90 protein-coding genes and 2 pseudogenes (2 of these 92 cut by a window edge) are annotated in these 115,343 nt (G+C 59.8%); 59 read left to right on the top strand and 33 right to left on the bottom strand.

Going from position 1 to position 115,343, the window contains the following annotated elements; translation table 11 throughout:
• Positions 1-1,443, top strand: partial view of an HAD-IC family P-type ATPase gene (locus LOZ74_RS06000; RefSeq protein ID WP_230293282.1) — the 3' portion only. 1,314 nt of this gene lie to the left of the window's left edge; 1,443 of the gene's 2,757 nt are visible here — the last part of the coding sequence; its start codon lies off the left edge, out of view; the stop codon is at positions 1,441-1,443.
• An 81-nt stretch (positions 1,444-1,524) separates the two neighbouring features.
• Here LOZ74_RS06000 and pgk read toward each other — a convergent pair whose 3' ends face one another.
• Positions 1,525-2,724, bottom strand: a complete 1,200-nt coding sequence (gene pgk / locus LOZ74_RS05995; protein ID WP_230293281.1) for a phosphoglycerate kinase — start codon at positions 2,722-2,724, stop codon at positions 1,525-1,527.
• Between the two features lie 289 nt (positions 2,725-3,013).
• Between pgk and LOZ74_RS05990 the strand changes: the two genes are divergently transcribed.
• The gene (locus LOZ74_RS05990) at positions 3,014-3,829 is read left to right on the top strand and encodes a universal stress protein (protein ID WP_230293280.1); all 816 of its coding nucleotides are present in this window, start codon (positions 3,014-3,016) and stop codon (positions 3,827-3,829) included.
• 44 nt (positions 3,830-3,873) lie between these two features.
• On the opposite strand, the gene LOZ74_RS05985 is transcribed toward LOZ74_RS05990, so the two are convergent.
• Positions 3,874-4,779 (bottom strand): fructose bisphosphate aldolase, encoded by a 906-nt coding sequence (locus LOZ74_RS05985; protein ID WP_230293279.1) that lies wholly within the window; start codon positions 4,777-4,779, stop codon positions 3,874-3,876.
• A gap of 288 nt (positions 4,780-5,067) precedes the next feature.
• On the opposite strand from LOZ74_RS05985, the gene LOZ74_RS05980 reads away from it, so the two are divergent.
• From LOZ74_RS05980 to LOZ74_RS05955, 6 genes are all read left to right on the top strand, one after another.
• The gene (locus LOZ74_RS05980) at positions 5,068-6,645 is read left to right on the top strand and encodes an AarF/ABC1/UbiB kinase family protein (protein WP_230293278.1); all 1,578 of its coding nucleotides are present in this window, start codon (positions 5,068-5,070) and stop codon (positions 6,643-6,645) included.
• A 70-nt stretch (positions 6,646-6,715) separates the two neighbouring features.
• Positions 6,716-8,530, top strand: a complete 1,815-nt coding sequence (edd, locus tag LOZ74_RS05975) for a phosphogluconate dehydratase (RefSeq protein ID WP_230293277.1) — start codon at positions 6,716-6,718, stop codon at positions 8,528-8,530.
• Positions 8,531-8,602: 72 nt separating this feature from the next.
• Positions 8,603-10,237 (top strand): alpha-D-glucose phosphate-specific phosphoglucomutase, encoded by a 1,635-nt coding sequence (locus LOZ74_RS05970; RefSeq protein WP_230293276.1) that lies wholly within the window; start codon positions 8,603-8,605, stop codon positions 10,235-10,237.
• 138 nt (positions 10,238-10,375) lie between these two features.
• Complete coding sequence (locus LOZ74_RS05965) at positions 10,376-10,903, top strand: hypothetical protein (RefSeq protein WP_230293275.1); 528 nt, start codon at positions 10,376-10,378, stop codon at positions 10,901-10,903.
• 48 nt (positions 10,904-10,951) lie between these two features.
• A complete protein-coding gene (locus tag LOZ74_RS05960; protein ID WP_370638880.1) occupies positions 10,952-11,695 on the top strand; it encodes a Bax inhibitor-1/YccA family protein in 744 nt (247 codons plus the stop codon).
• Positions 11,696-12,112: 417 nt separating this feature from the next.
• The gene (locus LOZ74_RS05955; protein ID WP_219148287.1) at positions 12,113-13,678 is read left to right on the top strand and encodes a sulfatase-like hydrolase/transferase; all 1,566 of its coding nucleotides are present in this window, start codon (positions 12,113-12,115) and stop codon (positions 13,676-13,678) included.
• A 351-nt stretch (positions 13,679-14,029) separates the two neighbouring features.
• On the opposite strand, the gene LOZ74_RS05950 is transcribed toward LOZ74_RS05955, so the two are convergent.
• Positions 14,030-15,382: a cyclopropane-fatty-acyl-phospholipid synthase family protein gene (locus LOZ74_RS05950; protein ID WP_230293274.1), complete on the bottom strand. Its 1,353-nt coding sequence runs from the start codon at positions 15,380-15,382 to the stop codon at positions 14,030-14,032.
• A gap of 249 nt (positions 15,383-15,631) precedes the next feature.
• On the opposite strand from LOZ74_RS05950, the gene LOZ74_RS05945 reads away from it, so the two are divergent.
• The 6 genes from LOZ74_RS05945 to LOZ74_RS05920 all read left to right on the top strand — a co-directional run bounded on the left by LOZ74_RS05945 (position 15,632) and on the right by LOZ74_RS05920 (position 27,533).
• A complete protein-coding gene (locus tag LOZ74_RS05945; protein ID WP_230293273.1) occupies positions 15,632-15,913 on the top strand; it encodes a DUF2933 domain-containing protein in 282 nt (93 codons plus the stop codon).
• Entirely contained in the window at positions 15,910-16,569 is a 660-nt protein-coding gene (locus LOZ74_RS05940; RefSeq protein ID WP_346034099.1) for an isoprenylcysteine carboxylmethyltransferase family protein, read from the top strand. The genes LOZ74_RS05945 and LOZ74_RS05940 overlap by 4 nt, the downstream gene beginning before the upstream one ends.
• A gap of 52 nt (positions 16,570-16,621) precedes the next feature.
• The gene (locus LOZ74_RS05935) at positions 16,622-17,737 is read left to right on the top strand and encodes an NAD(P)/FAD-dependent oxidoreductase (RefSeq protein ID WP_230293271.1); all 1,116 of its coding nucleotides are present in this window, start codon (positions 16,622-16,624) and stop codon (positions 17,735-17,737) included.
• Positions 17,704-17,925, top strand: a complete 222-nt coding sequence (locus tag LOZ74_RS18290; RefSeq protein WP_370638879.1) for a YHS domain-containing protein — start codon at positions 17,704-17,706, stop codon at positions 17,923-17,925. The genes LOZ74_RS05935 and LOZ74_RS18290 overlap by 34 nt, the downstream gene beginning before the upstream one ends.
• A gap of 363 nt (positions 17,926-18,288) precedes the next feature.
• Positions 18,289-19,314, top strand: coding sequence for a universal stress protein (locus LOZ74_RS05925; protein WP_230293269.1), 1,026 nt, complete (start codon positions 18,289-18,291; stop codon positions 19,312-19,314).
• Positions 19,314-27,533, top strand: coding sequence for a GH36-type glycosyl hydrolase domain-containing protein (locus LOZ74_RS05920; protein WP_230293268.1), 8,220 nt, complete (start codon positions 19,314-19,316; stop codon positions 27,531-27,533). Before LOZ74_RS05925 ends, LOZ74_RS05920 begins: the two co-directional genes overlap by 1 nt.
• Positions 27,534-27,642: 109 nt before the next feature.
• On the opposite strand, the gene cls is transcribed toward LOZ74_RS05920, so the two are convergent.
• Positions 27,643-29,064: a cardiolipin synthase gene (gene cls / locus LOZ74_RS05915; RefSeq protein ID WP_230293267.1), complete on the bottom strand. Its 1,422-nt coding sequence runs from the start codon at positions 29,062-29,064 to the stop codon at positions 27,643-27,645.
• 288 nt (positions 29,065-29,352) lie between these two features.
• Positions 29,353-29,946 carry an RNA polymerase sigma factor gene (locus LOZ74_RS05910; RefSeq protein WP_230293266.1) on the bottom strand — a complete coding sequence of 198 codons (594 nt, stop codon included), beginning with the start codon at positions 29,944-29,946 and terminating at the stop codon, positions 29,353-29,355.
• Positions 29,947-30,153: 207 nt separating this feature from the next.
• Between LOZ74_RS05910 and LOZ74_RS05905 the strand changes: the two genes are divergently transcribed.
• Together LOZ74_RS05905 and mrdA are read left to right on the top strand one after the other, a co-directional pair.
• Positions 30,154-30,876, top strand: coding sequence for a 1-acyl-sn-glycerol-3-phosphate acyltransferase (locus tag LOZ74_RS05905; protein WP_230293265.1), 723 nt, complete (start codon positions 30,154-30,156; stop codon positions 30,874-30,876).
• Positions 30,877-31,129: 253 nt separating this feature from the next.
• Positions 31,130-33,037 (top strand): penicillin-binding protein 2, encoded by a 1,908-nt coding sequence (gene mrdA, locus LOZ74_RS05900; protein WP_230293264.1) that lies wholly within the window; start codon positions 31,130-31,132, stop codon positions 33,035-33,037.
• A 4-nt stretch (positions 33,038-33,041) separates the two neighbouring features.
• Here the strand turns inward: mrdA and LOZ74_RS05895 are convergent, their stop codons facing one another.
• The 5 genes from LOZ74_RS05895 to LOZ74_RS05875 form a co-directional block, all read right to left on the bottom strand.
• Positions 33,042-34,043, bottom strand: a complete 1,002-nt coding sequence (locus LOZ74_RS05895; RefSeq protein ID WP_230293263.1) for a hydroxyacid dehydrogenase — start codon at positions 34,041-34,043, stop codon at positions 33,042-33,044.
• Complete coding sequence (gene ppsA / locus LOZ74_RS05890; protein WP_230293262.1) at positions 34,040-36,460, bottom strand: phosphoenolpyruvate synthase; 2,421 nt, start codon at positions 36,458-36,460, stop codon at positions 34,040-34,042. The genes LOZ74_RS05895 and ppsA overlap by 4 nt, the downstream gene beginning before the upstream one ends.
• 144 nt (positions 36,461-36,604) lie before the next feature.
• A complete protein-coding gene (locus tag LOZ74_RS05885) occupies positions 36,605-37,819 on the bottom strand; it encodes a cation:proton antiporter (protein WP_230293261.1) in 1,215 nt (404 codons plus the stop codon).
• The gene (locus LOZ74_RS05880; RefSeq protein ID WP_230293826.1) at positions 37,816-39,372 is read right to left on the bottom strand and encodes an L-lactate permease; all 1,557 of its coding nucleotides are present in this window, start codon (positions 39,370-39,372) and stop codon (positions 37,816-37,818) included. Before LOZ74_RS05880 ends, LOZ74_RS05885 begins: the two co-directional genes overlap by 4 nt.
• A 207-nt stretch (positions 39,373-39,579) precedes the next feature.
• The gene (locus tag LOZ74_RS05875; protein WP_230293260.1) at positions 39,580-40,623 is read right to left on the bottom strand and encodes an alpha/beta fold hydrolase; all 1,044 of its coding nucleotides are present in this window, start codon (positions 40,621-40,623) and stop codon (positions 39,580-39,582) included.
• Between LOZ74_RS05875 and LOZ74_RS05870 the strand changes: the two genes are divergently transcribed.
• Positions 40,622-41,551 carry a 1-phosphofructokinase family hexose kinase gene (locus LOZ74_RS05870; RefSeq protein ID WP_046904079.1) on the top strand — a complete coding sequence of 310 codons (930 nt, stop codon included), beginning with the start codon at positions 40,622-40,624 and terminating at the stop codon, positions 41,549-41,551. The two genes, LOZ74_RS05875 and LOZ74_RS05870, sit on opposite strands and share 2 nt — an antisense overlap.
• Positions 41,552-41,636: 85 nt before the next feature.
• Positions 41,637-44,030, top strand: coding sequence for a cation-translocating P-type ATPase (locus LOZ74_RS05865; RefSeq protein ID WP_230293259.1), 2,394 nt, complete (start codon positions 41,637-41,639; stop codon positions 44,028-44,030).
• Positions 44,031-44,084: 54 nt separating this feature from the next.
• On the opposite strand, the gene LOZ74_RS05860 is transcribed toward LOZ74_RS05865, so the two are convergent.
• Positions 44,085-45,674, bottom strand: coding sequence for an acyl-CoA dehydrogenase family protein (locus tag LOZ74_RS05860; protein ID WP_230293258.1), 1,590 nt, complete (start codon positions 45,672-45,674; stop codon positions 44,085-44,087).
• A 148-nt stretch (positions 45,675-45,822) separates the two neighbouring features.
• Here LOZ74_RS05860 and LOZ74_RS05855 point away from each other — a divergent pair, with 148 nt between their 5' ends.
• The 5 genes from LOZ74_RS05855 (at position 45,823) to LOZ74_RS05835 (ending at position 52,164) form a co-directional block, all read left to right on the top strand.
• Positions 45,823-47,157 carry a hypothetical protein gene (locus tag LOZ74_RS05855; protein ID WP_230293257.1) on the top strand — a complete coding sequence of 445 codons (1,335 nt, stop codon included), beginning with the start codon at positions 45,823-45,825 and terminating at the stop codon, positions 47,155-47,157.
• 86 nt (positions 47,158-47,243) lie between these two features.
• Complete coding sequence (locus tag LOZ74_RS05850) at positions 47,244-48,608, top strand: MBL fold metallo-hydrolase RNA specificity domain-containing protein (RefSeq protein WP_230293256.1); 1,365 nt, start codon at positions 47,244-47,246, stop codon at positions 48,606-48,608.
• On the top strand, positions 48,605-50,143 hold the full coding sequence (locus LOZ74_RS05845) for a thymidine phosphorylase family protein (protein WP_230293255.1): 1,539 nt from the start codon (positions 48,605-48,607) through the stop codon (positions 50,141-50,143). Before LOZ74_RS05850 ends, LOZ74_RS05845 begins: the two co-directional genes overlap by 4 nt.
• The gene (locus LOZ74_RS05840) at positions 50,140-51,057 is read left to right on the top strand and encodes a ribose-phosphate pyrophosphokinase (protein ID WP_230293254.1); all 918 of its coding nucleotides are present in this window, start codon (positions 50,140-50,142) and stop codon (positions 51,055-51,057) included. The genes LOZ74_RS05845 and LOZ74_RS05840 overlap by 4 nt, the downstream gene beginning before the upstream one ends.
• A 57-nt stretch (positions 51,058-51,114) precedes the next feature.
• Positions 51,115-52,164 (top strand): type II glyceraldehyde-3-phosphate dehydrogenase, encoded by a 1,050-nt coding sequence (locus tag LOZ74_RS05835; RefSeq protein WP_230293253.1) that lies wholly within the window; start codon positions 51,115-51,117, stop codon positions 52,162-52,164.
• Between the two features lie 272 nt (positions 52,165-52,436).
• Here LOZ74_RS05835 and LOZ74_RS05830 read toward each other — a convergent pair whose 3' ends face one another.
• Positions 52,437-53,066, bottom strand: a complete 630-nt coding sequence (locus tag LOZ74_RS05830; RefSeq protein WP_230293252.1) for an RNA polymerase sigma factor — start codon at positions 53,064-53,066, stop codon at positions 52,437-52,439.
• Positions 53,067-53,202: 136 nt separating this feature from the next.
• Here LOZ74_RS05830 and ppk2 point away from each other — a divergent pair, with 136 nt between their 5' ends.
• Entirely contained in the window at positions 53,203-53,979 is a 777-nt protein-coding gene (ppk2, locus tag LOZ74_RS05825) for a polyphosphate kinase 2 (protein ID WP_230293251.1), read from the top strand.
• 6 nt (positions 53,980-53,985) lie between these two features.
• Here ppk2 and LOZ74_RS05820 read toward each other — a convergent pair whose 3' ends face one another.
• From LOZ74_RS05820 to LOZ74_RS05790, 7 genes are all read right to left on the bottom strand, one after another.
• Complete coding sequence (locus tag LOZ74_RS05820) at positions 53,986-55,092, bottom strand: ABC transporter permease (RefSeq protein ID WP_046904073.1); 1,107 nt, start codon at positions 55,090-55,092, stop codon at positions 53,986-53,988.
• Between the two features lie 4 nt (positions 55,093-55,096).
• On the bottom strand, positions 55,097-56,188 hold the full coding sequence (locus LOZ74_RS05815) for an ABC transporter permease (protein ID WP_230293250.1): 1,092 nt from the start codon (positions 56,186-56,188) through the stop codon (positions 55,097-55,099).
• A 23-nt stretch (positions 56,189-56,211) separates the two neighbouring features.
• Positions 56,212-57,933, bottom strand: coding sequence for an ATP-binding cassette domain-containing protein (locus LOZ74_RS05810; protein WP_230293249.1), 1,722 nt, complete (start codon positions 57,931-57,933; stop codon positions 56,212-56,214).
• A gap of 6 nt (positions 57,934-57,939) precedes the next feature.
• Positions 57,940-58,944: an efflux RND transporter periplasmic adaptor subunit gene (locus LOZ74_RS05805; RefSeq protein ID WP_219148268.1), complete on the bottom strand. Its 1,005-nt coding sequence runs from the start codon at positions 58,942-58,944 to the stop codon at positions 57,940-57,942.
• Complete coding sequence (locus tag LOZ74_RS05800; protein WP_219148266.1) at positions 58,941-59,558, bottom strand: TetR/AcrR family transcriptional regulator; 618 nt, start codon at positions 59,556-59,558, stop codon at positions 58,941-58,943. The genes LOZ74_RS05805 and LOZ74_RS05800 overlap by 4 nt, the downstream gene beginning before the upstream one ends.
• Positions 59,559-59,714: 156 nt before the next feature.
• Positions 59,715-61,667, bottom strand: a complete 1,953-nt coding sequence (locus LOZ74_RS05795) for a cytochrome c/FTR1 family iron permease (RefSeq protein ID WP_219148264.1) — start codon at positions 61,665-61,667, stop codon at positions 59,715-59,717.
• 94 nt (positions 61,668-61,761) lie between these two features.
• Entirely contained in the window at positions 61,762-62,379 is a 618-nt protein-coding gene (locus LOZ74_RS05790) for a cation transporter (RefSeq protein ID WP_219148262.1), read from the bottom strand.
• A 75-nt stretch (positions 62,380-62,454) separates the two neighbouring features.
• Between LOZ74_RS05790 and LOZ74_RS05785 the strand changes: the two genes are divergently transcribed.
• A complete protein-coding gene (locus LOZ74_RS05785; protein ID WP_219148260.1) occupies positions 62,455-62,853 on the top strand; it encodes a helix-turn-helix domain-containing protein in 399 nt (132 codons plus the stop codon).
• A gap of 137 nt (positions 62,854-62,990) precedes the next feature.
• Here LOZ74_RS05785 and LOZ74_RS05780 read toward each other — a convergent pair whose 3' ends face one another.
• Together LOZ74_RS05780 and LOZ74_RS05775 are read right to left on the bottom strand one after the other, a co-directional pair.
• Entirely contained in the window at positions 62,991-64,385 is a 1,395-nt protein-coding gene (locus LOZ74_RS05780) for an aldehyde dehydrogenase family protein (protein WP_224801008.1), read from the bottom strand.
• A complete protein-coding gene (locus LOZ74_RS05775; protein ID WP_224801007.1) occupies positions 64,382-66,022 on the bottom strand; it encodes an acetolactate synthase large subunit in 1,641 nt (546 codons plus the stop codon). Before LOZ74_RS05775 ends, LOZ74_RS05780 begins: the two co-directional genes overlap by 4 nt.
• Positions 66,023-66,063: 41 nt before the next feature.
• Between LOZ74_RS05775 and LOZ74_RS05770 the strand changes: the two genes are divergently transcribed.
• On the top strand, positions 66,064-66,249 hold the full coding sequence (locus LOZ74_RS05770; protein WP_230293248.1) for a hypothetical protein: 186 nt from the start codon (positions 66,064-66,066) through the stop codon (positions 66,247-66,249).
• 274 nt (positions 66,250-66,523) lie between these two features.
• Positions 66,524-67,015: a signal peptidase II gene (lspA, locus tag LOZ74_RS05765; RefSeq protein WP_090479092.1), complete on the top strand. Its 492-nt coding sequence runs from the start codon at positions 66,524-66,526 to the stop codon at positions 67,013-67,015.
• Positions 67,016-67,041: 26 nt separating this feature from the next.
• On the opposite strand, the gene LOZ74_RS05760 is transcribed toward lspA, so the two are convergent.
• Positions 67,042-67,437, bottom strand: a complete 396-nt coding sequence (locus LOZ74_RS05760) for a helix-turn-helix domain-containing protein (protein ID WP_010412699.1) — start codon at positions 67,435-67,437, stop codon at positions 67,042-67,044.
• Positions 67,438-67,575: 138 nt separating this feature from the next.
• Between LOZ74_RS05760 and LOZ74_RS05755 the strand changes: the two genes are divergently transcribed.
• The 13 genes and pseudogenes from LOZ74_RS05755 to LOZ74_RS05695 all read left to right on the top strand — a co-directional run bounded on the left by LOZ74_RS05755 (position 67,576) and on the right by LOZ74_RS05695 (position 85,211).
• On the top strand, positions 67,576-68,217 hold the full coding sequence (locus LOZ74_RS05755; protein WP_219148254.1) for a cation transporter: 642 nt from the start codon (positions 67,576-67,578) through the stop codon (positions 68,215-68,217).
• On the top strand, positions 68,214-70,145 hold the full coding sequence (locus LOZ74_RS05750; RefSeq protein ID WP_224801006.1) for a cytochrome c/FTR1 family iron permease: 1,932 nt from the start codon (positions 68,214-68,216) through the stop codon (positions 70,143-70,145). Before LOZ74_RS05755 ends, LOZ74_RS05750 begins: the two co-directional genes overlap by 4 nt.
• Positions 70,146-70,304: 159 nt before the next feature.
• The gene (locus LOZ74_RS05745) at positions 70,305-70,649 is read left to right on the top strand and encodes a hypothetical protein (protein ID WP_219148252.1); all 345 of its coding nucleotides are present in this window, start codon (positions 70,305-70,307) and stop codon (positions 70,647-70,649) included.
• A gap of 64 nt (positions 70,650-70,713) precedes the next feature.
• Complete coding sequence (locus LOZ74_RS05740) at positions 70,714-71,967, top strand: TolC family protein (protein WP_219148250.1); 1,254 nt, start codon at positions 70,714-70,716, stop codon at positions 71,965-71,967.
• 11 nt (positions 71,968-71,978) lie between these two features.
• The gene (locus LOZ74_RS05735) at positions 71,979-73,127 is read left to right on the top strand and encodes an efflux RND transporter periplasmic adaptor subunit (protein WP_219148248.1); all 1,149 of its coding nucleotides are present in this window, start codon (positions 71,979-71,981) and stop codon (positions 73,125-73,127) included.
• Between the two features lie 37 nt (positions 73,128-73,164).
• Positions 73,165-76,428, top strand: coding sequence for an efflux RND transporter permease subunit (locus LOZ74_RS05730; protein WP_219149915.1), 3,264 nt, complete (start codon positions 73,165-73,167; stop codon positions 76,426-76,428).
• Between the two features lie 13 nt (positions 76,429-76,441).
• Positions 76,442-76,867, top strand: coding sequence for a hypothetical protein (locus LOZ74_RS05725; RefSeq protein WP_224801004.1), 426 nt, complete (start codon positions 76,442-76,444; stop codon positions 76,865-76,867).
• A 116-nt stretch (positions 76,868-76,983) separates the two neighbouring features.
• The gene (locus tag LOZ74_RS05720; protein ID WP_224801003.1) at positions 76,984-79,479 is read left to right on the top strand and encodes a heavy metal translocating P-type ATPase; all 2,496 of its coding nucleotides are present in this window, start codon (positions 76,984-76,986) and stop codon (positions 79,477-79,479) included.
• A complete protein-coding gene (locus tag LOZ74_RS05715; RefSeq protein WP_224801002.1) occupies positions 79,476-80,105 on the top strand; it encodes a cation transporter in 630 nt (209 codons plus the stop codon). The genes LOZ74_RS05720 and LOZ74_RS05715 overlap by 4 nt, the downstream gene beginning before the upstream one ends.
• Positions 80,102-80,968: a hypothetical protein gene (locus LOZ74_RS05710; RefSeq protein WP_224801001.1), complete on the top strand. Its 867-nt coding sequence runs from the start codon at positions 80,102-80,104 to the stop codon at positions 80,966-80,968. The genes LOZ74_RS05715 and LOZ74_RS05710 overlap by 4 nt, the downstream gene beginning before the upstream one ends.
• Positions 80,968-81,921 (top strand): cation diffusion facilitator family transporter, encoded by a 954-nt coding sequence (locus LOZ74_RS05705; RefSeq protein WP_224801000.1) that lies wholly within the window; start codon positions 80,968-80,970, stop codon positions 81,919-81,921. The genes LOZ74_RS05710 and LOZ74_RS05705 overlap by 1 nt, the downstream gene beginning before the upstream one ends.
• A gap of 201 nt (positions 81,922-82,122) precedes the next feature.
• Positions 82,123-84,357, top strand: a complete 2,235-nt coding sequence (locus tag LOZ74_RS05700; protein WP_224800999.1) for a TonB-dependent receptor domain-containing protein — start codon at positions 82,123-82,125, stop codon at positions 84,355-84,357.
• A gap of 195 nt (positions 84,358-84,552) precedes the next feature.
• Positions 84,553-85,211 (top strand): annotated as a pseudogene (locus LOZ74_RS05695) (peroxiredoxin).
• Between the two features lie 163 nt (positions 85,212-85,374).
• Here LOZ74_RS05695 and LOZ74_RS05690 read toward each other — a convergent pair.
• The 5 genes from LOZ74_RS05690 to LOZ74_RS18285 form a co-directional block, all read right to left on the bottom strand.
• Entirely contained in the window at positions 85,375-85,953 is a 579-nt protein-coding gene (locus LOZ74_RS05690; protein ID WP_224800998.1) for a class I SAM-dependent methyltransferase, read from the bottom strand.
• Positions 85,954-85,961: 8 nt separating this feature from the next.
• Positions 85,962-86,324, bottom strand: coding sequence for a DUF3703 domain-containing protein (locus LOZ74_RS05685; RefSeq protein ID WP_010412645.1), 363 nt, complete (start codon positions 86,322-86,324; stop codon positions 85,962-85,964).
• 177 nt (positions 86,325-86,501) lie between these two features.
• Positions 86,502-87,230, bottom strand: coding sequence for an IS21-like element helper ATPase IstB (gene istB / locus LOZ74_RS05680; RefSeq protein ID WP_230293247.1), 729 nt, complete (start codon positions 87,228-87,230; stop codon positions 86,502-86,504).
• Positions 87,227-88,759: an IS21 family transposase gene (gene istA / locus LOZ74_RS05675; protein WP_230293246.1), complete on the bottom strand. Its 1,533-nt coding sequence runs from the start codon at positions 88,757-88,759 to the stop codon at positions 87,227-87,229. Before istA ends, istB begins: the two co-directional genes overlap by 4 nt.
• A 180-nt stretch (positions 88,760-88,939) precedes the next feature.
• A complete protein-coding gene (locus LOZ74_RS18285; RefSeq protein ID WP_370638903.1) occupies positions 88,940-89,137 on the bottom strand; it encodes a transcriptional regulator in 198 nt (65 codons plus the stop codon).
• 94 nt (positions 89,138-89,231) lie between these two features.
• On the opposite strand from LOZ74_RS18285, the gene LOZ74_RS05670 reads away from it, so the two are divergent.
• Positions 89,232-89,687: a helix-turn-helix domain-containing protein gene (locus tag LOZ74_RS05670; RefSeq protein ID WP_230293245.1), complete on the top strand. Its 456-nt coding sequence runs from the start codon at positions 89,232-89,234 to the stop codon at positions 89,685-89,687.
• Between the two features lie 340 nt (positions 89,688-90,027).
• On the opposite strand, the gene LOZ74_RS05665 is transcribed toward LOZ74_RS05670, so the two are convergent.
• Both LOZ74_RS05665 and LOZ74_RS05660 read right to left on the bottom strand, forming a co-directional pair.
• Positions 90,028-91,521: an HlyD family type I secretion periplasmic adaptor subunit gene (locus LOZ74_RS05665; protein ID WP_230293244.1), complete on the bottom strand. Its 1,494-nt coding sequence runs from the start codon at positions 91,519-91,521 to the stop codon at positions 90,028-90,030.
• The gene (locus LOZ74_RS05660) at positions 91,518-93,668 is read right to left on the bottom strand and encodes a type I secretion system permease/ATPase (protein WP_230293243.1); all 2,151 of its coding nucleotides are present in this window, start codon (positions 93,666-93,668) and stop codon (positions 91,518-91,520) included. Before LOZ74_RS05660 ends, LOZ74_RS05665 begins: the two co-directional genes overlap by 4 nt.
• A gap of 251 nt (positions 93,669-93,919) precedes the next feature.
• Between LOZ74_RS05660 and LOZ74_RS05655 the strand changes: the two genes are divergently transcribed.
• From LOZ74_RS05655 to LOZ74_RS05640, 4 genes are all read left to right on the top strand, one after another.
• A complete protein-coding gene (locus tag LOZ74_RS05655; protein WP_230293242.1) occupies positions 93,920-94,783 on the top strand; it encodes a hypothetical protein in 864 nt (287 codons plus the stop codon).
• Positions 94,780-95,091, top strand: a complete 312-nt coding sequence (locus LOZ74_RS05650; protein WP_230293241.1) for a hypothetical protein — start codon at positions 94,780-94,782, stop codon at positions 95,089-95,091. Before LOZ74_RS05655 ends, LOZ74_RS05650 begins: the two co-directional genes overlap by 4 nt.
• Before the next feature lie 53 nt (positions 95,092-95,144).
• The gene (locus tag LOZ74_RS18255; protein ID WP_304505969.1) at positions 95,145-100,586 is read left to right on the top strand and encodes a calcium-binding protein; all 5,442 of its coding nucleotides are present in this window, start codon (positions 95,145-95,147) and stop codon (positions 100,584-100,586) included.
• A gap of 346 nt (positions 100,587-100,932) precedes the next feature.
• Positions 100,933-101,319: a helix-turn-helix domain-containing protein gene (locus LOZ74_RS05640; protein ID WP_010412642.1), complete on the top strand. Its 387-nt coding sequence runs from the start codon at positions 100,933-100,935 to the stop codon at positions 101,317-101,319.
• Positions 101,320-101,366: 47 nt separating this feature from the next.
• Here the strand turns inward: LOZ74_RS05640 and LOZ74_RS05635 are convergent, their stop codons facing one another.
• Positions 101,367-101,633, bottom strand: a complete 267-nt coding sequence (locus LOZ74_RS05635; RefSeq protein ID WP_137678726.1) for an AlpA family transcriptional regulator — start codon at positions 101,631-101,633, stop codon at positions 101,367-101,369.
• 1 nt (position 101,634) lies between these two features.
• Positions 101,635-102,096 carry a hypothetical protein gene (locus tag LOZ74_RS05630; RefSeq protein WP_221572381.1) on the bottom strand — a complete coding sequence of 154 codons (462 nt, stop codon included), beginning with the start codon at positions 102,094-102,096 and terminating at the stop codon, positions 101,635-101,637.
• Positions 102,097-102,459: 363 nt separating this feature from the next.
• Between LOZ74_RS05630 and LOZ74_RS05625 the strand changes: the two genes are divergently transcribed.
• From LOZ74_RS05625 to LOZ74_RS05560, 14 genes and pseudogenes are all read left to right on the top strand, one after another.
• Complete coding sequence (locus LOZ74_RS05625; protein ID WP_173214078.1) at positions 102,460-102,786, top strand: hypothetical protein; 327 nt, start codon at positions 102,460-102,462, stop codon at positions 102,784-102,786.
• Positions 102,787-102,812: 26 nt separating this feature from the next.
• Positions 102,813-103,100 carry a type IV conjugative transfer system protein TraL gene (traL, locus tag LOZ74_RS05620; RefSeq protein WP_010412623.1) on the top strand — a complete coding sequence of 96 codons (288 nt, stop codon included), beginning with the start codon at positions 102,813-102,815 and terminating at the stop codon, positions 103,098-103,100.
• 12 nt (positions 103,101-103,112) lie between these two features.
• Positions 103,113-103,682 carry a type IV conjugative transfer system protein TraE gene (locus LOZ74_RS05615; RefSeq protein ID WP_010412621.1) on the top strand — a complete coding sequence of 190 codons (570 nt, stop codon included), beginning with the start codon at positions 103,113-103,115 and terminating at the stop codon, positions 103,680-103,682.
• Positions 103,679-104,434, top strand: coding sequence for a type-F conjugative transfer system secretin TraK (locus LOZ74_RS05610; protein WP_230293240.1), 756 nt, complete (start codon positions 103,679-103,681; stop codon positions 104,432-104,434). The genes LOZ74_RS05615 and LOZ74_RS05610 overlap by 4 nt, the downstream gene beginning before the upstream one ends.
• Entirely contained in the window at positions 104,434-105,717 is a 1,284-nt protein-coding gene (locus tag LOZ74_RS05605) for a TraB/VirB10 family protein (RefSeq protein ID WP_230293239.1), read from the top strand. The genes LOZ74_RS05610 and LOZ74_RS05605 overlap by 1 nt, the downstream gene beginning before the upstream one ends.
• Complete coding sequence (locus LOZ74_RS05600) at positions 105,714-106,592, top strand: DsbC family protein (RefSeq protein ID WP_011413829.1); 879 nt, start codon at positions 105,714-105,716, stop codon at positions 106,590-106,592. Before LOZ74_RS05605 ends, LOZ74_RS05600 begins: the two co-directional genes overlap by 4 nt.
• A gap of 44 nt (positions 106,593-106,636) precedes the next feature.
• Positions 106,637-107,173, top strand: coding sequence for a hypothetical protein (locus LOZ74_RS05595; RefSeq protein WP_011413828.1), 537 nt, complete (start codon positions 106,637-106,639; stop codon positions 107,171-107,173).
• On the top strand, positions 107,170-109,719 hold the full coding sequence (traC, locus tag LOZ74_RS05590) for a type IV secretion system protein TraC (protein WP_230293237.1): 2,550 nt from the start codon (positions 107,170-107,172) through the stop codon (positions 109,717-109,719). Before LOZ74_RS05595 ends, traC begins: the two co-directional genes overlap by 4 nt.
• On the top strand, positions 109,716-110,123 hold the full coding sequence (locus LOZ74_RS05585; RefSeq protein ID WP_011413826.1) for a hypothetical protein: 408 nt from the start codon (positions 109,716-109,718) through the stop codon (positions 110,121-110,123). The genes traC and LOZ74_RS05585 overlap by 4 nt, the downstream gene beginning before the upstream one ends.
• Complete coding sequence (locus tag LOZ74_RS05580) at positions 110,116-110,496, top strand: TrbI F-type domain-containing protein (RefSeq protein ID WP_041685066.1); 381 nt, start codon at positions 110,116-110,118, stop codon at positions 110,494-110,496. Before LOZ74_RS05585 ends, LOZ74_RS05580 begins: the two co-directional genes overlap by 8 nt.
• Positions 110,493-110,999 carry a S26 family signal peptidase gene (locus tag LOZ74_RS05575; protein ID WP_007163820.1) on the top strand — a complete coding sequence of 169 codons (507 nt, stop codon included), beginning with the start codon at positions 110,493-110,495 and terminating at the stop codon, positions 110,997-110,999. Before LOZ74_RS05580 ends, LOZ74_RS05575 begins: the two co-directional genes overlap by 4 nt.
• Positions 110,999-111,631, top strand: a complete 633-nt coding sequence (traW, locus tag LOZ74_RS05570; protein ID WP_011413824.1) for a type-F conjugative transfer system protein TraW — start codon at positions 110,999-111,001, stop codon at positions 111,629-111,631. Before LOZ74_RS05575 ends, traW begins: the two co-directional genes overlap by 1 nt.
• Positions 111,628-111,927: pseudogene (locus LOZ74_RS05565) on the top strand (TraU family protein); the annotation flags it as partial. The gene traW and the pseudogene LOZ74_RS05565, both read left to right, overlap by 4 nt.
• Positions 111,928-111,989: 62 nt before the next feature.
• Positions 111,990-113,116 (top strand): IS3 family transposase gene (locus LOZ74_RS05560; protein ID WP_370638831.1). Its coding sequence is split into 2 segments (ribosomal slippage): positions 111,990-112,230 and positions 112,230-113,116, totalling 1,128 coding nucleotides; the frame shifts between segments, so codons are not numbered across the junction.
• On the opposite strand, the gene LOZ74_RS05555 is transcribed toward LOZ74_RS05560, so the two are convergent.
• The gene (locus tag LOZ74_RS05555; protein WP_230293236.1) at positions 113,066-113,440 is read right to left on the bottom strand and encodes a single-stranded DNA-binding protein; all 375 of its coding nucleotides are present in this window, start codon (positions 113,438-113,440) and stop codon (positions 113,066-113,068) included. The two genes, LOZ74_RS05560 and LOZ74_RS05555, sit on opposite strands and share 51 nt — an antisense overlap.
• Positions 113,441-114,095: 655 nt before the next feature.
• Positions 114,096-115,343, bottom strand: partial view of a UvrD-helicase domain-containing protein gene (locus LOZ74_RS05550; RefSeq protein ID WP_054525568.1) — the 3' portion only. 429 nt of this gene lie beyond the right edge of the window; the window shows 1,248 of its 1,677 coding nt (coding positions 430-1,677); the start codon falls outside the window, past its right edge; it ends in the stop codon at positions 114,096-114,098.

Below are 115,343 nucleotides of genomic sequence, written 5' to 3'. Positions count from 1 at the left end.
CGCAGCGATGCCATACCATTTGACGCGCGATACCGTTTTATGGCGACCCTGCAGCACAAGCGGAATGGTCCAGGTCTGATCACCACAAAAGGTGCGCCCGAACAGGTGCTCTCGATGTGCCTCTCCCAGCGCTCCGCTACCGGCGACGCCGTAGAGCTCGACAGGGATTACTGGCGTATGCGCATCGATGAATTAAGTGCGCGGGGACAGCGCGTTCTTGCGCTCGCTACACGCGTCGCCAGGCCCGCCGAGCACAAACTCCCGCCGGCAGAGTTCCTGGGCGAACTCGTTTTGCTCGGGCTGGTCGGTCTCATCGATCCCCCACGCCCTTCGGCGGTCGCCGCGATCGCCGAGTGCCGCGCAGCAGGCATCCGGGTAAAAATGATTACGGGTGATCATGCCGGCACCGCAGCCGCCATTGGCAGGCAGGTGGGTCTCGAACATCCGGATTTTGTGCTCACTGGCACCGATCTTGACGCGCTGACCGACCACGAACTGGCTGCTGCGGTTCTCGAGACGGACATTTTCGCCAGAACAAATCCCGGCCACAAGCTGCGGCTCGTTGAAGCGCTGCAATCGCGCGGTCTGACGATTGCGATGACAGGGGACGGCGTGAATGATGCGCCCGCGCTGAAACGGGCCGATGCCGGCATCGCAATGGGGCGTAGCGGAAGCGAGGCGGCGAAAGAGGCTGCGGACATCGTCCTCGCTGACGATGACTTTGCCTCCATCGCTGCAGCGGTTCGGGAAGGAAGGACAGTCTATGACAACATCAAGAAGGTCATCAGCTGGACGCTCCCCACCAATGGCGGCGAAGCGCTGACCATAATCATCACGATTCTGCTCGGCCTCACGCTTCCGATCACGCCCATTCAAATCCTCTGGATCAATCTGGTGACGGCCACCACGCTGGGGATCGCGCTTGCCTTTGAACCGACCGAAGAAGATACGATGTTGAGGCCGCCGCGACCAAGAGCCGAACCGATCTTGAACGGCACCCTGGCCTGGCAGATAATTTTCGCCTCGCTGCTCATTTCCGCTGGGGTTTTCGGCGTGTTCGCTTATGCGATTGAGCAGCAATATGAGCTGGAATTGGCCCGTACGCTCGCGCTCAACATGCTCGCTATCATGGAAATTTTCTATCTCTTCTACGTACGTAACATTTATGGATCATCGCTCACCTGGACGGCAGTAAGGGGCACCAAGGCGGTGTGGCTCACTGTGATAGCCGTGTTCGCCGCGCAATTGGGCATTACTTACGCGCCGCCCCTCCAGGTGGTCTTTGCAACACGCCCGGTTCCGTTTGCCGATGGCGTGCTACTCTTTGCCATAGGCACGGTGTTCTTTGCGGCCCTGGAACTGGAAAAACGACTGCGCTTGAACTTAAGGGCAATGGGCCAAACGGCGCATCGGCAAGAGTTTGGCGGGTCCAATACCCAGTGATCGGGAGTGGTTCGCCGCAGCCCCGTTTCGACATATATCCCGCTGGAAGAGCGCCGAACCCAGATACCGCTCAAGGCCCAGTCAGGTAAGGACCTGCAGACCGGGAAGCGCGATGCCGGCGACCCATTCGAGAAATGCGCCGCCTCCAGTCGACACGTGGGTCAGATCCGCAGTCAGACCGCTCTTGTTGAGGGCCGCAAGAGTGTCACCGCCACCGGCAAGCGAGATCAGCGATCCCTTTCGTGTCAGCTCGGCGGCCGCCTGGGCGATCGCGAAAGTCGATGTCTCGAAAGGAGGTGTCTCGAATGCACCGAGCGGGCCATTCCAGATGAGAAGCTGCGAGGTTCGCAGCACGTCAACAGTTTTCGCGACTGTGCGGGGTCCCAGGTCAAGGATCATCTCATCGGCGGCGACATCTTCGACCAGGGTCGTGCGCAGCGAAACGGGATGCGGTGTCAGTTCCCTGGCTACCACGACATCCTCGGGCAGATGGATCTGGCACTTTCCCTGACTGGCACTCTTCAGAATTCGTAGCGCTGCATCCTCGAGATTCCGCTCGGCGAGCGATTTCCCGATTGGCTTCTTCAGCGCAGCGAGAAAGGTGTTCGCCATCGCTCCGCCAATGATGAGGTTATCGACTTTCGTGCTGAGCTGCTCGAGGACGTCGAGCTTGCTCGAGATCTTGGCACCGCCGATGATCGCGGTGGAAGGTTCCCGCCCGTGCCCGATCGCCTCTTGCAACGCCCCGAGCTCGTCTTGCAGGGCGCGGCCCATATAGCTCGGCAGCAGTCTTGCTACACCCACCGTCGATGCATGCGCCCGGTGCGAGGCCGAGAACGCATCGTTGACATAAAAATCCGCAAGGTCGGCCATCGCGCTTGCAAGCTCGGGACCGTTGCTTTCCTCGCCTGCGTAGAAACGGGTGTTTTCCAGTAGAGCAACATCGCCCGCCTCCAGCTCGGAAACCGCGCGCTTCGCTCCCGCGCCTGTCCAGTCTTCGAGAAAATGAACCTCGTCACCGAGCAGGGAGCTGTAGGCTTGGGCGACCGGCGCGAGCGAAAATGCCGCGGTCGGTTTTCCTTTGGGCCGCCCGAGATGCGAAAGCAAGAGGACCACCGCGCCGCGCCTTCTGAGCGCCATCACCGTTGGCAAGCTTGCTCGCAAGCGCGTATCATCACCGACCGCGCCGTCTTCTCCGATCGGAACATTGAAGTCGACCCGGACCAGCGCGACTTGGCCAGCGATTTCGCCTAGATCATCGAGGGTTTGCGGAACCGACATACGACTATTGCTCCTTGCTGCAGAAATGGTGCGAAGTCGCGGCTCAACTGCGCGCACTTCCCTCCATTAGGGACGGAACGGCGCGCGAAGGCTTACATGGCAGCCATCCCATAGAGAAAGGAAGTGCGGAAAAGTGTAAGTCGCGCGGCCTTCCAGCGTCCTTTTGGGTCAGGTCCCGCGGGGGCGAACGCAACGCATCTGCAAAAAAGATTGGCCTGATATGCGACACGCCATCGGAGCTCCGGGCGGTTTGCCGGACACTGCGAGGTTGCAGGAAAGGAATGAGACAATGAAAACAGTGCTGCTGCACGTCAATCGCGACGCCGGACAGGACAGCCGCCTGGCCGCTGCGGTCGATCTCGTGCGAGATCACAAGGGCTTCCTCATTTGTCTGCAAGCCACAAGCTGGAATTCCTATGTCTTTATCGGTGATCCGTATGGTGCAAGCTATATTTCGCCTGAAGCGTTGCAATCGGTTCGCGATGCGGAAAATGAAGACCGCCAATTGATCGAGAGCCGCCTGGCGCAAGAAGGCGTTGAGTGGGAATGGCGCCGCGTCGAGGGTTCCGCCGGACAGGCGCTGGCTGCGCACGCGACGCTGGCCGATCTGGTGGTCATTAGTCAGCCTGAGCAGAAAGATGCCGTTCTGCCGCGAGCCGCGCCGCTCGCCGCCGATCTCGTCGTTCATATCCAGTCTCCCTCGCTCGTCGTACCGCTCGAGGGAAAGCGGTTCGCGCCTAGGGGGAACGCGATCATTGCGTGGAATGGATCCGCCGAAGCCGGGCATGCCGTTCGCTTGAGCCGATCACTCTTGCGCGATGCTGCTGAGGTCCACATCGTAACCGTCAGCGAGGACAAAGAAGGTTCGTCGCCGGACGAACTTGCGCAATATCTTGCACGACACGGCATCGAAGCGCAGACCCGGCGGCAACCCGCCGAAGATGCATCGATCTCTGAAGCGTTGGTGGCTGCGGCGAACGATCTTGGAGCGGCTTACATCGTGCTCGGTGCCTATGGGCACTCGCGTATCCGGGAAACAATACTCGGTGGGGTAACCCAGGAGATGATCCTGCAAAGCCCGATTCCAATGATTCTCGCGCATTAGAGCGGAATAGGCAGAACGGACATGCGACCTGGTCGACTGGTGATTTATCGATCGGCCAAACGCTTGACTGTCGAAGCCCGGTAGATGCGCTCGACGGCGCTCCCGAGCACGTCGTTGAATTCCTGATCTTGCATAGGTGCCCGCAAATCCTGCAGCAGAGCCCGGCTGAAGCTCGCGATCATCCCGCGGTTTCTTTCGAGTGCGGCGCAAGCGGCATCCTGGGAGAGCCCACCCGAAAGGGCGAGCACCCGCGCGCAGCTGGGATGGGCAACGAGGGGCGCGTAAAGCCCGTCCGAAACCGGTAGCGAGAGTTTCAGTACCACACGGCGGCCATAGGCTTGCCCATCGAGCGCATTGCTGAGTTCGGCAAGAAGGATTCTCTCGCACTCTTCGCGCGTTGCACTTGCGATATTCACTTCCGGTTCGATAATCGGCACAAGTCGCTGGTCAAGGACATGGTTGGCCAGCTCGAATTGCTGGCGCACGACGTCGCCGATCCCCTGGTGCGATGCGACGTTGATCACCGAACGCATCTTGGTGCCAAGAACGGCCCTTGAGCGTGCCCGAGACAGCAGACTTTCGAGATCCGGCATGGGTTTCATAAGCTGGACGCCGCCCGTGTCTTTCTCCAACCCTTGGTCGATCTTGACGAAGGACACGATCCCCCGCCGCCAGAGAAACTCTGGCACCGGTACGGTGTCAATCTGCGCATCCATAGTGCGCTCGAAAAGGATGACGCCAAGCACCCTTCGCCCATCGATGCATGGGGCTTTCATGATCCGCACGCGCAATTCATGGATAAGCGCAAACATCTCATCCTTGCCGGAATACCGGTCCGCGCCGATGCCGAAGGCCTGAAGGGCAGCAGGTGTCGAGCCGCCGGACTGGTCGAGGGCCGCGACAAAGCCGGCACCACCCACAAGCTGCGCCATCATTTCCGCATTTTTCATGGGGTCTCCCCAGCTCCAGTTTTTGCAAACGCGACCGCTCGACGCGGCCACGAATAATATCGTCAATGCGTAGAGAATGGACGCCTTTGGCAGCGCTTGATTACAAACGGCGCCACCGGCGAGCAGAGCTTGGGTGGCAATACCCCTCGGTCAGTGAAGCAACTTCGCCGCGCGGGTTCTCCTTCTCGGGTCAGCCCCGCACAGTAATCCACCCGCGTTTCGAGCGTCCAATCATGGTGAGGACGCGAGAGGTCAGGGCGGGCTATGATAATCCGGGGAATTCAGATCATGTGGGCAGCAACCCGGCTCCTACTGGATGTGCTGAGCGCAATGATGCTGAATCGGATGGGGTTCGGTCGGCGCATGACCACGCTTCCACAAAGGACGACGCGGCGTCTCGAAAATCTCGGCCCGACCTTCACCAAGCTCGGACAGGCGCTGAGCGAGCGGCGCGATCTGTTGGATGCGAACTGGGCCGCGAGCCTCTCGAAGCTGCAAAGCAAGGCCGCTCCTTTCCCTGCCGACGAAGCAATAAGGATCATCGAACAGGCATTGGCTGCGGACACCAAAACGGTCTTTGCCGGTTTTGAGCGGGACCCTCTGGCTGCGGGATCGGTAGCCCAGGTCCACGCGGCGCGGCTGCATGACGGACGCGAGGTGGTTGTCAAGGTTCTCCGCCCCAGAGTGGGCGAGCAAATTGCGAGAGACATGCGTATCCTGCTCGCCTTGGTGTATCTGTTTCAGCACGTCATACCTGCGCTGAGACGTCATCGTGCGGCGGCGGTCGCGCAGGAGCTTGCGCACAATCTGCGCAGAGAAACCGATCTGACGCTGGAAGCACGCAATATTCGCCTGTTCGCCCGCGCTTTCGCTGATTCCAAGACGATATACATTCCCAATGTCGTCGATGAACTGTCGACGACATTGGTCATTACGCAGGAGCGCAGCATGGGCGCGCCGCTGGATGAGCACGCAGCGCTCGATCGTGACAATACGCTCACCGAGACTTTCATCGATTTCTATCTGCGACAGTTTTTCGTTCTTGGTGCCTTTCATGCCGACCCGCATCCGGGAAATTTTTTGACTATGTCTGACGGGCGTCTGTGCGTGCACGATTTCGGAGCCGTTGGCAGGCTCGACGTTCGCACCCGCGAGGCTCTGCTCGGTTTTGTAACAGCGTTCGTCCATCTCGATTCCGAATGGCTCACCGATGCCGCGGTCGACCTTGGCATCCTTGCGGTCGACGCCGACCGCGCGACGATGACACGCGGAGTTGACGGTATTCTGGCGGACCTGCAGGGCGCCGCCATTACGGAATGGTCTCTGGCCAAGACCATGATCGATATCGGACGCCTGTCGGGGCACAGGACACTCAGCTTGCCGCCGCATCTGGCCGCCTTGGTCCGCACTGTGTTTACGGCGGAAAGCACACTGCGTAAGCTCAACCCCGAGGCGGACCTGCTGCTTGTTCTGCAGGCGACCGGAAACCGGTTGCTCGCAGAGCGACGCAGCGCGGCTATCGGCAATCTCCATACCCCCCGGCTCGAATGGGAAATCGCCCGATTGGTCCGGCGGGCGCCCACAATCGGCGCCGGGTGGCTACAAAGGGAAGCCGCCGGGGCGGCGGGGCATCCGAGCGGATCTCTCGCCCCTGGAAACGGGCTTGACCATGCTGTCAGGCAGGTCGCCTTGGCAATTGCCGCGCTCGGCAGCTACCTCGCCTCGGCAGCGCTGATGCTGGCCGATCGGGGTCCGCGAGTGCTCGGCGATATTCCTCTTCCGGCAGCCATCTTCCTTGCAGCGGCCCTCCTGCTGACCATTCAAATCCTCATCCAGTCGCGCCGTCAAAGCGAGCAACAACAATGAGGGAAATGCACAGTCAGGCAGCGCGCGCCACGACTACTGGCATTCCCCAAACGTCCCGGAGGGACCGCGCATGAACCCTGTCGTCGAAGCCGTTACTGCCCGTATTGCCAACCGTTCGAAGCGGCGACGCGACGCCTATCTCGCCTTCATTGATCGTCAGCGGGATGCCGACACGCGCCGCGGCGCGCTTTCATGCAGCAATCTGGCGCACGCTTTTGCCGCATCGGGCGAGGACAAGCAGACCATCGCGGGTGCTAAGGCGATTAATATCGGAGTGGTCACCGCTTATAACGACATGCTCTCCGCGCATGCGCCGTATTATCGCTATCCCGAGCAAATCAAGATTTTCGCCCGCGAGGTCGGCGCGACAGCGCAGGTTGCGGGCGGCGCACCGGCGATGTGCGATGGCGTCACCCAAGGGCAGGACGGCATGGAGCTCTCGCTGTTCAGCCGCGATACAATCGCGCTCGCCACTGCGGTTGGGCTCAGTCACGCGATGTTCGAAGGCGCACTCTTGCTCGGTATCTGCGACAAGATCGTGCCGGGCTTGTTGATCGGCATGCTCCGTTTCGGACATCTGCCTGCGATCCTCGTGCCCGCCGGGCCGATGCCATCAGGTCTCCCAAACCGGGAAAAGGCGCGCATCCGCCAGCTCTTCGCCGAAGGAAAGATCGGGCATGACGAACTGCTCGAAGCCGAGAGCGCCTCCTATCACGCCCCCGGCACCTGCACCTTTTACGGTACCGCCAATTCCAACCAGATGATGATGGAGGTGATGGGCCTCCACGTGCCGGGCGCTGCATTTGTCAATCCTGGCACGAAGCTGAGGCAGCAACTTACGCGCGCGGCAGTGCACAGGATTGCCGAGATCGGATCTGAAGGCAGTGATTACCGTCCGCTAGCGCGTTGCATCGACGAAAAGGCGATCGTCAATGCTGCCGTGGGCCTGCTCGCAACCGGCGGCTCGACCAACCACACCATTCATCTGCCCGCCATCGCCCGTGCCGCTGGCCTGGAGATCGACTGGAGCGATTTTGAGGAGTTGGGCACGGTCGTTCCGCTCATGGCGCGGATTTATCCGAATGGCGCTGCCGATGTGAACGACTTCCAAGCGGCAGGCGGAATGGCCTTTGTCATCCGCGAACTCCTCGATGCAGGTTTGCTTCACCCAGATGTCCTGACCGTCTGGAAGGACGATCTTGGCGCCTATGCAATGCAGCCGGCATTGGATGGTGATGAACTTGTATGGCGCCGCGCTGCAACAAAAAGCCGCGACGAAAGCATTTTGAGAACCGCTCAGGCGCCGTTTTCGCTCGATGGCGGGATCCGGCTCCTCACCGGCAATCTCGGTCGCTGTGTCATGAAGACGAGCGCAGTCGCCCCCGAACGCTGGACAATCGAGGCGCCGGTGCGGATCTTCCCGGACCAGGATCACGTGCTACGCGCATTCGAGGCGGGGGAGATCGACCGCGACATGGTGATCGTCGTGCGTTTTCAGGGGCCGCGCGCGAACGGGATGCCCGAACTGCATAAGCTCATGCCAGCTTTGGGCGTCCTTCAGGACCGCGGGCTCAGCATCGGGCTTGTTTCGGACGGGCGCATGTCGGGTGCTTCGGGCAAGGTGCCCGCGGCAATCCATGTCTGGCCCGAAGCGCATGCTGGTGGTCCGCTCGCGCGCTTGCGCGACGGCGACGTGGTGCGCCTGTCGGGGAATAACGGCGTGATAGAAGCCCTAGTTGACGAGAAAGAATGGAACCAACGCGAATGTGCTCTGCCGCCGCCGGAAGAACAAGGGCTGGGCCGTGAGCTCTTTGCCATGATGCGCCTGCACGCCGACGAGGCTGAAAAAGGCGGGTCAGCAATGCTGGCACTGGCGGGGCTTTAGCGCGGTGAAAGCGAGCACTCCAGGAAAGCGCTTGTCCGCTCCAGGTTCAACGCCGCTTTACAAGGATCGCAGATGAATGTCCTGACCATGCCCGCGCGCCCCTACGATGATCAACGTCCAGGCACTTCGGGGCTCCGAAAACCGGTCGCTATATTCAGGCAGCAGCACTATCTCGAAAACTACCTGCAGGCGATCTTCGAGACGGTCGGCGGAGGCGCGAACCGAACGCTTGTCATCGGCGGAGACGGTCGCTTCTACAATCACGAGGCGATCCAAATAGCCATCAGGATGGCGGCCGCGAATGGATACAAGCATCTCGTTGTTGGGCGCGAAGGTCTGCTTTCGACCCCGGCCGCCTCACATCTTATCCGTAAGCGCGGTGCCGATGGCGGGCTGATATTCTCGGCCAGTCATAACCCCGGCGGGCCTGAGGGCGATTTCGGGATAAAGTACAATTCTTCCACCGGGGGTCCCGCCTCGGAAGCGCTGTCCCAGTCCATCTACGCACGCAGCAAACGGATAGCCGCCTATCGCTTCGTGGACGAGCCCGACATCGACATTGATCGATTGGGCAAGGTCTCGCTTGGTGAGACCGAGGTCGAGGTGGTGGATCCGGTGTCGGACTACGCGGAACTTATGGAGACGCTGTTCGATTTCGAGCGCCTTGCCGAATTGCTGACGAGCACCAGTTTCAAAATGCGGTTCGACGCGATGCACGCGATCACCGGACCTTATGCGCGAGCAATCCTCGAGGAGCGCCTCGGTGCGCCGGTCGGAACCGTCATCAATGGAAAGCCCTTGCCGGATTTTGGCGGGGCGAAACCGGACCCCAATCTTGTGCGGAGCCGGAGCCTGGTCGACTTCATGTTTGGGCAGGACGCCGTGAATTTTGCTGCCGCCTCGGATGGCGACGGGGATCGCAACATGATCCTGGGTCGCAAAATGTTCGTGACGCCAAGCGACAGTCTCGCCGTGCTGGCGGCAAATGCGCATGTCGCCCCGGGCTACAGCGGCGGTCTCGCCGGCGTCGCGCGCTCCATGCCGACGAGCCGCGCGCTCGACCGTGTCGCGCAAGAGCTCGGCATTCCCTGTTTCGAAACGCCGACCGGGTGGAAGTTTTTCGGCAATTTGCTCGACACCGGCAGGATCACGCTGTGCGGCGAAGAAAGTTTCGGGACCGGGTCTGACCATGTCCGGGAAAAGGATGGCCTGTGGGCGGTGTTGTTCTGGCTCACGATCATCGCCGTTCGCGGCATGCCTGTACACCGCATCATTAAGGATCATTGGGATCGCTACGGGCGTCATTTCTATGCGCGGCACGACTATGAAGCTGTGGACGCCGCCGCGGCGAACTCGCTGATGGACGCCTTGCGCGATCAGGTCGGCGACATGGCTGGCAAGCGGCTCGCCGGGTCGATAGTCAGCATGGCCGACGATTTCAGCTATACCGATCCGGTCGACCGCAGCGTGGCCGAACGCCAGGGCATCAGGGTCCTGCTCGAAGACGGCTCTCGCATCGTCTACCGACTCTCCGGCACGGGAACGGGGGGTGCGACATTGCGGATTTATCTGGAGCGGTATGAGGCCCGTGCGTGGTTGCACGATAAAGACGCCCGAAAAGCACTGAACGACCTTTCGTTTGCCGCAAGCAGCCTGGCCGAAATTCCGGCACGCCTCGGGCGCGAACGTCCATCGCTTGTAATATGAGACCCAAGCGCGTCATGGCGCAGGCGGGCAAGAGCGATACCGTGTTTTGCGGGCCCCGCAGTCCCGATGCCGCTCGTCCGCGCGATGTAATTTCCGTTCTCCCCATGCGTCTTACCTTTCACGCAGATGGAGCCCGATATGATTTCGAAACACATTCGGTCAGCAATCGCGCTGGTTGCAGCGGCAGGTATGTTCGCAGCGGTCATGGCGCCGACCAACAGTCACGCAGGGGTGGTCGATGGTGTCAGGACCGCAGACGGGTTGATGATGTATCTGGGCGTAGTGCCTGCCGCGACAGTGCGCGGCCACGCCAAGAGCCACCCCGAAGCGAGGATGCACGGCGGCGTCCCCGCCGGTTCGCACAGCATGCATATCGTTGCGGCTGTTTTCGACGAGGCTTCGGGCGCCCGGATAACCGATGCGAAGGTCAGGGCCCATATCACCGAGCCCGGTGGTTTGCAGCGAACGATCCGTCTGGAACCCATGACCGTCGCCGGCGCGCTCACTTTCGGTGGTTTCACGACATTCCAACGCGGCATCAAATACCGGATCGGGATCGAGGTCGAACGCCCCCCGCATATGCAATCGTCCCCGTCCAAGAATACGCCGCCAAGATTGCACCGGGTCCCCGCCGTCACGGCGCACTTTGCCTATACCCACGACTAACGATCGGGCCGCGAGGTGCCGATACGCGCAAGAAAGGGAATTCTACTTATGGAAGACCACCGATCCGCGACAAGCCTTGATCGCGCCTCTACCCCACAATCGGTTCCCTCGGGGACATTTGACGCGGGGCTGCGATCATACATGCTCGGCGTCTATAATCACATGACGAGCGGATTGCTTCTTACCGGCATCATCGCACTTTGGGTCGCGAATACCGCCAGCATTCGCGAGATCTTCTTTTCCGCTACCGGCGCCCCAACGGTGCTGGGCTGGATCGCCATCTTTGCACCCCTGGCCATTGTCTTTGCCTTGGGCTTTGGGGTCAATCGTTTCTCGGAAAGGACCGCGAAAACGCTGTTCTGGAGCTATGCGGCACTCATGGGCGTGTCGCTATCGACCGTTTTCCTCGCCTACACCGGGGTGAGCATCGCCCGGACCTTTTTCGTCGCCGCCTCTGCCTTTGCCGGACTGAGTCTGTGGGGCTATACGACCAAGAAAGATCTATCGGCCTGGGGCGCCTTTTTGATCATGGGGGTTGTAGGTCTGCTCGTTGCCCTGGTCGTCAATATGTTCCTCCAATCCTCGACGATGGACCTGATTGTCAGCGGTCTGGGCGTGCTTATCTTCGCGGGCCTGACTGCCTATGACACGCAGAAGATCAGAAACATCTATTTCCAGGTTGGGAAGACCGAGTTTCGCGGCAAGGCCATCGTAATGGGCGCCCTGACGCTCTATCTCGATTTCATCAATCTGTTCCTGTTCCTGCTTCGCCTGATGGGAGATCGCCGGTGAGGTCTCCGAGGACGGAGCGCGCACGACATGGTCTAAACGCAGATGTGAGCCCAACCGGCGATGCTGACGTTAATTGAAGCCCGACGATACCACTGACAACCTGAGTTATTAGGATTCTTGATCGATGGGACACCCGTACTTGGAGTTCAGTCTATGGCCGACTTAGGAGCAGTCGCAACCACTTGCGGTTGAATTATTCAATTCGGAGCTGTCTGGCCGTCAATCGCCCTGGAACTCGGAATAGTTTACGAAAGATGCACTCGGATTTGCAATGCACTACGGATGGCGGAAAGCCTTCCAAGTGAGGTTTGATCTGTGTCGAGATTCGTGAAGATAATTTGTTTGGGACTTTGGTTCCTTCTGGCTTTGGTCCCAGATATAGGCGCACGTATTGCAACCATTGACGATTCAACTGCATTGGCCGCCTATTTCGCGCTGCTTGGCTGGACGAGTTTTGGGATCTGCGCCGCTGCCTGCATTTCTTCTGCTGCGATCCGCTGGTCAGGAGCGGTAGTCTTCGCTGCGGCCGCTCTTTTGTTTACCGGCTTCGGTCAAGTAACCGGGCAATTCCTCACCTATGACGCGTTCATCAATCTGCTCAATTCAAGAGCCTTCGTAGACGATGCCTATGCCCAATACGGCGGCAAATTGTGGTGGTCTGCTGCGCTCTCGCTGCTGCTTCTTTTGGGCATTGGCTTGCCCGCGCGCGGACGGCTGGCGCTGCCCAACTGGCTTGCTCCGGTCCCCTACGTAGTGGTGGCCTCGATCGCGGCCATCCTGTTCCTCCGTGGCGGAGAAGGTGCACGCGGGTTGCCTGCCAGCTATCCGACTCTCGCATATGCGAGCCTGTATGGAATTGAGTTCGCACTTTCGCCCAATCGAATTCGGGAAGGCGTCTATTTGCAGCGCACAAGCGAGCCAGTTGATCATATCGTTCTTGTTATCGACGAAAGCGTTTCAGGCCATTATCTGGATATCAACTCGCCTTCCGGTGTCGAAACCGGCCTATCGCGCCAATGGCCGGGTATCACGATCTCGAATTTTGGCGTTGTGCCAAGCATTACCAACTGCAGCATCGGATCGAACCTCGCGTTGCGATTTGGCGGAACACGCGAGAATTACCGGAACAGGATTGCCGCTGGTCCATCGATTTGGGCTTTTGCGAAAAGTGCGGGCATGAAAACCGTTTACATCGACGCGCAGCGCACTGGCGGGGCCCTGCATAACGGAATGAATGACGAAGAAGTCGCGTTGATTGACCGCTTCTTTCAATTCGATGATGAGCCTGTCCTAACCCGCGACTCCCGCGTCGCAGAGCAGATAGCGATTGAAGTATCGAAGCCTGAGCCGAGCTTTATCGTGGCTAACAAGGTCGGGGCGCACTTCCCCGTTCATGACAAGTTTCCAGACGAGTATATGACCTATCGGCCGACCCTGCCTCGCGGCCAGTTCACGGATGTCTCGGATACGGGAAATCGCGAGGGTTTTGACGGTTCTGCCGAAAGCTGGCGCCAATACCGAAATGCATACCGGAACACGATTGCCTGGAACGTTGGCGCGTTCTTCGACCGACTTCTAGCGACAGCAGATTTATCCTCAAGCGCCTTGATCTACACATCCGATCACGGGCAGAACTTGCGTGAGGATGGTAGCTCTGGCCTCTCCACACATTGCAACGCGGATCCGGGCGGTAGCGAAGGCGCTGTCCCATTGGTTTACATCGCTGGAGCGGATGTGTTGCCTTTAGCAAAGGAAATCCGAGGCAACGGCAGCCACTACAGGATCTTTCCGACGCTATTGCGACTCATGGGGTATGATCCGAAAAGAGCGCAGCAAATCTATGGTCCGGATCTATCCGATACTTCGGAGGAGCCGGAAACATTCAATACTCGTTTTAATGCCCGGCTTGGTCAGCTACCTCAATGGCAGTCAATCGACGCAGAAACGCTACTCATACCAGACGACCAGGATGCGGAGAATTGAGAAGCAAGACGATCAGAGTTGTTTTTGCGTGAGAAGTTAAGGGCTGAAAAAGAGTCAGCGCGATACACTACTATTCTTTGTTCTCGCATAGTAAACCTGAAACAAACCCGAATACTTGTATCAAGGTGACGAACCCAATGGCCTGCTAGTTCCCGCAGCCACCTAAGCCATGGGTGCTGAGCCAGCAAAGGCAAAGGGATATGAGGGCAAATGACAATGTCCGATTACCACCCCAATTGCCGACGTTTCAGCACCACGCTGTATTCCCCGTATGCCCACATTGATTTCGGATCCTGACTTCGAGTCGTCTCAGTTAGGCGGCAGTTTCTCTTGCCCGACTCGGACGGTTTCCTATCGCAACACCCGCTCCGGCACAGAAGCGGTCTGAAAGCCTCGGCCCTCGGAACATCTGCAGCCCGAGCCTAGTCGTAGCGGCGCACCTGCATCGATTGCAGCCCCTGAGCGCCTCGTGTCGTAAAGATACTCGCGCGTCAGCGGGACCGCGTCCCGCTTGTGCGCAAGCTGGAGCTGAAAAACCATAAGATTGCCATTGCGAAACATCATCTCGCAGGCGGCGAGATAATACTCCCACATCCGGCAGAAGCGCTCGTCGAAAAGTTCGAGCGCCTTTTCGCGGCGCGATTGAAAGCGCTCGTACCAATGCGCCAGAGTTTCCGCATAATGCAGCCTCAGAATCTCGATATCGGTAACCCACAGGCCCATGCGCTCGACGACGGACAGGGTCTCTGACAGCGACGGGATGTAACCGCCGGGAAAGATGTACTTGTCGACCCAGGGATCCTTTCCGCCCGGGGGAGCCATTCTCCCGATCGAGTGGACGACGGCGATCCCATCCGGAGCAAGATGCTCTTCGATGGCTCTGAAAAAGGACCCGTAGCTGGCTGGGCCGACATGCTCGAACATCCCGACGGAAACGATACGGTCGAATTCACCCTGAAGGTCGCGGTAGTCGCAGAAATCGAACCGCGCCTCTTCTGCAAACCCAGCCTCCTCGGCGCGCTGGCGCGCCAGCGTCAGTTGCTCTTGCGAAAGGCTGATGCCTAACACTTCGGCCGCGCCCTGCTTTGCCAATTCGATCGCGAGGCCGCCCCAGCCACAGCCAATGTCAAGGACGCTCATGCCTTCACCCACCATCAGCTTTTGCACAATGTGAGACCGCTTTGCGGTTTGAGCATCATCGAGAGAGCCGCAACCTTGGCAAAAATAAGCACAAGAATACTGCCAGTCTTCGTCGAGGAAGAGTGCATAGAACTCGTTCGAAAGGTCGTAGTGATGCGCGACGTTTCTGGCCGCTTTACGGCGGCGGTTGCCTGTGAGACGGGTGGCTATCCGCGCGAGCGGTGCGCGGAGGCGTTCGATCGGCAATTCATCAAGTGCATCGAGCCCGGAAGTAACAATTGCAAGGAGATCGCGAATGGATCCGTCCTCCACTGTGAGGGACCCATCCATATAGGCCTCGCCGAGCGCAAGCGAGGGGCGCGAGAGAAGCTTGAACGGCAGCGCAGCGCTATGAAGCTTGATCGCAACCGAGGGTCCTGGTGAACCGGAATCGATGACCAGTCGCGTCGCGTGAGCACCGATGACTGTAAGTCGACCAGCCTTCACGATGGCGCGCAAGGCTGGCTTCAATGCACGCAGACCAAGTTCGTGACGCGCTGATTTTCCTCGTTGTCTCTGGGTCATACCGCCTCTCAGGTCTTGAATGATTGTGTTCCCAAAGACGAGCGGTCGGAGATCAACTTACACTTCCAAGTCCGGCGTGGGTGCTTTCGGGCACCACAAGAAAGCCTCCCTGTAAGAACGCGGCCGGCTCTGCGTCTATTTCCTGAAGCACCGCCTATTGAAGCGCGGCTTTGCGATGGAGGTATAACTATGCGAAAGGGGACAAGTGGTCCGGATCGGCCCTTTTTCGGAACGCGGGCAGGAATAACGGTGACCGTGTTTCTTCTCGCCGTCGGGTTCCTGCTGCTGTTCGAGCATCAGGCCCATATCCCCGGTGACTATTATCTGCTCGGATTGATCCTGGCGTTTTGCGTGGGCATCCACCTCTTCATGCACGGTGGGCATGGCGGACACGGCGGGCATAGCCCGGCCGATACACCACCGTCCGGGCACCATGGCGCACATGACCAGACAACCGATACCGCGTCCAAGAAAACTGCCTCCCGATATGCGGCCAATGACCGGCCGGGCAACGATAGAGGAGTGCGCTGACGATGCACGATTCCGCATACGGACTTTGGATATTGGTCGCCTTCAACTCGGCGATCTTCATTCTTTTTGCGTTCAGCTTTTTCAAGCCGAAATCGGGCCGCGATTGGCGCTCCTTTGGGGCGTTCAGCGCCTTTCTCGTGGCGCTTTTCACCGAGATGTACGGCTTCCCGCTTACCATCTACTTCCTGTCCGGATGGCTGCAGAGCAATTATCCGTCGGTTGACTGGTTCGCGCACGATTCCGGTCATTTGCTCGAAATGCTGTTTGGCTGGCGCGGCAATCCGCATTTCGGTCCGTTCCACCTCCTCAGTTTTGGTTTGATCGGAGGTGGTTTCATCCTTTTGTCGGCCGCGTGGCGCGTGCTCTATCAGGCACAGAAGGGGGGGACACTTGCAACCGAAGGACCTTATGCTCGCATCCGCCACCCGCAATATGTCGGTTTCGTCCTCATCATGCTGGGCTTTCTGGTTCAGTGGCCGACCATACTTACGCTGGCCATGTTCCCGATCCTCCTCCTCATGTACTGGCGGCTGTCGCTGCGGGAGGAGCGAGAGGCACTCGCCGGGTTCGGCGAGCGCTATCGCCAATACGCAGCACGCGTTCCCCGGTTTTTCCCGAAGTTTCGCACGCTCGTCTCCGCCAAGCCAGGGAGGTGACAATAACTTGCTCCATTCCTGCCGGGGCGCGGTTCGCGACTGACCTGACCTAGTGAGCGCAGCCGTTACAGTGGTCGGCGCAGGTCCGGCGGGTCTCGCCGCGGCGATCGTGCTCGCCAAAGGCGGAAGGGATGTCGAGCTTCACGAATGGCACCGCCACGTCGGGGCGCGCTTTCACGGCGATTTCCAGGGCCTTGAAAACTGGAGCTGCGACGAGGATACGCTGTGCGAACTCCAAAGCTGGGGGATCGATATCAACTTCCTGGCCCATCCAGTTCGAACAGGCACGGGTTTCGATGCGCGCGGACGGCGGTACGAGATTTCAGCGCGCCGCCCACTCTATTATCTCGTTGAGCGCGGCGGATCGGTGCAAAGCCTCGAGTATGGGCTCCTCAAGCAGGCAGAGGCGCTTGGTGTGCAGGTCCATTTCGGGAGCCGCGTTCGCGAAACCGAGGGAGAAACGATCCTCGCCGGGGGACCGCGCAAAGCCGATATCATCGCCTCGGGATATGTATTCGAAACCGAGTGTGAAGATGGAGCTTACATTGCCTTCGACGACCGTTTGACACCGCGAGGCTATGCCTATCTCCTGGTCCATCAAGGCCGCGGGACTATCGCAGCGTGTCTTTTTCGCGGCTTCAAACGGCAACAGGAATTTGTCGAGCGAACCTGTGATTTCTTCCGGGAGAAAGTCGGGCTCGTGATGCGTAACCAACAAGCCTTCGGCGGTTATGGAAATCTGCGACTCCCAAGAAGCGCAGTTCAGGGGCGCCATCCGGTTGCGGGCGAGCATGCGGGTTTCCAGGATGCCCTTGCGGGGTTTGGTTTACGCTATTCAATCACTTCGGGCGCGCTCGCTGCACAAAGCATCCTCGAAAATCGAAGCTATGAGCAATTGTGGCGCCGTTTGCTTTTACCGAGAATGAAGGCGGGCATCGTCAATCGTTTTGTCTTCAACAGCATCGGAACGACAGGACGCCATTGGGTGACAGCGAAACTGATGCAAGCCAGTACGGGAGAAAGGCTGCACAAGCTGTATGCGGCATCGTCTCTCCACGCTCTGCTCTTCCCCGCTGCAGAACGTCGCCTGCGCAGGGGCTTACATGACCCAAGTTGCGACCATCAGGACTGCACATGCGTGTGGTGCGAACATGGAACGGCGTTCTGACGATGCAGGTGACCGATCCAGTATGCCGGCGTAGCATTCCGCTAGAGACCGTCGAGGCCCACCGCGAATTTTTGGGATGGTCTTATTTCTTCTGCTCGGCTCAGTGCGTGCGGCGCTTCGATCAGCGCCCCGAGAATTACATTGATCGGCAGCAAGGCGGGCCGCCGGCGCACATTGAGCAGCCCTGACAGGGCAGAGCCTCTTCGCTTGGAGGCGAATGCGCATCGACCCTTGCGCGCCGTCTGGTGAGCAAGATGCCCCGCCGGGCCAGAGCCTCCACCGATCGATAATCCCGGTTCGATCTTGGAACGCGAGATCGCGAGCGAACCAATGGTGCGGGTGTAATTGATCGGCACCGATGGCGTCCAAGTATATGTCGGCCTTCCCCGATCGGCCGGCTTTCGAGAAGAAGTCTCGCTGCCCTGCATGAGGCTGGTGAGACCATGCCGGTGTTCCCTGCGTCTGATGGCCGATGTGCCATAAATTCCATTCGCGGGGACACCAGGCATGATTGCCTGGGCGAAACGATGATGATGCCGGAGGGTACTGCCATGTCGACGAATACCCGATCACGTGCCAGCACGGTGCTGAGGTCGCCGGTTGGAGACGAACGCACCCGCTTTCCCAGCCAAGCGCCGCAAATTCTTGCTTGTCTGGACGAAGACATGAATCGCCTCGAAGTGGCACGGCACGCGCGCGCAATCGCGAAAGCTCTCGGCCTGCAGCTTGGCTTTGCGCAGATCGTTGAAACGGCCCCGCATGGGGTTCTTCCTGCCGACCCGATCGAGTGGAACCTGCGCTTCACCGAATGCCGCGACGGCATAGGCGAGCTTATTGGGGAGGCCAGCGAGACGGTCTCGGATGTGCTGCCCGTTGTTCTCCCGGGGACCGCCCATGAACGGCTGATAGACTGGGCGGAGGGTCATCGCGGGTCGGTCCTCGTCCTCGCGCGGCATAGCGGGCGAGGTCCACATTCAGGCCTGGGCACCACCGCCGACCGGCTGCTGAAAAGCGGCGCAGCATCCATGCTTCTACTTCCTTCGGGACGCGAAAGGAAATGTTCGGCCGAGTACCGCAAACTTCTGGTGCCGCTTGACGGATCGCCCAATTCCGAGAGCGTGCTGCCGGTTGTCACAAGGCTTGCCCAGTCGCTAGAAGCGCAAGTGATCCTGGCGCACATTGTTTCTCCAACCGCCGAATTGCCCTCACACGAAACACAGGCCGGTTCCGATAGGAGCAATACCTCCGCGCGCGCACGCAACTATCTCGAAACATGGAAGTTGAGGCTCCTGCGGCAAGGCATCGACGCTACCGTGTATTTCGGAACCGACAGCGAAACGTGCGAGCGGCTCAATCTGATCGCATCCCGCCTCGAAATCGAACTTGTTGTGGTCGCTTCCCATGGCCAGACCAACCTTGCCAGCGCGCCCTACGGAAGTGTCGCCGGCGCTCTGGCGAAAAGTGCGCCTTGCCCGACATTCATCGTCCAACCGGACCTTCGGATTCCATTGGCCAAACCGGGCCGCTCTGGCTTCATGTTCGAGGCCCTCGCTGCGGAAACTGAATTCGCCAGCTGATGTCGGACATTAATAGCGATTTCTCGGCGCTCGATCATGCTGCAATCCAGTTTGCCGAGGAGGACCGGATATCCGCGCAAGCAGCGCAAGAGATTCCCGCTCGCAGAGGAACCGATGCCATCCTCGAATGGCTGCGTGCGGCTTGCCTGGCATGCGCCAAGGCTGGGGCCGAAGCCAGCAAGGCGGCGGAATGGTTGCTCGACAATGACTATGTGGTCCACCGCGCGCTGAGGCAGATCAAACAGGATCTGCCAACCGGCTTCTATAGCAAACTGCCAGCCCTCGAGGGTGAAGAAACCATTGGCTTCCCGCGTGCCTTCGTGCTCGCGCACCGTTTTCTCGAACTGAGCCGAATGCAGGTTTCGGCATCGGCCCTGAGCCGGTTCCTGATCGCTTATCAGCGCACGGCGCCGCTCCGCATCGGAGAACTCTGGGCGTTCCCGGCCATGCTTCGCATCGCTTGCGTCGAGATCCTCGTGGAAACCTTGTCGACCCTGCTGTGCGATCAGCTCGACGTGCCCGTCGCGACCACCTCATGGGCAGGCGAGGCGCATGCACTGGAAGCAAATGAACGGGTCGCACGCGCGATCGCCAATCTCAGTACCCTTGATGCCATCTCGTGGGAGGATTTGTTCGACGACGTAAGTCCGGTAGAACAGATCTTGCGAAACGATCCATCCGGATATTACGGGCAGATGGATTTCGATAGCCGCGATCGCTATCGCCGCGCGGTTGAAGAACTGGCGGAATATGGCGATTTATCCGAGACCGATGTCGCACTCGAGGCGATCCAAGCAAGCTGCGCCGCTTTGCCTGACGACCGATCTCATCACGTCGGATTCTGGCTCAGCGGTGATGGGCGCAGGGCATTCCGGCAACAGACAGGAGCGGTATTCCCGGCTCGGGCCCGCCTTCTGGACTATGCCTTGCGCCATCCCGGCCCGGTCTACTTCGTTTCGCTCATCGGGCTCCTTGTCGGGGCCCTTTTGCTGCCAGCGATGTATCTCGACGCCGCTGACGCAGGCGCGACGGGATGGTTCGCCGGCTTGTCCTTGTCGCTCATTCCCGCTTCGGTTGTCGCGATCACTTTCTTGCATTGGTCGATTACGCGCCTCTTGCCGCCGCGAGCTCTTTTCAAACTCGACTTTGGTGACGGGCTGCCGGAGGACTGCGCGACGCTGATAGCGGTCCCGGTCGTGATCGCCCGCGAGGACGAAGTGCCTTTCCTGATCGAAAAGCTGGAGAACCACTGGCTTTCGAACGGCGATCCGATGGTGGACGTCGTGCTTTTGGCCGATCTCGCCGACGCGGCGAGCGAAAGCATTGCCGTGGACAAGCAAATCGAGCAGGCGCTGGAAAGGGAAATTCTCGCGCTCAACGCTCGCTATCGCAGCGAGGGAAGCGAGCCATTTCACCTGCTGATGCGCCCTCGGCAATATTGTGAAGCACAAGGGTGCTGGCTCGCATGGGAGCGCAAGCGCGGAAAGCTTGAGCAGCTCAATCACATGCTCATCGAAGGCGATGGCGGAGCATTCCATCGACATGTCGGCTCGCGCGAAATACCCCGCAATATTCGCTTCGTCATCACTCTCGATGCAGACACCACCTTGCCTACCGGCACTGTGCGAAAGCTTGTCGGGACGCTTGCCCACCCACTGAACCAGGCCAGGATCGATCCGGAAACGGGAAAGCTGCTTGGCGGCTATACGGTCATCCAGCCGCGGGTGGAGATTTCGCCCCAGAGTGGATCGCGAACGCTGTTCGCACGACTTTTTGCCGGCGATACGTCAATCGACATTTACAGCCGGGCTGTCTCGAACGTCTATCAGGACCTGTTTGGTGCTGGAATTTTCGTCGGCAAGGGCATTTACGACCTCCATGCTTTCCATCGCAGCGTTGCCGGGCGCGTGCCCGAAAATACCATTCTCAGCCATGACCTCTTCGAGGGTGTCCATGGCCGGGTTGGTCTGGCCAGCGATATCGTCCTGTTCGAAAGTTTTCCCGGGAACTACCTCGAATATGCGCGGCGCGCGCACCGCTGGATCCGCGGGGACTGGCAGCTCCTGCCATGGCTGGCAGGCAAGGTGAGGCGATCAGATGGCACAAGATCCCCAAATCCGATCGCCGCCATCGACCGATGGAAAATTATTGACAATCTGAGGCGTAGCCTGGTTGCCCCGGCAACGATCTTACTGGTGGTCTCGGGTTGGTTTATTTTGCCGGGGCAAGCATGGTTCTGGAGTCTGCTCGCCTTCTTCATGCCAGCAGGTCAAGTATTCACCGATCTGGTGACCGGATTGGCGACAGGACGGCGGCGTGGGACATCGCGTAGCCTGTGGCCGCAATTGCGCGATCAGGCCGGCCGCTGGTTTCTGGCCGTCGTCTATCTGCACGATGACGCCATATTGTCGGTTCGTGCGATCGCGGTCACGCTCTGGAGGCTTTTTGCAAGCCGGCGCAACCTCCTCGAATGGACAAGCGCCGCGCACTCCGCCACCGACATCCGCTCGAACCGAGCGCGAGGTGTCATATGGCGCAAGATGTGGTTGGGACCGACCATTTCGGTCGCTCTCGCGGCGCTTCTTGCCGCCATCAAACCTGACGCTTTGGCCGCATCCCTTCCGCTGCTCATTCTTTGGATCGCCGCGCCGGAAATTACTTGGGCGATGGCCCGCGAACGCCGCGAAGATGCGGAACCGCTTGCCGAGGATGACCGGCGCTTCCTGCGGGGCCTGGCGAGGCGGACCTGGCTCTTCTTCGAGACCTTCGCTGGCCCGGAAGACAATTGGCTCCCCCCGGACAACTACCAGGGCGCTCCGCATGCAGAAATCGCGCAGCGCACGTCACCGACGAATATCGGCATGTTGATGCTATCGACAGCCGCAGCCTGGGACCTCGGTTACATCGGCCGTGCAGAACTCGCGGCGCGGACGGCGAACCTTTTCGCCACGCTCGATCGCTTGGAACGATATCGAGGACATTTCTACAATTGGTACGACACAAGAACGCTCGCGTCGCTGGAACCTCGATATGTCTCGACGGTGGACAGCGGCAATCTCGCGGCGGCGCTGCTCGCCTACGCTGCTTCCTTGCGTGAGGCGCGGCGTGCGGAAGGTATGGAGGAGCAACGCTGGCGCGGCCTGATCGATGTGGTCGATCTGATCGAACAAGTCGCGCAAAACTCTGAGGATGCAGCGCTTCCTCGTTGGATCACCCAGCTAAGGTCGCGCCTGGAGGGTGTCGAGGAAGACCGTGCCCACTGGATGGCCGGCCTGCAGGATATCTGCGAGGTATTGATCCCGGAGATGGAGGCAGCGCTTGGTCTGGGCGAGCAGTCCGAAAAGGCAGCGCCGAACCATCTGGTCGACATCGAGGTGCTCGTCGATCGGTTGCAGTACCAGATACGTTCGATGTGCCGGGACCTGGGGAACGGCGGTATCCCGGCTGACCAACTGTCCAGCCTCGCAGACCAAGCAATCGAGTTGGCCTATTCAATGGAGTTTGCGCCGCTCTATGACGAGCACCGGCGCCTCCTGCGCATTGGCATCAATGTCAGTCTGGGACGTCCCGATACACATTATTATGACCTCCTCGCTTCCGAGGCACGGCTAGCGAGCTTTTTCGCCATCGCAAAAGGCGATGTTCCGCCAGAACACTGGTTCCATCTGGGCCGCCCGTTACGGCGCGTCGAGGGTGGAGCGATGCTGATCTCCTGGAACGGCTCGATGTTCGAATATCTTATGCCGCGCCTGCTGCTCAAGCCGGACACCGGCACGCTGCTGGGCGAGAGCGAGCGGATGGTGGTCGACGTCCAGGAGCGCTACGGGCAAGCCCAGAGCGTTCCCTGGGGTATCTCGGAATCGGCATATTCCGCTCGCGATCCTGAACACCGTTACAGGTATCAAGGGTTCGGCGTTCCCGAACTTGGCTTGAAACGGGGCCTCTCGCGGGACATGGTTGTCGCGCCTTACGCAACTGCGCTTGCACTGGCAGTTGCACCAAAGAAGGCAGTAGCGAACCTCAGGCTGCTGACACGATCGGGCGGCAGCGGTCGATATGGCCTGGTCGAAGCGCTCGACTTCACGCCTGACCGCTCCCCGGGCAGCGGTCCCCAGACCGTTAATGCTTATATGGCACACCACCAAGGCATGCTCCTGTCGGCGATCGTCAATGCGCTGTTCTCAGACCGGTTCGCTAGCCGTTTCGCCGAAGATCCACGAATGCGGCCCACGATGTTGTTGTTGAGCGAACGGGTGCCACGCGAGATTCCGCCAGAAATTGACAGGCTTGCCGACCGCACGATTTCCATGGTTCGGGGAACGCCCGTCACTCTGCCTGCGTCATGGCAACCCAGGCGCGAAGCATCCGTGCCGCAAATGCTCCTGCTTGGAAACGGGCCTTTATCGACGTGGCTCTCTGATAGCGGTAGCGGCGGACTGCGCTGGCATCACCGGGCGCTGACACGCTTCGTGGCGGACGCCACTCACGATGCGGACGGTTATTGGATCTATATCGCCGATGAAGACACCGGACGGCTATGGTCGGCGACGCTCGAACCAACCGGGTCCGAAGCGGAAGAGTACGAGGTCACATGCCATGCGCACCAGGCAGTAATTCGCCGGCGCGATCAAGGCGTTGCATCGCGTCTCGAGATTGGCGTTCTTGCGGGAAGCGACATCGAGGTGCGGCGCTTGCGGCTCATCAACGAGAGTTCCCGTCACCGCAAGCTTCGCGTGACGACCTACGCCGAGATCGTGCTCGGCGAGCCGCTCGAGGACGAGCGGCACCCGGCATTCAGCAAACTGTTTATCAAGAGCGAGCATGTCCCATCGCTTGGTGGCCTGCTGTTCGAGCGCCGCGCGCGCGCGCCACGGGATACGCCGCCGGTGCTCCTTCATTTTGCGGTCGATGGCGGGGGACCGGTTCGCAATGCCCGCTTCGAAACCGACCGGCGCGCCTTCATCAGGCGTCATGAAAACCTGCGCTCCCCAACAGGGGCAACCGAAACCGTGCAGAACACCCAAGGGTGGACCTTGGACCCAGTCATGGCTCTTCAACACCTCATCGACCTGGAGCCGTTCGAGACCAGGGAAATCTGTTTCCTGACAGTCGCGGCCGCGTCGCGCGAAACCGCCGTCGAGCTGGCCGAGCGTCATTCGACTCTCGATTCGGTCGAATGGGCGACCCACGATACGGCAGCCGAAAATGCACGCGCCCTGGCCCACATGAACATCGAAGCCGAACACCTGCCCATCTTGCAGCAGCTCGCTTCGGCTCTCATCTATCCGGGGAACGCCGCATCGAGCACGCGCGCGGCGAAGAACGAAAACAGGCTCGGACAAGCGGATTTGTGGGGGATGGGCGTGTCCGGCGACCACCCCATCCTTCTGCTGCGATCTGCCGGTGAGACCACGACCCTGCTGCCCGTCCTCCTCACCGCCCACCGATTGTGGCGGCGGCACGGACTGGAGGTGGATCTGGTGATCCTACAGCTTGCCGGCTCAGCCTACATCGAACCGGTGCTCGACCAGCTCAGGGAGGCGCTGCAACGCGCGCAGATGGCGGAGCTGCTTGGGCGCAAGGGCGGCGTGCATATCGTTTTCGCGGACCAGATCGGTGCGGATCGGGTGCGCCTTCTGGAGAGCACGGCGCGTGTCACCCTCGACGACGTACGGGGTAGTTTGCAGGACCAGCTGGAAGAAGCGCACGCTGTGCCAAACCGCTTGCCGCTGTTTTCTGCAACAAGGGCTGCGCAGCATCCCTCGATGACATCGCTCGAACGTTCAGCGAACCTTCTCTACGACAATGGTTTGGGTGGGTTCACGGCGGATGGCCGCGAATATGTCATCTTCGTCGAACCCGGGCAGGCAACGCCTGCTCCGTGGTGCAACATCCTGGCCAACCGTGACTTCGGCGCGCTCGTAAGCGAAGCCGGCGGGGGGTACACTTGGGCAATAAACAGCGGCGAGAACCGCCTCACAACATGGTCGAACGACCCGGTCACGGACCGTCCCTCCGAAACACTCTACCTGCGTGATGAGGAAACTGGCGAGGTATGGACCATAACGCCTGCTCCCGTTGGCGATGCCGCTGCCTGCGAAGTCAGGCATGGCGCGGGTTACACCAAATGGTCAAAACGGTTCGCCGGCTTGGACCATCAGCTCACAATGTTCGTACCGCTTGATGCATCGGTGAAGATCGTTCGGCTGCAGATCCGCAACTGCGAAGACCGGCACCGGCGCGTAACCGCAACCTATTATGCCGAGTGGCTGCTCGGCTCTCTTCCCAGTATCGCACGCCCGCACATAGTCTGCGACTTTGACACCGAGACGCAGACCATCACGGCAACGAACCGCTGGAACAGCGATTTTGCCGGACAGGTGGCGTTTCTCACGTCAAACCGCCCACCGCACGGCTTCACGACCGACCGCGGCGAATTCATCGGCAGGGGTGGGGACCCGGCGGATCCCGCGGCGCTTCGGCGATGGGGTCTAACCAACAGCGTATGCGCGGGCGGCGATACATGCGGAGCCTATCAGATACACCTCGATCTTGGCCCGGGCGAGGAAGAAGAAATCCTGTTCGTGCTCGGCCAAGGGCCAGGCCACCATGCGGCCATGGAACTCGCCCAGCGCTGGCGTGAGCCAGACGAGGCAGAGACGGCAATGACAGCGCTGGAGAATTTCTGGGATGAGACACTCGGCGCCCTTCAGGTCTCAACCCCGGACCCGGCTTTCGACGTCATGGTCAACCGCTGGCTGCTATACCAGACGCTGTCGTCCCGTGTTCTCGCGCGCACGGGATTCTATCAGTCGAGCGGGGCCTTCGGCTTTCGCGATCAATTGCAGGACGTTCTTGCGCTTCTCCACACGGCGCCGGCGCTCGCGCGCGCGCACATCCTCGAAAGCGCGCAGCATCAATTCGTAGAGGGCGATGTTCTGCACTGGTGGCACCCCCCTGCTGATCGCGGCGTGCGAACGCGTTTTTCCGACGATTTGCTCTGGTTGCCTTATGTTGTTGGCATCTATGTCACGACGACCGGTGACCTTGATATCCTCGACGAGGAAGTCGCGTTCCTCGATGCCGATGAACTCGCCCCCGACGAAGCCAATCGATATGCGCAATTCGATGCGACCGAGTGGCGCGGCTCGCTGTTCGAGCACTGCGAGCGCGCACTGCACCGCGCTCTGGCAGTCGGGGCCCATGGACTGCCGCTAATCGGCGCCGGGGACTGGAATGATGGAATGGACCGCCTCGGCGCGAAGGGCCATGGCGAAAGCGTCTGGTTGGCATGGTTTATCACGGTCACAGCGCAAGGCTTCGCCGACATCTGCCGCCGGACCGGTCGGATGCACGAGGCGAAAGAATGGGAAGAACGGGCATCCGAGATAAGGCAGCGCGCGGAAGAGAGAGCCTGGGATGGCTCATGGTACTTGCGGGCCTTCGATGATGACGGGCGGCCCATCGGCTCGGCCAGAAACGACGATTGCCGGATCGATTCGATCGCGCAGTCATGGGCGGCCTTTGCCTCGGCTGATCAAGAGCGCGTGAGCAAGGCCCTCCAGTCCGCATGGGACCTGCTTGTTTCGCAGGAGGACCAGTTGGCAAAGCTGCTCTGGCCCGCGTTTGACGAAGGCCTGATCGATCCCGGTTACATAAAGGCCTACCCTCCCGGGATACGCGAAAATGGGGGGCAGTATTCGCATGCGGCCGCGTGGCTGGGCATGGCCTTTGCGCAGGCGAAGGAGCCCGAGAAAGCCTACGCCCTCTTAAACATGATAAACCCTGCCGGTCGCTCCGACGATCACGCGAAGGCTGAGCATTATCGCCTGGAGCCCTACGCCGTCGCCGGAGACATTTCTGCGGGTGAGCAGCATGCGGGCAGAGGGGGCTGGAGCTGGTATACCGGGGCCGCAGGCTGGGCATGGCAGCTCGCCACGAGAAGCATCTTGGGGTTGCAACAGTCCGATGGCCGGCTTGTCGTCAACCCCTGTATCCCGCCCACCTGGGGCGGCTTCAGCGCGACACTGCGGGTTGGTGGCGGGTTGGTGTCAGTGAAAGTCGAAGATCCGCAAGGGCTTGGCTGCGCCGACGTCGAGCTCACCGTTGATGGCAAAACTCATGCCGGGAATGCGATTGTACTCCCGAAGAATGGCGAAACAGTCGAGCTTCGGGTCCGCATTGTTGGACGCAATGTACAACACCCCTCCCCTGCCTGAGAATTCCGCCCGGAGCTATTCAAACGCTCCTCCCAGCGCGTGAAAATCCTGGCGGGGTGTTTGGCAAAGATGCGCGACGCGAAGTCTGCCGTGCAAAGCAAAGTTGATCCTATAATAGCGGGCTAAAGAGCCGTGCTGCATTTTCCGCAGCGCGGGCAAGCGCAGGTCTGGCATTCCATTCGGCGCGAACCAAGCGCTCACTCCCCGCAATGTTGCGTGCCTCCTCTTCGCGCAGGCGCGCGGTTGTGTCCTGATCATAGATCAGGAGGCCGGCTTCTCCGTTCAACTCCAGCGAGCGCAAATCGATGTTCATCGAACCGACAAGGACGAGGTCATCGTCAACGCTGACATGCTTGGCGTGCAAGAATCCGCGATGATAGAGGTGTATGTCGATGCCCGCTTCCAGCATTCGATCGAAGAAAGAGCGCTGCGCCAGATCGACCAGACGATGGTCGCCCTTCTTCGGCAGAATCAAGCAGACCTCGACACCGCGGGCGGCGGCCCCTTCGAGCGCGAGCAGGAGCGCTTCGTCCGGCACGAAGTAGGGCGTCGTAATGACAAGCCGGTGTTCGACCGTATGCACCAGCGCATCGAGGAGCAGCCGGATGACAGAGCGCCGATATTCGGGTCCGCCAGCCACCAATTGTGCGTGCGCCGCCCCTGCGGACCGTTCATGCGGAAAGAGCGCCCCGTCACTCAACAGATCGCCGCATTCCAAAAACCAGTCATTGGCAAAGAGCGCCTGCATCTGGAGCACGACGGGTCCGTTGACCCTCACCACGAATTCCTTGCTGCGCTGACCTCCCGGTAGCTCGGCGCTGATGACGTTCTGCGAGCCAATATATCCGAGCCGTCCGTCGATCACAGCGAGCTTGCGATGATTGCGCAGATCGGGCCGCAGGGCCTCCATGTTCGTAAGCGATACGGGCAGCGCGCGGCGCACCGTTATCCCGCAGCTCCTGAGCTTTCGAATGATACGGCGGGACCACCAATAGGAACCGAGCGCATCGATCAGAACTCGGCATTCAACCCCGCGGCTTGCGGCAGCCACGAGCGCCGCGACGATCTGGTTGCCCACAGCATCGTCGGAGAAGATGTAGGTCGTGAGATGAACATGGTGCCGGGCAGTACCAATGTCGGCCACGAGACGGTCTATCACTTCCTGATAATCCGCTAGCGCTTCGATGTTGTTTCCACCCACCGCAGGGAACAAATTGACCCGCTCGATGAGCTGCGCTGCCCGAACAAGATGCGCGGGAAGCTGCGGCGGTGAGCAGTGCTGCGACATCAGGATCTGGCGGCGCGCAATCTTGAGCTGCCTGCGCGCTTCAGCAAAACGGGCACGCCTGCGCGCCGTTGCCAGCGGACGGAACGCCCAAAGGACAACGAGAATGGCTGGAATGGGGAAGACGAGAACCAGCGCCAGCCAGCCCTGTGCGCCAACCTCTGGTCGGCTGAAAATGATCACCGCGAAGATAGCAAACCGCGCGAGCCAATCCAGCGTGAGTAACAGCACGAGCGTATCAGACACCGGTCTTGCTCCCGCTTGTCGGAAGGCAATGGCGGCACGCCGTAGGAGGGGGGAGGATCACGGCGTGCCGCACTGCCGAGGCGCGGGGTTGGAGGCATCGCCGCGGCAACGAGCTTGGCGGGTTCGGGCTTTTACGCAGCCAAATGGTCCCGCCAATTCGACCCTTAGAGCTCGCATGCATGTACATAGACGCGGCAGCGCGCCTGCTATTACAGCGCAGACCTCGTTTCGGTCTCACTGAATAGGCATGACAAAGTCTCTGCCCGCCCACACGAGCGCGTCGGCTCCTCAAGCTTGCAAAGCAATAGGAGTGTCGGCCAGAGCATCGCGAAATGCGCCGCGCGCACGGTGGAGCCTTACGGCGAGATTGTTGGGCGAAATGTGGAGGCGCGAAGCGATGGCCGAAGGCTCTTCCCGTCCCAGGTCCATTTGCCGGATGATTTGCGTATAGGCTGGCCGAAGCGTCGCCAATACCTCCTCGACCACCTCGCTTTCATCGACCGATAAACTTTCTCCCAAGATTTCTTCCAAGGGTGAACCGCCGGGTTCGAGCGGGGTCGTTTTGGCGTTGAGCCGCGCCGAGGCCCGGTAATGGTCGAGCAGCGTCGTTTCGAAGAGACGCCGCAGCCATCCGTGGACGGCCTTTTCATCGCGCAGCTGGTGCGCGCGCTCAAGCGCTTTGACGCAGAAGGACTGAAGGACATCATCCGCCGCGACACGGTTGCGCAGACGCTTGAGCGCAAGACGGCGGATGATGACATAATCATCAACAAGAACCCGCTCAATAATCTCTCTGTTCGTCTCTTGTGGGCTCGAAGGTTCGGAACGCTCCTGCTCTTCGGCAACAATATCCTCTGATTGTGCGGCGTAAGATAATAGCATGAGTTCTTCCCCACCGAAGTTCCACCTACTTGGAATACGCAGGGAGAGGCCCCGCCCCTCAAATTTCTTTGGTGTTTCGGCGGATGATGGGAGGTTCTGGCCGGGAAACAACGCGCTGATGCGCTTCGTCCTGTAAGCCGAGCTGCGGCGACCCGTCTCTTGAATGAGCCCGTTTAGAAATCCTCTGCACCGAGACTAGAAAGCCCGATGAGCCGCCTGATCACCACTATGCGAAGTCTCGCCTTTGCAGTGTCGGCGGCGGTGTGGACTCTCCTTTTTGCGCCCTTGATCCCGCTATTGGTTCTTCTAGGTCGTCCGCCGCGGATCATTCGGCAGCTCACCCGGATTTGGGCGCGCGGCCTTCTCTGTCTCCTCGCTGCGCTGGCAGGAATCCGCTATACGGAAAGGGGACGCGTTAACCTGCCCGAGGGTCCCGTCCTCATCATCGCCAACCATCAATCGGCCTGGGAAACGTTTGCCGCACTCGTTCTCTTCCCTGACGTGGCGATTGTCACCAAGCGTGAGCTTCTGGCGCTGCCGGTGATAGGATGGTTCCTGAAGCACTCCCCCATGATCCCGGTCGATCGCGCTCAATCCGCGCGGGCGCTGCGTGAAATGCTTGCGGCCTGCCGCGCGCAAGTAGCGGCGGGTCGCTCGGTGCTCATTTTCCCCGAAGGCACACGCAAGCAGCCGGGAAGCCCCATCGAATTCAAGCGCGGAGTGGAACTGCTCTATCGTAATCTGGCGATACCCGCGGTAATCGTTGCCCACGATGCCGGCCGGCTCTGGCGGCAGGGCATGCGGCTGCATCCTGGATCGATTACCGTTTCGATACTCCCGCCGATCCCACCTACGACCGATCATCGTGTTCTTGTCGAGCAGGCACAGCGGTCCCTCACGGCCGAAGTCGCCAATCTGAACGAGGCCTAGACTGACCGCCGAAAGGGCCCGGATCCCTATGAGGACGAGGAGGCCTGCGCCCCCATGAACATGATCCTGCATCTCGTGGCGAGAGGCAACACCCATTTGTTCCGAGCTTCGCCGTCGGCGGCGTTCTCGTAATCACCAAGCGCGCCATGCGTCTGTTTATCCGAATGAGGTGCCGCCCGGGCAGGCCAGCGCGCACCAGGAGCCGGTCTAGACGGGCGATCAAAACCGGGAACCCTGCAATCAGGAGCAGTCTGTGGCGAAACCGCCAACAAACAAAAGGATATTGGAGCAGAAGTTTTCTCGCCGGGCCGCTATCTTGGGCGCGTTGCAGCTCGGTCTCGGCGGTGTGTTGGCAGGCCGGCTCGCTTGGCTTGCGATCGCCGAAAACCAAAAATGGCAACTGCTCTCCGAGAGCAATCGGCTTCAGCTGAGCCTGATCCCGCCGAGGCGCGGATTGCTGCTTGATCGCACGGGCGTCCCCCTCGCCAGCAACAAATCGGTCTTCATGATCGATCTCCTGCCCGATCGCCTCGAGGACGCCGACGGAGTCCTGAAGCAGCTTGCCGAGCTGCTGGGTCTTAGCGCCGATGAGACGGACCGCCTCAGGAGCGACCTCGCACAAGCATTGGATCACCAGCCCGTGCGGGTTGCGAGCGATGTCGAGTGGGACCAATATGCCGCTGTAAATGTACGCCTTCCCGACCTCCCCGGCGTATCCCCGATGAGAGGGTTTTCGCGGCACTATCCAGCAGGAGCCGCGACAGCTCACTTGCTCGGCTATGTCGGGGCCCCTAGCCGCGAGGAGTATGAAAAAACCGGCGATCCCTTGCTAATGGTTCCGGGCATGCAAGTCGGCAAGGATATGCTCGAGAAGACGCTCGAGAAGGATTTGACGGGCAAGCCCGGCGCGCGCCGGGCCGAAGTGACAGCCACGGGCAAGGTCGTACGCGAGCTCGCAGTCCGATCCGACACTATAGGTAAAAGCGTACAATTGACCATTGATGGCGGGCTTCAAACCTATGCGTCCCGTCGGCTTGGAACCCAGTCCGGCTCGGTCGTGGTGCTCGACGTGATCAGTGGCGGTGTTCTCGCTATGGCTTCGATGCCGGCCTACGATCCGAACAGCTTTTCGGATGGGATCAGCCAGTTCGAATGGGACATGCTGTCGCAAGACGAACGCGTTCCGCTCAGAAACAAGACCCTCCAGGGTCTTTATCCGCCCGGATCGACCATCAAGCCGATCACGGCCCTGGCTTTGTTGCATGAGAACATCGACCCAGACGAAACCGTCCTTTGTACCGGCCGGATCAACATTGCCGGCGGCACGTTCCATTGCTGGCGCCGTAGTGGCCACGGTGTAGTCGACATGAACCGGGCAATCGCAGAAAGCTGTGACATATACTTCTATGTCATGGGCATTCGGGTGGGCATTCAGCCAATTGCCGACATGGCCAGACGTTTTGGGCTTGGCGAGCGGTTTTCAGGCCTGCCGGTTCCCTATCAGTATTATGGGACTGTCCCCGATCCGGCCTGGAAGCGGCGTCGATACAACGAGCCTTGGGAAGCCTATGACACTGTCAATGCGACAATCGGGCAAGGCTATCTGCTCGCCAACCCGCTGCAGCTTGCGGTCATGACGGCGCGGCTTGCCGCCGGTGAGAAAACCCATCCCAAGCTACTAGCCGCAAAGGTGGCGCCTGCCGCCCCGCTCGGAATTGACCCCCGAATGCTTGCGATCGTCCGCCAGGGAATGGAGGATGTTGTCAATGGCCGGGGCACCGCAACCCGCGCCCGCCTCCCCCTTGCGAACATCAAGCTGGCGGGCAAGACGGGCACCGCGCAGGTTCGTCGCATCACGATGGCCGAACGTCGCCGGGGCGTCCGCTCCAATGCCTCTCTCCCTTGGAAGCTGCGCGATCATGGATTGTTCATTGGTTATGCGCCGACAGACCGGCCCCGCTATGCGCTGGCGGTGGTAATCGAACATGGCGGAGGCTCTGGAGCGGCCTATCCCATCGCAAGCGACACGCTGCTCTATCTGTTTGACAAAGGCCAGGCCATGGAGCGCCTGGCATCGCTGGAGAATGGCTGGGGTGGCGGAATCGAGGAGCGAATGGCGCGCGAAGCGGCAGAATTCGCCGCCCGCACACCGAGCGACTGACCCCCTAAACAATGAGGTTCTGCGGCGAACCCATTGCAAAGGCTTCGATATTCTCGATTGTCGTCTCGATGATGCGCGCGACCGCCTCATGCGTGTTATAGGCGACATGCGGGGTCACGATGACGTTCGGAAAGCGCAGGAGCACATGATTGGCCACGAGGGCCTCCAAATTCTCCTTCTCAAGCGGCGGTCCGCGGAACACTTCTGCTTCTTCGCGGACGAGCGGCTCCTGCGGGAGCACATCGAGACCAGCGGCGCGAAGTTTCCCCTCCGCCAGCGCGCGCACCAGAGCGGGAACGCTGACGATGTTGCCGCGCGCCGTATTGATCAGGAGCGCGCCGGTCTTCATGGCAGCGAACTCGGCATCGGACAGGAGATCCTGGGTCTGAGGGGTTGCCGGCAGATGCAATGTGACGATGTCGGCTTGGGAAAGGAGTTCGGCGAAAGGCAAATAGGTAAAGCCGAGATTTGCTGCCGCAGAGCCATCCGGATCGACGTCGAAGGCTACGACATTCATGCCAAACCCGCGCGCGATCTCGATCGCGCGGCGCCCGATGCGACCGGTCCCGACGACGCCCAAGGTCTTCCCGCGCAGCTCGATACCGCGCAGATCATCCTGCGAAAAATTTCCGCGGCGTGTACGTTCGACTGCCGGAACGAGATGCCGCGCTGCCGCCAGCATCAAGGCAAAACTGTGCTCGGCTACAGTAACATCACCATAGTCGGGAACGTTGGCGATCTCGATGTCTTCGGCGGCGCACCAGGCCAGATCGATGTGGTCGTGGCCGGTCGAGCGGGTGGCGATCAGCCGCAGCTCGGGGAACTGGCGCAGGACTTCTGCATCAAGCCGTGAGTTGATGAATGTGCTGATCACTTCGGCATCGCTGTATCTTGCCGCATTATCAGATGTCAGCCGTTCCTTGACACAAGTGAGCTCGTGATTGCCGGAGAGCGCACGGCACGCCCGCGCCTCCCATTCCTCGGCCTCGAAGATGACGACCTTCATATCCGCGAGCCCTCAGCCGGTTGTGCTCGGCCTTTATCCGACATGGCCTCGGCTTGAGCGACCACCTTGACTGCGGCAACAAAACTGTCGGGGTTAAGCGAAATGGAGTCGATCCCGCAAGCGACCAAGAAACCGGCAAAGTCGGGATGGTCACTCGGCGCCTGGCCGCAAATGCCGATCTTTATCCCGGCTTGGTGCGCCTTGGTGATGGCTTCGCCAATCGCCCGTTTTACCGCGTCGTTGCGTTCGTCGAACTGATCGGCGAGAAGCTCGGAATCGCGGTCAATCCCGAGCACGAGCTGGGTGAGATCGTTGGAACCGATCGAAAATCCGTCAAAGCGCTGCGCAAATTCCTCCGCGAGCAGGACGTTCGCCGGAATCTCGCACATCATATAGATCTGGAGTCCGTTTCGGCCCCGTTCGAGACCGTTTTCCGCCATCACTTCGAGAACTCTATCGGCTTCGGCGAGCGTGCGACAGAATGGCACCATGATGACGACATTTTCAAAACCAATTTCCTCGCGTACGCGGCGTAAGGCGCGGCATTCGAGCGCGAAACCCGCCTTGTAACCGGGGCTGTAATAGCGCGAGGCGCCGCGCCATCCGATCATCGGATTTTCCTCATCGGGTTCGAAGGCCTCTCCTCCGAGAAGATGAGCATATTCATTTGTCTTGAAGTCGCTGAGCCGGACAATCACCGGCTGCGGATGAAACGGAGCTGCGAGCTTTGCTATGCCGAGCGCAAGCGTGTCGACGAAATAGTCGGCCGGCTCGGCATATCCGCGCGTAAGCTCGGCGATCGCGCGCCTGGCATCCTCGCTCGTGACCTTCTCCGGGGCGACGAGCGCCATCGGGTGAACTTTGACCAGGTGGTTGATCACGAATTCCATCCGCGCGAGGCCTACTCCGCGCGCGGGAAGGCGCCACCAGCGCATGGCGGCGGCCGGACTCGCGATATTCAGCATCACATCGGTTTCGGTCTCGGGCAGATCCGCCAGGTCGAACTCGATGGTTTCGAACTCGAGCGTCCCTTCATAGACCGCACCGCGGTCGCCTTCCGTGCATGACAGGGTGATGGGCTGCCCGTCCTGCAGGGTGCGCGTCGCTGTCTGTGTCCCAACGATGGCCGGCACGCCGAGTTCGCGGCTGACGATCGCTGCGTGGCTGGTAGTTCCGCCGTGATCAGTGATGATACCCGCTGCGCGCTTCATGATTGGCACCCAGTCCGGATCGGTCATGCCTGTCACAAGGATTGCACCATCTCGAAAAGCCTCGATCTGCGAGGCGTCCCGGATCGCGCAAACCTCCCCGGTGGCGATCGCCTCGCCGACCGCCGCGCCCGTAAGCAGCGGTTCGGCGCGCTGTTTCAACCTGTAGGTAGTCAGTCTTCCCGCTGCCTTGCCCGCCTGAACCGTTTCCGGGCGGGCCTGGACGATGAAGAGTTCGCCGGTTGCACCATCTTTCGCCCACTCCATGTCCATCGCGCGACCATAATGCTTTTCGATGGTCTTGGCGCAGCGCGCCAGCTCAAGTACCTCGTCATCGGAGAGGACGAAGGTCTCGCGTTCGCGGCGCGTGGTTCTCTTGGTCAACGTCCTGACGCTGCCGCCGGTCGCATAGATCATCTTGCGCTCCTTGGCCCCAAGACTGCGCTCGATAAGCGGAACCGTATCTGTACGTTCGAGAAAGGGTTTGAAGACACGGTAGGTGTCAGGATCGACCGAGCCCTGGACGACAGTCTCCCCAAGCCCCCAGGCGGCACTTATCACGATCACGTCGGGGAAACCCGTTTCGGTATCGACTGAAAACATGACCCCCGATCCAGCGAGATCCGAGCGCACCATGCGCTGCACTCCGATCGACAGGGCAACATCCATATGGTCGAAACCCTGTGCCTGACGGTAGCTGATCGCCCGGTCGGTAAAGAGCGAGGCAAAGCAGCGCCTGCAGGCATCGAGAAGTGCGCGCTTCCCGGTGACATTGAGAAAGGTCTCTTGCTGCCCGGCGAAGCTCGCTTCGGGAAGATCCTCCGCTGTCGCGCTGCTGCGGACCGCGACGCTGACCGCATCCTGTTCGCTGCGCGCAGACAAAGCGTCATAGGCTTCACCGATGGCCGCCTCGATCTCCGGTGGAAACGCCCCTTCCAGAAACGCATGCCGGATCGCAGCACCTGCCACTTGAAGCGAGGCGCGCCCGGCATCGAGCGCTTCGATCCAGCGCCTCATTTCGGGTTCAATGCCGTTGGCCGCGATATAGTGCCGATAGGCCTGCGCCGTTGTGGCGAAGCCTCCCGGCACTCTGATACCGCGCTTCGACAGCGCGCCGACCATCTCACCGAGCGAAGCATTCTTTCCGCCAACCATGGCGACGTCGCCGCGTCCAATATCCTCAAACCAGGCAATAAGGGCGTCGGGCATCGAAATCTCCGGGTCATTCGCGAGCGGTGCTCGGCAGTGGTCGAACGTGGACGTTGCCTCGAGCGGCGGCTAAATCTTACCCGTCGCCGCCGAAGCATCGTCCATATGGTGAGACGGTTTTCAGCCCGGCCGATTACAGGCTTTCTACCCCCGATCGCGAAAAAGCCAGCGCAGTCCGATGGGCGTGACAATCGTGGTGACGAGCGCCATCAGCACAAGAGCTGAGAAGAGATTGGCAACGACCGGGTCGGGATAATCAAAAAGCCCTGCTTCCAAGGCGATACTTACGATGATCAGTTCGACCGCTCCGCGGCCGCTCATGCCGAACCCGACCCCAAGCGCCTCTTTGCGGGTGAGACCAGAAAGCAGAGCAGGAATCCCTGCGCCGATGATCTTGCCGCCAAGTGCGGCTAGGATCAGCGCCAGCACGATGCCAGGAATGATGGCAAGGGCCGCGAAATCGACGCGAATGCCGATCGAAAGGAAGAAAAGCGGGGCCAGCAAGCCCATCGTGAGATCGCTGACCGCTGCTTTCAGGCGCGCGAAAGAGGCTTGACCCAGGCTCTTGGCGTTGAACAGAAGGGCGGCAGCAAAGGCTCCGATGATGAAGTCCATTCCGAGCACTTCGGCCAACCCTGAAAACCCCAACGCTGTCAGAATGAGCGCGGTAAATTCAGGGGCGGGGATCCGAAGCCGCGAGATCAGATTGGCGATCCTCGGCGCTCCGAAATAGCCCGTGCCAGCGACAATGAGGAAGAACAGCGCGGCTTTGCCAAGCAGCGGCAACATCGCCCCAATCCCCGGGACGGAACCTGCCGCAATTGCGCCGGTCAAGATCGCGAGCAGCACAAGTCCGATGATATCGTCGAGAATTGCAGCGGCGATCACCGTACGGCCGGTTGGCGTATGGACCATGCCGAGGTCCATGAACACGCCGATGGCGACCGGGACCGCAGAAATTGACAATGCAACGCCCACCAGCAGAGCCTGGACAAATTTCATCGGGTTGTCGGGAATCACCCACCACGCAAGGGCCAGGCCCAGGGCGAGTGGCAACAGCACGCCCCCGAGCGCAACGGCAGCCGAGCGACCCGAATGTCTGAACAGCTCTCCGGGGGCAATTTCAAGGCCGGCAAGCAGCAGCAGGAAGAAAATTCCGAATTCGGCGGTCAGATCGAGAAAGGCGCTGCGCGACAATTCGGCGAGAAACGGGGCGTTGAGGGAAGCCGCCAAAACCGCCAGTGCTAGCCCGGCACCTATCTCCCCCACCAGCGCGGGCTGGCCAATGCGCGTTGCGATCTCGCCGAAGGATCTCGCCGCCAGCAACAGGAGAATGAGATGCAGCACATGCTCGATCATCGTGCCAACCCGATTGCGGCAGCGGCGACAAGGCCAACGGCAGCAGTATAGGCGAGCATGGGTACGAGCGTGACCCGGATGATCTCTCCCTCGCGCCCGACACGGCCGACGACGGCTGCAGCTGCCACCACATTGACTACCGACACCATGTTCCCCGCGCTAGCGCCAAGGATCTGGGCGCCAAGGACGGTTTCCGGTGGCAGTCCGGCCTGATTGGCTGCGGTGAACTGAAACAGCGCAAATGTCATATTGCTGAAGGTCGCACTTCCTGAGAGAAAACTGCCCAGCGCTCCGATGAATGGTGCAATCACCGGCCAGTTCTGTCCGGCGGCATCGGCCGCAAGAACTGAAAGCGCCATTGGCATGCTCGGCAGACCGTTTGAATTGATTGCCGAATGCACAAAGACGCGCACCATCGGGACCGCCGCCGCCAGCGTCACCGCGCTTGCGACCGTAATTTTCAATGTGTCCCGGCCAGCGCGGCGGAGCCGCTCACGGTCGAGAGGCAGAAGGAAGACGGCCAAAAGACCCGCGATCAAAAACATCGAACCCGGCAAATATAGCGGCGCAATCGCAATGTTGATCGGTGTCCCCAAGACCGAAAGCCAGGCAAACGAGACATCCTGCATGACCTGTTTAACCGGCAACAGATCTGCGCGGCTCACGAGAAGGAGCGCGGCGAGCAAGAGATAGGGTGCCCAGGCTCGCTTCAGTGTAACGCGTGACGGTTCTACGGCAATCGGCGCACCCGGATCAGCCCCGCTCGAGCGGGGCATGAGAAAGCCGTGCCGTGCTGCTGGTACCACGAGCACGATGGCACAAAGCGCGCCGGCAAGCGCGGGAAGTTCCGGTCCTAGCGTCGCACTGACGATAAAGGCAGGTATGGTGTAAGCCAGACCGGCAAACAGAGCGAACCGCCAATAGCCCAGCGCACTGGACCAGCTTAGTTCTTTGGAAAAGAACCGCGAATAGATAAGGATGAGCGCGAACGGGACGAGCGATCCGGTAGTCAGATCAATTGCAGCTGCCATCTGCGCCGAGTTTTCGATCAGATTATCGAGCCCGCCATTTGCGGCAGGTTGACGGAGTCCTTCGCGCAGCCCGATGGCCACCGGCGTACCGATCGCACCGAAGGCAACCGGGCTGCTATTGGCAATCAGTGCAAGCGACACGGCTGCCATGGGTGTGAAACGAAGCGCCACAAGCAGCGGAGCGGTAATGGCGGCCGGTGTGCCGAAACCGGCGACGCCTTCGAGGAAAGCACCGAAGGTCCAGCTGATGACGATGAGCTGGACCCGCGGTTCCGGCGATATGGCCGCGAATCCTTCGCGTATCCGGGCCATCGCCTCGCCTTCGGTAAGGAGCCTCAAGAGAAGTATCGCACCAAAGATGATCCACAAGACCGAGGCCGCGATCGCCAAACCCTCGATCGAAGCGGCCAGGATTGTGCGGGGCGCCATGTGCCACAGGAAATAGCCGGCAGCGGCGGTTACGATATAGGCCAGTGCCATGGCCCGCGATGCGGGCATCCGCAGACCGACAAGGAAAAGCAGAACCGCGAGCAGGGGCGAAAGCGCTGCAAGAAATAGGCTGAATGTAATGTCGCCCTCCGCTCGGCCGTAAGCAGCGCCAGACTGCGTCTCGTCTATCGGACGGGAAAGAGGGCCGGCGATTACGGCGGAGATCGGCGCAGAGGCACCCTCGGCCCGCATCAGCGCGGCTCGGCCCTCCCCGTCCGGGGCCAAAGGAGTCAGGCGGGCTCAGCCATTCGGCAACATGGCTTCTCGCGCCGCTTGCTCGGCAAAGCTCGCGATAAGCTCACAGCACCTTTCCGGCTCGCGCAGAAAGGGGTGATGATCGAGCCCCTCAAGGACACAAAGCTGCACATTCGAGAAAGCTTCTGCCAGCGCTCTTACCGGCGCAAGCGGTGCCATGATGTCATCGCTCCCATGAATACAAAGCACGTTGTGAACGGGCTCTAGAATTCTCAGGTCGTCCGCAACGTCATGGCGATAGACAACATCCCATAGCGACGAGGTAGATGACCTCCACGTATGCTTGACAAGGTCTTCGACGACCTCGCGCGGAATATCTCGAATGAGATAGGGCAGGATTCTCCCTAACAGGCGGCGCGTGATGATGCAGGCTAGCATGGTCAACAGGACGTTGGTGTATATGAGCCCTCCTTTAACCGGTCCCTGGCGCATATATGTATACGCCGCGTCCTGCGATCCGAAGTGAGGCAAGCTGATGAGGACGAGGCGCTCGACAGTCTCGGTATGTCTGGCCGCATAGGCTGCGGCAATCAAAGCGCCCAGCGAATGGCCAACGAGCGTTACCGGCCCGAGAGGGGCGAGAACGCGCCGCAGGGCATCGACATGCCGTTCGACGCTATACTTCACCCAGGGCTTGGGCGATCGTCCGAAGCCCAAGAGGTCGACGAGCACAATTCTATGCTCTTGCGCAAGCTCGGTTACCCGCGTCTCCCAATATCGCGTGGTCCCACCCAGCCCCGCAACGAACACCAGGGTCCGGACACCGCTTCCAAAAATCTTCACAAATAGCTCAGGGTCGCGATCGCGTCTTGAAGGGAGGATCAAATCTTGCACCATTTCTCTGATTTTTCGCGCGTCGCCTGCGAGGACAGACGCCTTGGCGTCGCCAAGGTTACACGGGCGGCTCAGCCTGACGAGCGCCGACGAAACCAGACAGGCATACGAGCGGATCATGGCGGCGTAAGGCTGCGTATCCTGCCGCGTCTTAACCGGGGAGACCGTAAAAACGACAAAGGATCCCCTCGTCATGATAGCCACCCTGACGCTCAACCCGACTATCGATGGCGCGGCGCAGGCCGAGGTGGTGAAGCCGATGCACAAGATCCGCACATTCGATGAGCATTATTACCCTGGCGGAGGCGGTCTCAACGTTGCGCGCGTCATCAATGAACTCGGCGGCCAGTCCTACGCGCTTTACCTTGCAGGTGGAGCAACAGGCGGCGTGCTGCAGGAGCTCGTCAAGCAAGCAAGGGTGCGTGCCGAACGCTTCTCGATCTCCGGCTCCACGCGGATCAGCCACGCGATCTACGAACGGTCCACCAATCTCGAATTTCGCTTCGTGCCGCAGGGTCCGGAAGTCTCCGAACGCGACTGCGAAGTCGTCCTGCGAGCGCTGCAAACGCTCGATTGCAAATATCTCGTGGCAAGCGGGAGTCTTCCGCGCGGGCTGCGTAGCGATATCTACGCCGTCGTCGGTGCGATTTGCCAGCGCCGAGGCATCAAGCTGGTGCTGGACAGTTCTGGAGACGCTCTGCGGCATGGCATTGGTGGCGGCGTTCACCTGGCAAAGCCGAGCCTAGGCGAACTCGAAACGCTCGTCGGCCGAAGGCTGGCGACCGCGGCAGAGCAGGAAACGGCGGCCCAAGCCATCGTGCGCGATAATGGCCTCGACATGCTCGCTCTCACTCTGGGGCGCGATGGCGCCATGCTTGTAACGCCCGAGAAGACCGTGATGCACGCCGCACCGAAGATCAATGCACAAAGCGCCGTCGGTGCGGGAGACAGCTTCCTTGCCGCAATGACCGTTCGCCTTGCCGCAGGCGACGCGCCCGAGGCGGCCTTTCTTTACGGCATGGCAGCTGGCGCTGCCACGGCGCTTACACCAGGAACTTCGCTATGCAAGCGCAGCGATGTCGAGCGGCTCTATGCCGAACTCAGAGCGCGCAGCGAGGGTTAGGGTGGCAGGCAAGCAACTGTAAGAGCCAGCGCTCATTACCGTCTTGATCCAGAAGCACTATGGTTCAGCCTAGAGGGAATTCGCTTTGGCAACACTCACTTTAGAAGTCGGAAATCTCTTTGAAGAACTCGATCACCTCGGCGTGGAGAAGCAGCTGCGGCATGAAGCCGGCGTAAGCCGGGCCACTGCAAACCCCGCGGGGGGCAGCGTGACCGTGGAATACGACCCTGCGCAGACCGATGGGACGCGGCTTCAGAGCCTGATCAAAAGCTGCGGTTTCCGCTGCCGTGGCGGCATCATGCCGAAGCATGTCTGCAAACCGGCGGAAGCAAATCTTTCGGAATCCGGCAGGGGACCGGGGCGCGGTGCGGACAGCAGGGGAGAACAGGCAGTTCACCACGACCACCGCCAAGGCGGGGCGAAGGACGAAATGGCCCAGGAAATGGGCCACGGGGCAGGCATGGACATGCAGGAGATGGTACGCGACATGCGCAACCGTTTCTGGATTGCCTTCATCTTCACGATCCCGATTTTCATCTACTCCCCGATGGGCGGCTTTTTCACTCCTCCGGCCCCGCCGTTCGGCATGAATCTTGAGCTTTTTCTGTTCGGCCTGGCGAGCGCGGCCGTGCTCTATCCGGTCTGGCCATTTGTGGTCGCTGCATGGCGCGCCCTTCGCAATGGCATTCTCAATATGGCCGTGCTTGTCGTGCTTTCGGTCGGCACCGGCTATCTCTTCAGCGTCGGATCGACATTTTTCTTTCCCGGCGTGCAATTCTATGAGGCCGTCGCCATCCTGCTCGTGTTCATCCTCCTCGGGCACTGGCTGGAAATGCGCGCGCGCGCGGGCGCGTCGGCGGCGATCCGGGCTCTGCTCGACCTGGCCCCGCCAATGGCGGTCGTTCTGCGCGATGGCGAGGAGCAGGAAATCCCAACGGCCGACGTCCTTGAAGGCGACACCGTGCTCATCCGCCCGGGCAACAAGATCCCCGTAGACGGGGAGGTATTGGAAGGCAGCTCCCAAGTCGATGAATCGATGCTGACCGGCGAATCCATGCCGGTCGCAAAAGGACCCGGTGACGAGGTCATCGGAGCGACCATCAACAAGAGCGGCAGTTTCCGCTACCGGGCGACCAAGGTCGGCGCTGACACGGCGCTCGCGCAAATCGTGAAGCTCGTGCAGGAGGCGCAGAATTCCAAGGCGCCCGCGCAATTGCTCGCCGACCGCGCGTCGCAATGGCTTGTTCTGATCGCGATCGTCATTGGCCTCGGAACGTTTGCTGTCTGGTTCTGGTGGATCGGTGAGACATTGCTGTTTGCCGTGACCCTGACAATCACGGTCTTCGTGATCGCCTGCCCCGATGCGCTCGGACTGGCCACACCGATGGCGGTCATGGTCGGCACCGGGCTCGGCGCAAGTCGCGGCATTCTGTTCAAGAACGCGTCGGCGCTGGAAGACGCCACAAAGCTCAATGTCGTTATCTTCGACAAGACCGGCACCTTGACGATGGGCGAACCGCGCGTCGTGGATATCGTGGCCGCCGAGGGCCGCATGCCCGAACAGGTGTTGCTACTGGCCGCTGCGGTCGAAAAGGGATCGGAGCATCCGCTCGCCCTTGCCATCCTTGACAAGGCCGAAGGACTGAAGATCCCCGAAGCGCGCGATTTTCTCAACCGCGACGGGAGAGGGGCGCAGGCGGACGTCAACGGCGATACCGTTTTCCTCGGCAACCGCCGGCTGATGGACGAAGAATCAATCTCACTGGGAGGGCTGGCTGACAAGGCCGAGGAACTCAAGGGAGCGGGCCGCACGGTCGTCCATGTCGCTCACCAGGGGATTCTTGTAGGCCTGATCGCGATCGCCGATGCGCCGCGTCCGACGGCCAAGGCCGCGATTGCCCGGCTGCATGACAAGGGCGTCGAGGTCGCCATGCTCACCGGCGACAATGAGGGTACCGCGCGGCGCGTGGCCGAGGAACTGGGTATCGACATCGTGCTCGCCGATGTGCTTCCCGGCCAGAAGGCCGACAAGGTGAAAGAGCTTCAGGCGCAAGGAAAAAGAGTCGGAATGGTCGGGGATGGCATCAATGATGCGCCTGCCCTGACCCAGGCCGATGTGGGCTTTGCGATCGGGGCCGGTACCGATGTGGCCATGGAAAGCGCAGACGTCGTGCTGATGCGAAGTGATCCCTACGATGTTGTCGGCGCGGTGGAGCTGTCGCGTGCGACGCTGCGAAAGATGCATCAGAACCTGTTCTGGGCGGTCGCCTACAACGTCATCGCCTTTCCCGCCGCCGCCGGTGTCTTCTATCCGTTCATTATTAGTCCCGCTGTCGCAGCAATCGCCATGTCCGGCAGTTCCGTCCTTGTCGCGGTCAATGCCCTGCTGCTCAAACGCACCCGCCTCGACAGCTATACGCCTGGAGACTCCGCCCAAGAGGCCCCCGCCCCGCTTGTTCCCGGTCAGGCACCTGGCTGAGTGTCAGGCCTTGATGCCGAAGAAGCGTCCTTCACTGCAAGAGCGTCCGACGCCTCATTCGCTTGGCAGGGCACGGGCCAACAGCCGGTCGGTGTCAAGCGAAGCACTCGCAGCGCCATGAAGAAACGCACGGTTGTCGGGATCGAGCCGCGTCGCGCAGAACCCGGCGAGAACGGCAGATGGTGCATCGCGAAGGCAGGCTGCTTCCAGCGCGAGCGCGACCGTCTCGACGAAGGCGCGCGCTTCGGATTCCGCGGGAACACCATTGACACGAATGCCGTCGATGCGATCGATGGCCGCATCGAGCAGCGGATGCGCGCCCTGCGCCAGGCCAAGTTCCGCGCGCAGGGCTTCCCACGCCCCCGGTTCCCGCGTAAGCGCGCGGAGGGCATCGAGCGCGATCACGTTGCCCGACCCCTCCCAGATCGCATTCAGAGGGCTCTGCCGAAAAAGGCGCGGCATGGGCCCCTCTTCCACAAAGCCGGCGCCGCCAAGACACTCAAGCGCTTCGTAGACGAAGCCGGGTTGACGTTTGCAGACCCAATATTTTGCGATCGGCGTCGCGAGGCGCGCAAAGGCCGCTTCGCGTTCGTCGCTGGCCTGCGCAGCGTCGAACGCCGAGGCGATGCGGATCATCAGCGCCGTCGCGGCCTCGACCTCGAGCGCGAGGTCGGCGAGAACACCGCGCATGGCGGGCTGGTCGGCCAATTGGCGCTGGAAGGCCGTGCGGTGCCGCGTATGCCATGCGGCTTGCGTAAGAGCTGCACGCATTCCCGCGGCGGACCCTGCAATGCAGTCGAGCCGTGTACCCTGCACCATATCGATGATGGTCCGTATGCCCCTACCTTCTTCCCCGACACGCTGGGCCCAGGCGCCGTGATATTCGATTTCGGACGAGGCGTTGGAGCGGTCGCCGAGCTTGTCTTTGAGCCGCATGATGTGAATGGCATTGCGGGTCCCGTCGGGGCGCCAGCGCGGCACGAGAAAGCAGGTCAGACCGCCTTCTGCGTAGGCGAGGGTCAGAAAGGCGTCGGACATCGGGGCGGAACAGAACCACTTGTGGCCGATCAGCTCATATTCCCCCGTCCCGAGCGCATGCGCGCGTGTAGTATTCGCGCGAACGTCGCTACCGCCCTGCTTCTCGGTCATCGCCATGCCCATTGTCGCGCCAGTCTTCTCAGCCGCCGGGATAAACCGCGGGTCATATCGGCCGCTGGTAACGCGCGGCTCCCATTCAGCGGCTACGGCCGGTTCGGCGCGGAGCGCGGGAACGACCGCGTAAGTCATCGACATCGGGCAGGCCGTGCCCGCGTCGGCCTGGGTCATGAGGTAGAGGAGCGAAGCGTGCAGCGTATGACCCGCCTGTTCGGCGGTCCAGGCCGCCCCCGACACGCCCGATTCAAGACCGAGGCGCATGAGTTGGTGGTAGGCGGGATGAAACTCGACTTCGTCGATCCGGTGGCCGAAGCGGTCGAAGGTTTTTAGCTTTGGCGGATTTTCGTTGGCAAGGCGCCCCCATTCGAGCGCCTCGAAACTGCCGACGCGTTTGCCAAATACAGCAAGCTGGTCGCGGTGCGCAGCCGCCCCGTTTCGTTCGAGTGCGCTTTGCAGAGGAACGTCGAGCTCGAAGGCGTTGAAATCCACAAGGGGTGGAGGCTGATTGAGCACCTCATGCGTGGCAAGCTGGTCTGGCAAAGAGATTCTCGGCATATCCGAGTCTCGCCGAGACAGCGAAAAAGCGCAACTCCTCACTGGGCGAAGTGCTTTATCTGCCCATTATTGATGGAACCGAATGATGCCATGCGATGACAAGACCGACAGCTGTGCTGCAGAACAGGCTGAAGGGAAGGCGGCGGACTGGGCCAATGCCGAGTGCATGTGCGTAACGCTCGACCGGCAGCGTTTGGCGACCCTCCTCGATACGGAACTCGGCGAGAGCGGAGCCGGCGACACCCTCCTTGCATCGCAATCGACCCTCTTTGCCGCTGCCCCGGTATTCATCGATCCAGCTACGCTTTCGGCCATGACGCAGGTTGTCGCGGCCATCGAGACCGTCGCCAAAACCCCCGCCTTCCGCTCGGTTGTCATGGGCTGGGCGCCTTCGTCAGCCGCCCGAGATTTCGGGCCCAAAGGGGTTTTTATGGGCTACGACTTCCATCTCACCGCCAACGGTCCGCGGCTCATCGAGATCAACACCAATGCCGGCGGCGCTTTTCTGAACGCCTTGCTTGCCGATGCGCAAACCCAATGCTGCAGGGAAACACGACCGGCTCTGGCCGCAGACATCTCACAGGACACGTTTCGGACAAGAATTGCCCGGATGTTCGAGGAGGAGTGGCATGCGCAGGATCGTGCCGGTGAGCTCGAATCCATCGCCATCGTCGATGATGATCCTGAAGGACAGCCGCTTTTTCCCGAATTTCTCGCAGCAAGGACCCTGTTGCAGGAGCACGGATATGAAGCGGTGGTCGCCGGGCCCGAGGATCTCGAGCTGTCCCCCGCCGGATTACTCTTCGAGGGCAGGAAAATCGATCTTGTGTATAATCGCCTGGTCGATTTCTCGCTCGATCGCCCGGAGAGCCGGACCCTTCGGGAAGCCTATATGACAGGCCGCGTCGTGCTCTCGCCAAATCCGCATATCCATGCGCTCTATGCCGACAAGCGGAACCTCTGCCTGCTTTCCGATCCGGATTGGCTGGCTTCGTGCGGTTTGAGCGAACGCGAGAAAAAAGTGATCCTCGCCGCGGTGCCGAAAACAGCAATCGTCGATCGTTTTAACGCCGAGAAATTCTGGTCCGAACGGCGAGACTGGTTTTTCAAACCTGCCCGCGGTTATGGCAGCAAGGCCGCCTATCGCGGAGCGAAGCTGACGAAGCGGGTCTGGTCCGAGATCGTTGAGGGCGGCTATGTCGCGCAGCGGTTTACGCCTCCGAGCACGCGCAAGGTCCGCCTTGAGACGGATATCGTCGAGCTCAAAGTGGATGTGCGGCTTTATACCTATGCCGGAGAAATACTGTTGCGCGCGGCACGGCTCTACCATGGCCAGGCGACAAATATGCGAACCCCGGGTGGCGGCTTTTCGCCGATACTTCCCATAACGGATGATCCTGCCTGCGGATTCCGGTAAGTTCGGACGGTTGAACTGTAATTTCCGCCACGTGCTCCCGTCTGTTGGGGGTTACTAATCTATCCGATTGGCAGGGAAGAGGTCTGGTGAGCTACAAGCTAAGTTTTCTCGGAGCAGCGGGTACGGTCACCGGATCGAAGTATCTTCTTCAGACGCCTGATCACAGGATCCTCATCGATTGCGGGCTCTTTCAGGGTTTCAAACAGCTTCGTGAGCGCAACTGGAAGCCGTTTCCGGTCGATCCGGCGTCAATCGATGCGGTCCTTCTCACGCACGCCCACCTTGATCATTCGGGCTACGTTCCAGCTCTGATACGCGACGGGTTCAAGGGGCCCGTGCTGAGCACGCACGCAACGCTCAAACTGTGCGAATTGCTGCTTCCCGACAGCGGGTATTTGATGGAGGCCGATGCCCGCTATGCGAAAAGGAAAGGGTACAGCAAGCACAAGTCGCCTCGGCCCCTATACACCCAGGCCGATGCGAAAGCCGCGCTGAAGTCATTCAGGCCTGTGCCCTTCCAGGAGCCGGTCGAAGTTACGCGCGATTGCAAGGCGATCTTCCGGCCGATGGGCCATATTCTCGGCGCATCAAGTATCGAGCTGCAATGCGACGATATGAAGATTGTCTTCTCGGGTGACATCGGACGCTACGGCAGCGCGACGATGGTCGATCCTGTGGTAGTTCCCGAGGCTGATTACATCGTCACCGAGTCCACATACGGCAATCGCCATCATGGCGAGGCCGACCCTGAAAGTGTGCTCGAAGACGTAGTCGGAAGAACGGTCCGGCGCGGCGGGTCGGTCATCATTCCTTCCTTCGCGATCGGCCGCGCGCAGACGCTTCTCTACCATCTCGGTCAGTTGCGGCAGCGAGGCAGACTGCCGCAAATCCCGATCTATCTCGACAGCCCCATGGCGGTAAACGCCAGCTCGATTTTCTGTGACCATCTCGGCGAACACCGCCTGACCGAAAAGCAATGCCGCGATGCATGCGGAATTGCCGAATATGTTCGCGAAGCCGAAGAGTCCAAGCAGCTCAATCGCAGCGCCATGCCGAAGATCATAATTTCAGCGAGCGGCATGGCAACCGGCGGGCGGATTTTGCATCACCTCAAACACTATGCCCCCAGTCACCGCAACACGATCATCCTCGCAGGATTTCAGGCTGGCGGCACGCGGGGGGCGGCCCTGCGCGATGGCGCGACCGAACTGAAAATCCACGGCAGTTACATCCCCATCCGCGCCGAGGTGGCGCAGCTCGACATGCTTTCGGCCCATGCCGACCAGGGCGAACTGCTGCGATGGCTTGAAGGTTTCCGGTCCTCTCCGCGGCAGATTTTCGTAACCCATGGAGAGCCCGGTGCGTCCGACACCCTAAGACATCTTGTGACCGAACGTCTTGGCTGGAATGCGCGCGTCCCCGAGCACGCCGAAGAGGTCGTCCTTTCATGAGTGAGGCCATCCTTTCCCCTACCTCCTCCACAGACGCACTTGCTCATCCGTTGCGCGCGCGCGCCTTGCCGATCGAAACCGATGGCGAAGCGATGATCTTCATGCATGAGGATTGTCCGGTTGCGCGGTCCGAAGGGTTTCGCGCCCGCGTGGGGGTGGAACTTGTCGCGAAAGGAAGAACGCTTTTGGCGACGCTTTACCGGGCTACGGATGATCTCCTGGCCGACGATGAAGTGGGCCTGCCTCACCGGCTGATGGCACGGCTTTCCCTCGCCGAGGGCGACGAGCTTCAAGTCAGGCATCCTCATCCGTTGTCGTCGCTCAGCCACGTTAGAGCTAAACTCTATGGCCACCGGCTTGACGAGATCCGTCTAGGACACATTATCGCCGATATCGCGGACGGTCGGTATTCGGATGTCGACATCGCCGCGTTCGTGTCCGCTTTCGCTGCGCAGCCAGCACAGGGAGAGGAAACCGCTGCCCTCACCCGAGCGATGCTCGCTGCGGGCGACCGCCTCGAATGGAATACCGACCGCGTGATGGACAAACATTGCGTCGGCGGACTGCCGGGCAATCGGACAACACCTATCGTGGTCAGTATTATCGCGGCAGCCGGTCTCACGATGCCAAAGACGTCATCCAGGGCGATCACATCACCGGCCGGTACTGCGGATGCGATGGAGACCATGGCGCCCGTGACGCTCGATCTGGCGGCCATGCAGAAGGTGGTCGAACGAGAAGGCGGCTGCATCGTTTGGGGCGGCAGCGTCAATCTCAGTCCGGCTGATGACGTCCTCATTCGGATCGAGCGGGCTCTGGATGTTGACAGCGATGCGCAACTTGTTGCTTCGGTGCTTTCCAAGAAACTTGCTGCCGGATCGACGCACGTATTGCTTGACCTACCAGTAGGACCGACCGCGAAGATTCGGAGCACAAGGGACGCCGATGCGCTTGCGGGGCTCCTCGAGAACGTGGCGCGGCAATGCGGACTGCACGTCGCGACAGTCCAGACCGACGGGACCCAGCCAGTTGGACGCGGGATCGGGCCGGCCCTGGAGGCACATGATGTCCTTGCGGTCCTCGCCAACCGCGACGACGCGCCGCAGGATCTCAAAGCTCGCGCGCTGGCGCTGGCTGCCGGCATTCTCGAACTGAGCGGCGTATCGCGTACCGATGCTCTTCATCAGGCTACGCAATTGCTGGTCGAGGGGCGCGCAGAAAGCAAATTTCTTGCTATCTGCGAAGCACAGGGCGGCTTCAAAGAGCCAGGGCGGGCGCTCCAGACGCGCGAATTCCTCGCCACGCGCGCAGGACGGGTAGCCACCTTTGACAACCGCCTGCTTGCGCGCACTGCCAAACTCGCTGGCGCACCGCAGCGCGCGACGGCCGGGATCGCTCTGCATGTGCAGTCGGGCGATTTGGTCGAGGAAGGCCAGCCACTCTTCACCATTCACGGCGAAAGCATGGGCGAGCTTGATTACGCTTTCGCCTTTGCCTTGCGCAACAGCGATATGATCAGATTGGAGGCACAATGAGCAGGGTCGTCTTTTCCCTTAGCGCGGCACCGGGCATGGCCGAAGGACTTGCCCGGTGTTTCGAGGCCGATCTCGGCGAACTCGAGACGCGCCAGTTCCCCGATGGAGAAACCTACTTGCGAATCGCCACGCCGGTAAGTGGCCGAGATGTAGTCCTGCTTTGCACTCTTGACCGGCCCGATGCGAAAATCGCGCCATTGCTCTTTGCGGCGGATGCGCTGCGCGATCAGGGCGCGCGAAGCATCGCGCTCGTCGCGCCTTATCTGGCCTATATGCGCCAGGACAAGGCCTTCAATCCAGGCGAGGCCGTCACGTCCATTTCGTTCTCGCGGCTGCTGTCGTTCTATTTCGATTTCCTCGTCACCGTCGATCCCCACCTGCACCGCATCGACAATCTCGATGAGATTTATTCGGTGCCGAGCAAGGTCGTGCCCGCAGCACCGGCGATTGCGGATTGGCTAAAGGCGAACATCCCGGACGCCTTCGTCATCGGCCCCGACGAGGAGAGCGAACAATGGGTGCTCGATGTCGCAGAAAGGGCCGGCATACCTTCAGCTGTTCTGGAGAAGAAACGCTGGGGCGACTTCGATGTGGCGATCAGCGGCGGGAGCCTTCCCGATATGGACGACAAACAACCCGTCATCATCGACGATATTGCCTCTAGTGCGCGAACGCTCGTCGAAACAGTCAAGCTGCTCTCGAAGGCTGGAAGTAAGCCGCCGGTTTGCGTTGTGGTCCACCCCATCTTTGCCGGCAATGCATATGACGAGCTCCTGCAGGCCGGTGCCAAGCGCGTGATCAGCGTCAATGCCATCGCGCATCCAACCAACGCAGTGGATGTGTCGCCGTCACTCGCCGAGGCTTTGTGCGCATGGAGCGTCCAGAACGATGAGCTGATCGGCGCGAGCCACTAATCCCACCCTTTCGGCGTCACGAGTGCGCCCGCAACCACCAACTGGAGTTCATAGTCGATGACAAAGGAGCCAAACAAGATCTCGGTAGGGATCGTAGGAGCAGGGGTAATCGGTCGCCGCGTTGTCGGCGCCGTAAGGCTACAACCCGATATGGCATTGGCAGGCGTCGCCGACGTCGCCGCCGATTGGCGGATCGCAATGCTCGCGAAGGACGGCGTTCGCCTGTTTGCGGCCAGTTCGCAGGCCTCGCAAACCTTGCCGGAGTCGGGGCTCGACGTTGCTGGTTCGCTAGAGGATCTCATCGCGGCAAGCGACGTCATTGTCGACTGCACACCCAAGGGCATCGGTGCCCAAAACGCAGACATCTATCGCCGCGCAGGGAAGCCATTCATCGTGCAAGGAGGCGAGAAGCACGACGTGGCGGGGCACTCATTCGTCGCCGAAGCAACCTATGAGAGCGCACTCGGCCGCGATGCGACACGGGTCGTGTCATGCAACACCACGTCGATTGTCCGCACCCTAGGGGCGCTGAAGCGCGCAGGCCTGCTCAAAAAGGCGCGCGGCACGCTCATGCGCCGGGCCACCGACCCCTGGGAGAGCCATCTCGGGGGGATCATGAACACGCTCGTGCCCGAGCCGACAATCCCGAGCCATCAGGGGCCGGATGCCCGGCATGTGGATCCGGAACTCGATGTGGTGACGATCGCGATCAAGGTTCCTGAGACCTTGGCTCATCTGCACAGCTGGTATGTTGAACTCACCCGGCCTGCGACAAAGGAGGAAGTCCTCGACGCATTTGCGGCCTCGCCAAGAATTCTGCTCATCGATGGAGACAGCGGACTGTCGGCACTCAACAGCGTCAAAGAGGCGATGGCGATGGAGGGGCGGCCCAATGCAGACCTCTACGAGGTGGCCCTCTGGAGCAACATCCTCGCGGTCGATGGAACCGAACTGTGCTACAATTACATGGTCGACAACCAAGCCATCGTCATCCCTGAAACGATAGATGCGATCCGCGCCCTTGCGTCGAGCGAGGAGCAGCCCGAGGTCTCGATGAGGTTGACAAACAAAACGCTTGGTATCGGATCAGACGAGCTGAGATTGTAGCGATTGAAGGCAAGAGCCAAGCCGATGACGAACGCCCCCACGGACCGGCCACGATGCAAGCCAGAGACGCGCTCCTCCGGCCCGGAAGAGCGAGCGATCGACGAAGCCCTGAACGAATCGTTTCCCGCGAGCGACCCACCGTCCTGGACCTTGGGCGTCGACAGCGATCCACGCCAAAACGAAAAAGCTATGCGGCCATGCAGCTCAGGAGACGCGCGGCCCAAGGACGGTGACTAGCATCGCCCAGATAGTGCGGCCCCGACAGTCTGCGCCTACGGCGCGTGTGCTTGCTCCTTCTCATGCTGGCATTCGCAATCGAGGAAACCGTGAATGACACAGGTGCGGCACATCTGGAGCAGGCGCGTGCGAAGCGCGCCGCGCGCACGATGAAGACGCACGTTGATATTGTTGACACTCGTATCAAGGGCGCTGGCGATGCTTTCACGCGGCTCCTCGAGCAAATCAGCGCGCCAGATGACTTCGGCATAGTCCGGCCTGAGCGTTGGCAGGAGGCGATAGAGACAGTTGCATACGGCAGCCTCCATCTCCGCGTCAGAAATGACTTCTGCTTCTGCGAGTTCGGCGAGTTCCTGAGGATCAATGGCGGTTTCGTGTTTACGGCCGCGCGCAGCCTGTCGGTAAAAGTCGGCAATTGTCGTCGCCAGCACTCGGGAGAGCCATCCCTTGACCGAACCCACATCCCGCAGGTCCCCAGCCCGCTCGATCGCACGAAGCATGAAACGCTGGAGAACTTCCTCCGCCTCCTGGCGCCCCCGCATGCGGCCGATGAGGAAGCGCAGCATATCTTCGTGGCTATCCACCAGCGCCCGGCGCACTGCTTCATCCATCGGTCGCAACGCCTCCTCGGACCTGTCAGCTTTATCGGCTTCAATTCCAACCATGGAAAACCCCAAAACGCCAGTGCCCCAATACCGGAGAAGGGCCCGTCCCTTCCCGCAAAACGGTCGCAGGCGGTAGTATCGTCGCGACATGTTCGGGGTTTGTCCTGTTATCGCAGCTAAAGAGCCGGAGAGCAACATGTCCAGTTCGACTAAGAAGAAAATATCCAAAAGCGAATACAAGCAACAATTGCGCGCGCTGCAGATCGAACTGGTCAAGATACAACGCCAGGTCATCGCCCATGGCGAGCGTGTTCTGATCATATTCGAGGGGAGGGATGCGGCCGGAAAGGACGGTGTGATCAAGCGTGTGCGCGAACACATGAGCCCGCGCGAGACGCGGGTCGTCGCTTTGGGAAAACCTTCCGATCGCGACGCGCGCAGCTGGTATTTTCGCCGCTATAGCGAACAGCTGCCCGCCGATGAGGAGATCGCTCTGTTCAACCGCTCCTGGTACAACCGGGCGGGCGTCGAGCGGGTGATGGGATTTGCCGGCAAGGAGGAAGTTGTCGACTTCTTCGCCGATGTTGCGCAATTCGAAGAGATGCTGGCGCGCGACGGGACTACGCTTCTCAAATATTATCTCGACATCGATAGAAAAGAGCAGGCCAAGCGCCTCGAAGCGCGGCGCACTGATCCGCTCAAGCAGTGGAAGATCAGCCCCATCGACGCAGTGGCGCTCGAGAAGTGGAACGATTATTCCACCGCCCGGGACGAAATGCTGACACGCACAGATTTTGCCTATGCCCCGTGGATTGCAGTGCGCGCCAACGACAAACGCGCCGCACGCCTCAACATCATCCGGCACATGCTGCAATCCATCGCGTGCCAGGCGGTTGATCAACGCCTCGCGCGTCCCGACCCTTCGGTCATCCTGCCGATTGCCGAAGTCGGGATTGGTGGCTTGGCCCCGTGAAACTGTTTAACCCGTTCGGCGGCGGAACAACCAAGTCGCCGCCAGCAGGCTCGCGGCAGCGATAAGCGCCATGGGCCAGATGTGGGAGAAATAGAGCCAGAGTGGCGCTTCACGAAGATACACCGCTTTGCTGATGACTATGAAGTGGGTGATCGGCGTGGCGGCGGCAAGGCCCTGCAACCAGTCGGGCATGTTTTCTACCGGCGTGGCATAGCCCGAAATAAGCACGGCCGGGACCATATACATGAACAGCCCGATAATCGCCTGCTGCTGGGTCTTCGCGAGCGATGAGATAAACAGGCCGATACCGACTATTGCAGCGAGATAGACAACCATTCCGAAGAAAAGCAGGGCGAGAGAACCGCGGATCGGTACGTTGAGAAACAGCATCCCCAGAACCAGCATCGCACTTGCGCTCGTCAGCGCAATCAGGAGAGCCGGCACGCTTTTGCCGATCAGGATCTCGAAGGGGCGCAGCGGCGACACCAGCAATTGCTCGAAGGTACCGAGCTCGCGCTCGCGGGCGATCGACAGCGCGGACACCATGAAACCGACCACGGCTACGAGGACGGCAAAGAGCGCGGGCACTGCGGACCAGAGCGGCTCGAGATTGGGATTGAACCAGGTCCTTTGGACAAGACGCACAGGTGCCGTCGCGCGCAGTCGATCGAGCCGCTCCTGATTATAGGTTTCGACGATCCGGCTGCTGTATCCCAGCAGGATCTGAGCGGTGTTGGATCTGCGGCCATCGAGGATTAGCTGAACCTCGGCGCTTTCGCCGCGCTCGAGTCGCCGCGAGAAGTCTTCGCCAACGCGCATGACCAGCGTCGCACGGCGTGCGTCGATTGTCGGCGCGATATCCGCGCCTGCTCGCAAATGGATAATCTGATCGAATACTTCGGCACCCTCGAAGCGGCTGATAAGCTCGACCGAGGCATTGCCGTGGTCCTGGTTGTAGACCGCCAGGGTGACGTCCGATACTTCCTGCGTAATTGCAAAGGCGTAGATGAGGAGCAGAAAGGGCGGCGAAAACAGCACCACCCAACGGGTTTGCGGATCGCGCGCGCTTGCCAGAAGCTCCTTCACGATCAAGGCGTAGATGCGTTGCCACATGGTCTCAGTCGAGCCGGGTGCGTGTGAACAGAGCGCAGATCGCGAAGATCACAATCGCGAAGATGGCAAGGGCAGCGAGATCGGGCAGCAGAACCGACCAGACATTGCCGGCAAGAAACTGCGTCTGCAGAGTCGAGACGAAAAAGCGCGCCGGGATCGCGTAGCTGAAAAGCTGGAGCGCCAGTGGCATGCTGTCGAGCTCAAAGACGAAATTGGAAAAGTAGAACGCGGGCAAAAAGGCAAGCATCACCGCGACCTGCGCTGCCACGAGCTGGTTGCGGGTGAGCGTCGAAATGAGCAGTCCTTGGCCCAGCGAGCACAGCATGAAGAGTGCGGCTGCGAGCGAGAGCGCGAGAAACGATCCGCGGAAGGGAACACCAAAAAACGCCACGGCCACAAACACGGACAGCATGAACGAGCCGAGGCCCAGCACGAAATAGGGCACAAGCTTGCCCAGCAGCAGTTCGAGCGGAGCGACAGGGGTCGCAAGGAGCGCTTCCATAGTGCCGCGCTCCCATTCGCGGGCAACCACAAGCGCTGTGAGCAAGGCGCCGATTATGGTGAGAATGATCGCCACCGAGCCGGGGACCAGATAGTTGCGGCTCGAAATCTCGGCGTTAAACCAGACACGCGGCTCAATCGAGACGAGAGGCGCGAGCGGCGGTTGCCCGCGATCGAGCCATTCCTGCTCGAGCCAATTGATAACGAGCAATTCAATATAGGAGCCAACCAGTCCGGCCGTGTTTGGATCACCCCCATCGACCAGGATCTGGATCGGCGCCGCCTCTCCGCGGAGCGCAATTGCGCTGAAATCCTGTGGCAGGATGATGATCGCATCGAGCTCGCCCGCGGCCATGAGGGTTTCGAAGTCCTTTCGCACAGGCGCTGTTTCAATCTCGAAATAGCGCGTGTTGCGCAGCGACGCGACAAAGCTCTCCGTCTCTCCGGTCGGCTGTTCGACCACAACGCCGACCGAGAACTGCCGGGGGTCGAACGAAACCGCATAACCGAACAGGAAGATCAGCATGATTGGCAATAGGCCGGCAATCATGAGTGTGCTCGGGTCCCGAATAGCCTGCCGGGTTTCTTTGCGCATGATCGCTGCGAAACGCGAAAACCTCATGGCGCGTTTACCGCTTCGTTCTCTTCGACGAGAGCGATGAATGCATCCTCAAAGGTCGGGTTGGGCATGGTCGAGGAGGCCGCCTGCGCCTTGAGTTCGGCGGGAGTTCCCAAAGCGATCATCTGCCCGCGATATATGAGCGCAGCGCGGTCGCAATACTCCGCTTCGTCGAGAAAATGTGTCGTCACGATGACGGTTACGCCGTTCGTGACCATTGCGTTGATATGGGCCCAGAATTCACGGCGCGTACGCGGATCGACACCCGAGGTCGGCTCGTCGAGAAAAAGGACGTCAGGCTCGTGCATGACGGCGCAGGCGAGTGACAGACGCTGCTTGAACCCAAGCGGGAGCTGACCGGAATTCTCATCGAGCTTGTCCGTGAGGGCAAAGCTTTCGATCATACGCGCAATCATGGTACGCTGCCGCGCTCCGGTAAGGCCGTAAACACGTGCGAAGAACCGCAGATTCTGCATCGTGCTGAGATCGCCATACAGCGAAAATTTTTGCGCCATGTATCCGAGACGAGCCCGTGCCTCGCTCGCGGCAGTACGCAAATCGACACCGGCAATACGAGCCTCACCGCTGGTCGGCTTGAGAAGGCCGGAGAGCATTTTGAATGTAGTCGACTTGCCCGCGCCATTGGGTCCGATAAGCCCAAACACTTCACCTCGACGCACATCGAAACTGATTTCGGAAGCCGCAGTGAAGGAGCCGAACATCCGCGTTAGTCCGCGCGCCTCTACGGCAATCGCTATATCGTGGCTGCGCTCCGATCCACCCGCGAAAGGCGATTCGGCGCGAAACCCGCCGCCGATGAGATCGATGAACGCATCCTCGAAACGCGGCGCGACAGGTTGCAGCCGAGCTTCATCCCCCGCGCCAATCGAAGCCAGTGAGGGGGCATGCGCATTCTCGTTGAGCAACAGCCTGACGTCGCTGGCCTGGATTGTTCCATCCATCACAGCCTCGTGTTGGCGAGCCTTATTCAAAACGTAGCGCCGATCGCCCTCGATGCCCTCGATCATAAACACCCGGCCATCGACACGCGCGGCCAGATCGGCCGGCCGACCGTCGAAGATGAGATCGCCCTCGCTCAACACGAGCACAGTCTCGCATTTCTCGGCCTCATCGAGGTAGGCGGTTGCCCAAACGACCGTGATCCCTTCATCGGTCAGTCGGCTTACCATTCGCCAGAGTTCGCGCCGCGAAATAGGGTCTACGCCGACGCTTGGCTCGTCCAGCAACAGGAGTTCAGGTGTCACAACGAGAGCGCAGGCGAGCCCGAGCTTTTGCTTCATGCCGCCCGACAAGGCGCCTGCCAGTCTGCCGGTAAATGGCGCTAGGCCGGTAAAATCGAGAAGCCGCTCGAATGTCGCCTTGCGCGCTGATCCAACCAGTCCGCGCAGATCTGCGTAGAGATTGAGATTTTCCTCCACGCTCAGATCCTCGTAGAGGCCGAAACGTTGCGGCATATAGGCAATGCGCGCGCGCACCTCCTTCGCGTTGGCGACGGGATCGAAACCTCCCACGTCGATCCCGCCTTCATCGGCGCGCAGCAGTCCGGCGATCAGGCGCAAGAAGGTTGTCTTCCCCGAGCCATCGGGCCCCACCAGCCCGACGATGTGGCCCGATCTGATCTGTGTGCTCACACTGCGCAATGCCGGTTCGGCTTGCTTGGGGAACCGTTTGGTCAGGCCTTCGATGGTTACCAGAGCCACCACCCGTCAACGCCCGGGGGCGACGGGACGGACGATCACGGAGACCGGCATGCCCTGCTTCAGGATTCCGTCTTGATCTTCGGTACGCACACGCACCCGGTAGACAAGGCTGGTGCGCTGTTCGCGGGTCTCAACGGACTTGGGTGTGAACTCGGCTGTCGGTGAGATGTAGGCAATGCGGCCGGGAAATTCGCGGCCAGCCTCGGTCAACACTGTCGCGGGGATACCGATCTCGACGCGCTCGAGGTCGGGTTCCTCGATATAGGCCCGGATCCACATGGGCGAGGTGTGCGCGAGTGTGAATACGGTTTCGCCCGGCCCCACGATGGCCCCAACCTCGCGTGCGCGCGTCAGGATGATCCCGTCAGCGGGCGCGTAAAGGTTCGCGTCTACTAGGCGTTGCCGGGCGAGCGCAGCGGCAGCTCGCTCGGCTCCAAGCGCCGCGCGTCCTTGCCGGATTTCTTCGCGTCGGGGTCCCTCGCGGACAAGCGAGAGTTCTTCGAGCGCCGCCTGCCGCTGAGCGGCCGCGCGATCGCGCTGTGACCGCGCCTCGTCCTGGGTCTGCCGTGCGGCAAACCCGCGTTCGGCGAGGTGTTCGACCCTGTCCAGGGTTGCCTGGGCAACGCTCAGCGCGGACTCCGCTTCTGCAACCCGCGCTCTCGCCCGCTCGATCTCCTCCGGCCTGCTGCCCGATTCGAGAGCGGCGAGCGCTGCGGAGCGTTGGCTGGCACGCGCTTCGGCAAGCGCGATCTCGTTCTTGTAATCCTGAGGTTCAAGCGAGGCCAAAAGATCGCCACCTTCAATCCTATCTCCCTCATCGACCGCCAATCGGTCGATCCTGCCTGGAACCTTGAACGCCAGATTGACCTGACGAATATCGACATTTCCATTGAGTACCAGATGACCTTCTCGCTCATGCCGATCAGGCTGCATCAGCCAGATTGTCGCTGCCGAAGCGGCTAGCAATACGAGCAGGCCAATGCCGATGTAGACCTTCTGTCTGGATCTCATGATTCGCCTCCGGTCCTAGCATCACTAGGTTCCAGCAGGCCCAGGAGTTCGAACTCGGTGCAATGCCCTGCCAGCGACACGCTCGGTGCGTTCGGCGCGACAAAAACGGCGTAGTGCATTGCCCGCTCGATCATTCCGACAAGAACCCAAGCAATGAGTCGCGCCGGGAGATTTTTCACCAGGCCGAGCTGTTGGGCATCTTCGAGATACCGCGCGAGCGCGTCAGCGCCTTGCTCGAAATGTCGATTGATATGAGCGCGCTGCTCGGGCGGAAGCGCATGGCCCTCACGCAAGACCAGCCTGGTCAGAATATCATGCTTGCGGCCATACCGAATGATGGTCATCCAGATCTCCTCAACCTCGGCTGATAGCTGCTCTCCAGTTTGCAGCCGCTTGGCGGGATGGCGGGCAATGGTCTCCTCAATCAGTCCTGCAAAGAATTCATCGATAAGCGCGACAAACAGCGACGGCTTGTTTTCAAAATGCAGGTAAAAGGTCCCCTGCGCTACGCCCGCATTCGCGACGATGTCCGCGACGCGGGTTGCCGTATATCCGTGCTGAGTGAAAAGCCGGGCCGCGGCAGCTTTCAATTTTCTGGCGATGTCATCGGTCATTTGAACACCTCGGTGTGACTGACGCATCAGTCAGCGAGGTATTACAGACCTGCAGGGTTCTTTTTGGCCGTACTCTATGGTTGCCTTTAAGCGTGGGATAGTCCTTCGCACGCCCGCCCTGTGGCCGGATCGAGGAGACTGCGTAGCCGGGACCACTTATCCCGTAACGTTTGCCGGTGGCGGATTGGAAAAAGCCCGGTTTACGCGAAATCCGACAATCAGAGCCAGCAGCGTGAGCAACTGCGCGACTATTGTCTCGACAGTCGGGAAGAAGCCGAGTTCGGCGAGGCGCGGCAAGCCGGCAATGAAAGTGGCGGTAAGAACTCCGGCCTCCTGGAAAGCGCCCACGCCCTTGCCCGCGAGAATGACCGCAAGTATCGCAATCAGGATAGCACTGTAGCGGAAGAACTGGGTGATCGGCAGTTTGCGGCTGTAGCGCAGCATGGCCCATGCAATGAGCGCCAGCAGCGCGACTGCGGACAAGGCACCTGCCAGTATGATGCCACTGCTCTGCGGGTTCCACAGGGCAGCGTAGAACAGGATAGTCTCGAACGCTTCCCGGTAGACGACCACGAATGCGAGACCGAAGAGAAACCATGCCGATCCGCGCGAGAGCGCCTTGCCCATTTTTTCCTGGATATAGCGCCGCCATTCCTCGGCCTGGGATTTGCCGTGCATCCAGATCCCGACCGATACGAGTATGACAGCCGCAAGCAACGCGCCGATCCCTTCGGTCATCTCGCGGCTCGCACCGCTGATGCTGACGAAGTAGGTTGCTACGACCCAGGTGGCGACACCTGCAAGAAGAGCGGCGATCCATCCACCATGGACATAGGGCAATACCTCGGAGCGCTGCGACTTTTTCACAAAGGCGATCATGGCGATCACAACCAGAAGTGCTTCGATCCCCTCGCGCAGCAGGATGGTGAACGCGCCGAGAAAGGTCGAGATTTCGCTGGCCGCCTCAGGGGCTAACGCTCCCTCGGCGCTGGCCAGCAGACTATCGATGCGAGCCCTTAGTTGCTGTAGTTCGGATGGGTCCGCCCCGGACTCTATTCCGGCCCGGAATTGCCCGAGCGCCTGTTCTACCTCCCGCATCAAACCGCCATCGCGCGTTGCCAGGAGGGCCTCCAGGGGTTCGAACCCGTCGAGATAGGCAGACAGGGCAAGCTCCCGCGCTTCCTCACGGTCGCCAGCCTGATAAGCTGACAGGCTGCGATCGAGCATATCGCGAACGAAGGCGAGCGAACCGGCGTCATTTGCCTGTCCCACCGCATCCGGATTGGCGCGAAGATAGGCCATGACGGCGAGCGCACGGTCCTCGCCGATCTGCTCGGCCAGACTTTCCGGTGTGAGCGCGGCGAGCGTCTGGAGATCGGGGACAAGCTGGCGTATGCCATCATCTTCCCGCCAGATACGCTCGCCTTTGGCCACATCTTCAAAAGCAATGCTGCCGGCATAGAATGCAAGCGCCCAGCGATCCTCGTCGGATAGCGATGCGAAGCTGGCCATGGACGTTCCTTCAAGCCCCTGCGTGATGACCTGGTAAAGCCCGAACGCACTGCGCTGCCGTGCCCGGTCGATATCGGTAAAGTCGATCGGCGGGGGATCGAGCGCCTGCATTGCGGCTGGTGGCGCACTTCCGGCGGCGCCGTGGCACGAGGCGCAGTTCTGCGCGAAGAGAGTGCGGGCGCGGACAAGGTCGGGCGCCTGCGAAGGGGCGAGCGGAACCGGGTAGGCTGTCAGCAACGAGGCTGCCAGCGCGCGCGCGAAGCGCCCAACTCGCTCGGCGGGTTCCTTGTTGGCGATCAGAGCTCGCAGCTGGTCCGATCGGCGGATGAGTGCTTGATTGTCTTTAGTGTCCGGAAATGCAGCAACCTGCCGCGCCACGACATCGGAAAACTCCACCATTTCGCGATATTCGAATTCGTCGGCAACACGTCCGTCGGAAACCGCGGAGGCGTAGTCGACCGCGATATAATCGAGCAAGCGCCAAGTGGTTCGCACATCGGGCTCTTCCGCGCTCGCGGTGGCGGACAGACACAGCGCAAGCGCCAGCAGAATGAGCCGCATTGCCGGATGGACGGTGGCGGAGACGATGCGATGCATGCGGGGGCTCTATATCTGTTGCAATTAATTCGCAATAGCAGGGTAAAGACGGAAACGTATTTTCCCAATCCGCAATCGCGGCATATTCTGGAGTTTAGGTAGAGCGCAGTTCGCCACGTGCCTGTTTGAAGACTTCGGCACTTCCCCACACCGCCAGTCCTGCCATGATGCTCGCCACAACCAGATCGGGCCACGCACGGCCGGTGCCGAAAACGCCAATCGCTGCCGCCAGCACGGCGATATTACCGATCGCGTCGTTGCGCGAACAGATCCACACCGAGCGCATGTTCGCATCGCCCGAGCGATACCGGAACAGCATCGCGGCGACGGCGAGATTTACCGCCAGAGCAAGAGAACCGATGGCACCCATCGTTCCCGGGTCGGGCGACGCCCCGACAAAGAAACCCCAGATAGCCGAGCCAAGCACCCACAGGCCGAAAGCCAGCATGGTCGCTGCCTTTACGAGAGCCGCACGCGCGCGCCAGACGATCGCCATCCCCGCTACGCCGAGACTGATAGCATAGTTTGCCGCATCGCCGAGAAAGTCGAGCGCGTCGGCCTGCAAGGCGCGCGAATCCGCAGCAATGCCTGCCACGATCTCCACACCGAACATGATTGCATTAAGGCCCAGCGCGATCCACAGAATGCGCCGCCATGTTGGATCGTTGTTGTTTGCACCGGCCTCATCGCGACCGCAGCAGGTGTTTCCCATTTTCTCGACTCCTTGCGTCGATCCGCCCTATGCACCTTGTAGTAACTACAAGGTCAAGCGGTAGGAGCCGTTGTCATGAGAATTGGTCAACTTGCCCGGATAACCGGCGTCAAATCCGAAACAATCCGCTTCTACGAGCGCGAGGGTATCCTCGCTGCCCCTCCGCGCACGAAGGCCAATTATCGCGATTATGGACCTGCAGAGGAAGCGCGCCTTCACTTCATACGGCGCGCGCGTGATCTCGGCTTCTCGATGGCACGCATCAGGGAATTGCTCGATCTCTCCGATGATGCCGTCCGGTCCTGCGCGGGCATCGACGCTCTGGCGAGAAGCCATCTCGGCGAAGTCGAGCGCAAGATCGCGAGCCTGAAGGCGTTGCGGACGGAACTTGGGCGCATGATCGCTGCCTGCGAGCAAGACACGGTAGGCGATTGCCGCATAATCGATGTACTTGCCGATATCACCGAGCCTTGATGCCCGCGCCTCGTGCGCCAGTTCGGTCGGGCTCGCCAATGCACGGCTTTTGTCCGCCGCCCATCAGAGACTCAACTCCGGGTGAAGCCGACGAGTGCGAAGCTGCCCGTGTCGCCATCCCGGGTCTGTCGAACGGGTTATGATGCCGCTGTCGGCCAGTTCCAGACGGCCATTTTTTCAAGGCTCATATCCGCCATAGTATAGGCGATCCCGCCCACGCCAAGCCCCGAGCGGCGCAGACCTGCAAAAGGCATCCAGTCGACGCGGAATGCCGTATGGTCGTTCACCATCACAGCCGATCCCGCCAGAGACTTTATGCAATGATTAGCGATTGACAGCCGATCGGTGAATATAGCGGCCTGAAAGGCGTAAGGCAGGGCATTGGCCTGCTCGATAGCCCGGTCGATATCGTCATAGCCATACACGCAGATCACGGGGCCGAAGATTTCTTCCTGGGATACCTTGGCACTTTCCGGAGGATCGAGAATGACGGTCGGGGAGAAAAGAGTGTCACTCAGACGGCTTCCCCCGCACACCAGGGTGCCTCCTGCTGCGATGGCTTCATCGACCCAGCGTTCGACTCGGTCGACTTCCTCCGTCCGGATCAGGGGTCCGCATTGGGTTTCGGCATCGGCGGGATCGCCCACGACCAGCTTTTCGGCAGCTCGCCCTAGGTCATTGGCGAAGTCTTTCAATTCTGCAGCAGGGACGAATACGCGCTGCACGGAAACGCAGACCTGACCCGAATGATAGAACCCGCCTTTGAGCAACGAGGCGATCACTGCTGCGCGCTCCACGCCGCTGTCCACGATGACCGGCGCCGCGCCGCCGTGCTCGAGAGCAATGCGGGTTCCCGGCGCCAGCTTCGAGCGAAGCATCCAGCCGATTTTCGCAGAACCGATGAATGAGAAGAACGCCGTGCGCGGATCGGTTGCCATCCTTTCGGCGACATCGTTGCTGCACGGAGCGAACCGGCACCAGGCCTCGGGCAGGCCGGCTTCATGGAGAATGCTCACGAAGCTCTGGCATGACAGAGGCGTTTCCAGCGCAGGCTTGATGAGAACGGGGCACCCGGCTGCTACCGCCGGTCCAACCTGATGGACGATCAGGTTGAGGGGGTGATTGAATGCCGAGATCGCCACGACAGGACCGATCGGTTCGCGGAATGTATACGCCGTCCTACCCGCACCCGCTTCTGTCAGGTCCATGGGGATCTCGTGACCGCCGCCATCGCTGAGCGCCTGAACGCATAAGTCGACGCTGTTGATCGCGCGACCGGCTTCCACGCGCGCATCGACCAGGGGTTTGCCGCCCTCCCTGACGATCTGGAGAGCGAGATCCTCGGCTCGTTCGCGCATGATATCCGCAGCCCGCCGGAGGATGGCGATACGCTCGTGCACGGCAAGCCAGCAACTGCGGTCGCGGTGGAGCAACTGCGCTTCATTCAGCCATTCATCGATTTGAGCCCAGTCGACAAGCGCCACTTCTGCAATCGGCGAGCGGTCGAAGGGATTGTGAACGATCGTTTTCATAGCTCGCACACCTTCGCGCCGAGTTCGTCGATCAGCACCTTCTTGTTTTCGGAATAGTCGACGGGCAGATCGACAAGGTGCACGCCGCCAGCCTCGAATGCGGCGTTCAGGACCGAAACCAGATCCGCGCTTCGCTCGACATGGTGGCCGGTCGCTCCATAGCTTTGTGCGTAAGTGACAAAGTCGGGATTGGAAAAGGTCAGGCCGTAGTCCGGAAAGCCGAGCTGGTCCTGCTTCCAGCGGATCATCCCATATGCCGCATCGTTCAGGATGAGTACGACGAGGTTCAGGCCCAGCCGGACGGCCGTTTCCAGCTCCTGCGAGTTCATCATGAACCCGCCATCGCCGCATACCGCGAGAACTCTGCGCCCGGGCGACAGCATCGCTGCCATCATGGCGGATGGAAGGCCAGCACCCATCGTCGCCAATGCATTGTCGAGCAGGATGGTGCCAGGCTCATGAGCGATGTAGTTTCTGGCGAACCAGATCTTGTAGATACCGTTGTCGAGCGCAACGATATCATCGCGCGCCATTACGCTGCGTACGTCGGCAACCACGCGCTGGGGGACCATCGGAAAACGTTCGTCGTCGCTGGTCTCGGAAATGTGCGAAGCAATCTCGTGATGCAGGGCGGTATAATAGCTGCGGTCGCACTGCAGCTTGCCATCGAGGCGGCTTCCCAGCCGCTCGACCGATCCGGCGATGTCGCCGATGACTTCGAGCTGCGGGAAGTAGACCTGATCGACTTCAGCCGCCTTGTAATTGATATGGATGACGGTCTGCCCGCCCGGCTCCATGAAGAAGGGAGGCTTCTCGACCACGTCGTGACCGATATTGACGATCAGATCGGCCTTCTCGATCGCGCAGTGGACATAATCGCCCGACGATAGCGCCGCGGTGCCCAGATAAAGCTCGTTATCTTCGTCGACCACGCCTTTACCCATCTGGGTGTCGAAAAAGGGAAAGCCGGTATCGGCCACGAATTTGCGCAACGCCTTCGAAGCGCGGCGGCGGTTCGCTCCAGCTCCGATCAGCAGCAGAGGCCGCTGCGCAGCAAGAATACGCCGGGCTGCTTCATCCAGAGCGGCATCACCCGCTACGGCATAGCGCCTGTCATGCGGCGGTATGACCGGTTCGACCGTTTGCTCTTCAGCAATGTCTTCGGGCAGTTCCAGAAGGACGGCACCGGGCCTTTCTTCCTGCGCCAGGCGGAAACCTTCGCGAACGAGCGAGGGAATGCGATTGCCGTTCACGATCTGGGTCGAAGCCTTGCATAGCGGCGTAAACAGGGAAACAACGTCGACAATCTGGAACTGGGCCTGCTTCGATGTCTTTATCGGTTTCTGCCCGGTGATGATGACGAGCGGAAAGGCCCCGAGCGCGGCATAGGCCGCCGGAGTTGTCAGGTTCGTCGCACCAGGCCCGAGAGTTGCGAGGCAAACCCCCGCCTTGCCGGTTAGCCGGCCATAGGTCGCCGCCATAAAGCCCGCACCTTGCTCATGGCGCGTCAATACCAATTCGATTGAGGACGTGCGCAGGGATTCCAGCAGGTCGAGGTTTTCTTCGCCGGGAACGGCAAAGATGTATTCCACCTTTTCAGCCTCTAATGCAGCGATAAACAAGTCAGAGGCTTTCATTTTTGATATTCCCTTTTCAGAAGCATGAATGCCCTACGGCAATGCTTTCTCACTACAACCGCAAAGAGAGTCACAGACGCAAGGAGCCCCGCCTCATTCGCACCATGCCGTTCAGCGAATGTTCTGAAATGCGCGTAGCCGCAAAAAGTATCCTAAAAAACATGACCTTTGGATTTGGCAAGAAGGTAGGGACTGCGTTTCTTGACATTCCCACCGCCGCAGCATGAGTCCGCGATCCACCTCGTGTGCCCCCACGCGGAACCGGTGCAATTTGCGAGATCGGCGAAAATGTTTTGCTTGCCCATCAAGGCATGGCGGAGAAAGATATTTTCCCGCGCTGGAATCACGTGCCGATGACATTCGGATGCCTGAATGGCTAGGCCAGTGATCTGCGGTGCAGTTGACCTATCTGCATTGACATGATCGATGAGTACCGGGCCCAGGCCTAATTTCTATCGTCCGGAGAATCAGAGATATCTGCCGATCATCCAAGGAACCAATATGTACCGAAGTCTTGGTCTTTCGATCGCCGTCGCAGTCTTCGCGAGCGATCTCATTTCAAAATGGCTTATTGTGAATGTGGTCATGGACCCTGCCCGCACGATAGATGTTTTTCCATTCTTCAATCTGGTGCTCGGATATAATCGCGGTGTTACATTCGGCCTTCTGAGTTCCGGTAATCCAATCGCGCCCTATTTGCTGTCCGGGTTCGCGCTTCTTGTCGTGGGCGTTCTGGCCAGATGGCTCTGGCGCAGTACCGTACGCCTTGAATCCGCCGCGATAGGTTCGATCATTGGCGGTGCATTGGGTAACGTTGCCGACCGACTGGCGGACGGAGCGGTCACCGATTTTCTCGACTTCTATGTCGGCGGCTATCACTGGCCGGCGTTCAATCTCGCGGATGTCGGAATAGTCCTTGGAGTGGCATTGCTTCTCGTTACCTGGTGGTCCGGAGAAACGCAGCGCGACGATGGCACCGCGCCGAAAGTGTAGATTCTGCGCTTTTGCCGAGGCAATCTTTAGGCGGATTTTCTAGCAAGCCCGCCGATGATGCCGCAGTCGGTGGCAGTGCCCCCATCGCAGGCCCGTGCCAGGCCGATCAGTTCCTGTCTCATCGCCTGCAGCTGTTCGATCTGCTCCTCCACCCGGCGCAAATGATTTCGTGCCAAAGTCGCAGCGTCCTTGCAATCCCGGTTTGGTGCGTCCGACACTTCGAGCAGCGAGCGAACTTCGGACACCGAAAAGCCCAAACCCCGAGCCCGCCGGATGAATGCGAGCCGTTCGACATCGGCGTCTGCGTAAATCCTTCGTCCCGACTGGGAGCGCGGAGCGGGCTTCAGAAGACCGATCTCTTCATAATAGCGAACGGTGTTGACTTTGGTCCCGGTCGCGCGGGCAATTTTTCCTATCTGCATTCTTTAATCCTCGATGATAGCCATCGCAGGGTGTGTGTCTCCGCGACGCAATCGCACATCGGCCGTCAGACTTTCTGCGAAAGGTTCGCAGAAAGTCCTTGATCCTCCAGTAACTGGAGATTGTAAAGCTCAAAAATCATGAGTTTAGATGATTCGGAAGACTGTGGTTGCACCGGCGACCCCGAGAGGGCGGTTGACGATCCGCAATACCGCCGCGCGCTTTGGATCGTGATTATCCTCAATGTCGGTTTCGGCATGATCGAGCTGGCCGCCGGGTTTTTAGCCGCGAGCCAGGCGCTCAAAGCCGACGCGCTGGATTTCCTTGGCGATGGCTCGATCACCTTCATCGGACTGCTTGCGCTCGGATGGACGGCATCGACGCGTGCTCGGGTGGCGCTCGCGCAAGGTTTGTTTCTGGCGGCGCTTGGTGTGAGCGTGATCGGCGCGGCGATATGGCGCATGTTCGATATGGTGCAACCGGAAGCCGGAATCATGGGCTGGGTGGGGTTTGTCGCCCTGCTTATCAACCTTGCCGCCGTTTTTGTGCTCGCTCGCTTTCGCAAAGAAGGCGATGCTCAAGCGCGCGCGATATGGCTATTTTCGCGCAACGATGCCCTGGCCAATGTCGCGGTCATTGTCGCAGCCGGTTTGGTTTATTGGTTGGGAAGCGCATGGCCTGATATCATCGTGGCCGCTGCGATTGCATTTTTGTTCCTCCATTCGGCTCTCGAAATTATCCGCCATGCGCGCAGCGATATGAAAACGCAGCAGATTGCATGATGAAATATTTGGCGCGCCTGTCCGGCATTTGCCTGGCCCTTCTGTTGTCGTTCGGCAGCGCGCAAGCGTTGGCGGCAGAACCCAACACGATCTGGCGCCTGCTCGATTACATGGCGGTAGATTATGCAGCTGCCGTCGAGGACGGCGAAGTCGTCAACGAAGTCGAATATGAGGAAATGGTCGAATTCGCCGGTTCGGTACGATCGGGTATTGCGGAATTGCCTGAACGCCCCGGTCGCGTTCGGCTAGAGGCAAACGCGAAGCAACTTGAAGCCGATATCCTCTCGATGGCCCCCGTTGATCAAGTTGCCACGGCAGCCAGAAAGCTCGCTGCGGATCTCCTAGCCATCTATCCGATCACGCTCTCGCCTTCGAGGGCGCCCGATCTTGAGCGCGGAAGACTGCTGTACCAGGAGACTTGTGCCAGTTGCCACGGGGTGTCAGGAAACGGTCGCGGGCCGGCGTCTGCGGGCCTTGATCCGCCGCCGATCGCATTTACCGACGTCGATCGCGCGCGCCAGCGTAGCATCATGGGTCTCTATCAGGTTATCGACCAAGGGATCGATGGCACCGCCATGCCCGGTTTCTCACAGCTCTCCTCCGACGATCGTTGGGCCCTGGCCTTCTATTCGGGATCCGTCGCCTTTGAGCCGGCGGACGAAGGGGCGCGTCTATGGAAGTCAGATTCCGAACTACGTAAACGCTTTCCCGATCTTGCCGCTCTCACGAAGATCACGCCGGACGAACTGGCAGGAGAGATCGGGCAAGAGCGCGCGGACGCGCTCATGGCCTATCTTCGGGCCAACCCGTCGGCGATCGCCGATGCAGCGGGGCCTCTTGGCATCACACGTACCCGGCTCGCAGAAGCTGAACGCGCCCACGCGAACGGGAATATTTCCCGGGCCAAGGAGCTCGCACTGTCGGCATATTTGGACGGGTTCGAACCCGTCGAACCGATATTGGCGACACGCAATCCGGATCTTCTGGTGCGTATCGAGAGCGGGATGATGGACTTGCGTGCAGCCATCGACGCAGATCTGCCGACCTCTGCGATAAGCGAACGGATCCGGGCCATCGAGGGTTTGCTCGTACAGGCTGAAAATGTCCTTGCGCCGGAATCTGCGACGGGATGGTCAACCTTTGTGGCATCTTTCGCGATCCTCCTCCGCGAGGGTCTGGAGGCATTGCTGATCGTGATCGCCATGATCGCTTTCGTGAGGAAGGCGGGACAGGATCGGGCATTGCGATTTGTCCATGGCGGGTGGACCGGTGCGCTGGTAGCAGGCGCGTTTACTTGGCTTGCGGCGACCTATCTTCTCGACATCAGCGGTGCCGGCCGGGAATCGATCGAGGCATTCGGTGCGCTGATTGCAGCGCTGGTCCTCCTGTCGGTTGGCGTCTGGATGCACGGAAAATCACAGGCAGACAATTGGCAGCGCTATATCCGCGACAAGCTTGGCAAGGCGCTTTCGCGCGGATCGCTCTGGTTTCTGTTCGGGATCGTATTCCTTGTCGTCTATAGAGAGGTCTTCGAAACCATCCTTTTTTACGCTGCGCTGTCCGCTCAGGGAAGTACGGGCTATCTGCTGGCGGGCGCTGCCACGGCCGGTTTGCTCCTTGTCGTCATCGCCTGGCTGCTGCTGCGCTACAGCCGGACGCTGCCGATCGGAAAGTTCTTTGCCTACAGTTCGGTGCTCATCGCCCTGCTTGCGATTGTCCTGATTGGCAAAGGGATCGCGGGTTTGCAGGAAGCGGGTGTGATCGGAATTGCACAGATAGCCGGCGGTCCGCGACTAAGTATGCTTGGAGTTTATCCGACGTTCCAAGTGATTGGCGCTCAATTTGCAATGGCATCCGCACTTTTACTTGGTTTCTGGATTAATCACACCCGAGCATCAAACAATGACCGGTCACGCGATGCAGTGTGATAATATATCTTTCTATTACGGCGTTTGTGTCGACCCAGGTCGGTACATGAATAGCGCATTTGTTCGTTCTTATGCATTGAGCTGCGCGACGGCTTCGGCATTCGAAGAGAATATCGACTTGTGCCATGTGATTGGTCCTGCTAGCGGGGCCAAATTGTCATGACCCTCCGTACGCCCCTTCTTGCCTTGAAGCCGTTTTTCGCCATGCTGATTCTCTTCGGCCTGGTGTTCAGCGTAAGCGTGGACGCGGCGGTATGCGGGCCTGAAATTGGCGAACTTACAAGTGTCGAAGCTGCAAGTAGCGAGACTGGTCAAGACTTGCCGGACAGCCCGAATGAGCAGCATGGCATCTGCGCCCACGGCCATTGCCATCATGGAGTCCAGTTTGCAGGTAATGCGGATATCGGGGCCGGTGAGCGTTCATCCGGTGCACAGCATTTCTTCGAACCCGTCGGCCTGACTGCAGTCCAGCAAGCGATTTTGACGCCCCCTCCTCGAATCTGACGTCCAGTATTGCCGCCGCAATGTCGGCGCGCATTCGGCATGTCAGTAGAGGAAAAATCAATTCATGTTTGCCATTATTTGGCGAGGCGCCCTTTTTGCAGGGCTGAGCCTCGCAGTACTGCCCGGTGCGGTGCGTGCACAAGATCGCGCCGTGTTGACGCTCGACGAAGCTCTCGCGCGTGCGGGTGTGGACGAAAGCGCGCAGGTGCAATCAGACAATCCGCGTTTGATCGGGCCGCAGGCCGAAACGGACGCGGCACGCGCGCTTATCGATCAGGCACGGCTTCGGCCAAATCCTGAGCTTGCCTTTGAAGCGGAGAACATCGCAGGAAGCGGTGCCTTTTCAGGGCTGCAAGCAACCGAATATACGTTGTCTTTGAGTCAGCGCCTCGAGCTAGGCGGCAAGCGGGGCGCACGCATTCGCTCGGCCGAGGCCGAGGCGCGCGTGGCAATGCTTTCTGGAGAATTGTCGGTCGCTGAGCTGAGTCGCATGGTGCGCGAACGCTACATCGAGGCGGTCGCTTCAGCTGCGCGACTGGAACTTGCCCGCGACGTAGTCGAACGCAATCGCGAACTCGCGCGTATAGCTGGCCTGCTTGTCGAAGTTGGCCGCGAGCCGCCGCTGCGCTCGCTTCGTGCAGAAGCGGCCCTTGCTGAAGCCGAGGCGGAGTTTGAAGCCGCGCGAGCTTCAGAGATAGCGGCGCGGAGCGCGTTGGTGGCGCTCTGGGGTGAAACGTCCCCTCCCCCGGACGTGCCATCGGCGTTTCCCGGGATCGAACCTCCTGCGATGCTTCTTGCATCGCCTTCTGCTTTGCGTCTCCAAGTTGCGCGTGCCGAACGCGAGGCGGCGGACGCTGCGATCGACAGGGAGCGCTCTTTGGGTGTTCCCGATCCGGCCATCTCCGCCGGTGTCAGGCGGTTCGAGGAAAGCAGGGATCAAGCCTTCCTAGTGGGCGTCTCGATTCCCCTTCCTTTCCGCAATCGCAATCAGGGTAACATCGCCGCTGCCGAGGCCCGCTTCCGCGCGGCCTCCGCACGCGAGGCTGTCGCCCGCGCGGATTTCGAACTCGAAGTAACCCAGGCGCGCGGCCGCTTTCTCGCCGCCGAGGCTCGTGTAGAGACTCTGTCCCAAACCTCCCTGCCTCAAGCGGAAGAAGCCTTGCGCCTCGTCCGGATTGGGTATCGCAACGGCAGGTTCCCGCTGATCGAGGTTCTGGCTGCGGCCGAAGCCCGCGATGCAATCCGAGAAGCCTTGATCCAAGCCCAGGAAGATCGCGGTCGCCTGGCGGCGCAGTTGATCTGGCTTGGCGCCCAATGAGGAAAATACCCATGAACCGTAAGCGTTTGGCTGTACTGATCGGCCTGATCATTCTTGTTTTTGCGGCTGCTGTAATGCTGTGGCCGGACAACGGCGCAGAACCGCACAGCGAAGAGGAAACCGAAGAAAGCGATCTCCCGGAAGGACTGGTCCTACTCGGCGAAGAGCAGATTCGAAGCTCCGAAATCATGGTCGAGACCGTTGGTGAGGGCTCGGCGGTAGAGCTAGTGTTCCCAGCCACAATCGCCGCTAGCCCCACAGGCAGCGCGCGGATCGATGCGCGAGCGGCGGGCGTGGTGCGGAGCGTTCAAAAAACGCTGGGTGATTACGTCCGGCAGGGTGAAACCATTGCGCGTATCGAAAGTGCGGAAGCGGCAGCTTTGGCATCGCAATTGAGCGCGGCGCGCGCGCGCGTCAACGAATTGTCAGCCGCCTATGAGCGCGAACGCCGGCTTTTCGAAGCCAATGTTACGGCGCGGCAGGATCTCGAAGCGGTGCGCGCCAATCTCCAGGTCGCCCAGTCAGAACTGTCCCGCGCGCAGGCAGCGGTTGCGGCAGCGGGCGTGAGTGGCGACGGTCGGTCTTTGGCGGTTACCAGCCCTCTTGCAGGACGGGTAACGGCGGCGCCTATTGTCCTTGGTTCGTTTGTCGATGCGGGAGAGGAACTCTACCAAATCGTGAATCCTAATGCGATGCAGATCGAAGTCGCGCTCCCCTCTGCAGAAGCAAGCCGTATTCAGCCAGGCGATGAAGCCACGCTGGAACTTGCAGAAAACCGCGAGATCGGAGCGCGGGTCCGCTCCGTCACGCCATCGCTCGATCCTGAGAGCCGCAGCGCGACGGCAGTCCTTTCGCTCACGCGGTCCATCCCCGGTCTTCAACCAGGTGCCTTCCTGCAAGCGCGCATCCGGCCTTCGGGCGAGGTCGACACGGGCCGCATGTCGGTGCCCGAAAGCGCGGTGCAGTCACTCGACGGCCAGGAAGTGGTTTTCGTGCGCACTCGCCGCGGCTTCCAGACCCGTCCGGTGGTGACCGGCGCACGTTCCGGAGGCCGCGTGGTGATCGAATCCGGTCTCGAAGCGAACTGGCGGATCGCAACCGAGAATGCCTTCCTGCTCAAAGCCGAACTCGAAAAAGAGGAAGCCGAACATGGACACTGATCGCATGCAGGAAACGGAGCACTCGCACCGCCACGGCCTGATCGGCATGATCCTCGACATGGCCGTGCGTTTTCGCTGGGCCATGGTCGTTTTGACGATCGGTGTCGCCATCTATGGCGTGATGAACCTTCTTCGGCTTCCCATTGACGCCGTACCCGACATTACGAACGTTCAGGTGCAGATCAATACCGAAGCGCCCGCCCTTTCCCCCTCCCAGGTCGAAACGCAGGTAACCTATCCGGTGGAAACCGGTCTTGCCGGGATCGATGGTCTGGAAATGACCCGTTCGATTTCGCGCAACGGGTTCAGCCAGGTTACTGCAATCTTCGAAGAAGGTACTGACATCTATTTCGCGCGGCAGCAGGTCAATGAGCGCCTGACGCCGATCACCGCTTCGCTGCCCGAAGGAGCAGAACCGGTAATGGGACCTATCTCGACCGGTCTGGGCGAAGTGCTCATGTATACGATCGAGTTCGAGCATCCGGGGGGCAAGGAAGCACCGAAGGGCAATGCGGTCGGTTGGCAGTCCGACGGAAGCTTCGTTACCGAACGCGGTGACAGGCTCGATAGCGATGTCGCTAAGGCTGCTTATCTGCGTACCATTCAGGACTGGGTGGTCGCTCCACTCATGCGGTCGGTCGATGGCGTCGCCGGTGTCGATTCCATCGGGGGTTTCCGAAAGCAATATCTCGTACAGCCCGATCCTGCTCGCATGACAGGCTACGGGCTTTCATTCGATGAGGTGATCGAAGCGCTGGAAGCCGCCAACCTTGCCGAAGGCGCGAATTTCGTCGAGCGATCAGGAGAGGCCCTGCTGGCTCGTGTCGATGCACGGCTCGGCAGTGTCGAGGACATCGAGCAAGCAGTCATATCTACACGTGAAGGCGTTCCCATTCGCGTGGGAGATGTCGCAACGGTCAGCATTGGCGGTGATCTCAGAACCGGGGCTGCATCGCTGAATGGCGACGAGGCTGTGGTTGGTACCGTCCTCATGCGGGCAGGAGAAAACAGCCGCACTGTTTCAGCCCAGGCCGCTGAGAGGCTTGATGAAGTCCGCACCTCCCTGCCGCAAGGTGTGGTAGCCGAAATCGTCTACAATCGTTCGTCTCTTGTCGATGCAACGATCGCGACCGTCGAGAAGAATCTCGTCGAGGGTGCGCTGCTGGTCATAGCCATCCTGTTCCTTTTGCTCGGCAACATACGCGCCGCAATTATCGCCGCTCTGGTTATCCCTTTTTCGATGCTGATGGCATCGATCGGCATGAACCGGCTCGGAGTGTCAGGCAATCTGATGAGTCTGGGCGCGCTTGACTTCGGTCTGATCGTCGATGGGGCCGTGATTATCGTCGAGAATAGTGTGGCACGTCTTGCGGCCAGACAGGAGCATGAGGGCCGGCTCCTGACACTTGGCGAACGGCTGACGGAAACGCGGCTTGCCGCGCAGGAGATGATCAAGCCGACTGTCTATGGTCAGGCGATTATCCTTCTGGTGTTCGCACCGTTGCTGACCTTCACCGGAGTCGAGGGCAAGACGTTCTCGCCGATGGCCATCACGGTCATGCTGGCGCTCGCGTCGGCATTCGTACTCTCGCTGACTTTCGTCCCGGCGATGATCGCGATCCTGCTGAACAAAAAACTGACGGAGAAGGAAGTCAAACCGATCCGGATGGCCAAGGAACGCTATGGGCCTCTTGTCCGCAAAGCCATCGCCCGCCCTTGGCCGGTGATCGGGGCCGGTGCCGGCATTTTTGCCGTTGCTGCTCTGGTGTTCAGTTTCCTTGGCAGCGAGTTTACGCCGCAGCTCGACGAGCGCGATATCGCGGTGCAATCATTGCGAATCCCTTCCACATCTCTCGAGCGGTCTCTGGCGATGCAGCGGCGAGTAGAAGATCGATTGGAGGAATTTCCGCAAGTGCAGCTGGTATTCTCACGTACCGGTACTGCGGAAGTGGCCAGCGACCCGATGCCGCCCAACGCCTCCGATGCGTATGTGATCCTGAAGCCGCGCGATGAATGGCCTGACCCGGATCTTTCGAAAGACGATCTGGTGGCAGAAATGGAGAGTGCTCTGGGAGGCCTGGTTGGCAATCTCTATGAGTTCAGCCAACCAATCGAACTTCGCTTCAACGAACTGATCGCTGGCGTGCGCGGCGATGTCGCGGTCAAGATCTACGGCGACGATCTGAGCGCCATGACCTCGGCAGCGAACGGGGTCGCCGGCATCTTGCGCGAGGTCGAGGGAGCTGCGGATGTCAAAGTCCAGCAGGTCACCGGGTTCCCGACGCTTGATATTGCCTTCGATCGTCCAACGATCGCTCGATATGGGCTGAAGGTCGAAGACGTCGCTCAATCCGTCGCAATTGCTTTGGGCGGGCGGCCTGCCGGACTCGTGTTTGAAGGCGATCGAAGGTTCGAGGTCGTCGTTCGGCTTTCGGATGCGACACGCGATGATTTCGATCAGCTTGGTGCATTGCCGGTGCTGCTTCCGAACGGAGCAACCATACCGCTGCGCTCGGTCGCTGAATTCCGGGTTGTGGATGGCCTTGCCGAAGTCCGCCGTGAACAGGGACGCAGGCTGGTGATCGTTTCCTCCAATGTGCGCGAGCGCGATCTTGGATCCTTCGTTGAGGAAGCGAGGGCGAATGTCGAGGCGCAGGTCGAATTGCCCGCTGCAGCCTTTATCGAGTGGGGCGGTCAATACCAGAACCTGCAAGCTGCGCAGGAACGGTTGCAGATCGTTATCCCGATCGCTTTCGCGGTTATTCTCCTGTTGCTCTATATGGCAGTCGGAGGCTGGGTTCCCGCTCTGGCTGTTTTCAGCGCGATCCCGCTCGCCCTCGCTGGCGGCATCTTCTCGCTGGCTCTGCGCGGAATGCCGTTTTCGGTTTCGGCGGCAGTCGGGTTCATCGCCCTCTCGGGCGTGGCGACCCTCAACGGTCTCGTGATGGTGACTGCAATACGCCAGCGTCTGGACAAGGGGATGGCGCTCGATGAGGCCATTGTGGAAGGCGGACTGGCGCGTTTGCGTCCAGTATTGATGACCGCTCTGGTCGCGTCGCTCGGGTTTGTCCCCATGGCGATCGCGACCGGTACCGGAGCGGAGGTTCAACGGCCTCTAGCAACGGTGGTCATTGGCGGTCTGATCACCGCCACTGCGCTCACCTTGTTCGTCCTTCCCGCGATCCTGAAGCTCGTCTTCGCCACCAGAAAGGATGACCGGACGTGGCGTCAACGCTGGTGGGACCGCCTGCGCCGCAACGTCACTCCCGAGGAACGGCAAGAGCTGCAAGAGGTTACGTGAATGGAGAGCATCAATGATTAGTAGCCAGCTCAGAGTGACTCTTGCCGGCGCCCTGATACTTTCAAGTGTTCCAGCATCGGCGCAGGATCAGAGCACGCTTGTTCCGATCGCCGGTGTCTGGAGCCTTGGTGAAACGCGGTCTTGTGATAGCGGACCGGCCTGGGTGTTTTTCGCAGATGGCTATTATGCCGAAGTGCAGCTTCCGGACGGTGCCCCCGCCGCCGTCGGAATTTGGCGAGACGAGGGCGATGCCATCGCTTACACCCACGCGCACATGCCATTCGAAGGTCATGAACGGCCGATGCGGGTTCGTCATCTTACCATCGAAGAGCGCACCGCCGAAAAACTGACAACCCGCAGTTATCGCGGTGTCACGCGCACGTTTCACCGCTGTCCAGCGAATTCTCTGAAAGTGCCGGCAGGTCAGGACGCACATTGACGCTTTCGTTACGCAATATGCGGGCTTCGCTAGTCCCTTTTAGGGTTTCGCGAACCTGCAAGCTTACGGGTCTGCGGCACCGGGAGCGGTCAATTTCCAATGGGAAGCAATAGGCAATGACGCGAACCATCGAACTCGAAGTCTCACCGCTCCTTCCCGACCTCCCGAGCGAAACAGACCATTGCATCGCTCGCTTGCAGTCTTTGCTCAACTCGCGGATCGGCGTGCACGAGGTCACGATATTGCCGGGCGAGAAAAATGCATCCGCTCGACTAGCGATATCATACGATGCCGATCGCCTGACTGTCCCCCGCATCAAGGAGTTGGCCCATGTGGCCGGAGCGGAAATCTCCGAACGCTACGGACACGTTGTCTGGCAAGCCGATGGCATCAATTCCACCCGCCGTGCCCAAACGGTCGCGGACCTGCTGGCGAGCAAACCCGGTATCCTCGAAGCAAATGCTGATGCGAGCGGGAGGTTCGTTGCCGAATACGACCGTCAGCTAACCGATGAGCCTACGATTGCTGGCGAGCTCAAGAACCTCGGCGTGTCGGTTCTGGCGGGCGATGTCGTCAGGAACGCCGAGCACTCCTCCAAAGACCATAGTCACGATGATGAAGATCATGCCGGACACAGTCATGGCGGAATCTTCGGCGCGAACACCGAACTCTATTTCTCGCTCGCCTCGGGCGCATTTCTCGCGACCGGGTTCGGGATTGAGAAACTATGGTCTGGGCATCCCGGATGGCTGCCATTCGCATGCTATCTCGCGGCGTATTTCTTTGGCGGATTCTTTACCGTCCGAGAGGCGTGGGACAATTTGCGCCTGCGCCGGTTTGAAATCGACAGCCTCATGCTTGTCGCCGCTGCAGGCGCCGCCTTTCTCGGGGAATGGGCCGAAGGCGCGCTATTGCTGTTTCTGTTCAGTTTCGGCCACGCGCTCGAACACTACGCGATGGGGCGCGCTAAGAGGGCGATCGAGGCGCTCGCCGAGCTCGCGCCGGAAACGGCACGAGTAAAACGTGGGGATGACGTCGTTGAGGTTCCGGTCGAGGAGCTGGCGCTAGGCGACGTGGTAATCGTGCGTCCGAACGAACGCCTTCCGGCTGACGGTTTCATCCTGGACGGCGTCAGTGCCATCAATCAGGCTCCGGTGACCGGTGAAAGCGTGCCGGTCGACAAGAGCGCGGTTTCGAATGTCGCTTCTGCGCGCGCAAATCCTGACAATCTTGCGGATGACAATCGCGTCTTTGCGGGGACGATCAACGGATCGGGCGCGCTCGAAGTGGAAGTGACCCGGCGATCGAGCGATACGACCCTCGCCAAGGTCGTCCAAATGGTGAGCGAAGCCGAGGCTCAGCAATCTCCTACCCAGCGTTTCACGCAGCGCTTTGAGCGAATTTTTGTGCCCGCCGTGCTCGCTCTGGCCGGCCTGCTCCTTTTCGCCTGGGTTGTCATCGACGAGCCGTTCCGCGACAGTTTTTACCGGGCGATGGCGGTGCTTGTGGCTGCCAGCCCCTGCGCTTTGGCGATCGCGACCCCGAGCGCGGTCTTGTCCGGAGTGGCCAGAGCAGCACGCAGCGGCATTCTGGTAAAGGGCGGCGCGCCGCTCGAGGATCTCGGTGCGCTCAAAGCCATCGCTTTCGACAAGACCGGTACGCTTACAAAAGGTGAGCCCCGGATTACCGATGTTGTGGCAGCGCCCGGCGTGGCGGAACGAGAGTTGCTTGCGATTGCGTCCGCCGCCGAAAGCCTGAGCGATCATCCTCTGGCACAGGCGATCGTCAAGGATGGCCGCGAGCAGCTCGGCGATGAGACACTGCCCAAAGCGCGCGATCTTGAAAGCTTCACAGGCAAGGGCATCACCGCAATTGTTGGCGGTGAGCGGGTGTGGATCGGCAAGCTCGAGATGTTTGGCCAAGACGGCGTTCCTTCGCTCAGTGAGGGCCTGTCGGGAGAAATCGAGGCCATGCGCGAGCGCGGGCGGACAACAATGGGCGTTCGCTCGGAAACGCGCGATCTTGGAGCGATCGGTTTGCTCGACACGCCGCGGGCGGCAGCAAAGGCGACGCTCGAAGCGTTACGCGGCCTCGGGATCACCCGAATGATCATGATCTCGGGTGACGATCAAAGAGTGGCCGATGCGGTTGGAAAGGATGTCGGCCTCGACGAGGCCTGGGGCAATCTCATGCCCGACGACAAGGTCGAGGCCATCCGCAAGCTTGCCGGTCAGGACAAGGTTGCGATGGTCGGAGACGGGGTCAACGATGCTCCGGCTATGGCGAATGCCACCGTCGGGATTGCAATGGGTGCCGCAGGCTCGGATGTCGCGCTGGAGACAGCCGATGTCGCCCTTATGGCAGATGATCTTGCCCGGCTGCCTTTCGCCGTCGATCTGAGCCGGCAGACCCGCTCGATCATCCGGCAGAACATGATCGTCAGTCTCGGAATTGTCGCTGTGCTTATCCCGGCGACCATTTTCGGTCTCGGGATAGGCCCCGCTGTCGCGGTTCACGAAGGTTCGACATTGATCGTGGTCGCCAACGCGCTCCGGCTTCTGGCGTATAAAGAGAAGAGCGGTGCAAAGGCGATAATGGAGACGCAAGCATGAGCGGCGATGATAACTTCAATCTGGATACGTCTGACAAGCGCCGCACATTATGGATCGTCTTATGGCTTAACGTCGCGATTGCGGTCGGGTTTTTCGTCATGGGCTACTTTGGCGACTCGAATGCGCTGCTGGCCAACGGACTCGACAATTCGTCGGACGCGCTTGTCTACGCTCTCAGTCTCCTTGCGCTGAGTCGACCGCGCTCTTGGAAGCGAGGCGCAGCGCGCTTTTCTGGCGTCATGCTTTTGATCTTTGCCGGCGGAGTGATTGCTGATGCCGTTAGGCGGTTTGTTGAAGGTTCTGAGCCGGGTGGCATCCTGATGATCGCGATGGCTGCCGTCGCGGGCATAGTGAACCTCTATTGCCTTCGCCTGTTGCAAAAGATGCAGAACAAGGACGTCAACATGCGGGCCGCCACCACATTCAGCTTCAATGACTTCATTTCGAACGGCGGGATTATCATCGCTGGCGTCATCGTTATGATCACAGGCGCGAACTGGCCGGACCTTGTGGTCGGCGTCGCTGTGGCTGGCATAGCTCTTTACGGCGGGATCGATATCCTGCGCGACGCGCACAGTGACAAGCACGACGAGGCGGGAACGGTTCATGGCGAAACACGGGAATGAGCCTCGTCCACGAGATATTTGCAACTGAGGATTTGTCGGCGATCCTGACCTTGGCGATGCTGGCAAGCCTCGGCCTGGGTGCTGGCGTTGTCTGGGAAGAAAAGCACGGGCCTACCCCGAACGGAAATGGGTTCGCGGCGGCCGTCCACTCTGGCGCCCTTGCCGCACTTGCGCTTGTTTTGACCGGTCCTGCAGTTGGACAAGCAAGGGGTGACTTCATAGACGCAGCCCTGCTCCCCGCTGGCGGGACTCTCTATCTTCTGGCGGTGCTGATCGGAGGCTGGGCTTCGCATCGCGACTCAGTTGGAACCCTGTCCGACGCCGTGGGAAGACGCGGGCCGAAGATGACCATTGCGCTTCAAGGCGGTATTGCGCTGGGGTTTGGTGGCATCGCTCTGGGTGCAGCAGCAGCCGTGTCTGTCTTCGCCGGTTTCGCAGCAACACTAGGGGTTGGAATCACCTTTTTCCTGGTGGGGCGAAAGACAACAGCCGGATTTCGCGACAGCGCGATGAAACGCATGGATCGTCTGGCGATCCATGTTTTTCTGTCACTCGCCTTTGTTGCCGCAGCGGTAGCCGGGTTTTGGCTTCTCCACGGCATGAGCGAAACAGCCGACGCGCGGTTGGCAATTCTACTCGCAGGATACTTTCTTATCTGGTCGGTTCATTTTTTGCTGCAAATCCCGGGCAGACTGGGAGGTTTGAATTTGGCAGCACTCGCGGCCTTCATCTCCGGGCTTGCGATGTTCGGAATGATTGCAGTCGGATTTAACGCCGCGATCGGAGCAATCGATAATTCCGATGCGATCCTTCAGCATCCGGATACCGCCGGCAACGAAATCGTAAATAGCGGAGAGAAGTGATGGCGCACTCGCACGATCATGCTGGCCACAGTCACGGCGAGGAAAACCTTAGCGATCGTCAGCTGATCCTCGCGGTCGCGATCAATGTCCTCCTGACCCTTGCCCAGATCGTCGGCGGCATCCTTTCGGGGTCACTGGCGCTTATCGCGGATGCATTGCACAACTTCAGCGATGCGGCCTCTCTTGGTCTTGCATGGTTTGCGCGGCGCATAGGCCGGCGGCCGGCGGACAAGCTGATGACCTTCGGCTACGCCCAGGGAGAAGTCGTCGCCGCGCTCATCAATCTGACGACCTTGCTGATCATCGGATTCTATCTGATCGTTGAGGCGATCAACCGTTTCGCCGCGCCGCAGCCGGTCGAAGGCTGGACCGTGATCTGGGTTGCCGGGATCGCACTTGTCATCGATCTCGTCACCGCATTCATTGTCTATCGCGGCGCGCATGACAGCATTAACATGAAGGCTGCCTTCCTGCATAATGTTTCGGACGCGCTGGCCTCGATCGGTGTGATCGTCGCCGGAGTGCTAATCATTCTATACGATCTCGTCGTCGCCGATCTCATCATCACTCTCATCATCGCGGCCTATGTCATCTGGCAGGGCGCGACGCTCCTACCGCGAACCGTTCGTCTGCTGATGGGAGCAGTGCCGGACGAGGTGGAATTTGATCAGATGGTTGAAAACCTGCGCGCGCTTGGCGGCGTGCAGGATATTCACCACGTCCATGTCTGGAATCTGGGAGAACATCACCGGGCGCTCGAAGCCCATCTCACTCTTGTTGATTACTCCCAAACAGCATTCGAGGGAGTCAAGCGACGCGCGCGGGCGATGCTGGAAAAGGATTTCGGCATCGCACATGCCACTTTCGAGCCCTGCCTCGCTACGGACTGCGATGATGCGCTGATCCCTGCCCACCCGGCACCCAACAACGGGAAAGACACGGCCGGTGATTAAGCTTTCGCTGGCCTGTTCCTGCCCGACCGTTCGCAGACCCTGAGCCCTCATCGCGCGCCGGTCACGGACGGTATTGCAGTCCGGAACCGATGCACCGCGAGCCGCCCTAACCCGATATGGGCATAAAAGCCTACTACTGCTATTGCGAATACGTCTCAATAGCAGTAGTAGGCTGGTAAATGTCTCGAAAGGATTCTTCACATGTATCGCGCTACCGCCTCGCTCATAGCAATTGCACTGGCCGCCCCTGCTTACGCCAATGAAAAAGACCCGACCGATGAGCGGCAATCGCAGGACGGGATAGCAAACCCAAGCGAATCGATTATCGTGATTGGCGGTCGCATCGATGCGTATGAAGTGGCCGGTGCGGCGGACCTAATCGATGGCGAGGAACTGAGCGAATTCGAGCATGGTGACGTCAACCGTGTCCTGCGCCAGGTGCCGGGGGTCAACATTCAGGAAGAGGACAGTTTCGGGCTATTCCCGAATATTGGCTTGCGCGGCGCGCCGGTCGAACGGTCGAGCAACATCACCTTGATGGAAGATGGCGTTCTTATTGCCCCTGCCCCCTACGCCGCTCCGGCCGCGTATTACTTCCCTGCGATCGGTCGAATGGATGCAGTCGAAGTGATCAAGGGCGCGGGCTCGGTACGCTATGGTCCTCGCACGATCGGCGGGGCCATCAATTTCCGATCGACTCCGATACCGACCGAGAGCCTTGCTGGCGAAGCCTCCGGACAGCTTGGTTCTCGCGGCTATTATCAAGGTCATGGCTGGATTGGCGCTAGCGCCGGCAATTTCGGGGCGCTGGTGGAAAGCTATCAGCAAGGCAGTGACGGGTTCAAGACGATAGATGGGCTTCCCGGCGCTGAGACCGGTTTTCAACGTCAGGACTATCGCGCCCGCTTCGCCGTCCACACCAGCCCAGATTCGCCGGTCGATGCGCGCCTCGAGTTCGCCTATGGTCGATCAGAACTTGAGGCGAACGAAACCTATTTGGGCCTCGCCGACGCGGATTTCGCGAGCGATCCGTACCGGCGCTATTCGGCCAGCCAACGCGACGTTTTCACGGGCGAGCACGATCAATATCGGCTCACCGGCACCCTCCGGTTGCCCGACGACACGCAGTTCGCGGTTACCCTATATCGCAACGATTTCACACGAAGTTGGTCGAAGCTACAGGACATCGATTTCGATGGTGATGGCAGCTTTGATGCCATCCAACCCGTTTTCGATGCTCCCTCCTCAAACGAGAGAGGCCTCGCAATCCTGCGAGGCGCAGACAGCGCTGAAGGTGCCCTTCGCATTCGCAACAACAACCGCGTCTATCGGAGCGAAGGCGTCCAGCTTTCGTTCGAAAGACCTTTCGAGACCGGCGAGGTCAGGCACAACCTGGCTGCGTCGCTCCGGTATCACGAGGATGAAGAAGACCGGTTGCAGAATGAGGAATTCTATACGCAAACGGATGGAGATCTCGTTTTCGTCCGGCAGACGGCTCCGGGCGCTCAAGCCAATCGCGAGGCGAAGGCGAAGGCGATCGCTTTCTATCTGGAGGACCGGATCGAGATCGGCGGGCTTACTCTGACACCCGGCATTCGGTACGAAGGCATCGACCTTACCCGACTGGACTATGATCGAGCCGACCCCGCTCGTCTCGATGGACCTTCGCGCATACGTAAGACCAACATTGACGAATGGCTTCCCGCACTCGGTGCAACCTATGCACTGGGAGACGTGCTGTTGATTGCAGGCGCTTCGCGCGGTTTTTCTCCCCCCGGGCCAGGAAATCCGGAGGCGCGAGCCGAGAAAAGCTGGAACTATGAATTTGGTGGGCGTTTTCGGAATGGCGCCATTCAAGCTTCCGCGATTGCGTTTTATTCCGACTATTCCAATCTGCTCGGAAACTGCACACAATCCGTGGGGTGTAGCGTCGGGGATATTGGCGACCAGTTCAATGCTGGGGCCGTCTCCGTAAAGGGGTTGGAGCTGGCAGCTTCGACGGAGCATCAAGTGGGTAGGGAAATTTCAATTCCCTTCTCGGTGGTTTACACGCTCACCGACGCGCAATTCGAAAGCAGTTTCGAGAGTGCGTTCTTCGGTTCCGTGTCCCAGGGCGACGCACTCCCCTACATCGCTCGCCACCAATTCTATGCCGAAACGGGGCTCGCATTTGGACCGGCATCCTTGCTCGTGAGCGCCAATTACACATCGCAAGTACGCACCGAAGCAGGTAGCGGGGATATTTCGCCCGATGAGCGTATTGACGAAAGGATTGTCTTTGATCTCGCCGGCCGGTTTGCGCTGACGGAAGGTCTCTCTTTGTTTGCCAGAGTGGATAATCTGTTCGACAATGCTTATGCTGTAGCGCGTCGGCCTTCGGGTTTGAGACCGGGGGCTCCCCGGCGCTTCGTAGCAGGCGCTAGCGTGCGCTTCTGAGTATCTACGCCGGCCGATGATCGCGCAATCTTGTAGGAGGCGGGAGCGCCAGTGAGCATTTCCGCCCCACTAAATGCAGGTGAGGTCGAGACTCACGCAATCGATTGCGTCGACATTCGACGTGCCGCAGGCCACACACCCGCCAAAATATGAGGACGGCGGACACCTCCCCTCACGACAAATAGGATTATGCACATGACCCTCTCCATTGGCTCGACAGCCCCCGATTTCACAGCGGAAACGACCCAAGGCACCATCACCTTCCATGATTGGATGGGCGACAATTGGGCTATCCTGTTTTCTCATCCAAAGGCATTTACCCCGGTTTGTACGACCGAGCTGGGTTACATGGCCGGTCTCGGCGAGGAATTTGCCAAACGCGACACCAAGATTCTCGGCCTGTCGGTCGACAGCAGCCAAGACAATCGCGACTGGCTACCCGATATCGAGGCGCGGTCAGCGGCAATAAAGTCGATTACCCGGTGGTCGGCGACAGCGACCTGAAGGTGGCCAAACTCTACAATATGTTGCCCGCCGAGGAGACTGGCAGTGCGGAGCAAAGAACCGCAGCCGACAATGCTACCGTTCGCGCCGTCTATATCGTTGGCCCGGACAAAAAAATCCGTGCGATGCTACTTTATCCGATGAGCAGCGGACGCAATTTCGAAGAAGTGCTTCGATTGCTCGATTCAGTCCAGCTCACCGAAAGTAAAGGCGTGGCAACCCCGGTCAATTGGCAGAGTGGGGATGACGTCATCATTCCACCGTCTGTTTCCGATAAAGAAGCGAAAGCGCGCTTCCCGCAAGGTTTCACAACGCTGCGCCCCTATCTGCGCACGGTTAAAATCGACTGACCAGCGCAAGCGGATGTGGTGTATTTGGGCTCGAACTCAACAGGGGAACCCGCATGAAGCTAGACAAAAGCAGTCACGCAACTGCGGCTTCCGCCGCATTACGATTTGGCACCGACGAATTCGTAAGCGCATCCTGCCAGAAACTCGCGGAAATGGAGTTCGTTCAGCTCTCGGCGGGCTGGTAGCCACGGGCGGAATTCTTCGTATCGCGCGAGACGCCGAACGGTTTCGTAGCGAATATTCCGATTTCAATCAGCCATCGCGGCCAGCGCTCGGGGTGTTTCAGGCCAAGCAGGGCCATCCGGCCACCCGTCGGGAGAGCAGCCGAGGCGCGCTCGATGATCCCAGCGTAATCAGGTGGCATTTCCAGTCCAAAGGTGCTGATGACTGCGCTGGTCTCGCTCGGAAAGCGGAAGGCGGCTACGTCTGACTGCACAAATTCGACATTGCTAGCTCGCAGGCGCTTCGCTCGTCGACGGGCTTGGTCGAGCATGCCTTGCGAAAGGTCGACCAGCGTCACCTTGCCGCTTGGTCCTACTCTCTCAAGCAGAAACGCGAGGTTTGCGCCGGTGCCAGCACATAGATCGATCACATGGTCACCGGCGTTGAGTTCAAGCCGGTTAACCAGATCGCGTCGCCAGCGACCAAGACCGGCCCACCGAAACCCCGACACCAATCGGTCATAGATTCCCGCGTTCTTGTCGTAGAGACGTTCAACCTGTTCGTTGGATAGAATTGCCATGGCGCGTGCTAGCGAACCTCGTCCGAAGAGATGGTGAAAACCTCCGCGAGGTCGTCCGGGTATGGCATTGGCGCGAATGCGCTCACGTTTGCGCGTCCGGTATTGCCCCAGGGGAGCCGTCCGGTGAGATTACCAAGGGGAGCGAGCGCAAGACGTATGACCTGCCCCAGAACTTCGCGGCCATCGCGGGTTTCAACTGCATAGCCCAGCATCGTCATATGTGAACGAAGGTGCGGCCCGAAGAAGCCCTGGCCCAGAATATGTTCCCGCTCGAGCGCGGTCCAAGCCAAAGCCCGGTCACCAGACTGCCTGGCGGCACGGAAAACGCGCCGCTCAGCTTCGATAAGTTCAATAATGTCCTTCTTTGCCACAGGATTTTACTAGAGGCAGCCAACAACTAGCCCGATCATGGCCACTTGACCTGACTCGGCTTGGCCAACCCGCCCAATTGTGGCCAGGACCAGCCCTGGCGAAGCCAAAATGCCTGCCAAAAACGTTGGGGTCTGTGCTGGAACAAAATGGGGCGGTTGAACCCGCCCCATCACCGGCTATTTTCTTTCGCGCAGCGACGGCCCGCGCAATTGAAGGCGCCAGGCACGCTGGCTCATACGGTCGAGAATTGCATCGGCAAGATGCGGCGAGTCCAGATAGGCATGCCACTCTGAGGGTTCGAGTTGTCCGGCAACCATCGTGGCACCGCTATTGCTCCGCCCATCGAGAAGTTCGTTTAGATCCTCTTTGGCCTGCTCATTGATCGGTGCAATCCCAAAATCATCAAGGATCAAAAGTGATACTCGTACCAAAGCGGCGCGAAGTTTGGACAACGAACCGTCGAGGTGGGCGAGGCGCATTTCTTCAAGCATCGGATTTGTCCGAACATAACGGACCGACAAACCCCGGTTAATTGCGGCAACCCCCAAGCTGCAGGCAAGCCAGGTCTTTCCCGTCCCCGTTGCCCCAGAGATCAAAAGGTTGTCCGCATTCCGTATCCATTCACAGGCGATAAGCTCCGCGATCTGGGCCTTGTCGAGAGCACGCTCTCCTCCAAACAGTATCCGAGACGGGTCAGCGGCGGTATGTTTAAATTTCGCCTGACGGAATAGGCGCTGGCGGCTTCTTACCTGACGTTCGTGATGTTCGCCAGCGAGCAGATGCTGAAGCCGATCGATAAAGGCCATATCTCCAAAGGCCGGAGATAGCGCCTGCTGATCCAGTGATGCCAGCATTCCCTCGAGGCGCAAAGCACGTAAGGTTTCCCGAACCGATTCCATGCTCATAACGACGAACCCTTTTTGCCGTAGTAGTCGGCGCCGCGCACATTGCTGCGTGCCACAATCCCGGTTCCGTCAATTTGCTGAGGTAAAGTAGTTTCAATACCGCGTATCAGGGCATTTTCGACATGCTTGAAGCGCAAGTCACCGAGATCGACAGCGCGTTGGCAAGCCATTTCGAATCGGCGACGTGTAAAGCGACGCGGCAAGCTCTTAATCCATTCGGTTCTTTGCTTGCGAAGGTGCGCGGGCAGCGGGCTGGATATGTCTGCGGCAGCCAGAGTTCTGACCGCCTCAGCGTACGTCTCTGCCCATTCCAAGATGTCTTCGGTCGCCGCCAAGCGATGGTGTTGTGGCCTGTGTTCGGGCAGAGTGGAGGTTCTACCGGTACCGTGAAGGCGGGGGTGAGTAGCGATGCTTTTGGACTTTAAAGAGATATGAACGGTTTGGCTTTCGACGGTCAGGCTAACGGTTTCGCCGGTGTAAATGTGCGGTACCGAATAATAGCAGCCCCTAAAGATAACGTGGTAATCCCTACCCACCAGCGCTTCAGCCCGAGTTTCGATAGGCAGGTAGGGTTCAGGTGGTAGGGGCTGAAGGTGCGCGCGCTCCTCGGCTTCGAATAGGCTTCGTCGACTATGTCCGTTGGCGCGGCGGAGAGGTTTTTCATTTATCTTCTCAACGATATCTGAGAGAGTAAGACGTAGTTCCGTCAGTGATGGCACAGGCCTGTTGTGGAACCGCAATCGCAATGCGCGCTGAACAAGTTTTACACTATTCTCCACCGCCGATTTATCCTGCGGATGATTGGGCCTCGCCGGGCTGATACCGATGCCATAGTGATCAGCGAAACTTTGATATTCGGCATTGATACGCGGTGGTCCGAAGCGTGGCCGAGACAACACGGCGGCTTTCAAATTATCCGGCACCAGGACAAGGGGCGAGCCTCCGATATTTTGAATTGCAGCGATATTCGCATCGATATGGTCGTTGGTTTTTTCCGATCGCGCAATCACTGCATAGACCAGCCGAGAGAACGGCAAGGTCGCAACAAATAATTTGAAAGAGACGGGAGATATCGATCCGTGATCGCAGGCCTTCGGAGTGTATCCGGCATAATCGGTTTGCAAGGCATAACCGGGTGCATGGTCAATTCGCATGACGGGATCCAGTGCTCGCAAATAGATTGCAAATCGGCGGCAGTATTCGCGATAGGACATGGTGCGGCCATTTCCCGCATTTTGAACATAGCGTTCATGCATTTCGAGCCTGGTGAACCCCGTGCGGATCAAGTTGTGGTCCTTGCTCCAGTCCGGTTCCACAAATCGTTTGGCGGGGCGTCGCGCTGGATAGAATAGTGCTTCGAGCTCAGCGTCTCCAAGATTGTCGATCTGGTCAGCTGTAATTCTCTGCTGTTCGATGATTCTGGATGCTCTGCGAACGGTATGATGCGACATGTTCCGCTGCACCGCGATGGCGTTGCACGACAATTTTCCTCGCACGAGTTGTCGAAGCATGGCACGATAATTCTTCATCAATCTGGCTCCACTCTGCGCGTCAACGCGCGCACGACAAACCCTCCGTTCTAAAAACGGAAGTTGATTTTGCGGATTTTCGGGAGCAGAATGATGTTGCTGTGATCATTCACACGAAGGCCTCGCTCCCCACGAGTGGGGCCTTCGCTTATCCCGATCTGGAATCTTTCATCGATCAGATCATGCGGATTCTCCCTTTGCTCCCAGTACATACCGCTCGGGCCAAAGCTTGGCCGGCTCGGTTCCAATTTCGTGCGCGATAGCCGCCTCGATACGACGTGATCGCCTGTGACCGCGACTGACTCCGCATAGCGTGGATGGTGCGACATCAAGACTTCGTGCAACATCGCTGAGCGTTCTGCCTTTCAGAGACAGCATGGCCTTAATCATCGTATGACGGGCATCTTGCACGGAGCGACTCCTCAAGGGTCAAAGGCTTGACGAATAATTTCCCACATGAGAACTTGAGTCAATGATCGACATAGACCAAATTGCCGAAATTCCTCGCGATCTGACTGGCGTCTCGGAGCGGCTTCGCCTTGCAAGGGAACATGCTTGCTTGAGTCAGGAACTGTTCGCCGAACGCCTTGGCTATACCCGACGACAGGTGAATTCCTGGGAGAATGGTGCGAGCGCACCGCCCATCTGGGCCCTCATGGGCGTGCGGATCCTATGTGATATCGATCCAGAATGGGTATTATTTGGCCCAGGCAAGAATCCAGTGCGCGACTTTTCGATTCCAGATGTTGATCGATTGCCGCGTCTCATCAAAGAAGTGGAGAAGATGGCCAGATCGGCGGCAATAGAGTTGCCCCACGCCGCCATTATCAACTTGGCTCAGCTTATAGCCCGCGAAGCACCAGAAGCGGAGAAGAAAGCCAAGAGGCAGGTAGCAGCCACTCTTCGTGCGATCGTCGTGAACGAATAGGCTGATGCGGCGAGAATCGCAGCCCACTGATGAATTTTCGCGCGAACTGTTTCAGCAAGCCGACTTCATCGCAAGCCGCAAGCCGAGGCGGGCACGGTGGCGGATCATCCGCGTACTCGCCTTGTTGACTTGCATTCTGTGGCTGTGCGCGCCGGCGGCGCTCATTTGCGGAAACCTGACCATTTACGCAATCTGTCTGGCCGTCGGCTTTGTGCCAGCGGTAATGGCCGTTTCCATGGGTTTGTGCAGGCGGTTTTGGAAACGATGAGCTGTCAGTCCTCTTGCTTCAAGCCTCTGGTATCGAATTGTTGTCCTTGCGAACCATCAAAAGTATCTGGCATCACCGTTCTCGTCCTGCTTCATCCAAGGCCTTGCGAATAGGCGACACGATATACTGTATAATCCGCCGGCGCCCGGTCTTAATTTCCGCCTGAACAGCCATTCCTGGCTGCAGGCGGCCACATAGGGGCGCGCGTTCCAGATTACCGGGTGAACAGGACAGGCGCACCCGAGCCGCGTAGACCAGTCCGGAATGTACAGGGCGTCCGTCAGAACCTTGTGCGATGGCATCGCCTTGTTGGTTCCGATCGATCGCATCGCGGCTGATCGTTTCAACTGTGCCTTCGATCAGCCCATAGTCCGTGAAGTTGAATGCCTCGAGCTTTACTGCCACGCGCTGACCGACTTTTACAAAACCAATATCCTTGTTCTGCACGAAAGCTTCGACGGCGAGACCGCCTGAACAACTCTTGCCATTAGCGATATGGCCACAAGGCACGACAACCCTCAAAGGTTGAGCTGCTTGGACCACGCCGCCCACGGTATTGACCGTCAATTGCTGGACCACCCCGTCGACAGGAGAGCGCAATTCGTGAAATTCTCTCCTGCGCGCGGCTTTGCGGAGATCTTCCGCAGCGAGCAGTGCCTTGTCATTGGCATCGGACAAATCTGTAACAGCGGTTCGTCCGAAGTTCTGGCGCAACGACTGCAAATTGGCATCGATCGTTCCGATTGCAGCCTTGGCCCTTTTCGCATTGGCGGTCTCAATGTCGATATTGCGAACATGCTCGGCGCGTGCCTGCTCATATTCAAGCAGCCTCAGACGTGAATAATAGCCTTTTTCCGCCAGTTCTGCCCGTGCCGACATTTGGCGGTCCAGATAAGGGAGGCTTTCGCGAAGCTTTTCGACCTTAGCCTGTGCGGCCACCAGTTCGGCCTGCTTTTCGGTCCGTTGCTGCAGGAGTGAAGATCTTTCGGCTTGGTAGGCCGCGATTGCGCTCTCGACCAAGGATTGCTCGGTCCGCGCGATGTCGGAAGGCGTGCCTGCAGGCAATTGCAGACTTGCAGGCCGGCCATCGAGGTGGGAAAGCAGCGCATTATTGCGCGCCTGAAGGATCCGGGCCGATGCGAAAGCCTGCTCGCTTTGCGCTTCGCTGGCATTCGCCAGCGTCGGGTCGAGTTCGATAAGTAACTGCCCCTTACGCACTGTCTGCCCATTATGCACATGAATTGCGCGCACGGCACCGATCTCGATCGGCTGAATGATCTTCACGTTACCGGCCGGCACGGTCTTCCCCGCCGCTACGGCGACAATATCGATTTTGCCGATACTCGCCCAAAGCAGCGCCAACACGAGCATGGCACATGTAATGAGCATCAGACGCCGTAGGCCCGGGCTAGCTGGCGTCTCAATGATTTCGAGAGCGGCCGGAAGAAACTCGTACTCGTCACGTTCCTTATAGGCAGCGTCGGCAAGATTTTGAGCTTGCCAGCTTTCCCGGAGGACCCGCCAGTGCCGCGCGGCGTTCGGGAACCGATCAGCCATTGCGATCATGCCGCGCCGACCAATCCCATTTGCTTGTTGTGCAGACTGGCATAGCGGCCGCCAGCGCGAAGCAATTCAGAATGACCGCCCATCTCTGTGATTTCACCGGCCTCGATCGTGATGATCCTGTCACAGGCCCGCACCGCGGATAGCCGATGCGCAATGATCAACATGGTCCGGCCCTTGGCGATCTTGGCGAGGTTGTTCTGAATGATCTCTTCGCTCTCAGCATCGAGCGCACTTGTTGCTTCGTCGAAGATCAGGATCCGTGGATTGGTGATCAGTGCTCTGGCGATGGCGAGGCGCTGACGTTGTCCGCCTGAAAGATTGGCGCCGCGTTCTTCAATCAGCGTGTCATAGCCATGGGGCAGTGTCAGGATAAAGTCATGCGCTCCTGCGAGCTGGGCTGAGGCGATGACTCTTTCCATCGGCAATGCCGGATTGCTGAGGGCAATGTTTTCCCGCACTGATCGGTTGAAGAGAATATTTTCCTGCAGAACGACACCGATCTGCCTACGCAGCCATGCGGGATCGACGAGCGCCAGATCGGTGCCGTCGACCAGAACACGCCCCTGCTCGGGTACGTAGAGCCGCTGGACCAGTTTGGTGAGAGTCGACTTACCCGATCCCGAAGGCCCGACAATGCCGAGCATCTCACCCGGCGCGATCTCCAAGTTGATCCCACGCAACGCCTCGGGAGTATCGGGCCGATAGCGGAACCGAACCTTGTCAAACGTTATCGCACCCTTGATGGGCGGAAGGCTGGCTCTGTTTGGGTTATGTTCGGGCTCGGCGGGAACATTCAGAATGTCGCCCAGCCGATCGACAGAAATGCGAACTTGCTGGAAATCCTGCCATAACTGCGACAGCCGTACGATAGGCTGAGCCACCCTGCCTGCCAACATGTTGAAGGCAACCAGACTGCCGACCGAAAGATCTCCGGCAATGACTGCCTTGGCGCCAAAGAACAGAATGGCGACCGTCGTCAGCTTGCTGACAAGCTGGATGGCATGGCTGCCCCAATTGGCAAGAACGGTGACGTCAAAACCCGTTTTGATATAACCTGCGAACTGCTTTTCCCACTTCTCGCGCATGCGGGCTTCGACCGCCATCGCCTTGAGCGTTCCGATCCCGGTCACGGTTTCCACGAGAAATGCCTGGTTTTCCGCACCACGCTTGAACTTCTCATCGAGCCGCGCCCTCAATGGCGGTGTGATGCCCATCGAAATGGCCGCGTAGAGAGGAACCGTCAGCGCCACGATCAGTGTCAACATTGGCGAGTAGACATACATCACGGCGAAAAACACGATCGTGAAGAACAGATCGATCACCAATGTTACGGCGTTTGACGTGAGAAAGTTGCGAATGCTCTCCAGTTCGCGGACCCGCGCCACGCTATCGCCGACGCGGCGGGCCTCGAAATAGGATAGGGGAAGTGCGATCAGATGGCGGAACAACGATGCTGACAATTCGGCGTCCACGCGGTTGCTCGTGTGCGCAAACAACCAGTTGCGCAGCGCCGACAACACCGTTTCGAAGATCAGGACGCCAGCCAGTCCGATCGCAAGCACTTCGAGCGTGGTGAGCGATTGATGCGCCAGCACCTTGTCGATCACGAGCTGGAAAAAGATCGGCGTGGCAAGGCCAACCAGTTGCAGGAAAAAGCTGCCGATCAGGACATCGCGCAAAGGTTTGCGGTACTTGACCAGTGCCGGAATAAACCAGGAGATATCGAACGATCGCTTCTCGCCGGCGAGATGTTCCCGGCTTGTCATGAGCAGCATATCGATCGAGGGGCCGAGCCGCTCCTCGGCTTCCGGCTCGCTCCAGATTGTCGGTCGGCCGCCGCCCGGCAGCATGACCAGATAGCGCAGACCGTTTTCGCTCGCGTCATCAATTTTAAGCAGAATCGCTGTGCCACCATCTGCAAGAGTGACAAGAGCTGGCAACGGAAGCTTCTTCAGTTCCCCGAAGTTCGCACCACGCCTTCGCGCGATGAGACCCAGCTTCTTTGCAACGCGAAGAAGATCGTCGAATGTATAGGGCTCATCGCCTTTGCCGCGATCGTGATGAATTTGAGCAGCATCGGCGGGAATGCCGAGAAAACTGGCCAAGAGGGTGAAGCCAGTCAGCGTCGGATCGTCGACACGAGACACAGAAAAATCCTTTGAATCCCACACAGCGACCTCAACAATAAAAGCTTTTTGTGCTCAATAGGTTACGCTGCGGACACATCCACTTCGGTGATTTTGTAGAAGTGACCATTCGCTAGGCATTAGCGCCGTCGATTGGCAGAAACAAACTATATTAGTTCGCATGATTGCAAATTTATGACGATAAAATTTTTAAACTATATAGTTAATTTCAAAACGAATGGGTGATATTTCAAGAAAAGAAAACATATGGCTTGACCGATCTCAGTTTTGCAGAGATTTTTCCGGCTAACGCAAGAGGAGAGCGTTATATGGGTTGGTCGAATCTACGAGGCTGGTACCAGACCCGCCCCACTCTCCGCGCCATTGCAGCACCATTTCTCGCCTTGGCGGTAATAGGGCGATGGCTGGCGGTGTTGATTACGGTATTGACGACAATTTTCGCGCTTGCCGGGTGCGGCTATCAACATGAAACCTTCCGCTATCGGCTGACGATCGAGGTCGACACTCCACAGGGCCTGCGCCGCGGATCGAGCGTGATCGAGGTCAGCATGTCGCAGACCGGCGACGGCGCGCTGACCTTGCCGGAAGCGAGCGGCGTGCGACTGAAGATGCGTGGAGAGGCGGTGACGGTCGAGATGCCTGATGGCCAATTGCTATTCGCGCTCCTGCGCAGCAAGGATGACATCGACGCGGCCAAATTGTGGCCGTTCCAAATAGAGGCGAACCCCGGCTTCAAGGGCGAGTACGCAGGCATTCGCAACGCCCGGCATATGGAGGAACAACGCGCGCGAGGCGAATTGCCGCGCCATGTGGGCAGTGGTCATTACAGACGTTCGATCTGGCCAATGCTGGTGACGTTCGGCGATCTTTCCGATCCGACGAGCGTGGAGGAGGTCGATCCAGACAATCTGGCAGAGACATTCGGCGAAGGCATCACGCTGCGGCGGATTACCGTGGAGATGACCGACGATCCGGTGACAACCGGGATTGAGCAGCGATTGAGGTGGCTGAGCGACCCATCAGTCATGGAGAACCCCGGATGGGGGCAAATTCCAATCGAAGCGCGAAGAAAGATCATTGGCTTACATTCTGGTCAAACGGGGACAATCGAATGAACAGGGATGTGTTTCTATCGTTGTTGGCACTTGACGCGTATAATCGTGGATATGACGCAGCGGTCTTTGTTCCGACTACCGATTCATCACGACTTGGGCAGGCGACAATTGAGGGAGATGCGCTCACAGCGTTGCCCTCTGGTGTTGCGCAGAACGCAGGATTCTATGCCGTCACATATAGCTTGAACGGCGAGACAATCATTTCCTATCGTGGGACTGACAATATTGAGATTTTTAACCCAGCCTCGGACCTCTGGCGAGGTTGGGCCATCGGCGGCGGTTTCACCGAACCGGATCATGCGGGTTAGCGATCGAATTCTACGAGGCGGTGAAAGGCCGCTCGATTTCGGACGGCAACTCTGTGTCGAGCATTACGGGCAAGCCAATCGTCACCACAGGGCACTCGCTGGGGGGCGGATTGGCGGGATTTGTCAGTGCACTCGGACAAGGCGAATTCGTTGTGTTTGATCACATGCCGTTTCTGAAAGCTGCGGCGGCGCAGGCATTCAGCACCGCTCTGGATCGGGCAATCGTCGCCGCCACCACCGAGTTCGGCGCGGAGATTTCCATACCGGATCTTATACAGCTTCTCCCAGAAGGCGATCAAGGAGCCTTGGGCTCAGCCTATTTCACATTCGTCGATACGTTCATTGATAACTTGAACCTTTTGCAGCCGACACTCTTGGAAGGGCAAGCATATCACCTAGACGGTGAAGTGAATGAACTGCTCCGGTCGGGCGATGCTGAAGTGATTTTGGGCGCAACAGCTGGCAGCCTTTTGGCAGTGCTCTCAAATATTCCAACTCTTGCCGCCCCCTTGGCCGCCTACGGTATCATAGCAGGCGCGCAAACTGCCGATTTAGAATCGCAGGTTCCAAATATTCCCGTTCCGAATTTCGATATAGGGTTGGGCATCCAAGACCTTCATAGTCAAGCCCTCCTGACCACGTTGATGTTCGGTCAATATCAATGGGGTCCGGAAGAAAGTGGCGGGACAGAGTGGCAAGTTTCCATAAAACATATCGCACCGGGCCTTCTTGATGACGATATTGGCACAGCGATAGGGCTAATACAGTCCACCGAAGACGTAACTGGTACGGGCCTCGCTAATCCCGGCGATCAGATGGCAAGCATGATCGCTTACTCGTTGATCAACGAAGGGGCAAATAGCATAGCTGCCAGGCCGTTCGGCGATAGCGCGATACGATCCCTGTTTGGCGATGCTGACGATCTTGGAGCGGCCTTGGAAAATCTTCCCGCATTCGTTGATGATGATATTCTCGATGATATTGGCAAACTCGTCGCTGAATTCGCGGGCCTGCTAGCCTTCAACAAGGTGCTCCGCACTGGCGAGGCGGCAACGTCCTGGTCGGAATCATCGAATGGTATCCTGACATTCAGTGAAGATGGTTCTGGGTCGTCGCTGACGATTGACCTTACCGATCCGACATGGTCGCTTAATTCAATATTGCCCGCCCCACATGAAATTTTGTCCAGCGAAGGTCTGGCTGAGTCCATCATCGAGAAAGCCGTCGCTTCCGCTATTTCTTCTGGTGACGGGGAATTCGTTCTCGCACAACTCGAAGCATGGGTTTTGGCAGGATATCAAAGTCAAACAGCCTCCGCGTTTGACGATATCGACGGCATATCTCTTAGCTTGAGTGAAGGCACGTTCTTTAAAGCGCCGAACACCCAGCAGGGCCGCAGGCTGCTTATGGTGGGAACGGATGGTGATGATGCCGTTCAATTAGATGAAGAGGATAGTCCAGCAATACTGATAGGGGCAGGCGGGCAGGATGTCATACATGGCGCTGCGGGGGATGATGCATTCGTTGGCGGTGATGACAACGATGAACTCTCGGGCGGAGACGGCAATGACTGGTTCTTTGCCGGAGGCGGAAACAACACCGTCGATGGCGGCGCAGGTCATGATGAGGCGATATATTCGGGCCTTGGAACGACAAACATCTGGCTTGATAGCGCAAATCCAAATGGAGATTTGCGGGTCTTTGGTAGTTATCAAGACGACAGCTTATCAAACGTCGAGCATATCAAAGTAGATGCCGACACGACCTGGTTCAAGCTGAAAGGCACTCTGGGGGATGTCCAACTTACGATCGAGGCAATGAACGAAGGTGGGACGAGCAACTCATTCATTCGAGAAATTATCGATGGAAAGCAACTCAGTCACGGTATTGGCATCCGTCTCAACGATGGCAGTGGAACAAGTCAAATTTATAATACAGAATCGGGAGGAGCAATTGATCTTATTAATTTTAACACGGAAATTGTCGGAACTGATTTCGATGATGAGATATTTGATGGAAGCAATCATGAAAAAGTCATCAACGGCGGTGAAGGCAATGATAGCATCAGTGTAGAAGGTACGACTGCAAGTGCAGTGATCTTTGGAGGCGGCGGAGCGGACTCTATTACAGGTAGTAATGCAGCAGATTTCCTTATTGCAAAGATTGATTATTTTGGGTGGGATAACAACGATCAGGTGCCCACTATAAAAGGAGAGGATGGCGACGATGTAATTGTCATAAATGGCGCCTTCGATGACACCGGAATAGAGTTTTACGAAGCCAGTCCATTTGGCCGACCTTTGGATGACATATATAGTCCCATAATAGATCTAACTCCTGGCAAGGGGGACGATCTGATAAAAGTAGACATAAATAGTGCATGGATTATGTATACTTATGAGGCTGGCGATGGTCATGATGTTATTGAATTAGAGAGCTCCAGTAATCTTCGGTATGTATCGAATTTTCTCAATGCTGATCCGAACATTGAGCATGGAAACATATATCAAGCAGCTCTATCATTCGACTTCTCGAATTACACATCCGAACAAATTTCAGCTGCATTCAGCGTTACAGATCAACGCATAGTCGCAGAGAATCTGCCAAACCGGGATTTCACGCCATACTGGGAAGTCAAAGGCGATCTAACGTTTAGTTTCTCAGATGGCGGATCCATTGTAGTAAGTGGAATTACCGGCCTCTGGTCCGCCGATACGACTTCTATGGAAAGGGAGGGCACAGCATATGATGTGCCCCCATCATCAGAGATTGCATATGGATGGGGATACCCCGGCCTAGACATTCTGATTGCCACCGCAGACGATGAAGAAATTCATATAGCGATAACTCAACCAGGCGGCGTCGACGAAGAGGGAGGCGATTTCCCTGTCGATCCGCCGACTGAGAATAGCGTTTCGACCGTAGCGCCGATGACGGTCGATCAAGATATCCTGCTTGCGCCCGGCCAGCACTCGTTCGCCGGCGGAGACGGGCACGACCGCCTTATCGTCACATGGGATATGGATGCGCTCACAGCAAGTTTCGCAAACGGTCAGCTTGTTATCGAGGACCGATGGGGTCTTATCGGGCAAACAGTACTAAGCGATTTTGACGAAATCCACTCGATATCCGATAGCACCTCTTATACGCCTGAGCAGTTCGCTGCCGAGTTGGCCAATCGCCAGATTGGAGCCGGCACTAGCGAAGATGACATTCTTTACGGCACTGTCAGAAATGACCACCTCAATGGCGGGCTTGGAAATGACACGCTATTTGGCGGTGTCGGAGCTGACTTCCTGAATGGCGGAGAAGGCAACGATCATCTGACTGGCGGCGACGGAGGCGACTATCTGGATGGCGGTTCGGGTTATGATGTTGCGCATTTCGACGGTTCTTCAGACGACTTTAGAATCTATTACGGCCTATCTGGCTCGCTCGTTGTAGAAGAGCGATGGTCGGCATTCAACGGGTTCGAAGCCAACATTGATGTGCTCGAGAACATTGAAGAATTGAGTTTTCTAAATGCTCAAATAATGGTGTCAGCCATTCCGATAGGTACGGTTGGGGCCGACGCATATGTCGGCGGTTCGGGTAACGACGTATTTTACGGACGTGAAGGCGACGATGTCCTTAATGGTGGAAACGGCGACAATGATCTGTTCGGTAATGATGGGAATGACACACTAGTAACCGGTGACGGAAATGATCGGCTCGATGGCGGTGCCGGGGATGATTCGATGTCGGGCGGAAATGGCGATGATCTCTACTTCGTCGATGCCTATGGCGATACTATATTTGAGAATGTAGACGGCGGCATGGACACCGTCATGACAACGCTGGCCAACTATTCTCTGGCTTCAGGTGTGGAGGTCCTGGAATATGCAGGGAGCACGCATTTCATTGGCGTCGGCAATGCATTGGATAACACACTCCGCGGCGGGCTGGGCGACGACCATTTGGATGGCGCAGACGGCGACGATCAGCTTGAAGGCGGTGCGGGCGACGATAGCTATATCATGACGCTCGGTTACAATATTGCCAGGGATACAGCTGGCAATGACAGCTATCAGATTGGCGCTGGCGGCGGTTACATCGTCGACGACAGCGGCGACGATGCTTACACCTTTAGCGGTGAGTCCGACTTCCTTATCACCGACTATGGGGGCGCAGATTACCTGATATTTGCCGCAACTATCTTGCCTGCGGACGTTTCCGTTAGCGTGGATAATGGTGACATCTTGATTGAGATTGCGAGCACGGGGAAGACGCTCACATTAAACAGCGCACTCGGCCACGACGGCTTCATTGAAGAGTTTCACTTCGATGGCGGAACTGTGCTCAATCTGGCGCAGATACTCCAGACGCCCACCAGCGGAAGTGACGACCTGTATGGCACGTCGGGATCTGACACGATTTTTGGTGGTGCCGGCAATGACTGGATCGATGGGCTGGGCGGCAATGATATTTTGAATGGCGAGGCTGGGACCGACTACCTTACTGGCGGTGGGGGAGACGATATTTATCGCTTTGAACTCGGCGGCGGAACGGATTGGATCCAGGATTACTCGCAGTATTCCGGCACTTCACGCGGATTCGACATCGTCGAATTCGGTCCGGGAATTCTTCCTCAGGATGTAACTGTCGCCATGGCAGGTAACGGTAGCCGGCTCACGCTCTCGATTGCCGGAACTTCGGACAAGGTCATTCTCGATGACACGCTGATATCGTCAGACTATCATATCGAAGCCATTCACTTCGACAACGGCACCACTTGGAACAATGCTGATCTTCTGGCGCTCGCACAAACAGCGACGGCTGGGGCCGACACATTGTATGGCAGTCCCGTGGCCGACACCATTTGGGGATATGCCGGTGACGATGTGATCATTGGCCGCGATGGCGATGATGTCCTCGTCGGGGGGCTTGGGAACGATATTCTCGAAGGCGGATCAGGGAACGATATCTATAAATTTGATATCGGTGATGGGCAGGACATAATCTCCGACTACACTGCCTATTATGAAGCATCCTATGTCGACGCCATCGAATTCGGTGTCGGCATTGCACCCGGAGATATCATCGTCACCACCGCCAACTACGGCGATGATATTGTTCTCTCGATAGATGGTACAAGCGATCAGATCACGATAGCGAGCGCGGGTTATTCGAATGAATACGAGATCGAAGAAGTCCGCTTTGACAATGGATCTGTTTGGACCTCGCAGGACCTCTTTAATATGGCTTGGCAAACCATTGCCAGCAGCGAACTGCAGAGCAATATGACGACTATGCCACCGGAGGATTCGCTCATAGCTCCGCCTGCTCAGCAACGTAGCATGTACTTTAATTCGGGACGTACTTTAGCGACACTGCCAGATATCGATCAAGCATTAATGTTGATGCGGCAGGATATCGCATCGTTCGTGCCAGCGCGAGGTATGCTCGATGGACGCGACCGCTTGAGAGATTCCCCCATCATTGAGTGGTACGCTTGAGGTCGGCTAGCGCCATCAACGTGATCTACTGGCATTACTTCGACGGCACAGGTGAAACCGGAGCCCAAATAATTGGGTGACTGAGGGGGCCCATCGCAAAGCGATGGGTCCTTGGTTTGTGACTAAGACGGTTCCGCTAAGGCAGGACCAGCGCTGCGCTGCAATGGAAGGCTTCACGCTGGTCCTGCCTCCGTCTTCGCTGGCAGGTGCTGGCTACGCTAGGGCGAGTGACTTGGCCAGAGCGAGTCATATTGCTTGCCACCACCAATTTTACCGTTCTGCTTGCATCTTCGAATCGTCTTATGCACCTTGTAGTGGCTACAAGGTCAAGCATTGCGAGAAACCCATGAAGATTGGTGCCTTGGCGCGGAAGACCGGCACGACCGCCGAAACGATCCGCTACTACGAACGGACCGGATTGCTGGAGGAACCACCACGCACCGCCGGAAACTACCGGGACTATGGCCCGACCGAATTGGCCAGATTGCGGTTTATCCGCCGCGCACGCGACCTTGGCTTCACCATGGCGGAGGTGCGCCAATTGCTTTCTTTGTCGGATGATCCATCGCAATCGTGCGAAGCCGTGGACTCTATTGCCAGCCTCCACCTACGCGAAGTGGATCGGAAGCTTGGTGACTTGCGAAAACTGCGAACCGAACTGCGCCATATGGTCGACGACTGCCAGCACGGAGCGGTTGGCGAATGCCGGATAATCGAAGTGCTTTCCGGCTAGCGGGACAGCGCGCGTTTATTCGAGCGGTGACGGGACGCAAACCATGATCATCTCGAAATTCGGGGCGTGTTCTGACATATCTCGTCGGTGCGTTCGACAACAGAACCGATCCAGTCATCGATCTCGGCTTCGACCCAAACCGTGCAACGGGGACCGAGCGAACGCGACTTTGGAAAACGGCCTTCGCGCATCCGCTGATAGATTGCCGTTCGGCGCAGGCCCACGCGCGCCATGACCTCGGGAAGACGAATGAGCCGGTCTGGCGGTGGCTCGACAGGAACGGCTTCCGCGTCCGTTTCGAGACCAGTCGTCATTTCAGAGAGCGAAGCTTTGTTCATCCTGCCGCTCCAGTTGCGCGAGGTGATCCGACAGGAGACCGGCGGTGCGGTGCGCGGTCCCCTTTGCCCAGCGCGGTCTCACATCGAGCAGCCTTTCGCCCAGCGCTTGATCCAAAGCAGACGGCAACTCGCTTATGAAGGTTTCAAGAAATTCCAGCACGCCGCTATTCTGCCAATCCTTGCTACGCTGCGAGTACCCCGCGAGTGCCAGCATCAGGGAGGTGCGCGGCGCGTGTCCGCTCGCGTCAAGGATGGCCAGCGCCTCTGGCAGTGTGGCTGACCTTGTCCCGGCGAGGATGCGTCGGAGCGCGTCCTTGTTGATATTCGTTTGTGCGGCAATCGTCCGCCGGGACTTGCCACTTTCGTCCACGGCATGGTCGAGGAAAGCGGCGACTCCTCGCGATAGTTCTTCCCATTTGTCGTTTGTGTTTCGCGCCATTGTTCCTGCTTCCGGTGATCTTCAGCGAATCACCAACAGGCTAGGCGACGCGTCAAACTGTAGGAAAGGAAAAAGAACAAATAAGGAACACGTAGGAAACTGGCTCATCGTCACACGATTTGATTCGCGCAGATTCCGGTCCCTCGATCTCAGACTTCGGTATGGGTGGCGCAATGATCGGTATTCTTGGCCGCAATGTCTGCACCGGTCGCGCAAAGCCTGGTCAGATTGCCCAGAATCGACGATTTCTCTTGGTCGGAATGCCGCGTGCGGCAGTTTCCGTTTTCCTACACCCTGCCTTCCAATCGAGGAAAGAACATACAGCGAACGCATCGCTGCCAATGTTCGAAACGGAGTTCCTCGATGAACAATGCAATCACCCTTCCCCGCCCATCCGTTAAAGGCATTCGTGCCCGCGACTATATTCTTCCGGCCGCGATTGCGCTCGCCTGCGCCGGTGCCGCCTATGCCGGTGCCGACACGACCTTTGATCCGGCGCTGCAGAAGTTCACTGACTTCCTCGAAGGTTCGGGCGGCAAGATCATCACCGTCCTCAGCCTTGCCGGCGGTTTGATCGCGCTCGCCTCGGGCCGCTTCGCCCTTGGGCAGGTCGCGGTCCCGGTCGGTGTCGGAATTGGCGTCGGCACAGGCGTGCCGATCGTCACCTCGGTCGTGACCGCAACCATTTGATCGCGGTCTAACGACGGGAGGGCGGCATGGCCGACAGATACCTCGTTCCACGGCGGCTCGACGACCCGGAGCTCATCGGCTTCTGGACCATCGACGAGTTTGCGGGACTGCTCGTCCCCTTCGCGTGGGGCATCCTTTCGCAGCACATCATCATCGGCACCGGCCTATCGGTCATGACCTGGTTCGCCCTTCGAAAGGCGAAGGCATCAGGCGCAGGGTCGAAACTGGTCCATGCTGCCTATTGGTATCTGCCGGGGAGCTTCCTCGGGCTGAAAGCCACGCCGCCCTCCCACTGCCGCCTGCTCGCAGGCTGAGGGAGGACCCAAGTGAAACACGAATTCGCCTATGAGGAAGCGCAGCGTCACCTCAAACAGCGCAACCGCTTCGCCGCGCTGTCAGCCGTGCTGGGCCTTACCAGCCTGCTGGCGGTCGGCGCGGCGGCGACGCGCGAGGAAAGCGTCATTTTGGTGCCTGTCACGACCGAGCGCCTGACGCTCGGGAGCGGCGGTACCGATGCGCACTACCTCGAACTCGTAACCCGCGACACCGCGCTCATGCTGCTCAATCGCGCACCCGAGAGCCTCGACTACTGGATGGAACAGGTCCTCAAGGTGGCAGATCCGTCAGCGCACGGGAGCCTCAAGGCCGAGCTCGTCAAGATCGTCGACGAGCAGCGCGGTTCGGACATCAGCCAGGCCTTCGTCATCTCGCGGATGGAGGTCGACGCGCAGGCGCTCACCGCTGTCGTCACCGGCACGCTCAAGACCTTCGTCGGTGCGCAGGTGATCGCAAGCCAAGAGCGCAGCTTCGAATTCAGCTGGAACCGCCGCGGCCTCAGTCTCGGCCTCACCGGCTTCCGCCAGCTCCCAACCGAAAACGAGGAGGAGAACCCATGACACTCCTATCCCGCCCCTTCCCCGCCGCGCTGACCAGCGTTGCACTGGCAATCGCCACGGCCGCCTACGCTTCACCGGCACATGCCGACCAGTTCGTCGAGGCCGCTGATGGCGCCGCGATCGACTGCGTGCTCGCACGCGGCGCGCTGACCCGTATCGCCCTCATCGAGGACGGTTTCGCCAATGTCTCGAAGATGGCGAGCGGTTTTCCCTACAACGATTTCGAGGTGACCCACGAGCCGGTGCGCGGCGACATCTATGTCTCGGTGCCGCTGCAATATGCGAGCGCAAGGGTCAGCTTCTTCGCGACGAGCAGCGCGGGCTATGTCTACAAGTTCACCTGCCGCGTCGAAGGCGAGGAAGCGAGCCAGCTCTTCGTCACCAATCCCGCGCTCGCCAAATCCCAGGCGAGTGAATGGGAAGGCGCAGCAGTGACGCGCGACGAGGCCGCGATCCGGCTGATCGAAGCGATGGCCAGCGATGGGGTCCTGCCGGGCTTCCGCGCCCGTGCCGAACTTTCGCGACCACGCCACACCGACAGCCTCGAAGTGCAGCAGGTCGCGGAATACGAAGGCGCCGAACTGATCGGCCAAGCCTTTACTCTACGCAATCTTGGCTCGGCGCCCGTCGACCTTGCCGGTGAGCGCGAGGCGCCGGCCGGGGCGCTGGCCTTTGCCTATGGCCGAGACAGCCTCGAGCCCGGCGAGAGCACGCAAGCCTTCCTTGTCTTTACCAAGGGAGGGCTCGAATAATGGCCGATCCCGACACAAGCTATACGCCCGCGGCAGCGCCCAAGGACGAGACGCGCGGCGAAGCCCGGCGCGATCTCAACCGCACGGTCGCGCAGCGCCAGAAGCTGCTGCTTGCCGGGATCGGCGGCGTGGCGCTCATCGCCGGTTCGATGTTCATCTTCGGCGGCGAGGATGAAGCGAGCGCCGACGGCGCGGGCGCAACCACGATCGAGACCGGCGCGCTGGTCAATCGCAATCTCTCGCAGCGCGAATTCGTCGCCACTTACGGCAACCGCCTCGATGCGCAGGGCAAGGCGATCAAGGACCTGCAGGAGACCCAGCTTCCCAGGGCTTCGATCGAGCAGGAGCTCGAAACGCTGCGGGGCGAGAACGCGCGGATGATCAACGACGGTCAGGCGGCGATCGATGCGATCTCGGCCGAGAACGCCGCCTTGCGCTCGGAACTCGAGACGGTGCGCGCCAATCCCCCAGTTACGCCGGTTCCCTCAGCCGATCCGCGGGCTCCGGGCTTCCCTCCCGGAGCGCTCGAGCCACCCAGCGAACCCAAGGCAAGCCTGCTGAGTTTCTCATCCGACAAGCCGGGCGCCGCCAAGACCAAGGCAATCGAAAGCGCGCCGACGCTGCTGCTCGAGGCAAGCCGCGATTACCTGCCGCCCAACAGCTATGCACCTGCCACCGTGATCGTCGGGGTCGACGCCTCGACGGGCGTTACCAGCCAGAGCGATCCGCTGCCCGTGGTGCTGCGTATCACCGGTCCGGCGCGCTCGGTGCTGCAGGGCAACAAGCTTCTCACCACCGATCTCACCGGCTGCCTCGTCAACGGCGCGGCGCGCGGCGATCTCTCGGCCGAGAAGGTTTACGTCAAGCTTGTGCGCATGACCTGTGCGCAACCGGGCGGACGCTTTGCGGTGAGCGAGGTCAAGGGGTTCATCGCCTTTGCCGGCAAGTCGGGCGTTCGCGGCAATGTCGTCAGCCGCGAAGGCAGCCTCGTCAGCCAGGCGCTGCTCGCCGGGATCGTCGGCGGGTTCGGACGCGGCTTCTCGGCCAATGCCAACGGCATCTTTGCGCAGCCTGTCGGCAGCGACGGCAGGCGCGACGCGCTCTCGCCGACCGACATTCTCGCAGGCGGCCTCGGCCAGGGCGCGGGCGAAGCCGCCGACACGGTCAGCAAATACCTCATCGAACGCGCAGAACAGTACCAACCCGTCGTCGAGATGCCGACCGGCATCGCAGTCGAGATCGTCTTTCTCGACGGCGTCCATGTCAGGAGCACACCCCAATGAACTACTCGAACCAGCGGCCCGGCCTCAAGGCGCGCGCCGCGCACATATCGCTCGCCGCCGCCAGCGCAGCAGCCCTCCTTACAAGCGGTGTCGCGGTAGTGACCGCCATGCCGGCGCAGGCCGCGATCACGCAGAATGTGGTTGAAGCGCTCAAGCTTCGTCTGCCCAAGACACCGATCGACGCGCTCGATTGCAAGACATTCGCGCCGTGGTGCGAGGTCGTCTCGGGAGAGACGCTGTTCTACATCGACGAAGCGGCACGCTACCTCTTCGTCGGGCGGCTCTACGACATGGAGGAGCGGCGCGACGTAACCGCCGCGCGCCTGCTTGAACTCAATCCCGACCTGCTCGCCGCCGGCGCAGCCCGCGCTGCCGGCGAGGACACTGCCGGTCGGCACGACGTTGCAGAACCCCGCGACAGGCGGGCCGCGACGCATGTCGATCTCAAAGTCTTGCCCGCAGTAGGCGCGATCCTGTGGGGCAATCCCAAGGGGCCGAAGCTGGTTGTCTTCTCGGATTTCCAGTGCGGCTACTGCAAGCGGCTCACCGGCGAACTCGAGAAGGCAGGCGTCCTTGTCGAGGAGCGGCCGATCTCGATCTTCGGCGCATCGAGCCGCCGCATGTCCGAGGCGGTGCTGTGCGCCGCCGATCCGGTCGGGGCGCTCCATGCCGCCTACACCGGCAAGCACCTCGAACCGCGCGCTGCCTGCAAGAAAGCAGCTGCGCTCGATGCCAACGAAGCCTTTGCACAGGCCAACGGCTTTGCCGGAACCCCGGTGATCGTCAGAGCGCGCGACGGTGCGGTGCTGCACGGCTACCGCGATGCAAAGACACTGCGCGCATTTGCCAATGCCAAGACCGGATTGAAGCAATGAGCGGCCGTGTGACCCGTGTCGGAGCGACGGCAACCCTCTCCTTGATGATCGCCAGCTGCGCGACGCTTGGCGGCAACGTCAAGGGCGACTTTTCCTGCCGCGCGCCGGAGGGAAGCTGCGCGCCAACCTCGATGATCGACGATGCCGCCACCCGCGCTTCACAGGCAGAACGGTCCGGTCATGCCTCTGCGCGAGCGCACGGGGTCGGTGATCGCGAATTGCGGATCGTCGTTGCGGGCTACCGCGACGAGGCGGGCCGCATCCACGAGGCCCGGGTCGTTCATGTCGTGCTGCCCGATCGCGCTGCCGAGCGCTGGCGCGCGCCGCGTTCGACCGGCGACGTTCTGCGCGCACTGGCGCGCCCGGCTGAAGCGGAAGGCCCGCCGCCCGCCGCCGCAGAAGCACGTCCATTCCAGCATTCCAATCCCTCCCCCCAGCAGCCTCCCGATGTCCTGGTCATCCCCTCACAGGATCTGACGGAGCTGCCCGGTGCCAAAGCGCCGGACCCCGGGGCACCTGGTCGTTCCCCCTCCCCCGGCCAGGTGCCCCACCCTGTTCTGCCCGAAGGAGAGCCCAAGTGAACCTCTCGCTATCCTCTGCGCGCGACGCGCTCCTCGCTGGCCTGTTCGGCGATGCGAAGAAAGCCGACCATGCGCAGCCGCGTTTCGCGCTCGACATGCTGTCGGACTGGCTTCCGTACCGCATCTATGACGAGGGCCCGGGGCTCTACCGGAACGCGCACTCGAAGGGCTTCATTCTCGAAGTCACCCCGCTCATCGGCGCCGATGAGCGCACCGGTGAAATCCTCGGGCAGTTCTTCTCCGAGAGCCTGCCGCAAGGCGCCTGTTTGCAGGTGCTGAACTTCGCGTCTCCGCGCATCGGCGCCATCGTCGGCCCCTGGTTCGCGCCGCGCTACGAGCAGGGCGGGATCTACGAAGCGATCGCGAAGGCCCGCACCAACCGGCTCTACGATCTCGTCTGGAAGTCGGGCTCGGCACACGCGCCGTTTCATGCGCGCCATGTGCGTCTCGTGCTGTCGCTGGGCGTTCCGGTGCCCGGAAACGTGACCGATGCAGAACTCACCGAATGCCGCGACGGGATGGCGGGGATGCTGAACTCGCTCGGCCTTGCATCGAACAGGCTCGAGCCCGCAGGCCTGCTCGCACTGGTCGACGAACTCACCTCGCCGACGACAGCGCGCGAACCCGATCTCACCCACTGGAACCGCGAGGACACGCTCGACGCGCAGGCCATCCGCCGCGATATCGAACTCGAGGTCGAGGACGACCGGCTTATCTTGCGCACCGAGCGCTTCCGCGAGACCGGGCGCTCGCGAGATGGCGTGCCTCAGGTAGGTGAATGCTATCCCGACCGCTTCGATGTGCGCCATTACGGCGTGCGCTCTACCCCTGAGCGCTGGGCACCGTGGGAATGCGCGCGGCTCATCGGCGACATGTTTACTGACAAGCTGCGCTTTCCCTGTCCCGCCGCGACAATGCTGTGCCTGCACTATCCCGACCAGGAGGCCGCCTCGGCGCGCGCCGGCTACAAGTTCATGCGCACCACCAGCCTTTCGGAAACGAAGAGCGCGCGCTTCCTCCCTAGGCTTGGCGAGCAATCGGCCGAATGGAGACACGTCCAGGCCGAACTCCAGGCGGGCAAGAAGCTCGTCAAGCTGTTCTATGGTCTCACCACGATCTCGCCGCTCGGCGAAGGCGATGCGCATGAGCGCACGGTCAAGGCGATCTACAAGGCGGCCGGATGGGACCTTGCCGACGAGCGCTTCCTCCAGCTCCAGGGCCTCGTCGCGGCATTCCCGTTGAGCCTCGCCGATGGTCTGGTCCACGACCTTGCGCGGCTCAAACGCTTCCGGACCATGCTCTCGACCACCGCGGCCAATATCGCCCCCCTGCAGGGCGAGTATCTCGGCGGGACGATCCCGCACCTGCTGCTCCTCGGACGGCGCGGCCAGCCCTTCTTCTGGTCGCCCTTCGAGAACGCGGCGGGCAACCACAACATCGCGATCTGCGGAAAGTCGGGCTCGGGCAAGTCGGTGCTGCTGCAGGAGCTGTGCGCCGCGCTGCGCGGCGCGGGCGCCAAGGTCGTGGTGATCGACGACGGACGCAGTTTTGAGCATTCGGTCAAGTTACAGGGCGGCCGCTTCGTCGAGTTCACGCTCGCCTCGGGATTCTCGCTCAACCCCTTCTCGATGGTCGACGATGCGCGCGCGCATGAAGACGAGGATTACCGGCTCGACTGCTTCGCCATGATCAAGGCCATCGTTGGCCAGATGGCGCGGCCAAGCGCCGCGCCTTCGGACACGGAGCGCGGGCTGATCGACCGCGCGGTGACGCAGGTGTGGGAAGCGCTCGGCAGCGGCGGGGCGATCGACGACGTCGCGCATGCGCTCCATCAGAGCGAGAACGAGGCGGGCAAGGATCTCGCCACAGCGATCGCGCCCTTCTGCCGCGGTGGCAGCTATGCCGGGTTCTTCTCGGGGAAAGCGAGTTTCGCGCTCGAAGACGATTTCACCGTCTTCGAGATGAGCGACCTCGCGTCCCGCGAGGAGCTTCGAAGCGTTGTCCTCTCGGCAATCATGTTCATGACCGGTCAGGCGATGACGCGCTCGTCGCGCTCGACCAAGAAGCTGCTGCTGATCGACGAGGCCTGGGCGATGCTCAAGGGCGGTTCGATGGGCGAGTTCGTCGAGACCTATGCCCGCACCGCGCGCAAATATGGCGGCGCGCTTGCGACCGCGACCCAGTCCTTGAACGACTACTACAAGTCCGATGGTGCGCGCGCCGCGCTCGAAAACAGCGACTGGATGCTGGTGCTCCAACAGAAGCCCGAGACCATCGCCGATTTCCGCAAGGAGGCCCGGCTCGACATGGACGACCGGACCGAGACGCTGATCCGCAGCCTCAAGCGCTCGGGCACCGAGTACAGCGAGATCTACCTCAAAGGTCCCGAGATGGAAGCCGTTGGACGCCTGGTGCTCGACCCACTCTCGGCAACCATCTTCTCCTCCGATCCTGACACCTATGCCGCGATCCGCCGCCATGTCGAAAACGGCATGCCGCTCGAGCGCGCAGTCGCGCTGGTCGCAGGTGTGGAAGGAGGCGCATGATGGTGCTCGAGACCACCACGCTCATAGATCGCGTGCCGCTTCCGTCAGTCAGACAAGCCCGCGACAAGCACCGTGTGATCGACTGGCTGGCGCTGTCCCAGGGCACCTGCCTGGTGCTGATCGAAACGGCAAGCTTCGCGGCGAGCACGCTGCTGCTGGTCCTCGGCCTGCCGCTGTTCGTGTTCCTTCTCATCGCTGGATGGGACCTGACGGCGCTGTTCGCGCAGATCGGCAATCTTGCCGACCATTACCGCACCGCTGAACCGGTCGCGCGCCGCTTCTTTGCCCAGGACCTCCAGATCGCATTCCTCATCGCAGCCGGCGGCCTCGCCCTGCTGCGATTGCCGGCTTTCCTGCGCCGCCTCGATCGCCGCCTCGCCGAAGGATCTCCCCGCCATGGATAGACTGAACCTCCCACTTAGCCAGCTGGGCCCGAAACTCCTCGCCGTAGCCTTGCTCGTTGCCGCGCTCCTGTGGGGTGCGTGGATTACGCAGCAGGTCACCAGCTCGCCAGAGCAGCGGATCGTCACGGTCCGGCTCGCCGAGACCATCGGGACATTCGTCGAGGAAGCCGCGCGCGCCGATGCCGATCCGGCGGTCGTCCAGGCGGCTAGCCTTGCCTACCTCAAGGCCGCCGAAAGCGCCGTTGCCGACATGGGCCATGACGGCCGCGTGGTGCTGGTTGCCGAGGCCGTGCTCGCGGGCGCTGCCGAAGACGCAACCTCCGAACTCGAGCAGCGCATCGCGGACAAGCTCGCAGGGGAGATCCAGCCATGAGCCTGCCCCGCTCGATCCGCCGTTCGCTGCTGCTCTCGGGGCTGGTCCTGCTGCCGCTCGCCTGGGCGCCGCTCGATGCCTTCAGCAAGGACCACGCTTTCCTCATCAATGCGAGCCCGAGCCTGCCAAACTGGGCGTTCTGGCTCGACAAGCGCGCGCCGATCGAACGCGGCAGCCTGATCTTCTTTGAGCCGCCGCAAAGCGAACTCGTCGAAAGGCATTTCGGAAAGGAACCGCAGATGTTCGGCAAGCACGTGCTTGGCATGCCGGGCGATGTCGTGCGCCACGAGGGCGATGCGGTCTTCATCGACGGAAAGCAGGTCGCGAGCCTGCTCGAGGTCACCCGCCTTGGCGTGCCGCTCACGCGCGGTCCCGAAGGCGCAATACCGGAAGGTTGCTACTACACCGGAACCGACCATCCACGCGGGCTAGACAGCCGCTACGGGGAAATCGGCTTCGTCTGCCGCGGGCAGATCCTCGGCAGCGGGAGGGCAATCCTGTGATGCGCTCTTTCCTTCCGATTGGCGCGCTTCTCCTCGCCATGCTCCCTGCCAGCCTGCAGGCACGAGACTACGGCCAGCGCGGCGCGGTCTTCCCTGTGATCGAGCGCGACCTGCTCGAACAGATTCATACGCGCCTCGCGCAGATGGAAAAGTCGGGCGAGACCGCGCGGCTCAACGAGGAACTCAAGCGTCGCACGATCGCACGCGTCAACCGACCCGATCCGGTTGCCGGCCTCATTCGCGCAAGCGCAAGCCGCAGCTGGGCGTTCGATCCGACAATCGCGCTTGCTGCCGATATCCGGGGCGCAAAAGGCGAGCTGATCCATGCCGCCGGAACCCGGGTCAATCCGCTCGACAGCGTCAAGCTGCGCTCCGACCTCCTGTTTCTCGACGGCGACGACCCTGCGCAGATCGCCTGGGCGCTGAGGCAGGACGCCAATGCCAAGCTGATCCTCGTGAAAGGCGCACCGCTCGAGCTGATGAAGGCCCGTCAACGCCGCTTCTATTTCGACCAGGGCGGCAAGCTGACGCAAAAATTCGGTATCAAGGCTGTTCCCGCGCGGGTGCGCCAGAACGGGCGCTTCCTCGAAGTCAGCGAGATTGCGCTGCCGCGCCGGAAGGCACAGCCATGACCGGAATCCGCGCCTTCCTCGTGCTTTTCACGGCGATGCTGTCGCTGGTCTTCGCATCACCCGCTTCGGCCGATGCCGGTCCGGGCAAGTGCACCGGGCAATTCGTCAATCCGATCACCGACATCTGCTGGTCGTGCCTGTTCCCGATCTCGATCGGCGGGCTCGAAATCTGGCCGAGCAATCGTCCCGATCCGGACAACCCCGATTTCCCGCTGTGCCTGTGCGGTCTTCGGCCCGGCATCGCGATGGGGTTCTGGGAGCCGGTCCGGCTCGCCGATGTCAGCATGAAGCCTTGGACTTGTAACGGTTTTGCGCCGGTCACCTGAGCGATTTAAGCTCGCAAGAGGAGACCGTCGAGATGATGAAGCATTCAGAAGAGTTCAAGCAGGAGGCGGTGCGGATTGCGCTGACCAGCGGGTTGTCGCGCGAACGGGTCGCAGCGGATTTAGGGATCGGCAAATCGACGCTCGGCAAATGGATTGCACGATATCGGCCGGGAGAATTGGTGGCCGCGCCGCAGGCTGATCTGGCGCGGGAGAATGAACGGCTTCGCCTGGAGAACCGCGTGCTGCGGGAGGAGAGGGAAGTGCTAAAAAAGGCCACGCAGTTCTTCGCGAGCCAAAAGCCGTGAGGTTCGCTTTCGTGCACAGCTGGCGGCACCGTTGGCCAGTGGAATTGATGTGCCGTGTCCTGCAGATCAGCGAGCGCGGCTATCGGTCTTGGCGCTCGCGTCCGATCAGCCGGCGGGAACGAACGGATATGAAGGTGCTGGCGCATATCCGCGAGCAGTACAGCCTGAGCTTGGGCAGCTATGGCCGCCCCCGGATGACAATGGAATTGAAGGAGGCCGGCCTCGATGTCGGCGAGCGCCGGGTAGGACGGTTGATGCGGATCAACGCCATCAAGCCGGTTCGTACCCGCAAGCACAAGGTCACGACCGACAGCCATCATCGCCTGGGTGTCGCCGCGAACTGGCTTGATGGCGACTTCGTCGCCGATAAACCCAACCGTAAATGGGCTGGCGACATTACCTATGTGTGGACGCAGGAAGGCTGGCTCTACCTTGCCGTCATCCTCGATCTGCACAGCCGCCGCGTTGTGGGCTGGGCGGTCAGTGATCGGATGAAGAAGGATCTGGCGATCCGGGCGCTGGACATGGCGGTGCGGCTGCGCAATCCGCCGCTAGGCTGCTTTTTCCATTCCGATCGCGGCAGCCAATATTGCTCGTATGATTATCAGAAGAAACTGCAGGCCTATGGCTTGCGACCATCGATGAGCGACAAAGGAAACTGCTACGACAATTCCGCTGTCGAGACATTCTTCAAATCGCTGAAGGCAGAGCTGATCTGGCGGCAGAACTGGCCAACGCGGCGCCAGGCTGAAGCCGCGATCTTCCAATACATCAACGGGTTCTACAACACCCGTAGACGCCATTCATATCTGGGCGGCATCAGCCCGCTCGCGTTCGAAGCCAAGGTGGCATAGTGAAATAGGTGACCGGCACAAAACCGTTACAAGTCCACCCTTGTCCTCCCACTGGGTGTAGTGGATGCGGCCCTGAACACTGACCAGCTGGCCCTTGGAACAGTACTGGCCGACGGTCTTGGCGAGGCCGTTGAAGCAGGTAACCCGGTGGAACTCGCTTTCCTTGGCGGTGTAGCCGTTCTCGTCCTTGTAGGTCTTGCCGTCCTTGTCCCGCGCAGGGCGATCGGTGACGACAGTGATCCCGGTGACATTGGTGCCGCCCTTGGTCTCGCGGGTGTCGGGATCGCGGGCGATGCGGCCGGTAATGATGGCGATATTGGTCATGATGGTAGTCCTTCAGTTCCTTAAACCGGAGACCATCTCCGGCTTGCGAACATCCAGAAGAAGCAGGGCATGGGAGGACTGCACCGCAGGGGCAAAGCTCCAAGGGAAACCTGTTCATGACGGGTGGTGCGGGCAGGCAGCGCAGCTGCCAACACGGCCGGAAAGGAACGGGTTGCCGTCCTCAGCTGACCTGGTTCAGGACTGTTCGCGACTAAAGCCGGATGGGTATCGGGTGTGGGTCTGCAGGCTCACTTGACCTTTCCTGCAATCAGCTAACGCCATCGCCCTCCGATGCCTCCAGGAGATCCATGAAGTTGCAGGCTGCTTCTCGGTCTTGCTCGTTCTCGAACGCCACATCGAGATCGGGGGCTGACCCGAACATGTGCAGGAACGATCACAGGGCAAAGTGCTCAGCGGCAGCGTAATTTGAGGCAGATAAGTCCGTACTGCGCCCTCTAGGTAGCCTTTCGACATGGCTCGCATCGTCCTTAAAAGTGGTCGTCCGTCGGGCCGATGGACCGCAGTGCAGGAGCAGGATCAAAACGCCGTCGCTGCTGGTGAATCGGAAGTCGCGGTTGGCACGCGCATCGCTGCATAGTTGAACGATGACCTGGGGCTCGTACTAGCGGCCTGTCCAACATGCGCTGCCACTTGATCACATGGCTACCGCGCTGGCCCCGAAAAGCGCCTCGATTTTGGCCTGGGCCCCAACCCCGAGGTCAGCCACAATCAGCTTGTCTTTGGCGCGCGAGCAACAAACATAGAAGAGGTGGCGGGTTCTCCGCTCCCGGCTTTCGCTGGTGTCGGTTCCTGCCAGCAGCTTGCCAAACGAGTATTGGTTCCAGTTCGCGCCAGCGTCATCCAAAACCACGATCACGTTCTGAAATTCATCGCCTTTCACGCCGTGTTTGGTTGAGAACGGCATGCTGTTTTCCAGCACGGCGCGGTAACGACTGACTTCCAGATAGGGCACCGCCAGAAGAAGATCCAGAAAGGCCTGATGCGCTGCCTCGGGCGATCCTGCCTCGGCAGCCACCACAGGGCCTGCCACGGCCGCTTCCAAGTCATCAAGGAGTGTGACCAATTGCGCTGCCCGCAGATGCATTAAGATTGCTTCAATCGTTCCTCCGGCATCAATTAGTTTGATGAGGTCATCTAGGGCCGCCTTCACTCGCGCCTTCTCGGCTGCCCCCGCGATCGGGATCGGGCGTTCCTTCAATGAACTGATAGCGCGCCCCACCCGCCCTTCACGCCAAGCAGTAATAAATGGCTCGACTTTTTTAAGGAAGAAGGCTGCAATCGGGTCTTCGCCGCTCTGAAACTTATCTTGCGTAAAGCTTCCCCGACTGGCGAAGGCTGCCAATAGATCGGCATATCCGGCCTTGCGGGCGATAAGGCGGTGAGTGAGGAATAGAACCTTCAACTCGCCCTGTACACTCCAGCCGAAGACATCCTGCGCTTTCTGGACGGCGAGTTCGGCAATGTCCGCGTCCGGAGCCGTGCCGGTGAGACTGACATACACCGCGCCCCCCGGTAAATTGGCACCCGCTGGCTCCTGCTGAATGTCAGTTCGGACCTTGTTGAGAACGTCGATCACCGCCTTGGAGCACCGATAGTTCTCCTCCTTCTTGATTTGAACCAGCTGTGCCTGCTGATCGGCCGACAATTCGCCGACCCCTCCCGAATAGATGTTCTGCATCTTGTCGCCAAAGAAACCGATCAGCGGGGGATGCTCTGTCTTAAGAAGATGATCCAACAGGGCGGAGACAACCAGCGGATCAGTGTCCTGGTATTCGTCTACAAATATGAACGGGAATCGAGCGGCGACCACTTTCGATAAAAGCGGATGGTCGTGGAACATAATGTGAGCCACGCCCAAAAGGTCGTCGTGAAAAATTCGGCC

The organism is Croceicoccus sp. Ery5 (assembly GCF_020985325.1).
GTDB lineage: Bacteria > Pseudomonadota > Alphaproteobacteria > Sphingomonadales > Sphingomonadaceae > Croceicoccus.
The sequence above is the reverse complement of the archived record's forward strand: the minus strand, read 5'-3'. Positions and strand labels throughout refer to the sequence as shown.

What these genes read in the sequence shown, in the direction of transcription:
- LOZ74_RS05630 (WP_221572381.1), bottom strand. Translation starts at nt 102,096, where the DNA reads ATGGCGCGAAACACAAACGACAAATGGGAAGAACTATCGCGAGGAGTC.
- LOZ74_RS05625 (WP_173214078.1), top strand. Translation starts at nt 102,460, where the DNA reads ATGAACAATGCAATCACCCTTCCCCGCCCATCCGTTAAAGGCATTCGT.
- LOZ74_RS05910 (WP_230293266.1), bottom strand. Translation starts at nt 29,946, where the DNA reads ATGCTATTATCTTACGCCGCACAATCAGAGGATATTGTTGCCGAAGAG.
- LOZ74_RS05775 (WP_224801007.1), bottom strand. Translation starts at nt 66,022, where the DNA reads ATGAAAGCCTCTGACTTGTTTATCGCTGCATTAGAGGCTGAAAAGGTG.
- LOZ74_RS05795 (WP_219148264.1), bottom strand. Translation starts at nt 61,667, where the DNA reads ATGCATCGCATCGTCTCCGCCACCGTCCATCCGGCAATGCGGCTCATT.
- LOZ74_RS05635 (WP_137678726.1), bottom strand. Translation starts at nt 101,633, where the DNA reads ATGACGACTGGTCTCGAAACGGACGCGGAAGCCGTTCCTGTCGAGCCA.
- LOZ74_RS05835 (WP_230293253.1), top strand. Translation starts at nt 51,115, where the DNA reads ATGACAAAGGAGCCAAACAAGATCTCGGTAGGGATCGTAGGAGCAGGG.
- LOZ74_RS05715 (WP_224801002.1), top strand. Translation starts at nt 79,476, where the DNA reads ATGAGCGGCGATGATAACTTCAATCTGGATACGTCTGACAAGCGCCGC.
- LOZ74_RS05580 (WP_041685066.1), top strand. Translation starts at nt 110,116, where the DNA reads ATGGATAGACTGAACCTCCCACTTAGCCAGCTGGGCCCGAAACTCCTC.
- edd (WP_230293277.1), top strand. Translation starts at nt 6,716, where the DNA reads ATGAACCCTGTCGTCGAAGCCGTTACTGCCCGTATTGCCAACCGTTCG.
- LOZ74_RS05965 (WP_230293275.1), top strand. Translation starts at nt 10,376, where the DNA reads ATGATTTCGAAACACATTCGGTCAGCAATCGCGCTGGTTGCAGCGGCA.
- LOZ74_RS05770 (WP_230293248.1), top strand. Translation starts at nt 66,064, where the DNA reads ATGCTTTCTCACTACAACCGCAAAGAGAGTCACAGACGCAAGGAGCCC.
- LOZ74_RS05830 (WP_230293252.1), bottom strand. Translation starts at nt 53,066, where the DNA reads ATGGTTGGAATTGAAGCCGATAAAGCTGACAGGTCCGAGGAGGCGTTG.
- LOZ74_RS05640 (WP_010412642.1), top strand. Translation starts at nt 100,933, where the DNA reads ATGAAGATTGGTGCCTTGGCGCGGAAGACCGGCACGACCGCCGAAACG.
- LOZ74_RS05840 (WP_230293254.1), top strand. Translation starts at nt 50,140, where the DNA reads ATGAGCAGGGTCGTCTTTTCCCTTAGCGCGGCACCGGGCATGGCCGAA.
- LOZ74_RS05735 (WP_219148248.1), top strand. Translation starts at nt 71,979, where the DNA reads ATGAACCGTAAGCGTTTGGCTGTACTGATCGGCCTGATCATTCTTGTT.
- LOZ74_RS05690 (WP_224800998.1), bottom strand. Translation starts at nt 85,953, where the DNA reads ATGGCAATTCTATCCAACGAACAGGTTGAACGTCTCTACGACAAGAAC.
- LOZ74_RS05575 (WP_007163820.1), top strand. Translation starts at nt 110,493, where the DNA reads ATGAGCCTGCCCCGCTCGATCCGCCGTTCGCTGCTGCTCTCGGGGCTG.
- LOZ74_RS05755 (WP_219148254.1), top strand. Translation starts at nt 67,576, where the DNA reads ATGAGTTTAGATGATTCGGAAGACTGTGGTTGCACCGGCGACCCCGAG.
- LOZ74_RS05670 (WP_230293245.1), top strand. Translation starts at nt 89,232, where the DNA reads ATGATCGACATAGACCAAATTGCCGAAATTCCTCGCGATCTGACTGGC.
- LOZ74_RS05920 (WP_230293268.1), top strand. Translation starts at nt 19,314, where the DNA reads ATGTCGGACATTAATAGCGATTTCTCGGCGCTCGATCATGCTGCAATC.
- LOZ74_RS05960 (WP_370638880.1), top strand. Translation starts at nt 10,952, where the DNA reads ATGGAAGACCACCGATCCGCGACAAGCCTTGATCGCGCCTCTACCCCA.
- LOZ74_RS05985 (WP_230293279.1), bottom strand. Translation starts at nt 4,779, where the DNA reads ATGAAAAATGCGGAAATGATGGCGCAGCTTGTGGGTGGTGCCGGCTTT.
- LOZ74_RS05990 (WP_230293280.1), top strand. Translation starts at nt 3,014, where the DNA reads ATGAAAACAGTGCTGCTGCACGTCAATCGCGACGCCGGACAGGACAGC.
- LOZ74_RS05700 (WP_224800999.1), top strand. Translation starts at nt 82,123, where the DNA reads ATGTATCGCGCTACCGCCTCGCTCATAGCAATTGCACTGGCCGCCCCT.
- LOZ74_RS05595 (WP_011413828.1), top strand. Translation starts at nt 106,637, where the DNA reads ATGATCGCCAGCTGCGCGACGCTTGGCGGCAACGTCAAGGGCGACTTT.
- pgk (WP_230293281.1), bottom strand. Translation starts at nt 2,724, where the DNA reads ATGTCGGTTCCGCAAACCCTCGATGATCTAGGCGAAATCGCTGGCCAA.
- LOZ74_RS05980 (WP_230293278.1), top strand. Translation starts at nt 5,068, where the DNA reads ATGTGGGCAGCAACCCGGCTCCTACTGGATGTGCTGAGCGCAATGATG.
- LOZ74_RS18290 (WP_370638879.1), top strand. Translation starts at nt 17,704, where the DNA reads ATGCGTGTGGTGCGAACATGGAACGGCGTTCTGACGATGCAGGTGACC.
- LOZ74_RS05665 (WP_230293244.1), bottom strand. Translation starts at nt 91,521, where the DNA reads ATGATCGCAATGGCTGATCGGTTCCCGAACGCCGCGCGGCACTGGCGG.
- LOZ74_RS05800 (WP_219148266.1), bottom strand. Translation starts at nt 59,558, where the DNA reads ATGACCGATGACATCGCCAGAAAATTGAAAGCTGCCGCGGCCCGGCTT.
- LOZ74_RS05815 (WP_230293250.1), bottom strand. Translation starts at nt 56,188, where the DNA reads ATGCGCAAAGAAACCCGGCAGGCTATTCGGGACCCGAGCACACTCATG.
- LOZ74_RS05855 (WP_230293257.1), top strand. Translation starts at nt 45,823, where the DNA reads ATGATGCCATGCGATGACAAGACCGACAGCTGTGCTGCAGAACAGGCT.
- LOZ74_RS05710 (WP_224801001.1), top strand. Translation starts at nt 80,102, where the DNA reads ATGAGCCTCGTCCACGAGATATTTGCAACTGAGGATTTGTCGGCGATC.
- LOZ74_RS05785 (WP_219148260.1), top strand. Translation starts at nt 62,455, where the DNA reads ATGAGAATTGGTCAACTTGCCCGGATAACCGGCGTCAAATCCGAAACA.
- ppk2 (WP_230293251.1), top strand. Translation starts at nt 53,203, where the DNA reads ATGTCCAGTTCGACTAAGAAGAAAATATCCAAAAGCGAATACAAGCAA.
- istB (WP_230293247.1), bottom strand. Translation starts at nt 87,230, where the DNA reads ATGAGCATGGAATCGGTTCGGGAAACCTTACGTGCTTTGCGCCTCGAG.
- traW (WP_011413824.1), top strand. Translation starts at nt 110,999, where the DNA reads ATGCGCTCTTTCCTTCCGATTGGCGCGCTTCTCCTCGCCATGCTCCCT.
- LOZ74_RS05720 (WP_224801003.1), top strand. Translation starts at nt 76,984, where the DNA reads ATGACGCGAACCATCGAACTCGAAGTCTCACCGCTCCTTCCCGACCTC.
- LOZ74_RS05555 (WP_230293236.1), bottom strand. Translation starts at nt 113,440, where the DNA reads ATGACCAATATCGCCATCATTACCGGCCGCATCGCCCGCGATCCCGAC.
- ppsA (WP_230293262.1), bottom strand. Translation starts at nt 36,460, where the DNA reads ATGCCCGACGCCCTTATTGCCTGGTTTGAGGATATTGGACGCGGCGAC.
- LOZ74_RS05950 (WP_230293274.1), bottom strand. Translation starts at nt 15,382, where the DNA reads ATGACCCAGAGACAACGAGGAAAATCAGCGCGTCACGAACTTGGTCTG.
- LOZ74_RS05845 (WP_230293255.1), top strand. Translation starts at nt 48,605, where the DNA reads ATGAGTGAGGCCATCCTTTCCCCTACCTCCTCCACAGACGCACTTGCT.
- LOZ74_RS05705 (WP_224801000.1), top strand. Translation starts at nt 80,968, where the DNA reads ATGGCGCACTCGCACGATCATGCTGGCCACAGTCACGGCGAGGAAAAC.
- istA (WP_230293246.1), bottom strand. Translation starts at nt 88,759, where the DNA reads ATGAAGAATTATCGTGCCATGCTTCGACAACTCGTGCGAGGAAAATTG.
- LOZ74_RS05605 (WP_230293239.1), top strand. Translation starts at nt 104,434, where the DNA reads ATGGCCGATCCCGACACAAGCTATACGCCCGCGGCAGCGCCCAAGGAC.
- LOZ74_RS05725 (WP_224801004.1), top strand. Translation starts at nt 76,442, where the DNA reads ATGATTAGTAGCCAGCTCAGAGTGACTCTTGCCGGCGCCCTGATACTT.
- LOZ74_RS05820 (WP_046904073.1), bottom strand. Translation starts at nt 55,092, where the DNA reads ATGTGGCAACGCATCTACGCCTTGATCGTGAAGGAGCTTCTGGCAAGC.
- LOZ74_RS05885 (WP_230293261.1), bottom strand. Translation starts at nt 37,819, where the DNA reads ATGATCGAGCATGTGCTGCATCTCATTCTCCTGTTGCTGGCGGCGAGA.
- LOZ74_RS05925 (WP_230293269.1), top strand. Translation starts at nt 18,289, where the DNA reads ATGTCGACGAATACCCGATCACGTGCCAGCACGGTGCTGAGGTCGCCG.
- LOZ74_RS05905 (WP_230293265.1), top strand. Translation starts at nt 30,154, where the DNA reads ATGAGCCGCCTGATCACCACTATGCGAAGTCTCGCCTTTGCAGTGTCG.
- LOZ74_RS05585 (WP_011413826.1), top strand. Translation starts at nt 109,716, where the DNA reads ATGATGGTGCTCGAGACCACCACGCTCATAGATCGCGTGCCGCTTCCG.
- traL (WP_010412623.1), top strand. Translation starts at nt 102,813, where the DNA reads ATGGCCGACAGATACCTCGTTCCACGGCGGCTCGACGACCCGGAGCTC.
- LOZ74_RS05870 (WP_046904079.1), top strand. Translation starts at nt 40,622, where the DNA reads ATGATAGCCACCCTGACGCTCAACCCGACTATCGATGGCGCGGCGCAG.
- LOZ74_RS05750 (WP_224801006.1), top strand. Translation starts at nt 68,214, where the DNA reads ATGATGAAATATTTGGCGCGCCTGTCCGGCATTTGCCTGGCCCTTCTG.
- LOZ74_RS05745 (WP_219148252.1), top strand. Translation starts at nt 70,305, where the DNA reads ATGACCCTCCGTACGCCCCTTCTTGCCTTGAAGCCGTTTTTCGCCATG.
- LOZ74_RS05875 (WP_230293260.1), bottom strand. Translation starts at nt 40,623, where the DNA reads ATGACGAGGGGATCCTTTGTCGTTTTTACGGTCTCCCCGGTTAAGACG.
- LOZ74_RS05610 (WP_230293240.1), top strand. Translation starts at nt 103,679, where the DNA reads ATGACACTCCTATCCCGCCCCTTCCCCGCCGCGCTGACCAGCGTTGCA.
- LOZ74_RS18285 (WP_370638903.1), bottom strand. Translation starts at nt 89,137, where the DNA reads ATGCTGTCTCTGAAAGGCAGAACGCTCAGCGATGTTGCACGAAGTCTT.
- LOZ74_RS05895 (WP_230293263.1), bottom strand. Translation starts at nt 34,043, where the DNA reads ATGAAGGTCGTCATCTTCGAGGCCGAGGAATGGGAGGCGCGGGCGTGC.
- LOZ74_RS05805 (WP_219148268.1), bottom strand. Translation starts at nt 58,944, where the DNA reads ATGAGATCCAGACAGAAGGTCTACATCGGCATTGGCCTGCTCGTATTG.
- LOZ74_RS05780 (WP_224801008.1), bottom strand. Translation starts at nt 64,385, where the DNA reads ATGAAAACGATCGTTCACAATCCCTTCGACCGCTCGCCGATTGCAGAA.
- LOZ74_RS05650 (WP_230293241.1), top strand. Translation starts at nt 94,780, where the DNA reads ATGAACAGGGATGTGTTTCTATCGTTGTTGGCACTTGACGCGTATAAT.
- LOZ74_RS05760 (WP_010412699.1), bottom strand. Translation starts at nt 67,437, where the DNA reads ATGCAGATAGGAAAAATTGCCCGCGCGACCGGGACCAAAGTCAACACC.
- LOZ74_RS05740 (WP_219148250.1), top strand. Translation starts at nt 70,714, where the DNA reads ATGTTTGCCATTATTTGGCGAGGCGCCCTTTTTGCAGGGCTGAGCCTC.
- LOZ74_RS05970 (WP_230293276.1), top strand. Translation starts at nt 8,603, where the DNA reads ATGAATGTCCTGACCATGCCCGCGCGCCCCTACGATGATCAACGTCCA.
- lspA (WP_090479092.1), top strand. Translation starts at nt 66,524, where the DNA reads ATGTACCGAAGTCTTGGTCTTTCGATCGCCGTCGCAGTCTTCGCGAGC.
- LOZ74_RS05600 (WP_011413829.1), top strand. Translation starts at nt 105,714, where the DNA reads ATGAACTACTCGAACCAGCGGCCCGGCCTCAAGGCGCGCGCCGCGCAC.
- LOZ74_RS05790 (WP_219148262.1), bottom strand. Translation starts at nt 62,379, where the DNA reads ATGGGAAACACCTGCTGCGGTCGCGATGAGGCCGGTGCAAACAACAAC.